Annotated in this window: 88 protein-coding genes and 3 pseudogenes; 32 read left to right on the forward strand and 59 right to left on the reverse strand. The window is 65.0% G+C overall.

Going from position 1 to position 104,986, the window contains the following annotated elements; translation table 11 throughout:
- Positions 1-166 precede the first annotated feature (166 nt).
- A complete protein-coding gene (locus AADX97_RS17660) occupies positions 167-850 on the forward strand; it encodes an ABC transporter permease (RefSeq protein ID WP_374234937.1) in 684 nt (227 codons plus the stop codon).
- Between the two features lie 86 nt (positions 851-936).
- Here the strand turns inward: AADX97_RS17660 and AADX97_RS17665 are convergent, their stop codons facing one another.
- Both AADX97_RS17665 and AADX97_RS17670 read right to left on the reverse strand, forming a co-directional pair.
- Positions 937-1,746, reverse strand: coding sequence for an N-formylglutamate amidohydrolase (locus tag AADX97_RS17665; RefSeq protein WP_374234936.1), 810 nt, complete (start codon positions 1,744-1,746; stop codon positions 937-939).
- Positions 1,743-2,546, reverse strand: a complete 804-nt coding sequence (locus AADX97_RS17670) for a transglutaminase family protein (protein ID WP_374234935.1) — start codon at positions 2,544-2,546, stop codon at positions 1,743-1,745. Before AADX97_RS17670 ends, AADX97_RS17665 begins: the two co-directional genes overlap by 4 nt.
- 289 nt (positions 2,547-2,835) lie before the next feature.
- Here AADX97_RS17670 and AADX97_RS17675 point away from each other — a divergent pair, with 289 nt between their 5' ends.
- The gene (locus AADX97_RS17675) at positions 2,836-3,348 is read left to right on the forward strand and encodes an ATP-binding protein (RefSeq protein ID WP_374234934.1); all 513 of its coding nucleotides are present in this window, start codon (positions 2,836-2,838) and stop codon (positions 3,346-3,348) included.
- Here AADX97_RS17675 and AADX97_RS17680 read toward each other — a convergent pair.
- From AADX97_RS17680 to AADX97_RS17760, 17 genes are all read right to left on the reverse strand, one after another.
- Positions 3,345-4,829 carry a sugar phosphate nucleotidyltransferase gene (locus tag AADX97_RS17680; protein WP_374234933.1) on the reverse strand — a complete coding sequence of 495 codons (1,485 nt, stop codon included), beginning with the start codon at positions 4,827-4,829 and terminating at the stop codon, positions 3,345-3,347. The genes AADX97_RS17675 and AADX97_RS17680 overlap by 4 nt on opposite strands.
- Positions 4,830-4,946: 117 nt before the next feature.
- Entirely contained in the window at positions 4,947-5,690 is a 744-nt protein-coding gene (locus AADX97_RS17685; RefSeq protein ID WP_374234932.1) for a sugar transferase, read from the reverse strand.
- The gene (locus AADX97_RS17690) at positions 5,687-7,015 is read right to left on the reverse strand and encodes a WecB/TagA/CpsF family glycosyltransferase (RefSeq protein WP_374234931.1); all 1,329 of its coding nucleotides are present in this window, start codon (positions 7,013-7,015) and stop codon (positions 5,687-5,689) included. The genes AADX97_RS17685 and AADX97_RS17690 overlap by 4 nt, the downstream gene beginning before the upstream one ends.
- Positions 7,012-7,596, reverse strand: a complete 585-nt coding sequence (locus AADX97_RS17695) for a serine O-acetyltransferase (protein WP_374234930.1) — start codon at positions 7,594-7,596, stop codon at positions 7,012-7,014. Before AADX97_RS17695 ends, AADX97_RS17690 begins: the two co-directional genes overlap by 4 nt.
- A gap of 22 nt (positions 7,597-7,618) precedes the next feature.
- Positions 7,619-8,617 (reverse strand): glycosyltransferase family 2 protein, encoded by a 999-nt coding sequence (locus AADX97_RS17700; RefSeq protein ID WP_374234929.1) that lies wholly within the window; start codon positions 8,615-8,617, stop codon positions 7,619-7,621.
- A 15-nt stretch (positions 8,618-8,632) separates the two neighbouring features.
- Positions 8,633-9,832, reverse strand: a complete 1,200-nt coding sequence (locus AADX97_RS17705; protein ID WP_374234928.1) for a glycosyltransferase family 2 protein — start codon at positions 9,830-9,832, stop codon at positions 8,633-8,635.
- Complete coding sequence (locus AADX97_RS17710) at positions 9,829-12,105, reverse strand: hypothetical protein (protein ID WP_374234927.1); 2,277 nt, start codon at positions 12,103-12,105, stop codon at positions 9,829-9,831. The genes AADX97_RS17705 and AADX97_RS17710 overlap by 4 nt, the downstream gene beginning before the upstream one ends.
- Positions 12,102-13,346 (reverse strand): glycosyltransferase family 4 protein, encoded by a 1,245-nt coding sequence (locus AADX97_RS17715; protein ID WP_374234926.1) that lies wholly within the window; start codon positions 13,344-13,346, stop codon positions 12,102-12,104. The genes AADX97_RS17710 and AADX97_RS17715 overlap by 4 nt, the downstream gene beginning before the upstream one ends.
- Before the next feature lie 45 nt (positions 13,347-13,391).
- Positions 13,392-14,714 carry a glycosyltransferase family 4 protein gene (locus tag AADX97_RS17720; protein ID WP_374234925.1) on the reverse strand — a complete coding sequence of 441 codons (1,323 nt, stop codon included), beginning with the start codon at positions 14,712-14,714 and terminating at the stop codon, positions 13,392-13,394.
- Positions 14,711-16,240 (reverse strand): hypothetical protein, encoded by a 1,530-nt coding sequence (locus AADX97_RS17725; protein WP_374234924.1) that lies wholly within the window; start codon positions 16,238-16,240, stop codon positions 14,711-14,713. Before AADX97_RS17725 ends, AADX97_RS17720 begins: the two co-directional genes overlap by 4 nt.
- Complete coding sequence (locus AADX97_RS17730; RefSeq protein WP_374234923.1) at positions 16,230-17,885, reverse strand: lipopolysaccharide biosynthesis protein; 1,656 nt, start codon at positions 17,883-17,885, stop codon at positions 16,230-16,232. The genes AADX97_RS17725 and AADX97_RS17730 overlap by 11 nt, the downstream gene beginning before the upstream one ends.
- A gap of 138 nt (positions 17,886-18,023) precedes the next feature.
- The gene (locus AADX97_RS17735; protein ID WP_374234922.1) at positions 18,024-19,400 is read right to left on the reverse strand and encodes an O-antigen ligase family protein; all 1,377 of its coding nucleotides are present in this window, start codon (positions 19,398-19,400) and stop codon (positions 18,024-18,026) included.
- A 30-nt stretch (positions 19,401-19,430) separates the two neighbouring features.
- Positions 19,431-20,045, reverse strand: coding sequence for an acyltransferase (locus AADX97_RS17740; protein WP_374234921.1), 615 nt, complete (start codon positions 20,043-20,045; stop codon positions 19,431-19,433).
- A gap of 40 nt (positions 20,046-20,085) precedes the next feature.
- Entirely contained in the window at positions 20,086-21,096 is a 1,011-nt protein-coding gene (locus AADX97_RS17745; protein ID WP_374234920.1) for a glycosyltransferase family 2 protein, read from the reverse strand.
- Positions 21,093-22,196, reverse strand: coding sequence for a glycosyltransferase family 4 protein (locus AADX97_RS17750; RefSeq protein ID WP_374234919.1), 1,104 nt, complete (start codon positions 22,194-22,196; stop codon positions 21,093-21,095). Before AADX97_RS17750 ends, AADX97_RS17745 begins: the two co-directional genes overlap by 4 nt.
- 339 nt (positions 22,197-22,535) lie before the next feature.
- Positions 22,536-22,988 (reverse strand): hypothetical protein, encoded by a 453-nt coding sequence (locus tag AADX97_RS17755; protein ID WP_374234918.1) that lies wholly within the window; start codon positions 22,986-22,988, stop codon positions 22,536-22,538.
- 33 nt (positions 22,989-23,021) lie between these two features.
- Positions 23,022-23,414: a hypothetical protein gene (locus AADX97_RS17760; RefSeq protein WP_374234917.1), complete on the reverse strand. Its 393-nt coding sequence runs from the start codon at positions 23,412-23,414 to the stop codon at positions 23,022-23,024.
- A 482-nt stretch (positions 23,415-23,896) separates the two neighbouring features.
- On the opposite strand from AADX97_RS17760, the gene AADX97_RS17765 reads away from it, so the two are divergent.
- The gene (locus AADX97_RS17765; protein WP_374234916.1) at positions 23,897-25,252 is read left to right on the forward strand and encodes a sigma-54-dependent transcriptional regulator; all 1,356 of its coding nucleotides are present in this window, start codon (positions 23,897-23,899) and stop codon (positions 25,250-25,252) included.
- 242 nt (positions 25,253-25,494) lie between these two features.
- On the opposite strand, the gene AADX97_RS17770 is transcribed toward AADX97_RS17765, so the two are convergent.
- From AADX97_RS17770 to AADX97_RS17795, 6 genes are all read right to left on the reverse strand, one after another.
- Complete coding sequence (locus tag AADX97_RS17770; RefSeq protein ID WP_374234915.1) at positions 25,495-26,643, reverse strand: tyrosine-type recombinase/integrase; 1,149 nt, start codon at positions 26,641-26,643, stop codon at positions 25,495-25,497.
- A gap of 303 nt (positions 26,644-26,946) precedes the next feature.
- On the reverse strand, positions 26,947-27,930 hold the full coding sequence (locus AADX97_RS17775) for an Rpn family recombination-promoting nuclease/putative transposase (protein WP_374234939.1): 984 nt from the start codon (positions 27,928-27,930) through the stop codon (positions 26,947-26,949).
- Between the two features lie 356 nt (positions 27,931-28,286).
- The gene (locus tag AADX97_RS17780; protein ID WP_374234914.1) at positions 28,287-30,407 is read right to left on the reverse strand and encodes a DEAD/DEAH box helicase family protein; all 2,121 of its coding nucleotides are present in this window, start codon (positions 30,405-30,407) and stop codon (positions 28,287-28,289) included.
- A 9-nt stretch (positions 30,408-30,416) separates the two neighbouring features.
- Positions 30,417-30,986, reverse strand: a complete 570-nt coding sequence (locus tag AADX97_RS17785; RefSeq protein ID WP_374234913.1) for a PIN domain-containing protein — start codon at positions 30,984-30,986, stop codon at positions 30,417-30,419.
- Positions 30,987-31,445 (reverse strand): helix-turn-helix domain-containing protein, encoded by a 459-nt coding sequence (locus AADX97_RS17790; protein ID WP_374234912.1) that lies wholly within the window; start codon positions 31,443-31,445, stop codon positions 30,987-30,989. It abuts the gene before it with no gap.
- A 308-nt stretch (positions 31,446-31,753) separates the two neighbouring features.
- Positions 31,754-31,939, reverse strand: a complete 186-nt coding sequence (locus AADX97_RS17795) for a hypothetical protein (RefSeq protein WP_374234911.1) — start codon at positions 31,937-31,939, stop codon at positions 31,754-31,756.
- A gap of 693 nt (positions 31,940-32,632) precedes the next feature.
- Between AADX97_RS17795 and AADX97_RS17800 the strand changes: the two genes are divergently transcribed.
- Positions 32,633-33,082 (forward strand): hypothetical protein, encoded by a 450-nt coding sequence (locus AADX97_RS17800; RefSeq protein ID WP_374234910.1) that lies wholly within the window; start codon positions 32,633-32,635, stop codon positions 33,080-33,082.
- A gap of 219 nt (positions 33,083-33,301) precedes the next feature.
- Here the strand turns inward: AADX97_RS17800 and AADX97_RS17805 are convergent, their stop codons facing one another.
- A complete protein-coding gene (locus AADX97_RS17805; RefSeq protein ID WP_374234909.1) occupies positions 33,302-33,694 on the reverse strand; it encodes an MAPEG family protein in 393 nt (130 codons plus the stop codon).
- 221 nt (positions 33,695-33,915) lie between these two features.
- Here AADX97_RS17805 and chrA point away from each other — a divergent pair, with 221 nt between their 5' ends.
- Positions 33,916-35,148, forward strand: a complete 1,233-nt coding sequence (gene chrA / locus AADX97_RS17810; RefSeq protein ID WP_374234908.1) for a chromate efflux transporter — start codon at positions 33,916-33,918, stop codon at positions 35,146-35,148.
- A 266-nt stretch (positions 35,149-35,414) separates the two neighbouring features.
- Here the strand turns inward: chrA and AADX97_RS17815 are convergent.
- Positions 35,415-35,804, reverse strand: a pseudogene (locus tag AADX97_RS17815) (IS256 family transposase); the annotation flags it as partial.
- A 291-nt stretch (positions 35,805-36,095) separates the two neighbouring features.
- Here AADX97_RS17815 and AADX97_RS17820 point away from each other — a divergent pair.
- The 3 genes from AADX97_RS17820 to AADX97_RS17830 all read left to right on the forward strand — a co-directional run bounded on the left by AADX97_RS17820 (position 36,096) and on the right by AADX97_RS17830 (position 40,891).
- On the forward strand, positions 36,096-37,142 hold the full coding sequence (locus tag AADX97_RS17820; RefSeq protein ID WP_374234907.1) for an amidohydrolase family protein: 1,047 nt from the start codon (positions 36,096-36,098) through the stop codon (positions 37,140-37,142).
- A 1,074-nt stretch (positions 37,143-38,216) separates the two neighbouring features.
- Complete coding sequence (locus AADX97_RS17825) at positions 38,217-39,353, forward strand: efflux RND transporter periplasmic adaptor subunit (protein ID WP_374234906.1); 1,137 nt, start codon at positions 38,217-38,219, stop codon at positions 39,351-39,353.
- Positions 39,350-40,891 (forward strand): DHA2 family efflux MFS transporter permease subunit, encoded by a 1,542-nt coding sequence (locus AADX97_RS17830; RefSeq protein WP_374234905.1) that lies wholly within the window; start codon positions 39,350-39,352, stop codon positions 40,889-40,891. The genes AADX97_RS17825 and AADX97_RS17830 overlap by 4 nt, the downstream gene beginning before the upstream one ends.
- A gap of 641 nt (positions 40,892-41,532) precedes the next feature.
- Here AADX97_RS17830 and AADX97_RS17835 read toward each other — a convergent pair.
- From AADX97_RS17835 to AADX97_RS17845, 3 genes are all read right to left on the reverse strand, one after another.
- Entirely contained in the window at positions 41,533-41,688 is a 156-nt protein-coding gene (locus AADX97_RS17835; RefSeq protein ID WP_374234940.1) for a hypothetical protein, read from the reverse strand.
- 39 nt (positions 41,689-41,727) lie between these two features.
- Positions 41,728-42,258 carry an ester cyclase gene (locus tag AADX97_RS17840; RefSeq protein WP_374238591.1) on the reverse strand — a complete coding sequence of 177 codons (531 nt, stop codon included), beginning with the start codon at positions 42,256-42,258 and terminating at the stop codon, positions 41,728-41,730.
- 118 nt (positions 42,259-42,376) lie between these two features.
- Positions 42,377-43,315, reverse strand: coding sequence for an alpha/beta fold hydrolase (locus tag AADX97_RS17845; protein ID WP_374234904.1), 939 nt, complete (start codon positions 43,313-43,315; stop codon positions 42,377-42,379).
- A gap of 280 nt (positions 43,316-43,595) precedes the next feature.
- Between AADX97_RS17845 and AADX97_RS17850 the strand changes: the two genes are divergently transcribed.
- Positions 43,596-43,838 carry a hypothetical protein gene (locus AADX97_RS17850; RefSeq protein WP_374234903.1) on the forward strand — a complete coding sequence of 81 codons (243 nt, stop codon included), beginning with the start codon at positions 43,596-43,598 and terminating at the stop codon, positions 43,836-43,838.
- Positions 43,839-43,937: 99 nt separating this feature from the next.
- Here the strand turns inward: AADX97_RS17850 and AADX97_RS17855 are convergent.
- The 13 genes and pseudogenes from AADX97_RS17855 to AADX97_RS17915 all read right to left on the reverse strand — a co-directional run.
- Positions 43,938-44,096: pseudogene (locus AADX97_RS17855) on the reverse strand (GNAT family N-acetyltransferase); the annotation flags it as partial.
- Between the two features lie 26 nt (positions 44,097-44,122).
- On the reverse strand, positions 44,123-45,316 hold the full coding sequence (locus AADX97_RS17860; RefSeq protein ID WP_374234902.1) for a serine hydrolase domain-containing protein: 1,194 nt from the start codon (positions 45,314-45,316) through the stop codon (positions 44,123-44,125).
- Between the two features lie 560 nt (positions 45,317-45,876).
- The gene (locus AADX97_RS17865; protein ID WP_374234901.1) at positions 45,877-46,092 is read right to left on the reverse strand and encodes a DNA-binding protein; all 216 of its coding nucleotides are present in this window, start codon (positions 46,090-46,092) and stop codon (positions 45,877-45,879) included.
- A gap of 385 nt (positions 46,093-46,477) precedes the next feature.
- Positions 46,478-48,106, reverse strand: coding sequence for an LruC domain-containing protein (locus AADX97_RS17870; protein WP_374234900.1), 1,629 nt, complete (start codon positions 48,104-48,106; stop codon positions 46,478-46,480).
- A gap of 427 nt (positions 48,107-48,533) precedes the next feature.
- Positions 48,534-50,654: a GumC family protein gene (locus AADX97_RS17875; protein WP_374234899.1), complete on the reverse strand. Its 2,121-nt coding sequence runs from the start codon at positions 50,652-50,654 to the stop codon at positions 48,534-48,536.
- Between the two features lie 61 nt (positions 50,655-50,715).
- The gene (locus AADX97_RS17880; protein ID WP_374234898.1) at positions 50,716-51,726 is read right to left on the reverse strand and encodes an SLBB domain-containing protein; all 1,011 of its coding nucleotides are present in this window, start codon (positions 51,724-51,726) and stop codon (positions 50,716-50,718) included.
- A gap of 84 nt (positions 51,727-51,810) precedes the next feature.
- Entirely contained in the window at positions 51,811-52,152 is a 342-nt protein-coding gene (locus tag AADX97_RS17885; RefSeq protein ID WP_374234897.1) for an STAS domain-containing protein, read from the reverse strand.
- Positions 52,153-52,273: 121 nt separating this feature from the next.
- Positions 52,274-52,633, reverse strand: coding sequence for an Hpt domain-containing protein (locus tag AADX97_RS17890; protein ID WP_374234896.1), 360 nt, complete (start codon positions 52,631-52,633; stop codon positions 52,274-52,276).
- 236 nt (positions 52,634-52,869) lie between these two features.
- Positions 52,870-54,066 (reverse strand): PP2C family protein-serine/threonine phosphatase, encoded by a 1,197-nt coding sequence (locus tag AADX97_RS17895; protein WP_374234895.1) that lies wholly within the window; start codon positions 54,064-54,066, stop codon positions 52,870-52,872.
- A gap of 145 nt (positions 54,067-54,211) precedes the next feature.
- Positions 54,212-56,725: a glycogen/starch/alpha-glucan phosphorylase gene (locus tag AADX97_RS17900; protein WP_374234894.1), complete on the reverse strand. Its 2,514-nt coding sequence runs from the start codon at positions 56,723-56,725 to the stop codon at positions 54,212-54,214.
- A gap of 149 nt (positions 56,726-56,874) precedes the next feature.
- Positions 56,875-58,782, reverse strand: coding sequence for an ATP-binding cassette domain-containing protein (locus AADX97_RS17905; RefSeq protein ID WP_374234893.1), 1,908 nt, complete (start codon positions 58,780-58,782; stop codon positions 56,875-56,877).
- Between the two features lie 201 nt (positions 58,783-58,983).
- Entirely contained in the window at positions 58,984-60,507 is a 1,524-nt protein-coding gene (locus tag AADX97_RS17910) for a YifB family Mg chelatase-like AAA ATPase (protein WP_374234892.1), read from the reverse strand.
- 22 nt (positions 60,508-60,529) lie between these two features.
- On the reverse strand, positions 60,530-60,796 hold the full coding sequence (locus AADX97_RS17915; protein ID WP_374234891.1) for an accessory factor UbiK family protein: 267 nt from the start codon (positions 60,794-60,796) through the stop codon (positions 60,530-60,532).
- Between the two features lie 410 nt (positions 60,797-61,206).
- Between AADX97_RS17915 and AADX97_RS17920 the strand changes: the two genes are divergently transcribed.
- The 4 genes from AADX97_RS17920 (at position 61,207) to AADX97_RS17935 (ending at position 65,093) form a co-directional block, all read left to right on the forward strand.
- Positions 61,207-61,989 carry a TorF family putative porin gene (locus tag AADX97_RS17920; RefSeq protein WP_374234890.1) on the forward strand — a complete coding sequence of 261 codons (783 nt, stop codon included), beginning with the start codon at positions 61,207-61,209 and terminating at the stop codon, positions 61,987-61,989.
- 77 nt (positions 61,990-62,066) lie between these two features.
- Complete coding sequence (locus AADX97_RS17925; RefSeq protein WP_374234889.1) at positions 62,067-62,405, forward strand: P-II family nitrogen regulator; 339 nt, start codon at positions 62,067-62,069, stop codon at positions 62,403-62,405.
- Positions 62,406-62,428: 23 nt separating this feature from the next.
- Positions 62,429-63,766, forward strand: coding sequence for an ammonium transporter (locus AADX97_RS17930; protein ID WP_374234888.1), 1,338 nt, complete (start codon positions 62,429-62,431; stop codon positions 63,764-63,766).
- 67 nt (positions 63,767-63,833) lie between these two features.
- Positions 63,834-65,093, forward strand: a complete 1,260-nt coding sequence (locus AADX97_RS17935; protein WP_374234887.1) for an ammonium transporter — start codon at positions 63,834-63,836, stop codon at positions 65,091-65,093.
- Between the two features lie 207 nt (positions 65,094-65,300).
- Here AADX97_RS17935 and speE read toward each other — a convergent pair whose 3' ends face one another.
- The 7 genes from speE to AADX97_RS17970 form a co-directional block, all read right to left on the reverse strand.
- Complete coding sequence (gene speE, locus AADX97_RS17940; protein WP_374234886.1) at positions 65,301-66,164, reverse strand: polyamine aminopropyltransferase; 864 nt, start codon at positions 66,162-66,164, stop codon at positions 65,301-65,303.
- 278 nt (positions 66,165-66,442) lie between these two features.
- Entirely contained in the window at positions 66,443-66,781 is a 339-nt protein-coding gene (locus tag AADX97_RS17945) for a metalloregulator ArsR/SmtB family transcription factor (protein WP_120796752.1), read from the reverse strand.
- 43 nt (positions 66,782-66,824) lie between these two features.
- Entirely contained in the window at positions 66,825-67,697 is an 873-nt protein-coding gene (locus AADX97_RS17950; RefSeq protein ID WP_374234885.1) for a response regulator, read from the reverse strand.
- 49 nt (positions 67,698-67,746) lie between these two features.
- Complete coding sequence (locus AADX97_RS17955) at positions 67,747-70,272, reverse strand: hybrid sensor histidine kinase/response regulator (RefSeq protein WP_374234884.1); 2,526 nt, start codon at positions 70,270-70,272, stop codon at positions 67,747-67,749.
- A gap of 25 nt (positions 70,273-70,297) precedes the next feature.
- Positions 70,298-70,762 carry a peroxiredoxin gene (locus AADX97_RS17960; protein WP_374234883.1) on the reverse strand — a complete coding sequence of 155 codons (465 nt, stop codon included), beginning with the start codon at positions 70,760-70,762 and terminating at the stop codon, positions 70,298-70,300.
- 50 nt (positions 70,763-70,812) lie between these two features.
- Positions 70,813-72,183: an ATP-binding protein gene (locus AADX97_RS17965; RefSeq protein WP_374234882.1), complete on the reverse strand. Its 1,371-nt coding sequence runs from the start codon at positions 72,181-72,183 to the stop codon at positions 70,813-70,815.
- Positions 72,180-72,896, reverse strand: coding sequence for a response regulator (locus tag AADX97_RS17970; RefSeq protein ID WP_374234881.1), 717 nt, complete (start codon positions 72,894-72,896; stop codon positions 72,180-72,182). Before AADX97_RS17970 ends, AADX97_RS17965 begins: the two co-directional genes overlap by 4 nt.
- A 181-nt stretch (positions 72,897-73,077) precedes the next feature.
- Here AADX97_RS17970 and AADX97_RS17975 point away from each other — a divergent pair, with 181 nt between their 5' ends.
- Positions 73,078-73,233, forward strand: a complete 156-nt coding sequence (locus tag AADX97_RS17975; protein ID WP_374234880.1) for a hypothetical protein — start codon at positions 73,078-73,080, stop codon at positions 73,231-73,233.
- A 133-nt stretch (positions 73,234-73,366) separates the two neighbouring features.
- On the forward strand, positions 73,367-73,936 hold the full coding sequence (locus AADX97_RS17980) for a tetratricopeptide repeat protein (RefSeq protein WP_374234879.1): 570 nt from the start codon (positions 73,367-73,369) through the stop codon (positions 73,934-73,936).
- A 286-nt stretch (positions 73,937-74,222) separates the two neighbouring features.
- Here the strand turns inward: AADX97_RS17980 and AADX97_RS17985 are convergent, their stop codons facing one another.
- Positions 74,223-74,822 (reverse strand): class I SAM-dependent methyltransferase, encoded by a 600-nt coding sequence (locus tag AADX97_RS17985; protein ID WP_374234878.1) that lies wholly within the window; start codon positions 74,820-74,822, stop codon positions 74,223-74,225.
- Between the two features lie 191 nt (positions 74,823-75,013).
- On the opposite strand from AADX97_RS17985, the gene AADX97_RS17990 reads away from it, so the two are divergent.
- The 5 genes from AADX97_RS17990 to AADX97_RS18010 all read left to right on the forward strand — a co-directional run bounded on the left by AADX97_RS17990 (position 75,014) and on the right by AADX97_RS18010 (position 79,823).
- Complete coding sequence (locus AADX97_RS17990; protein ID WP_374234877.1) at positions 75,014-76,171, forward strand: nickel-dependent hydrogenase large subunit; 1,158 nt, start codon at positions 75,014-75,016, stop codon at positions 76,169-76,171.
- A gap of 209 nt (positions 76,172-76,380) precedes the next feature.
- Positions 76,381-76,665: a HypC/HybG/HupF family hydrogenase formation chaperone gene (locus AADX97_RS17995; RefSeq protein WP_374234876.1), complete on the forward strand. Its 285-nt coding sequence runs from the start codon at positions 76,381-76,383 to the stop codon at positions 76,663-76,665.
- Positions 76,662-77,810 (forward strand): hydrogenase formation protein HypD, encoded by a 1,149-nt coding sequence (gene hypD / locus AADX97_RS18000; protein WP_374234875.1) that lies wholly within the window; start codon positions 76,662-76,664, stop codon positions 77,808-77,810. The genes AADX97_RS17995 and hypD overlap by 4 nt, the downstream gene beginning before the upstream one ends.
- 162 nt (positions 77,811-77,972) lie before the next feature.
- Positions 77,973-79,019 carry a hydrogenase expression/formation protein HypE gene (gene hypE / locus AADX97_RS18005; protein ID WP_374234874.1) on the forward strand — a complete coding sequence of 349 codons (1,047 nt, stop codon included), beginning with the start codon at positions 77,973-77,975 and terminating at the stop codon, positions 79,017-79,019.
- Positions 79,020-79,382: 363 nt separating this feature from the next.
- Complete coding sequence (locus AADX97_RS18010) at positions 79,383-79,823, forward strand: PGPGW domain-containing protein (RefSeq protein WP_374234873.1); 441 nt, start codon at positions 79,383-79,385, stop codon at positions 79,821-79,823.
- A 101-nt stretch (positions 79,824-79,924) separates the two neighbouring features.
- On the opposite strand, the pseudogene AADX97_RS18015 reads toward AADX97_RS18010, so the two are convergent.
- Both AADX97_RS18015 and AADX97_RS18020 read right to left on the reverse strand, forming a co-directional pair.
- A pseudogene (locus AADX97_RS18015) lies at positions 79,925-80,215 on the reverse strand (DUF6544 family protein).
- Complete coding sequence (locus AADX97_RS18020) at positions 80,170-80,469, reverse strand: hypothetical protein (RefSeq protein ID WP_374234872.1); 300 nt, start codon at positions 80,467-80,469, stop codon at positions 80,170-80,172. The pseudogene AADX97_RS18015 and the gene AADX97_RS18020 overlap by 46 nt, the downstream one beginning before the upstream one ends.
- A gap of 385 nt (positions 80,470-80,854) precedes the next feature.
- On the opposite strand from AADX97_RS18020, the gene AADX97_RS18025 reads away from it, so the two are divergent.
- From AADX97_RS18025 to mutM, 5 genes are read left to right on the forward strand one after another with little or no spacing between them, the layout of a single operon-like run.
- Complete coding sequence (locus AADX97_RS18025; protein WP_374234871.1) at positions 80,855-81,790, forward strand: ABC transporter ATP-binding protein; 936 nt, start codon at positions 80,855-80,857, stop codon at positions 81,788-81,790.
- Positions 81,787-82,524, forward strand: a complete 738-nt coding sequence (locus tag AADX97_RS18030) for an ABC transporter permease (protein ID WP_374234870.1) — start codon at positions 81,787-81,789, stop codon at positions 82,522-82,524. Before AADX97_RS18025 ends, AADX97_RS18030 begins: the two co-directional genes overlap by 4 nt.
- Positions 82,521-83,894 carry a GldG family protein gene (locus AADX97_RS18035; protein WP_374234869.1) on the forward strand — a complete coding sequence of 458 codons (1,374 nt, stop codon included), beginning with the start codon at positions 82,521-82,523 and terminating at the stop codon, positions 83,892-83,894. The genes AADX97_RS18030 and AADX97_RS18035 overlap by 4 nt, the downstream gene beginning before the upstream one ends.
- On the forward strand, positions 83,891-85,087 hold the full coding sequence (locus tag AADX97_RS18040) for a hypothetical protein (protein WP_374234868.1): 1,197 nt from the start codon (positions 83,891-83,893) through the stop codon (positions 85,085-85,087). The genes AADX97_RS18035 and AADX97_RS18040 overlap by 4 nt, the downstream gene beginning before the upstream one ends.
- Positions 85,087-85,914: a bifunctional DNA-formamidopyrimidine glycosylase/DNA-(apurinic or apyrimidinic site) lyase gene (mutM, locus tag AADX97_RS18045; RefSeq protein WP_374234867.1), complete on the forward strand. Its 828-nt coding sequence runs from the start codon at positions 85,087-85,089 to the stop codon at positions 85,912-85,914. Before AADX97_RS18040 ends, mutM begins: the two co-directional genes overlap by 1 nt.
- Positions 85,915-85,996: 82 nt before the next feature.
- Here mutM and AADX97_RS18050 read toward each other — a convergent pair whose 3' ends face one another.
- Together AADX97_RS18050 and AADX97_RS18055 are read right to left on the reverse strand one after the other, a co-directional pair.
- Positions 85,997-89,167, reverse strand: coding sequence for an EAL domain-containing protein (locus AADX97_RS18050; protein ID WP_374234866.1), 3,171 nt, complete (start codon positions 89,165-89,167; stop codon positions 85,997-85,999).
- Positions 89,164-90,015 (reverse strand): phosphate/phosphite/phosphonate ABC transporter substrate-binding protein, encoded by an 852-nt coding sequence (locus AADX97_RS18055; protein WP_374234865.1) that lies wholly within the window; start codon positions 90,013-90,015, stop codon positions 89,164-89,166. Before AADX97_RS18055 ends, AADX97_RS18050 begins: the two co-directional genes overlap by 4 nt.
- Before the next feature lie 421 nt (positions 90,016-90,436).
- On the opposite strand from AADX97_RS18055, the gene AADX97_RS18060 reads away from it, so the two are divergent.
- A complete protein-coding gene (locus AADX97_RS18060; RefSeq protein WP_374234864.1) occupies positions 90,437-95,059 on the forward strand; it encodes a DNA glycosylase AlkZ-like family protein in 4,623 nt (1,540 codons plus the stop codon).
- A 10-nt stretch (positions 95,060-95,069) separates the two neighbouring features.
- Here AADX97_RS18060 and AADX97_RS18065 read toward each other — a convergent pair whose 3' ends face one another.
- Positions 95,070-95,390, reverse strand: a complete 321-nt coding sequence (locus tag AADX97_RS18065) for a hypothetical protein (protein WP_374234863.1) — start codon at positions 95,388-95,390, stop codon at positions 95,070-95,072.
- Positions 95,383-95,796: a hypothetical protein gene (locus AADX97_RS18070; RefSeq protein WP_374234862.1), complete on the reverse strand. Its 414-nt coding sequence runs from the start codon at positions 95,794-95,796 to the stop codon at positions 95,383-95,385. The genes AADX97_RS18065 and AADX97_RS18070 overlap by 8 nt, the downstream gene beginning before the upstream one ends.
- A 507-nt stretch (positions 95,797-96,303) precedes the next feature.
- Here AADX97_RS18070 and AADX97_RS18075 point away from each other — a divergent pair.
- The 4 genes from AADX97_RS18075 to AADX97_RS18090 all read left to right on the forward strand — a co-directional run bounded on the left by AADX97_RS18075 (position 96,304) and on the right by AADX97_RS18090 (position 99,500).
- Entirely contained in the window at positions 96,304-96,645 is a 342-nt protein-coding gene (locus AADX97_RS18075) for a TIR domain-containing protein (protein ID WP_374234861.1), read from the forward strand.
- Positions 96,646-96,784: 139 nt separating this feature from the next.
- Entirely contained in the window at positions 96,785-97,231 is a 447-nt protein-coding gene (locus AADX97_RS18080) for an NACHT domain-containing NTPase (RefSeq protein ID WP_374234860.1), read from the forward strand.
- Between the two features lie 18 nt (positions 97,232-97,249).
- Positions 97,250-98,083, forward strand: coding sequence for a hypothetical protein (locus AADX97_RS18085; RefSeq protein WP_374234859.1), 834 nt, complete (start codon positions 97,250-97,252; stop codon positions 98,081-98,083).
- A 610-nt stretch (positions 98,084-98,693) separates the two neighbouring features.
- Positions 98,694-99,500 carry a Uma2 family endonuclease gene (locus AADX97_RS18090; protein WP_374234858.1) on the forward strand — a complete coding sequence of 269 codons (807 nt, stop codon included), beginning with the start codon at positions 98,694-98,696 and terminating at the stop codon, positions 99,498-99,500.
- 462 nt (positions 99,501-99,962) lie between these two features.
- On the opposite strand, the gene nifA is transcribed toward AADX97_RS18090, so the two are convergent.
- Positions 99,963-101,543: a nif-specific transcriptional activator NifA gene (gene nifA, locus AADX97_RS18095; protein ID WP_374234857.1), complete on the reverse strand. Its 1,581-nt coding sequence runs from the start codon at positions 101,541-101,543 to the stop codon at positions 99,963-99,965.
- Between the two features lie 16 nt (positions 101,544-101,559).
- The gene (gene nifL, locus AADX97_RS18100; RefSeq protein ID WP_374234856.1) at positions 101,560-103,197 is read right to left on the reverse strand and encodes a nitrogen fixation negative regulator NifL; all 1,638 of its coding nucleotides are present in this window, start codon (positions 103,195-103,197) and stop codon (positions 101,560-101,562) included.
- Positions 103,198-103,603: 406 nt separating this feature from the next.
- On the opposite strand from nifL, the gene rsxA reads away from it, so the two are divergent.
- A complete protein-coding gene (rsxA, locus tag AADX97_RS18105) occupies positions 103,604-104,179 on the forward strand; it encodes an electron transport complex subunit RsxA (RefSeq protein ID WP_374234855.1) in 576 nt (191 codons plus the stop codon).
- A 243-nt stretch (positions 104,180-104,422) separates the two neighbouring features.
- Positions 104,423-104,956 (forward strand): electron transport complex subunit RsxB, encoded by a 534-nt coding sequence (gene rsxB / locus AADX97_RS18110; RefSeq protein WP_374234854.1) that lies wholly within the window; start codon positions 104,423-104,425, stop codon positions 104,954-104,956.
- Positions 104,957-104,986: the final 30 nt, after the last annotated feature.

The raw sequence follows: 104,986 nt of genomic DNA on the forward strand, positions 1-104,986 counted from the left end.
TCGGTGGCCGCTTTGCGCCGGAATCGGTGGCCGCTTTGAACCGGAACGAGTGGCCGGTTTGAACCAGAATGGGTGGCCGCTTTAAATCAGATTGGGTGGCCGGATTGGGCCGGAATACGCACAGCCCGTCGCTCGACGACCTCTTCATGAAGTTTTCGGAGCAGGAATGAGCCGCCGTGCCCCCACCCTCTCCTGCTGTCTCGCCGTCTTTCAGTGGCAGAGCCGGGCGGTCTTGGGCCGGCATCTCAGCGTCTACTTGCGCAACTGGCACACCGCGGCGCTGCCGCCTTTGCTCGAGCCGATCATCCTGCTCCTGGCGTTCGGGTTCGGGCTGGGTGCCTTCATCCCCAATTTCGCCTGGCGTGAGCAGTCGATCACCTATCTCGCGTATCTTGCCCCTGGCATGCTCGCCTACACGGCCTTCATGACGGCCTTCTTCCAAGCGCTCTTTGCTGCCTACATCCGGATGCACTACCAGAAGACCTGGGAAGGCCAGTTGATCACCCAGATCCGGTTGGAGCATGTGGTTTGGGGCGAGCTCCTCTGGGCCGCGACCTTGGGGACCGCCTATGCCCTCATCGTCACGCTGGTGTTGGCGGGTTTCACCCTGGTCGGGTGGCTGGATCTCAATTGGACCGGCGCCTTGCTCGCCCTACCGTTGCTGTTTCTCGCCTCGCTGGCGTTCGCGACCCTGGGTCTGCTCTTCGCGGCGATCGTGCCCAGCATCGACCACATGAACATCCCCTTCTTCCTGGTGATCATGCGCATCCGGCGCCTATGTCAAGCGGATCTGGTGGAACAACAGGGAGCAAGAGATTCGCATCAGGTACGGCTTCGATCCCGTCGATGACAAGGTTCTCTACGTGCGTGCCGATTTCAGTCCGTCAGGTCAAGCGATCTGGACCTGCTCCGCGCCACGAAGGGACGGCGTACCCGTCAGATATCTGCCCTCGACCTGCCGAGGTTGACCGCCTCGGCCTCGATCTCGCGATAGGCCGCCGCTAGGTGCTCCGCCCAAGTGTCGATCTGCGCCGTCGTGCGAAGCCCGTCGTTGCGGATCTCGATCATGACGGCGTGCAGCCCGCGACCTTCGCCATGAACCGGAACCGTGTAATCGACGGCCTCCTCGATCGGGTAGGGCTTATTGTCTCCGACGATGCCATCTACGCGGAGGGCGAGCGCCTTCGACAGGAGTGCCGCGAAGCGGCGGTCGCGCCAGTGCGAGACCCCGACGGGCCAGGGTCGTTGTTCGCCGTTCAGGGCCGGTGTGAAACTGTGGATACTGAGCAAGAGGCTCGGGCGGCTCGAGCGGGCGTCGATTAGCCGATCGATGGCCTCGTGGTAAGGCCGGAAGAGGGTCTCGACCCGGAGCGCTCGCGCCTGCGTGGTGAGCTCGAGATTGCCCGGGATGGATATGCCGGCACTCTGCTCCGCAATCGATGCCGCGTTGGAGAGCGGCCGGTTGCAGTCGATCACCAGCCGCGAGTAGCCGCTCGACACCAAGGGTGCGTCGAGCTGTGCCGAGAGTCGCAGCGCCAATTCGGCCGCACCTGGATCCCAACCGATATGATCCGCCAACTGCTCGGGCGCCAGACCGAGTGTGCCCAGTCGACGTGGGACCCGGTTCGAGGCATGGTCGCAGACCAGGACGGCGCTGCCGGCGCCCTGCGCATTGACGATCTCGAAGGCCGGCGGCTCCTCAGGGTCCAACAACCCCGCCGGCCAGCCCCGAGGCGCTGCGCTCATACCTCGTCGGTCCAGACTTTGAAGCTCTTCAACACATTCGGCCCGAAGGCATTGCTGATGGCGACATCGGCCGCATCCCGGCCCTGCGCGATCAGGATTCGACCGATGCGCGGGATCTTGTTGCGAGGATCGAAGGTGTGCCAGCGCCCGCCGAGATAGACCTCCATCCAGGCCGAGAAGTCCATCGGGTCCGGCGAGGCGGGCACGCCGATGTCGCCGAGATAGCCAGTGCAGTAGCGCGCCGGGATGTTCATGCAGCGGCAGAAGGCGATCGCCAGATGGGTGTAGTCACGACACACACCCTTGCGCTCGTTGTAAGCCTCGAGCGCGGTCTTGGTCGCACGCGCATGCTGGTACCCGAACTCGATATGGCCATGGACGAAGTCGCAGATCGCCTGGACCCGCGCCCAGCCCGGGGGCGTCTGCGAGAAGCGCTTCCAGGCGATCTCGGAGAGCCGATCGGTTTCGCAATAGCGGCTTCCCAGTAGATAGACCAGGGTCTCCCCGGGCAGATCCTCGACCGCGTGCTGCATCGCCTCCGCGTGAATCGGGTCCGGAAGACCGTTGTCCATGACGAGCGCATCGGCGGAGATGCGGATCTCGCCCGCGGGTGCCACGATGCGGGTGCACCAGTTGCCGAAGCCGTCGCGGTAGGCGGTCATGGGCACCGACGGGCGGGTGACGATGGGGTCGGCCCGGACCATATCGGAGACCCTGCTGAAATGGACGTTCAGCGTCAGGATCATGGGTGTCGGCTGGGGACACTCGAAGACCATCTCGTATCCGATTCGGATCTGCATCCTGAACCTCCCGCCGGGGTAAGCCCCGGGATTGTCTGTGAGCGCGGACCTTCGGTCGGCGTATGTGATCGGTTAAGAGCGAGTCCAGCATAGCACCGAACAGGCGCGTTCATCGGCCATCCGGCAACGACTGCGCACGCGAGGACCGCAATACCGGTCGGCCCCTTCGGCATCCCGATAGATGACCGAGACGCGTCATACGGAAAGCCGCTACACTGGTCGTCAATGTGAGCTCCTTGAACAGGGCAATTCTATGAAGCGCAGGCATCGCGATGCGAAGGTTGATGAAGTGAGTGCGTCGACGGCTGCGGGCCTGTCCGAGCCGATCGATGCGCCGTTCGGTCAACGTGGGTCGAAGGATGCCGAGACCTGGCTCTTCGACAGCGATCTCGAAGCGGTTCATGAGGCGGCGACGCAGGTTCGGGAATTCTGCGCCGATTTGGGTTTCGGCGATGTCGAGATCGCGCGAATCGAGCTCTGCGTCTACGAGGCATTCGTCAATGCCGTCGAGCATGCCTACGGCAACCGACCCGGGCACGAGGTTCGCATCATGGTGGACGTGGATGCCGCACGCCTGCGTGTGCGGGTCTGTCAACGCGGCGTGCCGCTCGATGCCGGGTTGATCGCGCAGACCCCGACCGGGTTCGACGATCTGCCGAGCGGACTGGACGCACTCGATTGCGAGTCGCGCGGCCGCGGCATCCGGATCATCAAGGCCATCATGTCGAGCTGCAGGGTAGAGGCCGACGGCGACTACGCCTGTCTGTCCATGACCACACCGCGGCCCGAGACGCAGTCTTAGTCGAGAGGCGCGGTCCGCGACGCCGGCAGCCAGTTGCTCGGTCGCAGAATGGCGAGCAATCCTCTGAGCAGATAGACGACATCACGCCCGGCGCGTCTCTGACGGGCGTAGAAGACGTCGCTCATGAGTTTTTCCTCCAACGGGGCATCAGCCGGCACCTCGAGTTGGGTCGGGCCGATCAGCCCGGCCGGCGCTTGCTCCCGGGTTTGCTCCCAATCCTCCTGGAGTCCGTCCGACTCCTCGGGGGAGAGGGGCGTTACGCCGACGAGTCTGAGATCGCCCGAAACGACGGCGAGCAGCCGCGGGAGCCCGCGCAGAATCGGTACGCGCGTATTCCACTCCCGTGCGACGAAGTCGCGCCGCTTGATCTGACCCAGTGCATCGACCTCGCGTTTGTTGCCGCGCAGCAAGACCGGCTCGAGCCATCCGCGCTCCCGATTGGGTAGCGCGGCGAGCGCGGCGATCGGCCAGAGCGGAACCGACAGGATCAGGCCCAGAATTCCGAGCAGACGGTGGACGGGGTCGGCGATCCCGCCGCTCAGCGTCGCCTGCTCGAGATCGGCCAAGAGGCAGGCATCGGTCACCTGAAGGACGGCGCCCGAGTCCACTCGAATCATGGTGTTGGCACTGACGATCGCATTGGTGATCTCCACCAGCTCGCCGACATAGGTGTGCGGCAGGATCACGCTTGAGTTGATGGTCGCACGCCGATCGACGATCACGTCGTCGCTGATCACGACCTCGCCCGTCAGCTCGGCATCGGGTGCGATCCGACAGCGGGCTCCGACCAGGCAGACGCCCTGTTTCAGCGAGCGCGGCGAGACGCGCGATCCGCGCCCCAGGGTCAACCCCAAGGCGGCCTGTCGGCCGGGCAGGATGAGACCGGGCAGGTGTTTCGCAACCGCATCCAGGTTGACCCGGTGATACTCGGCGAGACTCTGCACGGTGCGAACCTGCTCGGCCGCGACGGGGATCCAGGCGGTTTGCGGAGCCGCCGCCCCTCGGCCGGTCGGCGGCCACGACAGCGGGGTCAGGTCGATCGCGCCCGCGCGATGGATCCCGCAGGCCGCGGATACGCCGTCGGCATCGGCCCAAACGGAATCGCCGGGGGTCTCCCGGGCTGCGGAGATCCAGGCGGCGATATCGAACCCATGGATCAGGTCGCCGCGCAGCGCGACGAGGGGTCCATCCAGACGCGTACCGAGTCGATCAACCACCGCGGTCGGATCCTCTTCGCCGCGGGTCAGGGTATAGGTCAGGCGTAGGCCCCAGCGTGTTCCGTCGCCGATCACCCGCTGGATCTCGTCGGCAAAGGGCGAGACCACGACCAGAATCCGTCGGATGCCGGCCTTGGCGAGCGACTCCAAGGCGTGCTCGATCATCGGTTTGCCGGCGACCGGCAAGAGCGCGACGCTGGTGCGCTCGGTCAGCGGTGTGAGCTCGGCGCCGAGACGGTCGGCAAAGAGGACGGCCTGGTCCATAACGATCACCCAAGAAAAAGGATTCGAGAAGGTCTGAAGGGCGTCGGCTGCGACGATCGTCGAGGTCTTCGAGGTCGTGCCGACGCGAGACGGGTACCTGTCATGTCCGGGACTGAATTAGTAGGCGCCCCGTCCGAACAACACGGCAGGCACCGTCTGCCAGAGGAGTTTGATGTCGGTCCACAGGGACTGTGATTCGATATAGCGAACATCCAGCTCGACTTGCTCGGGGAAGGGGATATCGGATCGCCCCGAGACCTGCCAAATACAGGTGATGCCGGGCGTGACCTCCAGGCGCCGCCGGTCGGAGAGCGAGTATTCGTCGACCTCCGCCGGGACCGGCGGGCGCGGGCCGACCAGCGACATATCGCCCTTGATCACGTTCCACAACTGCGGCAGCTCGTCGATCGATGCCTTGCGGATGAACCGGCCGATGCGGGTGATGCGCGGGTCGCGCTGCATCTTGAAGGTGACCCCGCCGGACATCTCGTTGTCCGCGAGCAGCTCGGCCTTGCGCGCCTCGGCATCCATGTACATGGAGCGGAACTTGTACATGGTGAAGATCTGACCCCAGCGCCCGACGCGTGTCTGCTTAAACAGCGCCGGTCCGGGTGATTCGAGCCGGATCGCCAGCACCAGCAGCCCGAAGATCGGCAACAGCAGGATGAACAAGGGGCCGGCCAGCAGGATATCCAGGGCGCGCTTGAGCAGATAGGCCGAGCGTACGACCGCCACCCAGGCGAGCCGCTTGGCGCCGATGCGCAATCGGATCACCCACGCGGGTTGACCGGCGCGGCTGTAGCGGCGCAGCAGCAGCTCTTCCATCGAGGTTTGGCTCGGTCGTTCGTCGCTGCTCGTCATGAGGTCTCCCCGCCGCGCGCCTGTCGCCAGACGCGGTAAAGGAATAAGGGGTTGCCGATCACATAGCGTCGCCACATTCGCCCGGGCTCCTGCATCAGCCGCCAGGTCCATTCGAGCCCGATCTCGCGCATCCACACCGGCGCCCGGGGGATGCGGCCCGAGTAGAAGTCGAACAGACCGCCGACCCCCATGCGCACCGGCAGCGTCAGGCGCTCCTGGTTGCGCGCGAGCCATTTCTCCTGACGGGGCACCCCGAAGGCAACCAACAGGATCGCGGCGCCCGAGGCGTTGATCCTGTCGATGACGGCGTCCTCGTCGGCCGGGTCGAAATAGCCGTCTTGAACCCCGTCGATGCGCAGACCCGGAAACTGCGCCTGCATGTTCGCCGCCACCGCATCGGCGATCCCCGGGCGCGCGCCGAGCAGGAACAGGCCGAGGCCCGTCTGCGCGGCCCGCTCGCACAGCTGCGGGAAGAGGTCGGTGCCGTTGACGTTGGCCTGCAGGGCGACCCCGAGCATCCGACAGCCGATGTGGATTCCGATCCCGTCGGGCAGGACGCGCGCGGCGTCGAGCAGGATCCGACGATACTCGGCATCGACATAGGCGATGTTGAGGCAATCCGGGTTGACGAAGGCCAGCAACGCGGGATCCCCGGCGCGGGCGCGCGCCGCGATCCAGTCCACCGCCTCGGGCATGGTGGTGTTGACGATCGGGACACCGAAGAACTCAAGCAGCGGAGGCGTGGGCGCCTCGCCTCCGCCGAGAACCTCCCCGATCAGGGAACGGACCACCAAGCCGGCGTCGCCCCGCGCGCTTTGCCCGTATGCGTAGTCCCTGTCGATCTGCGTCTCCGGTGCATAGGCAACACCGGTGCGGCTCTTGAGCCGATAGGGGGAAAAGTAACCGGGTCTGACCGTGAACCGCACGGCCGCCTCGACATCGACCTGCGCTGCCTCGCGTCCAGTCATGGGGCGTGGTCCGGCGACGGCCAAGTCCCCGCGCAGGATATTCAGCAGCACCGCAAGACCGCGCCCCGGCGTCGGCCCGGCGAAGTAAAGCCGCTCGAAGGGTGCGCGGAAACGCCCGACCAAAGGCTCGCGGTCGAAGATTCGACCCTCGCGCGCGTGCGCCACCGCGCCGCGCAGCAACAGCAGCGGAGCGAGTAGCACCAAGAGCAACAACGCGAGCGTCAGGTCGAGTGCCCGCGAGAGGACAACCCCGAGGACGTTGAGCGGCGGCAAGAGACTCCGCAGCCAGAGTGCGCGCCACGGCCGTTGACGGCGGCCGAGCGGACCCGGGATCTTCAAGTCGGATTTGCGCTTCACGATGTCGTCGCCCCGGCTTCGGAGCGGGAGTCCTTCCCGGACGAGATCTCTGCACCGACCGGGGCGCGGACCGATGTCGCATCGCTGCGGGCAATGATCCGGGCCGGGACCCCGACCGCAAGGCAGCCGTCGGGGACGTCCTGAATCACCACGGCATTGGCCCCGATCGCAACATCGTTGCCGATGCGGATCGGGCCGAGCACCTTGGCGCCGGCCCCGATGTCGACCCGGTCGCCGATCACGGGTGCTCCGCGAACCCCACGATGCCGAAGACCCACCGTCACCCCGTTGCGTACGACACAGTCGTCGCCGAAGACGGCGTCGCCGCTGATGATGATGCCGCCGAAATGCTCGATCAGGAAGCGCCGGCCGACCCGCACCTCGCAGGGCAGATCGATCCCGGTCATGATCTGGGAGAGCACCTTGAGGAGCTTGTAGAGGAACGAGAACGGCCAGCGCAAGACGCGGTTCTCGATCCGGTAGCGCCAGCGCCCGAAGCGATAGACGAGCATGACCCAGAACCCTTGGCGCGCCCAGTCGCGTTCGTAGGTCTGCCAGTCTTCACGGATGTTCTCGAACATGGATTTGATCCCGACTCGATGCTTACCAGGGTCTCGGCGGCGATCGACGTCCGCCGGCCGTCTCGCGCCAGGCCCGATCGAGCAGCGCGACGATCGCCGATGACTCGGCGCGCTTGGCGCTGCGCTGCGGGTCGCCGCCGCGGTTGCGCCAGGCGCGAATCCGATGCCAGCTCGCCTCCAGTTGACGCACCGCCCAAGCGCCGAGCCAGCCGTGGTGCTTGCGATAGTAGAGCAGACCGCTGCGCATCCGCCAGAGTGTGAGCTGTGCACCTTTGCCGGCGGCGCTCATGTCCAGGTCCCCATGGGTGCGCGAGGACTCGCCGCCGATATGGACCACCACCACATCCGGCCAATAACGGATCCGCAGGCCCGCTGCGCGGATCCGTCGGCACAGATCGACCTCTTCGTAATAGAGAAAGAACGACTCGTCGAAATCGCCGATGCGGGCCAGCAGGTCGCGGCGGACGATCGAGAAGGCGCCCGGAACCCAGTCGATGTCCGCGGGTTCCATCGGGTCCGCCCAGGTGCGGTCGAACCGACCGAAGAAGCGGCTGCGCGGGAAGCGTGCCGCCAGCCCGGAGAGCGTCAGGAGCTCGATGAGCAAGGACGGAAACATCCTGGCCGAGGGCTGCCATTCGCCGTCTCGCCCGATCAGCCGCGCCCCGCCCAGACCGATCCCCGGGTCTTCATCCATGTAGCGCACCGCACGCTCCAGCGCACCCGGTTCGAGGAAGGCATCGGAATTGAGCAGGACCAGATAGCGCCCGTGCGCCGACTTGAACCCCAGGTTGTTGGCCGCCGCGAAGCCGAGATTGGTCGCGCTGCGGATCAGGGTCGCCTGCGGGAAGCGCTCGGCGACCCGGTCCGCCGAGCCGTCGCGCGAGGCGTTGTCGACCACGATGATCTCGTAGCTGACCGTGCCGGCCTCGGCGATCAGTGTCTCGATACAGTCCACGAGCAGGTCGCGGGTGTTGAAGGAGACGATGACGACCGAGACGTCGGGTGTGGTTGAATCGGACATCGGCATGGCTCCCCCTTAATCCTTCTGCTCGGTGTCGTTGCGCTCGGTGCGCACCCAGGCGGCATCGGTTCGGGAGGCCCGTCCGATGGCGCGCAGGATGGTGAGCTTCCAGAGGATGTAAAAGGGTGCCGTCGCCAGGGCAAGCAGATCGCGCCAACCGCCGCCCCCGATACGAATCGCCGCAACCACATGCACCCCGACCAGCATCAGGCCGAGCAGGGCGTAGGCACGCGTCGGTCCGAACGGAGGAAGCAGGGCCGGGAGCAGCAGCAGAACATGGAAGGCCAGCGGCAGCAGCAGGAGCTCGAGCAGCGGCTCGGTCAGGCGCCGCTCGCCCGCAAGAATGCGTCCGAGCAGCCGAGGCGACCAGTCGATGATCATCCGGAAGCGTCCGCCTTCCCAGCGTGCGCGCTGGCTGGCCCCGCCGCCCCGGGTCATGGGCGCGTCGGTCCGAACGTCGGTCGCCGCGGCGTAGACCACCCGCCGACCGCTGGCGACCAGGCGCAGGTGATATTCCAGGTCCTCCACGACGCTGGTCGCCTCGTAGGGTACGGCCGCGAGGGTCTCGCGGGTCAGCCCGAATCCGTTGCCGAGGATGCCGACCGAGAGCGCCCAGCGCTCGCGCCCGCGCAGCCGCAGCACGTTGAAGGCCATCCAAGCGATACCCATCAGGCGCGCTCGCAGGCTGGCCTCCGGGTTGTTGATCCGATAGCCGCACTGGACTGCCGCGGCGCCGCGGCGCATCAGTCGCCGCTGCTCGGTCACCAGATTCGGCGCGACCCAGGTGTCGGCATCGACGACGATGAATGCATCGAAGGGCTCGGCCAGCAGGATGGCGAAGGCGAAGTCGAGCGCATAGCCCTTGCCGCGACGCTGCGGGTCGCGACGCTCCAGGACGCGCGCCCCGGCGGAGCGCGCCAGCGCGGCGGTGTCGTCGCTGCAGTTGTCGGCGATGACCACGACCTCGAAACCCGCATCGCCCGGGTCGCAGGCGCGCAGCGATGCGACGGTGTGCGCAATGCCCTCGGCTTCGTCATGGGCCGGGACCAGGATGGCGATGCGTCCGATGGGCGTCGTCGACTTCGGATCCGTTTCGCGCCGCGGCGGGAGGATTCCGCCGAGCGTCAGGAGCAGCAGCTCGATCGTGCCTGGCAGGCTCGGCAGGGCGAGCAGGATGCCGAGCAGCATCCATGGCCAGAGGGCCTCGTTGATCACGGCAGCACCTCCGCCGGGCCCAGGACGACCAGGCTGTAAGCCGGAACCGTGACCCGGATCCGGTCCTTACCGATCGGCCGCACGGCAAGGGGTTGCGGTCGGACCTCGTCGGCGGTCTCGTTGCCCTTGAAGGGCTCGGAGGCATCCAGGACGTGCCCGCGGGTCGGTCTCGGGAACTGCGTATCGGGAAAGCGCAGCGTCAGGCGTCGGGGCTCGGGGGCGTCGGAGACGATCGCGACAGACCAGCCATGCGGGCCTCGGAAGGGTGCGACGAGCAATCCGCCGTCCTCGTCGGTCATGGATGCCCGGTGGAGCTCTCCTCCGATGACCTGATTGAGCAAGGCGACCGCCCATCCGGTCGGGCGCAGTCGATCGCCGCGGGTCAGGTCGCGCGTGACGCCGAACAGCGGGACCAGACTTGAGGTATCTTCGACGCGGGTGTCGAAGCCAGCGAGGGTATAGACGCACTGGCGCCGCGCGCCCGATGCCATGGCTTCGAGCAACCGTTTGGCCAGGGCAGGACCGGAGGCTGCGCCCGTGACGATCGCCGCGCGATCGTCGTCGGCGGCGTCCCCGCGTGTCGTGTGCAGGTTGACCTCGTAGACGGCCAGTTCCTGCTCGGCGGGTTGTCCGGCGACGATCTCCCTCAGACGTCCGCCGTCATCCGCGAACAACAGCTCAAGCGCCCGATCCAGATCGGCCGCATCCAAGCGCGACAGCATGTAGGGAGCGACGGCGAGGATGTCGGCCTTTGTGCTGGCCGCGGCGACCTTGATCGCCGCGTAGGGGTTGGCGTGTTGGGCGTTGACGACGTGGCGCAGTGCCGGGTGGTTGCCCGCACCCTCTTCGAGCGCCTTGAAGAGTCGGTCGGCGGCGGCGCCGTGGTGGTCTGCATCCTGGATCCCGGCCGGGCGGAAGATGGCGTTCCAGTTTTCGTTGCCGAATTCGACCAGAACCTCCGCGAGCCCGTTGGCTTCGATGCGCTCGGCGAGCCAGGCACCGAGACGCCGCGCCTCGTCGGTCGTGAAGGTCGTGGGCATGACCAGCCAGGGGTTAGCCCCGACTGCACGACTGAGGTCGAGAAACTCGGGTAGGCCGTAGCCGTACTCGGCACTGTTGCCCGGACGATACCGGCTCGCGCGCCGAGCATGCGGCTCGGCTAGGCGGTTGTCGAGCGTGTCGCCGAGCTGGCCCTGCCAGTCACGCAGATAGCCGGGGCGAAGATGCATCAGGGCAGCGATGACTTCGGGGCGGAAGGCACTCGTGGCCGGGGCTGCGGGGCCGCCGGCTTCCGTAGCCATATCGTTCTCCGCCGCGATCGGGCCGAGCCAGGCGTCGTCGAGATGGATCTGTCCCGGACCACCGACCTCGATGGCGAGTTCCAATGCACCGATCGGTCCCGTGTCCGCGGCTTCGAATCTTTGCTCGATGCGCTGCCAGCCCGGCTCCGGGCGCAGTGTCAGGTCGAGAAAGGGCGCCGAGCCGTGACGCCGAAAGAGGATGCGCACCTGCGGCGGATCGCCGGTCTCGGCGTGGATCCAGAGCGAGAACAGCCAGAGACCCTCGACCGGGAGGAGCTTTCCGGCACGCGTCCCGATGGTGTCGAGATGGCTGCTTAGGCGCAAGGTCGCTCCGGACAGGGGTGTGAGGGCCAGCGAGCGCCGGCCGGGACTCGTCGGGGCGGTCAGTGTGGCGTCGACCTGAACGCGCCCCTTGGTGGTGTCGGGCAGCCACCAGTGTGTCGGCGGAAGATCGTCGCGAATGCGTGTCAAAGCGACGATATCTCCGGGGGCGAGTCGATCGTCGAGCCCGTCGGTGATCAGCTCCGGAAGACCGTGGCGGCCCACGCCGCGTGAGTCGAAGAGTGTTCCCTGTACACCGGCCGCGGCACCGGTCAGGATCTCGTAAGTGGCGCCGGACCAGAAACCGTCCTCGCGGGCGAGCCAGGTCTGATCGTCGCTGAAGCGGTCGTGATCGGCGTAGGCAACCCGCACCAATGCGCGATCGATGATGCCCTCGAAGCCCGGATTACCAAGCACATTGCGCCGGAGCTGCTCCGCGCCCCAGTAGGTTGAATGACCGAGATTCATCCCGATGCGCTCGACGTCCCCAACCAGGGGTGTGGCCTCGACATGGGCCTCGACCGAGACGGGGGCAGCGCGCGGGATCCGCAGATCGGTCGGTGTCTCGGGCAGGGGATCGCTCCGGGCCACGCCGGTCCCGGCGATCAGGGCGGCCAGTGCGACCGCGATCAGCGATCGGAGATGCGTCATGGCGTCTCTCCCAGGCGGCGTTGCAGGATGTCCGCCAGGCGTCGTGTGTTGCTCTCGAGGTCGTACTTCTCGATGACCCGTCGGCGTCCGGCCTCGCCGAGTCGGCGGCGACGCTCGGGATCCGCGATCAGACCCGCGATCGCCTCGGCCAGTGCGGTCTCGTCCGAGGGTGCGACCAGAACGCCGTCGACCCCGTCGCGGATCAGCTCGGGATGCCCGGTGATGAAGGTGGTCACGCAGGGGATCTCCATCGCCATCGCCTCCATCAGGACGACCGGGATGCCTTCTGCGAAGCTTGCCAGCGCGAAACAGTCGGCCTCGGCATAGACGGCACGGATGCGATCCTGGTTGACGACCCCCTCGAAGAGTACGCGATCCTCCAGCCCGAGCCGGCGCACCTGCGCCTCGAGCGACTCACGGTCGGGACCTCCGCCGACCAGGCGTAGGCGCACATCATGACCCGCGTCTACCAAGGCCGCGACCGTATCGACGAGGATGTGCTGCCCTTTGGCCGGGACCAGGCGCCCGACGCACAGGATCTGGAAGGGCGCCGGATGCTCGCGAAAAGGCCGCGGGCTGAAGGCGTTCGGGTCGACCCCGAGCGGAGCGATCTCGAGCTTGGACCAGTGCGCGGGTGGGGAGAGCTTCATGAGCTGACTGCGACAGTAATAACCGATGCAGCAGATGAAGGCGGCACCCTCGACCTTTTCGGCCAAGCGGTAGCCGGGGGCGTCGTAGAACTCGTCCGGACCATGGACCGACATCGAGAATCCGATCGGGAAGATCCGTCCGGCGATCAGCCCCACGGTCGCGGCCGGGGTCGCAAAATGGACATGCAGATGACCGAGCCCCCGTCCGGTCAGCCAATGCCCGATCATGACGGCCTCGACGAAATAGAAGAGGCTGTAGATGAGCTTCCGGATATCGGTGCCGCCGAGTCTCAGGGCAAAGAGCAGGCCCTTGGCATAGGCTGCGGGGCGCGCGCGCAGGGTCGCCCAATGCGCACGCAGCGCCCCGCGCACGCCGTCCGCCTTGACGTAATAGGTCGTCGCCGCCTCTTCGCGCTCCTCCTCGGCCAGGGACTCGGCAGGGCGATCCGGGCTATTGATCGAGGCGACGTCGATACGGATGCCGAGCTCGCGCAGACGGCGAACCTCGCGCAGGATAAAGGTGTGCGAGGCCGCCGGGTATTGACTGACCAGGTAGGCGAGCGCGAGAGGCGTGCGTGCGTTGTCGTTCATGTGTTGCGTCCTTGGCGATTCGAGAGTGCTAAGGTCTGCCGTGGCTCATGAGCCGGCGCTGGTCCGGCGCCGGTTGCGGGCCGCGACCGGGTCCGCGAGCAGATCCCGATACAGCTCGATGGTCGAGTCCACCTTCGCGTCCCAGGCATAACGTTCTTCGGACCGGCGGCGTCCGGCTTCCCCGCGCTGTCGCCAGACATCGGGGTTGCGGACCAGGTCGCGCAGCGCGGCCACGAACCCCTCGACGACCGCATCGGGTCCGCTCGGCGGCAGGGCCAGACCGACCTCCGGGTCGATGATCTCCGCCGGCCCGCCGAAGTCCACGGCGATCACCGGACGGGCGCAGGCCATGGCCTCCAGGAGCACCGCACCGCCGGACTCGCGCACCGAGGGTAAACAGAAGACATGTGCCGCGCGGATCTCTGCCGCCACCTCGGGAGGCGGGAGGTTGCCGGTGAAACGCACTTGCTCGCCGAGCCCGAGGCGCGTGGCCTGCTCGCGCCACTCGCCCGACAAGGGACCCTCCCCGACGATGCAGAGCCGGATCGGCATTTCGGGGGCAAGTCGCGCCACCGCGTCGAGCAACATGCCAACCCCTTTGAAGGGCACCAAACGTCCGACGAAGACCAGCCGCAACGGCTCGCCCGCCACGCCCGGCGCGGTCGGCCAGGGCGCGGCCGGGAAGGTCTCGAGCTCCACCCCGTTCTCCAGCACGGGCAGACAGAGGCGATGATAGCGGCGCGGGATGCCGGCGACTGTGGAGCGCGTCGCAGTCAGGATGGCCGCCGCATGACGGGTCCCGCCGGCCAGTGCATCGACGACCCGCCCGAGATGGCGCACCGGGTAGAGCCAGGCCGAGTCCGCGCGGAGGATGTCGCGGAAACCGGGCGGCAGACCCAGGTTGCCGTTCCAGGGTCCAAGCACGACCGGCAGGCCCAGGCGGTGGAGGCGCGTGGCCGCGAGCGGGGAGACCGGGGTCGGGGCATGCACGATGTCCCAGGGCATGCCGTCCCGTGACTCGGCCCGGGCAATGCGCAGCGCCTCGCGGTCGTAGACATAGAAATCCAGCGAGGAGACCAGGAAGACGGCATGCTCGCTCTTGGGGAAAATCCGCGAGGCGACCCGATAGAGCGGGCCGGCAAACCACTCGGTGTCGACATAGAGGATGCGGCCCTCGCCCACCGGCCCACCGGCTGCCTCGATGGCGGGACGGTTGCGGACATGGGTGAGCAAGGTGGTCGGCAGCCTCCGGGCGAGCCGGCTGTACCAGTGCCAGCCGATCTGGGAGACCGAGCCCATGCCGGGGCCGCATTGGTAGGCGGACAGGAGTAAACGCGGTCCTTGTACCGCACGCGGAAGCGTCTTCATGTCAAGCCACTGAGGTAAGATGCGACACGACCTTCAATCGGCAGCAGGAGCCCGCCGCCGGAGGTCGGGTCGCCGGGGACCGGCGGTCGGATGCCGTCGAGCTCTTCCCAGCGTCGAGCGAGATAGCTGAACCACAACGCCGGGGCCTCGCCGGTGGGAATTCGCATGCGCACGAGATAGTCGCCCAGACAGCGGCGTGCCAGCGCCTTCGGGGCGCGAGCGGAGCAGAGCAGGTAGGCGAGGTCGCCGAGCGGGATGCCTTCGAAGGTCGAGGAGCCCCAGTCGAGCACACGAAAATCCGAGCCGTCGGCGCGCGTCAGACGGATGTTGTAGATGCCGAGATCACCGTGCTCGAGGACCATCGGAAGAGACGACGCGAGCCGCTGCAGGTCATCGAGTGCGGCCTCGGCCCTGTGCTGGACGCTGCGGGGCAAGATGCGCCGTGCAATCAAGCGTTGCAGGGGTGCGACGTGACGGGCCTCGATGCTCGCCCGCTCGGGCTGTTGTCGGGTTGTGAGTCCGATCGCCGCCAACCAGTCGGCCATGGCACGACACAATCGCGCGCGGCCCCGCAGACGCCAGCGGATCCCGAAAAAGGGGTGAGTGGGCTCGTAGGTGTAGGCGAGTGCCCAGCGCCCGGCCACCACGGCGGAGTCGGTCGGGCGGATGACGCGGGCGGCTTCGGTCGGCCCCAGTGCCTGCTCGATACGATCGAGCTGCTCGGCCTCGGCATGCAGGTGCTGGCCGCCCGCAAAGCGTGCGGCCTTGATCAGGCGTTGAGGACGTCCGTCCTCGTCCAGGCCGAAGGCCAGGATCGGGTTGCCCGGCCCGAGGCGACCCGAGGCCAACAACCAGCGCTCAGGGGGCGTCGAGCGGATAGCGTCGTCTCCGATGGATGCCAGTGTCCCGCGCAGGGCGGCGAGCAGTGTTCGGTTCGGCTCGCCTCCGTCGCGACAGTAGAGCGCAATCCCTTGCTCGGGCAGAAGCCGCGCCGCCGCGCCTGGGGACAGCCGAGCGCGCAGGCCTGTCGCGGAGCGCGACGGGAAGAGCCGAAGGTCGCGCGCGGCGGCCCGCCAGCCGGCGGGATTGTCCGGGATCAGCACCCGGAAGGCGGGCCAGTCCGGATAGGCTCGCCAGCGGCCGACGGGTGTCAGTCCAGCAGGTATCGCGCCGGCCTTCATGCCAAGGAATCGGCACAGGACACCACCCGGGCGCAGGTGACGTCCTGCCGCGATGTCGTCGGAGAAGACAAGGTCATAGGTGCCTTCGGGTGCCTCGATTCGGCGTACGCGCTCGGGTGCTGCGAGGGCGGCCATCGCCGCGAGCGTTGTCTCCTGCAATCTGTCGTGCGGGGGCTCCACGACCAGGTCGATCATGCCGAGCTCCCCGGCGAGGTGGGGGAGAAAAGCCGGCTCTCGCGCGCCGAGAACCAGGGTGCGGATCTCCGGCCCGAGCGGAAGCAGCAGCTTGAAGTCCGCGAGCCGATAGTCTTCGACGCGCGCCGAGGCCCGCAGATCAGTGCTCATTCGGATGCCCTCTGTTGCGTTGACGACGAGCACCGCCCAAGCGTCCGACCAAACCCCTGACCTTCCCGGCGACGAAGTCCTTTTCGCCCGTATCGAGTTGAACGAGCCACAGGAAGGCCGCCTGGAGTGCGCAGTAGGCGATGCCGGCGACCAAAACCAGCAGGACGCTGCCCCAACGATCGTCGCTGACCGACTCGACCCAGGGCCGAGCCAGCAGATAGAGGGCAAATCCGGTCAGATAGGGCCAGAGACCGGGCAGGAGGGCGTCGCGCATGAAACGGTACTGGCCCAGCGCCAGGAACCGGTTGGTATAGGCCATGTAGATCAACGCACTCAGGATCATGGCTATTGCCACGGCCAGGGTGATCACCACCACATCGATCCCGAAGATCAGAAAGCCGGTGCCGACCAGGATGATCACCAGCGCAAGCTGCGACAGCGGGTAGATCAGCTCGCGTGCCGGGATGCCCATGCCGCGGTAGATGTTCGAGGCCGGACCGGTCAGGACGTTGAGCTGGAAGGGCAGCGTGAAGCAGGCCAGGATCAGCGGCGCCAGGGCAAATTCCGGATTCGGCCCGAGCCAAGCGACCATCAATGGCGCGGCGAAAGCAGCCATGAAGCCCATCATAAAGCCGGTCACCAGATTGATGTAACGCGCGCCCTTCAGATAGAGCCCGAGCAGCTCGCCGCGGCGCTCCTGCGTGTGCATGTAGGAGGTCGCCGGCAGGAAGACGGCGTTCATGGACGACGGGATCGAGGTCGCCATCACCGGGAATTTCTGGGCGACGTCGAACAGTCCGGTCGCCTGCACATTGATGAAGAGCCCCGCGATCAGCTTTTCGATCGAACGTAGGAACATGCCGAGAAAACCGGAGAGCTGCACGATCCCGCCGTAGCGGTAAAAGAGCGCGAGATCGGCCCGGTTGAAGCGCCGCAGCGAGAGCCTCAAGCCCGGGAGGTTGCGGAAGCAGAGCAGGACATTGACGCTGATCGACACCAGATACCGGATCGCGAAGGCATACAGCAGGCCATAGACGCCGAATCCGGCGACCAAGAAGACCACGACCAGCAGGGTCTCGAGCAGAAAGGTTCCGACCCAGACCTGGTTCTGCTGCACGATACGTTGCAGGCCGGTGAGAACATAGGCAAAGGCGCCCCAGCTCAGCTCGAGCACGAAGATGGCCGCGCTGCCGAAGATGAGCACGAACGCGGTGGTCTGCAGCTCGGGCGAAACCGAGAGGGCCTCGATCAGGGTCGGCAGTCCGACCCAGAGTAGCCCGAGCGCGACGACACCGATGAGGCTGACCAACGTCACCCCGGTCGACAGGAGGTCGCCGATCCGGTGCTCCTCGCCTTGGGCATGATACTGGGCGACATAGCGGATGTAGACGTTGGAGACCCCGAAGGCGCTCATCCCCAAATAGCCGATGAGGATGAAGCACACCGCCCAGATGCCGTACTCCTCGAGGCTGATATAGGCCAGGATGATCGGCGGGAGAAAGAAGCGCGTGACGAGATAGAGGAGTTTGGCGCCGACCGAGCTGAAGATGTTGCGGCTCACCAGACGGTTCATACCGCCCGCGTCGAGCGGCTCGCTGCGGGCTGCCGCGGAGGTGCTGTCCTTGGATGCAACGCTGTCCGTCATGGTTGTCCGCTCGCTGTGCTACGGCATCGGTGGTCTGGATCGGTCGCCCGAGATCCGGCCTGCGCCAGAGTCGACGCCCGGACGCGATCCTGGCTGCGGACCTAAGAATACATGATGCAGACGGCATCGAGAGGTGACTCATGTCATGACTCGGCGGAACCGATGGGCCGGTATCGGCTCGGGCGGTGCGGCTGTGTCGGTGCCGATGCCTTCCACGCCGGAGTCCATATAGGCGATGCCCCAGCCGGTGATCAGGAAGAGGAGCGGGACGGTCTGCAGTCCGAGGTAGACGGTGGCGATCGAGAATCCGATCGCCAGGTAGAGGCTCGCCAGGGTGAAGGCCAGCGAGCTCCCGCGAGGCTCGGCGAGCGGTTGGCGCATCCCGTGCGCGGTCAGGCGCACCAGCATGATCAGGATGATCGCGAGCAGGCAGGCCAGCGCGATCAGCCCGTGCATCAAGAGCAGCAGCAAGTAGTAGTTGTCGATCGAGGGCATGCCCGGCACCTTCGGCCAAGCGGTCAGCCCCCATCCGAACCAGAGCTGCTCGGCGGCTATCTCGGAGTACTCGGTCAAGAGCTCCCAGCGGTAGGCAGCCGATTCCTGCGCGACTGTTTCCGCGCCCTCGCGCCCGACCGAGACATAGTCGAGGAACCAAATCACACCGGGTATGCCGACGAAGACGAGGAACGCAATGACGGCACCGATTGCCGCGACCCGTTGGCGCGAGCGCCCGATCATCACCAGCATCGCTGCCAGGATGGCCCCCATCCAGGGCCCGCGCACCATGGTCATGATGACCCCGGCGAGCATTCCGAGCGTGATGAGTCGGCCCTGACTGATCGGCAGCCAGGGGGCGAAGCGGGGTTTCGGGTCCCAGGCGCCGCTCCATTCCAGCCAGCGTTGGATCCGGTAGCCGATCACCATCACGATCCCGGCCAGGATGGCGTGACCGTAGGGGCCGGCGACCCGTGCGAAACCCCAACGAAAGGTCGTGACCCAGCGCGCCTGACCGGGAAAAAAGGGATCCAGGATCATCCGCCAAGGCGTAGTGCCGAAGCGAAACTCGTAGACCGAGACCGCCGAGATGATGAAGAGACAGACCACCAGGGTCTTGGCGAACTGGACCCGATGCCCGGCGGGCTCGATTAGGCTCTTTGCGAAGATGTAGGGCAGTACCACCCAGGTCAGCATGTTGAACATCAGGTTCTGGGCGTCGCTGTAGCCCGATGCCCGGAATTCCGAGATGCTCGCGGCGAGCGCGAAGCCGTAGACCAGGAGGTCCATTGCGTGAAAGCGGAAACCCGGCATTCCGCGCGCGAAGAAGGCGACGGCCGTGCCGACGGCAGCGGCTTGACCGAAGGTCGGGTCCGGCAGCCCGGGCGCGTTCCACCGATAGTATTCCGGCAGCAGGAGCATGGTCGGGAGATAGACCGTCAGGAACGCCGCGTGGGGTCCGCGGGTCAGTCCGATCCAGGCTGCCAGAAGGCCCGGAATCAGCGCGATGATGGCAAGCACGGGTTCGGCTCGCTCGGGCGAGGAGGGGTGTTACCTCGACGGCTCGACCGGTCGATCGGTCGAGGCCGGTTTCACGACGCGCGCCGGGATCCCGACCGCGACCACGCCGGCCGGGATATCCCGGGTGACGACGGCGTTGGCGCCGATCACGGCACCGTCGCCGATCGACACCCCGGGGAGCACCGTGACCCCTCGCCCGATCCAGACCTGGCGCCCGATCTCGATCGGACGGCTCTCATGTCCGGACCAACGCAGCGCACCATCCGTTCCGGTACGATGGTTGGCGTCCCGGATGCTGCTGTATTCGCCGATCATGCTGCCCTCGCCGATGTGGATCCGACCGAAGGCGACGAGATGAACCCCGCGCGAGATCACCACCTCGTCGCCGATCCGGATCTCGCCCGCGCCTTGGGTCTCGAGGTAGATGCCGGGGTAGAGATAGAGCTGGCGACCCAAGCGGATGTTGCCGGTGCCGTGGATTTCAGGGACGCCGAGCACCACCACCGATGTATCCAGCGGGGACGTGATTCGCTCGCGCAGACGTGCATGGCTCCAAAGGCGCCCGAGGGGCTCCAGAGCCCGACGTCGCAATCGGGCGACGGGAGTCAGCAGGGCAACCGCGAGACCTTTGATGCCTTTGCTCATGACGCGTCCTCCAATGCCTCGTACGCGACCGACATTCGGGCTACTTATACTCGATCAGGCGTCTTCGGCGTCCGGCGCGACGATCGCGGTAGTAGCTCAACTGGCCGATCAAAATCGGGATTTGCTGCAGGTGCGAGTGCACCCCGTAGAGCAGCCGGGTGACCAGGCTCGGATCCTTCCACTCCACCCGACGCGCGGTGCGTACGATCAGGCCCAGGTAGAAGGCAACCGGCAGCAGCAGCGGCCAGAGGCTCACCTGGACGACGGCGAGAACGATCCCGCCCAGCGCCGCAAGGATCAGGATGGCCGCGTGGATTCGATTGCGACGGACCTCCGCCGACCAGAGTGGGTGGTCGCTGTCGCGGAAGCGAGACGCGACCTCCGCATAGGCATGGCCGGCTCGTTCGGCGCGACGCCAATACTGTTCCCAACGGGTCATCGCCAGGTCGTGCAGGGTCATCGGCTGGTCGATATGCTCGATGCGGTAGCTTAGCGTGCGCAGCCGCTGACAGAGCTCGGGCTCCTCGCCGGCGATCAGGCGCTCGTCGAACCCGTTCACGCGATCCAAGGCGGCACGACGCATGAGCGCATCGCCGCCGCAGAACTCGCTTGGTCCCGGCGGATAGACCCAATCCAGATCCAGCACTCGGTTGTAGATCGACGCCTCCGGGTGCAGCTCGCGTCGATGTCCCCAGACGACGGCGACGTTCGGATCCTTCAGCAGCGGCAGGGCGCTCGCGACGAAATCCGGATCCAGGATGGTGTCGCCGTCGAGAAACAGGACGACGGGCGCCTGGGCGGCACGCCACCCGGCATTGCGCCCGAGCGCCGCGGATGGACGCTCCGGATGCACGACGATGACCTGGGCGCCGAGTGCGCTTGCTCGCTCGGCGCTCCCGTCTTTGGAGGCCGAGTCGACATAGATGATCTCGATCGGGCCGCGGATATCGCGCATGGCCTGAGCCGAACGGATACAGCGTACGAGACGCGACCCCTCGTTGCGGCCGATGATCACGACCGATAGCGCGTAGCCAGATCCATTCGGGTTCATGACGCGACTCCTTTGAAAAGACGCCGATAATCGGCGATGCGTGCTGCCGCGGAGAAACGGGTCGCCAGTTGCAGGTCGCCGCCGGCGACCAGTCGGTTCAGTGTCTGCTCGTCCGCCGTCTGAAAGGTCGCGAGGCGGCGAGCCAGGTCATCGGCGTCGTCGGAGCGAAAGCGCAGGCCGCTGATCCCGTCCTCGACCAAGGATCCGGCACCGCCGCTGTCCGGGACCAGCACAGGGATCCCCGCGGCCATCGCTTCCAGGATCGCAAGCCCGAAGGGCTCGACCGGACAGAGGTGCAGCAGGAGATCGCTCCGGGCCAGCTCTCCGGGCACGTCGTCGGAGAAACCGGCGAAGGTGACGTTCGAATGGGTCGCGCGGGCCCGCTCGCGCAAGGCATCCAGATCCCAGCCCGTTCCGAGAATTCGAAACTCGAGTGATCTCGGCCCCGCATGGCGGTCGAGCGCCTCCAGCAAGAGATCGACCCGTTTGATCGGATCGACGCGGGAGACGACCAGAACACGCCGAACACCGGGGATCGCGAACGACGGGCGGCGCGGGCGCGCGGCGACGTCCTCCGAGCCGAGAAAATTCTCGATGACGATGATCCGGTCGGCGCGCACGCCGTTGGCGACAAGTCGCTCGCGCACATACTCGGAGACCGCGACGAAGCGGACCCCGGTCGGGTTGAGCACCTTCTTTCGCCCGTAACTGTCGCGCTCGTCGGTGCCGCCGTGCACCATGTGGATGTGCATGCCGTGACGCCGATACAGGGCGTTCAGGGCGACAAAGAGGAGCGAGTGGGTGACCGCCGTCGCCGCAAAGGAGATCGCGCGGTGAGCGGAGAGCTCGCGGCGCAGCACGCGGGCGAGATCCCACGGGCTCGTGAAGGCGATGCTCGGCACGCCGCGTCGCTGCGACTCCGCGAGGACCGGACCCGGCGGCGCGCAGAGCAGCGGATCGACATCCGCCCCGAGACCCTCCAAGGTCGCGAGTGCCATGCGCTCCGTGCCGTAGAGGTTGCCACTGTGCAGAACGTACAAGAGCCGCGGCGTCATCGCGTTCCCCTTGGTCGGGATGTCGGTTGGGGTTGTCTGCGGCATTGCGATCGATTCGAGCCCCGCCGTGCACGGGCTGGGCGGCCGGCATCGCTCGTACCCCGGTCATGCGCGACCGAGACCATCTCGCGGGTCCGGTTGATTCTGACTCGATGAGTACGGCCGATCGGCGGCGCCATTGGAGGCGCCGGGAATCCGCACCCGGAATAGTAACAGAACGCGCAGCGCGCGCCTTTCTGGGCTGAGGCCTGCCCGACGGCGGGTCGCTTGGCGGGGATGGGTTCTCGGGGGGAGTCGTCTACCGAGACGCCGGCTGTCTGTTCCGGCGTGCGGCGGGTTGCCGACCCGGACATCCGGGTCGACTCGGCCGGACGGAGGTGCGTCCTATTGCCCCCATCCGAACAGCAGCCGCACCTCTTCGCCGCCCGGTGCGATGCCGACGTCCTGGTTGTCCGTACGTAGGCGAATCCGCACGCCGCGAACGCTCTGGAGCAAAAGATCGTCGGTGCTGACATCCGTTTCCGAGGGGTCGGCCAGCGCCGTGACATAGACGTCTTCGAGATCCATGAGGTCGGTCAGTCCTTGCACGTCTCCGGTCACGGTCACCGTCACACCGGCCGCTCCGCCGATGCCCAAGCCGTTCACTCTGACCTCGTAGGCATCGTCCCCGTAGGTGAGAATGCCCCGTTCCAGCTTTGCGCCGGCCGCCTCATTTAGATGGACGGGCTCAAACGCGAGCCGGCCGACGGTGTTCGGCGACGCGCCAGAGGCGCCCGTGGCGATCAGCAGGGCGAGTGCCGCCCCGGTCCAGTGCGTGATCGATTTCAAGGTTGTCATGGGGTTGAATCTCCCGAGTATCCGTAATTAGGGTTATTCGGCGTAGGCGATTAAATTCTCGCCGACGATGAGGTCAAGGGTGTCCTGCCGATCGCCCGTCCGCACCACGACGACGACTTCGTCAAGGTGGGCCGGCAGCTGCAGCTCGCCGACGAATCGGCCGTGCGCGTCGGTGAATGCATTCTGCAGCAGCCGCAGGCCGTTTGCTCCCTTGCTGTAGATACTGAGCAGCGCCGGGTTACCATCGTTCAACGCCAGGGCGATGTCCACCTCGGTCCAGCGGCCGGTCTCGTAACGGAATCCGGGATCGGGCTGAAGCGCGTCGATGTCCGCGCGGACCTCGGCGCTGTTGAGGGCTCCGGCCAAGACGAGGAGCGTCAGGCCAACGTTCACCAGCGAGATCGAAAGGGGGCGGCTGAGGGTCATGGTTGCAGTCCTATGGGCAAGTTGAGAAGTCGATAGGACATATACAGATTCCGTGCCATGCACAGTAAATTAAATAAGTATCTGTTTTAGAAAGCGAGATTCTGATCTCGCTGCATCCATTTGCCGGGTGTGGGGTGGCGCGGCTGCCAGATTTGCAGCGCGTTCGAGGTTGACCCTGCCGGTATGGCAGTCGCTTGCGGTCCGGTTCCCCAAGATCGGTCGTGAGGCCATCACCGGCTCGATGTGCGAAGGGCTGCCATGCCAATCCGGCAGAGATCTCGGGACATCCGCTGATCGCCGGCTCCTATGCATCGACCGGGGAAGCCGTATGATGTTCTCGCTCGATACGGCTCGGTCATCGGGAGAAGGAGACCCCGTGAGAACCATGGTTCGAGCCTTCGCGTACCCGAGTCGATCGCTCATGACTCTCATCGGGTTTAGAAACCCTGCCCCTTGTTTCGATTCGGACGAAAGGATCAGTCATGACCGACCACATCCTGCTGGTGAGTACGGACAAACAGGCCCGCCTCGACATGCCGGAGGTCCTACGTCGCTTCGGTTTTCAGGTCTCGGCCGTTGCGGACGGAAGCGACGCTCGGCGCCTCTTGTCCTGCGATGTGCCGGACTTGATCCTGTTGGACGATCCTTGGCCTAAAGACGTGGGCACCGACACGATGGAAGCCTGGGCCCAGGATCTCCCGATCCTCGTCCTCTGTGGCGGGGACCGCATGGAGGCTGCACTGCAGGCTTTGCGTCTCGGGGCGACCGAGTTTCTAGCCAAACCGGTGGACTCGGAAGAGCTGGCCGGCGCGGCGCGACGGATCATCGACAACGTCATCCTCTACCGGCGCGGCGAGTTCTACACCAGCGTTCTGCGGCACGAAGCCCCCAGCCTCTTGGTGGGCGAGAGTGCGCCGCTGCGGCGGCTGCTGGCCGACCTCAAGGCCGTGGCGGCGACGGAGGCGACGGTCCTGATCCTCGGCGAAAGCGGTGTCGGCAAGGAGAAGGTCGCCCAGGAAATCCATCGTCTGAGCCCGCGGGTCGAGGGTCCTCTGGTGGCGGTGGACTGCTGCTCGCTGCCCGAGACGCTGTTCGAGTCGGAGCTGTTCGGGCACGAGCGCGGGGCCTTTACGGGTGCGGCCCAGCGCAAGCCCGGGCTAATCGAGCAGGCGAAGGGCGGAACCCTGTTTCTGGACGAGATCGGCGAGATTCCGGCAACGATCCAGGCCAAGCTGTTGCGCGTCCTCGAGACCAAGCGGTTCCGTCGCCTCGGTGCCGCCACCGACATCCAGGCCGAGGTACGGATCGTGGCCGCCACCAATCGCGATCTCGACGGGATGGCCCAACGCGGCGAGTTCCGCCAGGATCTCTTATACCGACTCAATACCTTCGTGGTCTCGGTGCCGCCGTTGCGCGAACGTCGCGCGGACATTCCACCCCTCGTGCGGCACTTTCTCGCCCACCCGGGGCTTTCCAGGCGCGTTGTCAAGCGGGCGAGCGAGTCGGCCATGCGGCAGCTAACCGAGTACGACTGGCCTGGGAATGTCCGGGAGCTGCGTAATATCGTCGAGCGGGCGATTATCCTGTCGGGCAACAAGCTGAAGATCGATCCGGAACATCTCACCCTCGGTCGCACACCTGCGAGCGCGCCGAGCGGGGGCGTGACGCTGACGTTCGATGACGAGCCCACTCTCGCCGAGATCGAGCGGTGCTATCTGCAACTGCTGCTGGAGCGCCACGAAGGGCGCCGCTCGACGGTCGCGCGGGTATTGGGGATCGGCGAGCGTACGCTCTATCGGCTGCTGGCCGATTTGAAGGGGTCTTCGGAGCAGGGGTGAGGGGTGAGGGGTAAGTAAGCTGACGGCTGAAAGCTGATGGCTTGTTGTCGCTCATTTTGTTCCAAATGAATTTCTCAGAATGATCGCGCTGACCTTGCCTGAATTGTCCACCGCTGTGCAGGTCCCTGCCGACCAAACGGTCTTGGCTCGGTTCAGGCGACCCTAACGGCAGCAACCGGCCGTTTACGGATACTGATGCCTCGCCGGCCAGGGTCCGTAGTTCAGCGGATGGCGGAAGCTCCTCAGCTCCACGAGTCACATATACTGTCCCCGGAATCCGCAAGCATGCGAACCGCCAACGCATGGCGAAATTGGTGAGAACCGCTGTGCGGTGCGTCGACCTTGGCTCGCCGAAGCGGGTAACGCACGATTGAGCCGATAGCGTCCGAGCCGGGCTTAAAACCGCGGATCGGTGCCAGGGAACGCAGGAACAGATGCCGATCCTCGCTGCCGGGCCGCCCACGGCTCAAATACGCCGTGATGGCTTCACCCACGTCGGCGGGCATCGGCAACAGGCGTTCGTGTCTACCCTTGCCGTGCACGTGCAGGCAACCGGAATCCCAGTCGCAGTCGTCGAGCGTGAACGCAATGATTTCGTGAGCGCGAAGCCCCAGACGCGCCAACAGCAACAACACGGCGCGATCGCGCAGACCGAGCGACGTTCGCCGATCACAGCTGTCGATCGCGAGCTGCGCGTGCTCGGGTGATATCGCTCTTGGCAATGGCGGTGTCGTCGCCCACGTGGCTACTGAAGGCGCTGCGGCAACGAGGTTGGGCGCACTCTCACCGCGGTACTGCAAATAGCGAAGAAATGAGCGCAACGCGTTCACGACGCATTTCAGCGCCGGTGGTCTCATGCGCTTGGCCTGGCGTTGTATGAAGTCGATCGCGTCGACAGCGCACAGCGTGCGCAGATCGACCTCGCCGCCGCCGAAGCGCCCATCAAGGAACTGCCATGCGACCGCTCTGTAGCGTTCGATCGTCGCCGCCGCCAGTCCTTGCTGATCCTGCAGGTACTGGCCAAACGCGGCCGCAAGATTGTCGGCCGGTGTGAAATCGACGCGGGCGGCTTTGCACACACCCTGACCACGCAAGAATCGCAGCAGTTGAGTCACCTCGCACAGTTCACGGCGCCGGGTCTCGGCACGGACGGATCGATGTCGACGGCGACGCTGATACTGCTCGATGTGAATTTCGCTGAGATCAGCCAACGCCATGCGGCGTTTCTCCAACCAACGGTCGAACGCCAGTGCGTGCCTTGCCTTGATGTAGATGACGTTTGCCGCGAACCCCTGCTCGATCAACGAGGCGACAAACGGACCGAGATCGTCTGCCAGCGGACCGGCGGCGCGACCGACGAGTGCCGTGGCACTTTCATACGATGATTCCATGATGTTCTCCTTGCGGGCGGAATTGCCCTGCAAGAAGGATGGCTATGTCCCGCTTGAATCACACCCGGGCACGCCAGCCCAGCCGCTTTGACGACAACGGGATATAGTCAGTTGCGGGACATAGTCGATCCTATTGCCAGCTGGCAATAGGATCGACAGCACCGTGCGCTACTTGGGAGTGGAGGTTGACGACGCTCTCGACATCGCCGAGCACATCGAGTGCTGAGGGAGAGGCGGGTGCTCAGCCATTGACTGGGCGCCACTTGGGGGCTCTGCTCATGGGTCCCGGCGCGGAACCCATTCTCAGCCCGGATCCTTGAGCACGTCTTCCAGCGTCCCGCACTCCAGGACGCGATCGGCCCAAACCTCGAGTTCCGCCTCGCCCGCCTGCTCGAGGCGCGCCTCGGCCCAGGTCGGCAGTGCTCCGAAGCGCCGGATCAACAACCGGCGCAGCAGCCTTGCCTCTCCCCGGGACAATCCTTCCTTGATGCCTTGCTGAATCCCTTGCTCCAGTCCCTGTTGTTTCCACTCCTCGGTCCAGGTCTTCACCCGTTCGGCCAACATGGCGCGCATCTCCTGAAGATTGTTGACGTTCGGTAGCTTGGCGCCGGGAACTCGCGCCGGCAGCAGCACGCGTTTGAGCCAGACGACGAAGGCACGGCGCAGACTGTCCTGCTCGGGTGCGGCGAGCCAATCAATCAGACTCGCCAGGACCCTGTCGATATCCTTGGGCCGGCGACTGTTCTCGAGCCGGAACAAGGCGGCGGCGACATTGCGCTGTCCCGCCAGCTCGGTCTCCGCAAGCCGCTGCTCGTCGAGCAGCAGATAGCGGATCTGCGGCTGCCATCGGCGCAGCTGCTCGGGTAGGTCCGGCTCGATCAGCGCGTCGAGACTGGTCTTGGCCCACCAGGATTTCTCGCCATTGTAGAGGACGATCGGCAACACCGGAGGCAGCGGGCTTCCCGAGGGGATCTCGCCGGCGGCGGCCAGGTCCTGATAGAGCAGTCCGACATCGATCAACAGCCGCACCGCCATGAGGCGATCGACGCTCGACTGAAACTCCAGCAGCAAATAAATGTAGACCCAGCGCTCGCCCCAGCGCAGCCGCCAGATCATGTCGTCCTCGCGCTCGCGAAGGTCGTGGCTGACGCCGATCTCGCAGACGCGCTGCAGAGTCGTGAAGTCCAATTGCTCGACCCAATCCTCGTGCACGAAGCCTCGGATCAAGTCCGCAACCAGATCGCGATGCGAGAACAGGAGCTTGTAGGAAGGATCGTGTTCGGCTATCCGGGAGAGCGGGATATTTCCGTCGTTTCAGAACAATACCCCAAACCGACCCGCATGATAGCGAACGCGCGCGGGAGATGCCTCAAGAGCGTCGGCAAGCTGCCGCTCAGGACAGACCGCTGCCTGACAGGTAGATCCTGGTTGCGGACAGCCTGACCTGGTATCGGGGTGACCGGATCCCATCCCAGAGCCGCCGCGTCGACGTCCGTAATTTGGAGCAACCTCAAGAGAGCGGATGCTGCTCTCGTCTTACAAGGGCACGATCGCGCACACACGGCGACCTCTGTTGACTGCGTCAGCGGCGAGAAATGCCCCGCTTCAAAGACTCACTCGACGGCGGCGACCGGCGAGAACGATCACCAGCCAGCGAACTCAGATTGCATCGCGATGCGATAGCCGATCGCCCGATAGCCCTGTTGCCGTCGAGCCCACATTCGCAGCAATGTTGGATGGCCGGTGTCGACGAAGTCGATGATGCGGATGTCGGTCTTCGATGCGTGCCCCCGATGCAGTCGGCCGGCGTATTGCTGCAAGCTTCCCTTCCAGGAGATCGGCATTGCCAAGACCAAGGTGTCGAGCGGTGGGTGGTCGAACCCCTCTCCGACAAGTTTTCCGATGGCCAGCACCACCCTTGGCGCCTCTGGCGGGAGTGCATTGAGCTGCGCAATCGTCTCGGATCGATGCCGACGCGGCATTCGGCCATGCAGGACAAAAGGCGCTGGTGCAATGCCGTCCAAAGCCTTGCGCAGGGACGACAAATGGTCGGCTCGCTCGGTCAGCACCAGGATCTTACGTCCCTGTTGAAAGCGTTCGAGAACGGTGGCTGCGATGGCCCGGGTGCGCGTCCCGTCCATCGCCAGGTGGCGGAAGATTCCGTGAATGGCGGCATCCGCCGGCAGCTCGATCGGTGTCTGCAGCTCGTGGGGGATGACCGCGAGGTCGTGTGGAGCATCGGGCGGCGTGGCGGCCGTGTGCCGCAGCGGTCCACACTGCATGAAGATGATGGGATCCTGCCCGTCGCGGCGTGTCGGTGTTGCGCTCAGTCCCAGGACATATCGGGCTCTGACGCGCTTCAGGATCGCCTCGAAGGATCGTGCGCTGATGTGGTGGCACTCATCGACGATCACCTGGCCGTAATCCTCGACGAGCGACTTGACCTCGCCCTTGTGCGAAAGGGATTGCATCACCGCAATGTCGATCTGACCGCTGGGCTTGGTCTTGCCGCCACCGATGATGCCAACCCGATCGCGTCCGACGTCCAGGAACGCCAGCAGACGCTCATGCCATTGCTCGAGCAGGTCCGTGCGGTTCACCAGAATCAGCGAATTGACTCTCCGCCGGGCGATGAGCGCCGCGGCCACGACGGTTTTACCGAAGGCGGTCGGGGCGCTGAGCACACCCGTCTCATGCTTCAACATGGCCGTGACGGCGGCTTCCTGATCGGGGCGCAGCTCGCCCTGGAAGTGCAATGCGATTGCGTGTCCAGCAAACCGCTCGTCATGCAGGTCCGCCTGGATCCCGTTGTCACTCAGAAGCTCCAGCGCGGCATCCAGGCAGCCGCGCGGCAGCGCCAGATGCTGCGGGTAGCTCTCGGCGCAGCCGATCACCCGAGGTTTGCCCCAAACCGACAGGCGCATCGCCTGCGACCGATAGAAATCCGGATTCTGGAAGGCGGCAAGCCGGATCAGGCGGTTCGCGAGCGGCTGTGGGAGCTGTGCTCTTTCGAGGTAGACGCCGTTGGCCAGCGTGATCCCAATCCGCTTGGGCAAAGGACCAGGGAGCCTCTTGCTCGGCGGCTTTGGAGGCTTCCATGGCCGCGCCAGATCCTCCTCGTCGATGAAGCTCACATCCAGTGGCTGAGCACCGCCGACCGCCTTCAGGATCGTCGGCTCGATGGCCCGCGGATCCATATGCCGCACGGAGGCGAGGAAGGTCCACTGGTCTGCATAGGTGCACCAGTCGCGGTCGACGAAGAGACTGTGCTGTTGCGCGCGCGGCGCCTTCTGCAAGGGCAAAGCGATCAGGTTGCCGAAGCCACCCTTGGGCAGCCGGTCCTGATTGGGAAAGAGCCGGTCGTAGGAGCTCAGCCTGAGCTGTCGGGTCCTCGCGCACGTGTGGCTGATGAGGGCGGCGCCGAGCCGTCGGACATCGCTCGCCAGAACGCCATCGGCGAAGAAGATCCAGGCGTGTGCGCCTTCACCCGAGCGGGAAATCTCAAGCGCGACCGGGACGCCAAGCTCATCGCATGACTGCGCAAAGGCTAGGGCGTCCTGTCGCCATTCCGCCTCGTCGAAATCGACCGCGAGGAAATGGCAGCGATCATCCTCGAGCAGGGGATAGACGCCGATCGTGTGCTTGCCCGTCAGATGGCCGTAGATGACGGTATCGGTCAGTGGGAGGAGTATGAGAACAGGTGCCGTAGACGTGAGCCATGACTGGATCGACAGGCTTCGATTGGACTTCAATCGGATGGACAAAGCAGACCCTCAGATCAGGGCGATCTGGCTCTGCAGGAACCCGGCGACGCCGGGTAGCCCCTGGCGTCGCATCGTGTCGATGAAGGTCTCCGCCGTGAGCGGTGGATTCTTGAGTGCCGCACGCTGGAGCTTCGCCGCCGTCGTCACAACCGCCGGATCGAGATCGACCAAATCGAGGATGAAGTCGTCGGGATGACGCACATCGATGTCAAAGTCGGCGAGCGCCTCCTGTGGAAAATCTCGGAGATTCATCGTGACGATGACCTGGGCACCGGACCGGATGGCGGCCGCCAGCACATGTCGGTCGTTCGGATCGGGAAGGAAAAGCTGGTCGATCAAGTCCCCGTAGCCCGTGACCAGACAATCCGGAACGGCCTGGTTGATGAGCGTCATCGTCCGTTGCAGATTGGCCTCATCGAGCTCGGGCCGGTGTCGCAGCAGGGCCGTCAACCATTCGTGCTGGATCTCCTCCGTCCAGCGGGCGTGAAAACGCCGCGTCTGAGCCAGCCGGATCATCAAATCCCGCAGCGGCGCCGGATAAAACAGGCACGCATCGTAGATGACCGTGAAGCTCGCCACCTAATACCCCAGACCCAATTCCTGAGCCTGGGCCGCAAGCTCATCTGCGGCATCGGCAGTCTGTTGATCGAGCCCTTCGCGATAGGCCATCAGATCGGAAAAACGGACACGACGATGCCGACCGACCTTGTAGAAGGGAATGGCGCCGCCCTCCAGTTGTTTGACCAGGAATGGGCGGGAGACATTGAGCAGATCGGCAGCCTGCTGGGTCGTCAGCTCCGCGTGAATCGGAACCAGTGACACCGCGTTCCCCTGCGCCATCTGATTCAGGATGTCGACCAGCATGTGAATCGCCGAGACGGGCACTGTCACATCGGTCTCGCCATCGATCAGCCGCAGCCGAGCCGACTCGCCTCGCCCAATGCAGGCGGCCAGCAAACGGCTACTCTCCAGCGCCAACGACACCTCGGCCTCCGTTGGCATCCGCACCCCGGGGTAGACCGGTGCAGCATGACTCATCGCTCGGTTCCTCTGTTCGATCACTTGAGGCAAAGTATAGTGCAATCTCGCCCGCAATCGAAACATTCGAAACACTGCGATCCACCCAGCTGCGCGTGGCCCGGGTTTCCCGACCTCGCGCCTGCAGCCCGCGAGCTCTCAGGCGCTTCAGAGACTGCAATATGACGTCAAGCGAACGCAGACCTGGACTCACTGACCGACCGCTCCTGGGGCCGTGCTGCCCATGAGCAGTCAAAAGGCGGTGCCTGCTTTGAGGCCGAACCGGACATCCAAGCGCGGGTCCCGCACCGGGCAACGAAGCAGATGCGTCAGGGTGCGTCTTGGTAATCTACCCCGAAATCCTGCAGCCAGGTTCGGAAACGCTGCACTTTCGTCTCCAGTGAACATGTCGGCGGGAGCGTGTCCAGATAGTGGCCGAAGGCGACACGGAGGTCGGTTTGCTCCTCCTCGTCGAGACTGTCCCAAGGGCGTAGCTCCCTTTCCGTTTTGTTCAAAGCGTCTCTCCTCTGTCGAAAGGACTGCGATCGATTGATTCGTCCCGAGAAACTCGTCGAAATGCATGTCATGAGACCCGCCACAGGAGAAGGTGAGCCAGATCATGCCGTTGAAAGTGTTGAGCGACGTGGAGCGAAGATAAAGCGTCGATTGCATTCATCATAACTCCTTCATCGCGTTTAGCAGAGGGCCGATAGGCTCCTCGGGGATGACCGTGCGGTCGGTAGCCCAGCCGTCATGTGCGTGCAGTGCGCTTCGACTGCGCGGACGCCCACCATTCGGGTGCTGCGAGGGAAGAGACCCGCGTCGAGAGCCGGAACAAACTCCAGGGGGCGTTGGTCGCCGAGGCATGGATCCCGAGAACTCGGACGCTGCCGCTTCCGGTTTGCCTTCCGCGGGATGTCCGACGACCGCTCTCGGCTCGAGACCAGGCTGTGCCGGCCGGGCGGCGAACTGCGGGCCTGGAGCGCTGTCTGCTGCGCAGTTCTCATAAGTATGCCCATCGCCGCGTCGTGGAGCGTGACTCGTTCGGGCACTCGCTGGCTGTGGCGCAGCACGACGGCCTCCCGACACGGCTCATGGATTGAACCTACTCGTCCTTCGGCGCACTGCACTTCGCCACCGCCGACATTGAGCAATTTAACCGCGACGGCGCAATCCGAGGCGCCAACGATCTGCACACCCACGAGTTGGTGCCGGAGCGGCCGGCGGAGCGGCTGGCGCGTGCGGGTGCCAACGTCTTCTCCGTAGAGATGCTGTCGGAGACAGTCACGTCCGAGCAGGAACTGGACGCGCTCTGCCCGCGACCCTGCGCGCTGTTCGTCGAGCCGCCCTCCATCAACGATGGCATCGTCAATCAGTTCGCCTTCCTCTCGGTGACGTTGGCCCCCAAGGGCACCATGGAGCACTGGCTCGCCGAGCATCCGGGCCTCGCACGCAAGATCGTCATCCCCGCCGGCCTCGAGTGGGAGATCCGCGACAAGCTGGATCAGTACAACGTCACCGAGCGGGTGCTGTTCCCGGGGTTGGAGGGGCTGACAGCGTGGCTCAAGCGCCATTACAGTCCAAAGGAAGCGGATCGAGCGCCAAAGAGGGGTTCACGAAGAAGCGGAATAGATGTCTCTAGGGGCCTGTCCGACTGACGCTCTGGACTCGACCCTGGCGGCCGCGTTTGGCAGAAGGGATACCGCGTGGACAAGAATGCACGCGCAGGTCCGCTTTCGGCACGAGCCAAGGGTCGGGGCTGCATTGGCTACGGTCCGCTTGCGACCCCCCGTAGCTGACGTCAGCCATCTAGGCAGCGCAAGGCTCAGCCGGGCCGGCGGAGCGTTAGCGGAGATTGCGTCTGGGGGGATAATTCATCACACCGGCACGAGCTTCCCATAAGGAATAAAGATGAGGTTTGCAAGCGCGAGCCCGATGAGCACCCAAATCGTTATTTGCATGCCCAACACCCTGCGTTTCAAATGACTCGTCAACATAGCCCTAGCATGTATCACCCTTCCAACCAAGAGCAGAACCCCCAGAGAATGAACCAGAACCAAGAAGGCTCCATTATATTCGAGCGCAAACAACAGCAGTAAAGAGATCGGTAGATATTCCAGCGCATTCGACTGCGCTGCCATCGCAGTCTTCAATTCCGCATCGCCGCCATCACCTACGCTTACTTGCTTTGTCCGCCTCACCTTGATCACATTTAGAGATAGCCAGACGATCAGGAATGCCGAAAGCGACGCGTATATTGCTGATGTCACGTTGGAGTCCTCACGTTCATTGTCTACCGGTTATTGGACGACGGGAGAGCCGGTCCGGTTGCCCGTATTGGAGATACTTGCGCTGAACGGCATGTTTGCTACGAGCCGGATCCTCCAGCGGAGGTGGCAGGACGAAGCACCATCACCATTGACCACGGCGCTGCGACCATGTGCTAGCGTGGCCGCCCACCATCAAACCCTACCGGATCGGGGCTCAGCCCATGGTCGCAGACAAGATCGATCAGCAACAAGAACAAGGGACCGGTGACCCGGGCGAGGTCTTCCGCGCCTTTCTCAAGCTCGGGCTGACTTCCTTCGGCGGCCCCATCGCCCACCTCGGCTACTTTCGCCACGAGCTGGTGCTGCGCCGGCGCTGGCTGAGCGAGGCGGCCTATGCCGACCTGGTCGCCCTATGCCAGTTCCTGCCGGGACCGGCGAGCAGCCAGGTGGGGTTCGCGCTCGGGTACTTGCGCGGCGGCTTGGCGGGTGCACTGCTGGCGTGGGCAGCGTTCACGCTGCCGTCGGCCGCGCTGCTGCTGGCGTTCGCGTTCGGTGCCGATGCCTTTGCCGGCCCGATTGGGCAGGACGTGATCCATGGTCTCAAGCTGGTGGCGGTGGCGGTCGTCGCCCAGGCGGTCTGGGGGATGGCGCGCACGCTCGCGCCCGACCGGGAACGGGCGACGATCGCGCTCGCCGCCGTGCTGATCGTCGTCTTCGTTCCGACCGCGTTCGGACAGATCGCCGCAATCGCCGCAGGGGCTGTTGCCGGGATTCTCCGGTGTCGTCGGGTCGATCGGAATGCCGCCGGGCACCTGCCCGTTTCGATCTCCCGGCGCGCCGGGATGCTGCTCCTCGCGTTGTTCGTCCTGTTGTTGCTCGGACTGCCCGCGATCGCCGCCTTGTGGTCCCTGCCGGGGCTCGCTCTGTTCGAGGCCTTCTACCGGGCCGGCGCCCTGGTCTTCGGCGGCGGGCACGTGGTGCTGCCGCTTCTCGAGACGCGGTTGGTCGAGTCCGGCTGGGTGAGCGGCGACGCCTTCCTCGCCGGCTATGGTGCGGCGCAGGCGGTGCCCGGTCCGCTGTTTACGTTTGCGGCCTACCTCGGTGCAGTCATGGAGCCGGGACCGAACGGGATTCTCGGCGCGAGCATCGCACTGCTCGGCATTTTTCTGCCGGGTATGCTGGTGTTGATGGGTGTGCTGCCGTTCTGGGACGGGCTGCGCCAGGATCGCAGTGCCCGCGCCGCCATGGCCGGCACCAACGCCGCGGTGGTCGGCATCCTGGGTGGAGCGCTCTACCATCCGGTATGGACCAGCGCAGTGGCGTCGCCATCGGATTTCGCCGTCGCGTTGACCGCCTTCATCCTGCTCACGGCCTGGCAAGCGCCTCCCTGGCTGGTGGTCATGGTCACGGTGCTCGCTGCGGCGGCGCTTGGCCTCGTCTCGCAACCCGTCTGAACATTCCCGGCGGTCATGGGTTCCCGTTCTGCGGTCGCCTACTCGAACGCCGCCGCTTCCCGCTCACGGTAGGTCTGGTGGGCGTTGCGCCTCGACATGCCGGCCGTCTATGGCATCTTGGAACCCTATGTCTTCCTTCGCCGCCGCGTGCCAGCTGGTAGGTTTCGTGCCGGGTGCTTGGCCGGCTTTTTCGTCCGGTCTTGCCGCAGTCGCCGCTTGTTGGCCGAGTCTCTCCCCCCAAGCCTCGCGGATCCAGTGACCGGTTCGCGCAGCGTGGTGTGGATCCCGTCGACCCACCGGTCGGCGTATCGGCTGTCCTCCGGCGAACGGCTTGCTCAGTCCCGGTTCGCCTCGCTCCACTGCGCCTTCAGCCGACTCAAGGCGCTGGGGGACAGCCCCTTGGCCGCGTGCCCGACCAGCACATCCAGCGCCTCCATTGCCTCTGCAAGATCCCCGCTGGACATCCCCTTCGGAGACAGCCGGGGCAGCGCGGCGGCCACCCGCGCACGACGCCTTACATCCGGCGGCGCCGGTTGCGAGTTGAGCTTCACCCCGCTCCCGGAGCGGTCCCGCACCATCGGCACCTGCACCTGGCTCGGACCGACCGCGGTGAGGATCTCGCGTGCCGGCAGGCCACCGTTGCGCACCACCGCGCGCCCCGGCGCATCAGCTCCTCCAGGGCAGTCCCACCTCGGCGAGGGCCGGCTCCTCGACCCGACTTGCACGGCCCGCACGCTTGCTCGTATCGTTACCCACGGCGCACCTCTTCGTTGCTGTTGTGTGTCTGAACAACCACGTTGTCGACAACGGTGCGCCGCCTTCCAAGCCTCTCGGTGCCTCGGGGTCATCCACCGGATTCGATCATTGCTCCGGTCGAACCGGTCTTACCCGCCGCCGTTCGGATTCGGCACCGCTTCCCTCGCGATCGGATCACAAAGGGCATCTCCATGCGACTCATTGCCATCGAAGAACATACGGTGCATCCCGGGGTCGCCGCGGCGAGCGCGGCGCGCTCGGAAACGATGCTTCCCCACTTTGCTCAGGCGTTTGCGCCGGACGATGGATCGCCGCCGAGTGCCATCGCCGACAAACTGATGGACCTCGACGAAGGCCGTCTCGCGGACATGGACGCCGAGGGTATCGACATGCAGGTCCTGTCGAATCTCTCCACCCAGCTCCTGCCCGCGGCGATCGCACCCGAGCTTGTTCGCGACGTGAATGATCGGTTGGCGGCGGCCTGTCGACGTCATCCCGACCGCTTCGCCGCATTCGCCTCGCTGCCGACCTCGGCCCCCGCGGCGGCAGGGGACGAACTGCGACGCGCCGTTCAGGAACTGGGACTCCGGGGTGCCATGATCCACGGCCGCACCAACGACGCGTTCCTGTCGGCCGAGCCCTTCGACGTCCTCCTCAAGGCGGCGGCCGATCTCCGGGTGCCGATTTACCTCCACCCCGGACTGCCGACCCAAGCGACCAGTGCCGACAACTACGAGCAGGGACTGAAGCCGATCGTGGCCGCGCGATTCGCCACGGGCGCTTGGGGCTGGCACAGCGAAACCGGCGTCCATTTCCTGAATATCGTCCTCGGCGGCGTGCTCGACCGCTACCCCACGCTGCAATTCATCCTCGGCCACTGGGGCGAGATGGTGCCCTGGTTCCTGTATCGGCTCGACGAGGCGCTGCCCCGCCGGGTCACCGGGCTCGACCGCACCATCGTCGAGTATGTGAGACAGAACGTCTATTACACCCCGAGCGGGATGTTCACCATCGAGCACCTGCGCTTTTGTGCGGACGTTTTGGGGACCGACCGCTGCATCTTCTCGGTGGACTACCCCTTCGTGAGCGGCGACAGGGCGCGATCGTTTCTCGGCACCTGCGGTCTCCCGGACGACGCCGTCCAGGCCATCGCGCATGCGAACGCGGAACGGTTGCTGGGCCTAGCGCGGGAATCGCCGGCATCGAGCGACGGGAGCGACGGGGCGCTGGGGCATTGATGGCCTAAATACCGGGGCGGACACGGCGGAAGGAGCCCGGCAAAGCGGGAAAGGCACGCACCGCCGTGCCGAGCGTCGCGTGCGGGGCGCGTTGACGCCGCTTTACGCGAGTCTTCGGACAAGGCGGGGCGCCGAACCCTGCTTAGGATCTTCCCGTCGCGGTTCTCTTCCGCCAACAGGCGGGGTATTTCCGCGGGTCCGCCGGCGGTCTGGACGGTCGCGGATCCGGGTCGTGTGCGATCGCAACTCGGTCTCGCGCCGTACCCAGCGAGCCTTGCTGCCCGCGGGCCAGGCAGCTTTGCCGTTGTTGGCGATGGCCGAGGTACTACCCCGGGGTCGCGTAGATGTCCTGCAGCCAGGTCGGGTACGCATCGCGTACCTTTTCCGTGGTGACCTGACGGGTTACCAATGGGGTTGTCCCGACGCCTCTCCCCATCGGGATGGCGACGGTGGTGGACTGGCTGGGTAACGGTGCGATTTGGAGGGAACGCGATGCGAAACCCTACGGGTCTGAATATGTCACGCGTTGGTAGGCCGAGCGTCGGCCGTCCGCGCGACTGCGGACTCCGGCCGGCGAAACTCCAGCGTCTGGAACTGGCCGACAACGACCTTTCGGGGCCGCAAGACTGAACGGCCGCGACTGACCGCTGATGGGGCACAGCGATCGGTCGGCTGGCTCGACTCGGTGTCCGGTCCGGGTCGTGCCCTGTCTCTCCGAAGCGCGGCCACCAGGTTCTGCATACCGCGTCTGCCGGCTGCGGGAGCGACTCGGCTCGGCCTCGGGTTTTGGCCGGTTGCTACCGTTAGGGTCGCCTGAACCGACTCAAGGCCAGCTGGACTGCATGCAGCCGCAGAAGCGGTGGACGAATCCGGTAGCGACAGCGCGGATGATTCCGAGGAATTCTTGTGGAATAAGGTGACCGACAACACCGATGGTCCCGCCGTCGGATCGCGCGGCCTTGCACTCAAGGGCCGGGGACGGTTTGCAGGCCATCGTGCCGCGCATTCACGTCCGCCTGTCGGACGTGCTAGCCTACCGGATATCCACGTGCTTATGCCGCAACGCCGATCACCATGAGCAACGAGACATCGGAAGCGCCGACCGGTGCGCGGGCGAAAAGCAGCGCTGTTCGACAGACGCTGGCCGTCGTGCTGGCCTTGGCAATCGGCGGCATGCTTGGCTACGGGGCGTTTCTCTATTGGGAGTACGAGAGCACGCACCCGAGCGCGGAAGACGCCTATCTGATGGCGAACGCCTTCTGGATCTCGCCCCGCGTGCATGGACAGGTGACCGAAGTCTTGGTCGAGGACAACCAGAGGGTCGAAGCCGGAGCCGAGCTGTTCCGGCTCGATCAGCGTCCCTTCGCTGCGGCGCTCGAGAAGGCGACCAGCGCCGAGGCTCTGGTCAAACAAGGCATCGAGATCCAGAAGTCCGCGGTGGAGTCGGCCGAAGCCAAGGTGCGAGAGCAGCTGGCCAATCTCGACGAAGCCAAGGCGGAGCGCGATCGGGTCTCGACCCTGGTCAAACGCGGCGACATGCCGAAGCTACGGGGCATCGAGGTCGAGGACGTCTTCAAGGCCGCCCGGGCAAAGCTGGAAGATCTGCAGGCCGAGCTGGATCTGGCCCGCAAGACCCTGGGTCCGCCGCAGATTCAACAGGCACGAATCGACGAGGCCGCAGCCGATGTGGCACTCGCGCGCCTCGACCTGGACTGGACGCGGGTCAGTGCCCCGTCCGCCGGCTGGGCGACACGGGTCGCACTGCGTGCCGGGGATGTGGTGCAGCCCGGCAACAAGCTCTTCGTTCTGGTCGAAGACGGCGACTGGTGGGTCCAAGCCAACTATAAAGAGACCAAGCTCGCGGCCATCGCGCCCGGGATGCCGGCCGAGGTGAGCATCGATCTCTATGACGGTCGTCGATTCGAGGGACGCGTCGAGAGCATCGGCTATGCGAGCGCGGCCTCCTTCGCCCTGCTGCCGGCCCAAAACACCACAGGAAACTGGGTCAAGGTCACCCAGCGCATCCCGGTGCGGATCGGTTTGGATCCCATGGATCCGATGATGCCGTATCGCCTCGGCGCCAGTGCCTCGGTGACCGTCATCACGACGGCAGCGACCGGGGACACAGGCTCGGCCGACCCCGAAGGACGCGCAGGGGACGCGGCACCGGCACCGTCCGCGGTCTCGGCGGCGCCGACCGGCGGGCAATGACGACATCCAGCCCCGCCCCGACGCCGCTGCCGCCCGGCCCGCAACGAACCATGTTGCTGGTCACGGCCCTCACCGTCTCGGTGATGGCCTCGGTCGACATGACGATCGTCTCGGTCGCCCTTCCCTACATGGCCGGAAACCTGGGAGCCGGCCCCGACGAAATCACCTGGGTCCTGACCATGTTCACCTGTGGACAGGCGCTGGTGATCGGCGTCACCGGACACCTGTCGCGCTTGCTCGGGCGCCGCCGGCTGGCGATCATCGTCGTGGTCGGCTTTGTGGTCTCGTCGATGGCCTGCGGCATGGCGCAGACCTTGACGCAGATCGTGATCTTTCGCTTTGTTCAGGGCGTCTTCAGCGGGCCCCTGATTCCGCTCTCGCAGTCCATCCTCGTGGACGCCTATCCCGAGGAGGAGCGCAGCAAGGCGCTCTCGATCTGGGCGATGGGTGTCCTCGGCGGCCCGGCTCTTGGCCCGATCGTGGGCGGCTTTCTGGCTCAAGACTTGGACTGGCGCTGGAATTTCTGGGTCAATCTTCCCGTCGGCGCCGTTGCCATCGGGCTGATTCTCACCTTCGTCCGACCGGTGGCTGCGCAGCGCGTGCGCACGGACTTGGTCGGCTTGGTCATCCTCGCCGTCTGGGTCATCAGTCTTCAGGTCATGCTCGACCAAGGCGACACGCTGGACTGGTTCGGCTCGGTCGAGACTTGGTTCCTGACACTGCTTGCCATCACCTTCGCTCTCGCCTTCGTGCTGCGCGCACGCGTCGTCGGCGACGACAACATCATGCGCCTGCGGCTCTTCAAGGACCGCAACTTTCTCGTTTGCTCGGTCCTGGTGGCCATCCTCGGCAGCATCTTTCTCGGCAGCCTGATCGTCACGCCCCGACTCCTCATCGACACGCTGCGATGGGAGGTCGATACGGCCGGTCTAGTCATGGGATTCAGCGGACTGTTCGGCATCATGGGGAGTCTCGTCGGGGGACGACTCGTCGGGCTGCTGGGCATCCGGATCATGCTGCTCCTGGGATCCGGCTCCATGGCAGTCGGCTGGCTGCGCTACAGTGCGCTCAACCTGGACGCCGGTCCGGTGGATATCTTCATACCCGGCGCCTTGATCATGTTCGGCCTCATGCTCGCCTTCCCGCTGCTCGCCGCGCAGGCGTTCCAGAACCTGCGACCCGACGAGCGCGACGAGGGGGCGGGACTGTTCAACTTCGTCAAGACGCTCGGGTTCTCGTTCGGTGTGACCTTCGTCAGCGTCATGATCTACCGCGGGACCCAGGCCAACTGGGCGCAGTATGTCGGCGAGATCGCATGGAGCAACACCGGCTTCGTCCAAGCCGCCAATACTGCGCCTCTGTCCGGTGATCTTGCCCTGGCAAGCGCGGTCGTGGCCGACGAGCTCGCCCGCCAGTCGGGCATCCTCGCCATTACCCAGCTCGCCGAGACGCTCGCGGTCCTGGCCTTGGCGGTCATGCCGCTCGCCCTGCTGCTGAGGTCACGAAGAAGCGTGAGCAGGGTAGAGGTTTCGGAATGAAGCCATGGGGACCGACTCATGCTGCTCCCCGAACCCCGACGATCTTGGCCCCGGTATCGTCGAGTCGGGAAAATGCCGGGCCTGCGGCGCAAACGCCATCGTCCGCGAGGCGCCGATCCGCTCATCGTGGCCGCCGGCCTACTGTGACTTGGTCGAGGCGCCGGGAACCGCAAGACCGGTCGGTCGTTGCGCGCCGGCGCGCCCGTCGACACACGGGATCGATGAACAGGCCGGCTCCAACTCCCGGCGACCACCCCGAATCCACAGTCCCCGCATTGAAATGACCCCGGAGCTTCCGGCGTATCCTCGACTTGGGCGAGGGGATCCACCGACCGGCCGCGATGGATGCCTACGTGACGGATCAGCACCCGCCCGCGCGAGGCTGGCCGAACCGACCGAACAAGAACCAAAGCACAACCCACCATCGGAGCCCGGAAGAAAATGAAATGCCTGATCCTGACCTCGGCACGTTTGTAATTATGGAGACAGTATACGTAACTTCCTGACCGGCCGAGTGTCGGCTGTCCGCGCGACTGCGGACTCCGACCGGCGAAACGCCAGCGTAAGGAACTAGTCGATTCCGCGCCGTCGCCTCCCGCGATGTCGGTGACCGCTGATGGGGCAATGCGATCTCAGAGCAGTCAACCTTCCCGAGGGGATCTCGCCGGCGCCGCCAGGTCCTGATTCAGCAGTCCGACATCGGTCAACAGCCGCACCGCCATGAGGCGATCGACGCTCGACTGAAACTCCAGCAGCGAATCGACGCAGACCGAGCGCTGGATCTCAAGACCCCGCATTTAGACTTGATCCGCGCTGCCATCGCCGAAGTCCCGGCGTCAGCCCTCATTGAAAAAAGGATCCGGCAACGCGGGATTTCGCAGCTTCGCCGCCGCCCCGGCGCCGACCACCGGCAGGTTCGCCGAGTCGAGCAGGCCGATCTGTACCAGCACACTCGCCTGATCCCAGTGGATGTGCTCGTACGACACCTTGCCATCCTCGATTCCGACGATCACGACGAATACCGCCTCGACCCGCTTGCACGTCGGCTCCACGCCCGGAAGCATCCAGTCGATCTTCTGCGTGTGCGTGAAGGAGATGATCAGCTCATCGACCAGCCGCTCTTCGCTGCAGGTGCGGGAGACCGTCTCGAAGGACACGTCCGGCGGGAAGAACTGCCCGACGAGCCGCTTGTCGTAGAAGGTCCGGACACCTTCCGGCCCCTGCCCGCCAACCATGGTCGGCACGTTCACCAGATGCGGGTTCGGCGCCATCGTCGCCAGCGTCCGGTCGAGATCTCCCGCCAATTCTGCGTTCATGTGCGCCGCGAAGATCGCATCGAGCTTTGCCGGCAGGTCTGGGTTTGACATTGGGTTTGTGCTCGCAATAGGGAATTGGGGCTCGCGCCATGACGCTACGACGCAAGGAGTCAATTGGACCAAGTCTCGCCCGAGGACGTCGGCCCGGTCTAGTTCGGCCCGAACAAGATCAGGGCACGACGCGCGCGGCCGCGTGAGCCCCGAAAAACTCGACCAACAGGCGCTGCGTCTCGGCGGTGCGCTCGACCATCGGCAGGTGGCCGCTCCCGGGCAGGACGACAAGCTGGCTTCCGGGTAGGCGCTTTCGGAGCGTTGGTGCAGCCGATACCGGATAGATTGAATCCCCCTCGCCCCAGACGATGAGCGCGGGGATGTCGATGTCCAGTGACTCATCGGCATCGCCGGCCAAGACGTCGTCGAAGAGATTCACGATGTCCCAGACCTGCCGATAGTGCAGATTGCGCGCGACATAATCGCGAATCAGCTGTTCGCGCACCTCATCCGGAACCTCCGGCGGTTGTACAAACAGCAAGCCCATCTCCAGCTCGAACTGCGCCGGGTCCGTGGGTATGAACGGATTGATACCTCGCAGGATTGCCGCGCGGACCCCCGGACCCCAAGGCTCGACTCCCAATGGCGGCCCAATGAAAGCTAACCTGCGCACCCGCGCTGGATCGCGCTGTGTGTACAAGGCCGCGATGGCGCCGCCCAGGGAGTTGGCGGCCAGGCCGAAGGGACCGAGCCCGAGCGCGTCGGCGAACTCACCAAGCAGCTGCACCTGACGTCGCAGGTCGTAAACGCTCACCGGGTAGTCGGTGCTTTGGCCGAACCCCGGCAGATCGGGGGCGATCGCATCGAAGCCGGCCGACGCAAGACCGCACAGCACCCCGTGCCACTGCTCCTTTTGCGCGAACAGTCCATGCAGCAGGATAACCGGCTGTCCGTGCCCGGCACGATCGTAGTGGACCTGTCCGCCGTCGACCTCGATCGACGCGGAGTGCAACACGCAGCTGTCCTCGACGTCCTTGGCCTGGACGCCGGTGACAACCAGCAGTCCAAGGATAAGCCATGCCGGAAAGATCGCTCGCAAGATCAGGGATTTACCCACGCTATAGGCCTCGCCGTGGATCGATCGGTTAGCGGCTCGTCGGGCGAACAGGTCATGGCACCAACGCAGATGCCCTGTCGACGACGCCGTCTGCATTCAAGCGCGAAGGGGACCCGGCCGACGGCATCGCGGCGCGTCACTGGCTGACGCCCTTGCATCAGGTCTTGCCGGCGAACGGCACATGTGCGGAGCATGCCCGGTGACAATGAACAAGGTCAAGATATCGGGGTCTCGCAACTGCTGAGGGACATCAAGCGGCACGGCCGCAACCCCGGCAACATTGGCGAACCCCCCTTTCTCCGAGTTCAGCCTGCTGGTCAGCGATCTGCTGGATCTCAATGGCGTTGCCTTCACTGAAGAATGCGTCGGCTCGGGCGACGCCGTGCCGCATGATCTGCACGACCGCTTTCAGGCGTTGTTCGGCTTCGAGCTGCCGGAAGGCTGCGGCCTGACGGAGGCGGGCACGGACGACGCCGTCAATCCGATCCACGGCCGACGTCGGTTGCTGAATGCTGAAGCGTGAATCTTGTGTGGGGGAGTTGCACGGCCATTTGATCATGCACTTCCGGCGGATTGCGGTGTTGCTTCGTTCGCCCTCAAGTTCATGTACCGAGAGGCGCATGGGTACGAGCGAGATGCCATGCACGGAAACGACCTCGCCCGAGTCATCGAAACCGAAGGCACGATAGGTTGCGATAGCCAAGATGCTTGAGTTCACCGTGAACTGCGTGGGCCCGGCGGCCTTGAGCGCTTGGGTCTTGGCATCTCGCCAACGCGTGATGGCGACCCCGCCTGGGGATCTCGGGGTTACTGCCGCTGTGCCGCATCGATGAGCGCCAGCGCCACCTTGCCTGCATGGTCGGCCTCGCCCTCGGCGCCGCTGTTCAGCGCGAGGGTGACGACGAGGTCCTTCTCGGGCAGGTAGATGTAGAGGGTGCGGAAGCCCATCGATTCGCCTTCGTACTGCCAGCCGGAGCCGATCGCGGGCGAGGCGAAGCCCGAGATGCCAAGGCCGAAGCCGTGGGGGTCGTCGGCGGTCAGCCGGGCGAGCGTCTCGCCTGTCCGCATCGACACGATCCGGGTGAGCTCGGCGCGGGCGTCGGCATCGAGGAGATCCTCCGACGTGAAGAGCGCCCGCACCCAGTTGTTGACCTCCTCGGGGCGTGAGACGCCGGCCCCTGCAGCCCCGCCCCAGGACATGTCCTCGGCCTTCACGTCGGCCCCGTCCAGAGCCTTCATCGCGTCATAGCCTTCCGCGACGAAATAGCCCGACGCCATGCGCTCGGTGATCTCGGGCGGATAGATCCCGGCCCGGTAGTAGGTGTTCATCAGGCCGTAGCGCGGGCCGAACAGCCGCTCCTCGAAGTGTTCCTGCACCCTGCGTCCGGTGGCCTTCTCGATCACCATCCCGGCAAGGATGTAGTTGGTGTTCGAGTAGGAGTAGCCCGTCGTCGGGTCCGGGGCGTCGGGATAGGCGGGGTCGGCGAAGCCGACAAGGATCGCGGGCGAGAAGTGGCGCGACAGCCCGTTCCGACCGAGATCGGCGATCATCGCATCGACGTTGTCGTAGCTCGGGATGCCGCTTGTCATGTTCAGAAGCCGGCGCAGCGTGACGTCCTTCCACGCCGGATACTCGGGCAGCCACTCACCCAGCGTGTCGTCGAGGTCGAGCACCCCTTCGGACTGGAGTTGCAGCAGCGTGACCGCGGTGAAGGACTTGGTGATGCTGCCGATCTGGAACAGCGTATCGGGCGTCACGTCGGCGGCACCGGCCTCGTTCGAGACCTTGCCGGCGGTCACGTTCACCGTGCCGCCGCCCTCGGGCAGGCTGACGCTGATCGAGATCGCGGTGGCCTTTTCGCCCGCGGCAGTCTCGGCGATGTAGGTGTCGGCGATGGTCCGGAGCTTCGCGGCAAGCGCGTCTTCGGACTGCGCAGGCGCCGGCCCGCTCAGTGCGGCGGCAAGGGCGAAAACGGCCGGCCCGGCGATCCTGTTGGTCATGGAATCCATCTTGAAATCCGCTTGGGCAAATCCGGCTTACCTGATGGCCACATCAAATCTGCCGGGGGAGCGCACGTATTGGCGGCTGCACTCCCGCCCGCGGCAGACGCCGGCGACCAGGCAATGCGCTGGTCAAACTCGAAGTATGGCTCGGGCTGGCCGAAGAGGTCCCGGTCCGCCGTCGGCTCGGGCGCATCGTCCCGGGCGGGAAGTCCGCGGGCGGGGTGATCGGCGGTGGGCGGGGCGGCTCGCCGATGTGGTTGAGAATCGGCCATGATGGCGTGGATAGCTGTTTTTTGTGTACAGCAGGCAGGGTGATCCTGGAGGCTCGCGGCGAACGTCCGAAGACGGCTGTCCGTTGGACTGCTGTGGTTGAGACTAGGGGAACGGATGTCGGCTCATCGCCGGTTCCACCCCTCGGATCTCCCGGATTCAGTGGCTGATAATGGGGCCGAACCGTCGCCGATCCCGGGGACGCGACAGACAGTAAGACGCGCATTGCGGACGCCGGCGCACATGCTCCGGATAAGCCGGTTACGATCCGAACCGGACAGCTGCGCTCACCCCGCGAGCGACCGCCGCATGCCCATTGTTTTCAGCACGGCAAGCAACGTTTTCAGTGTCGGGTTGCCCTTGGGTGACAGTGAGCGGTACAACGACTCCCGGCTGATGCCGGCCTCGGCCGCCACCGCCCCCAAGCCGCCATGGGCTTCGGCCACGGTGCGGAGCGCCAAGAGACCGGCGGCTCGCTCGTCGGGATCGTCGAGTGACTCCATCGCTGTGCAGTCGCCGAGACTCCGCGGCCGACAGGCCGCTCATGGCCGACAGCGAACTTTTGGGGCCGCAAGACTGAGCGGCCACGCCTGACCGCTGATGGGGCGGATGAGACACTGGGCTCGCTCGGCTCATTGGCCGGAGTGGGTCGGTTTCAGCCCTTGCTAACACCCCCTTGGGCGGTGTCGCAATATGGGATTGCTGGCCGGTGGCGAGGTGGGCGAATTCTAGAAGCTCGTGACGAAATACTTTTGGAAACAACACGGCTGACGGCTAGGTGCAGGTGGCTGCCGGCTGGGAGTGAGCGGCAGGCTGCGGGCCTTCGGCGAATGGGCATCCGCGAAACCGGGAGGCCCACCCGCCGACACCGTCGATCAATCGCTGGCCTTACGGCTGAAACAGCAGTCCGTCGTTGGCGTTGCCGATATACCAGTTCTCCGTCGCCCTTCCACCGCTTTCAGCCCAGGTGGCGAAGTCCGGGTAGGCGTCCGCAATGTCGTTCCATTCCGCCGGATACTTCCAGTTCTCGGGGACGTCCAGTGCCCACGGGAGGTTGTCGGCGGTGCGGTAGAAGCGGCCTTCGGCCGGGTTCGATGCGTCATCGCCCGTGCCGAAGAACTTCGGGTCGGCCTTGTCGGTCGGCGGGTGATCGACCAGGTGGATCTCGCGACCCCGCTGACTCCTGTAGATGAAGGGGTTGTAAGGAGCGGCGCCGAGGCGAGAGGTGCTGACGGGTGTGCTGAAGTGGATCTCCGCTGTCAGCTGCACCGGTGGACGCCGCGTGCAGTTGCCGATCGTGTTGAAGAAGCTGCACGGCCAGCGTTCACCCGTTTTGGCCAAGTCCGGCAGTTTCGGCGCGAGGATGAAGACCGCCTCGCGCTGGCCGGACTCGGCCGGCAGGGCAACGGGCGCCCGATCGCCGATCGCGAGTGTGGTCGCTGCAGTGTCGATCAGGCTGCGCTCGATCCCGGGCAGATGGATGCCGAACCCGGTCTGCGCCGTGCCGCCGCGTGCGGTGATCTCGTAGGTCAGTTTCAGATCGGTCACCTCGTTTTGGGCGTTCAGGGTTTCGATGATTCGATAGGCCATCACGACGTCGTTCATGTCGAAGTCGCCCTTGCTCGGCCAGTTGTCTTCGAAGGCCAGATAGCCAAAGCCGGTGGCGCTGGGATAGAAGCGTCGTGCGGCCCGCTTCGGGTCCAGCGGAAAGGCGTCCAGATCGTCGCTGATGCCGTCCCCGTCCGTGTCTTTCACCTCTTTTGTCAGGGATTGCACCTGGCTGCGATCCACCGCGGAGAAGGGCGTGACCTTGATCGCGATCAGGGCGTCGTTGAAGTCATGGTCGCTGTTTGACCAGGTCCGATTCATGTCCTCGAATCCCAACACGAGGAGCTCATCCTCCGGTTTCGACAGCAGGACAGTGTGCGCGTTGAGGTTGTTGGCGCCGGCCGGTTCCGGATTCAGCGCCTTGATGGTGTGAAAGATCATGCTGGCAGGCTGATTCGGATTGACTCCGCTGCCTTTCCATCCGTCGGCGACCACGGTGAAGCCGACGGCCGTGCCGGCCTTGAATTTTCCAAGCTCCACGGCATCCCCGAACTTCAGCAGCGGCAGCGAAAAATTCGGGAACATGATCTTCGGTTGAAGCGCGCTCGCCGATGTCGGCGTGTTGGCGGGATCGAAGGTAAAATATCCGAGCGAATTGCGATAGCCCGCTCCTTCATAGACGAAGGCGACCGTGATCTCTGCGTCTTCGAGCAAGGTGATATTGGCCCCGAGATCATCGGTGATGAGCTTGGGATCGTTCTTGCGGATATCCCGGCTTTCCGGCAACCGTGTGTGGATCTCGTTCAACAGGTCGGGCGGTATCCTTTTGCTGAAGTCGACCAGCGTCTTGGGCACCCCGTTGGCATCGTAGCTACCGACATAGGACCAAGTCACCGCGAGGCCGGGTTGAGCCGCAGCGCCGAGGGCAATGGCGGCCAGTGAGGTCAAGAGAGAATGGCGAACGGACATCGATGGACTCCTGAAGTCGGGACGTTGAAAATCTCGATGAGGCATTACATAACTCGTGCCATCGGAGCATGCAGGTCGTGGATTTCGCTGGGGCGGCGTGAAAAAATACGATAAATCATGACGTTGGTTTTTCCAGAGCGATGGCTGCCGGGCGGGCGAGCGAAGTCCCGGTCCACGCGTGGGTCTTCCGTTTTCACTCAGCGCCGGTCGCGTCGATCCCGTCCAAAAGGGAAAACAACGCATTGATTTTAATAAGGATGGTTGTTTTTCACGCCGTTGCAGGACCCATGAGGCGGCTTCGGCCGATCCGGAAACCTCTGCCGTTTCGGCAGATTTCGATCTGAAGTGTGTGCCGTAACGGCAGGCGGCATGCTCGGCGATTCGGTCGGCGGCGCCGAGGTCGAGTGCGATCGGGAGCGAGATCCTCTCAGCGGGGTTTGTCTCTTTCGGCGCCTGGTTGGCCTTTTGCGACGATGGCCTTTCGGTATTCCTTCAGGATCTGGCCATAGTAGCCGCCACCCATAAAGACGGTCAGGCCGGTTATGATCAGGCCGACCGCCGGCGGCGCGGCCTTCTCCATGCGCGCGGCGGAACCCTTGACCTCGCCGATCTGCGCAAGTCGTGCTCGCACCACCAGCCAGGTCGCGTCGCAGATTCCGGCCAGATACTCGGTATCTGCGGAGAGACGAATCGGCGCGGCGTCGATGAGCACCATGTCGTAGTCTGTACTCAGCCGATCGAGCACACCGGGGAGATGGCTGCAGTCGCTCAGGTGCCCGTTGCCCGAATCCCCGGTGCGGATCCGGTCGGGCAGATGCTCGTCGCTCGGCACGACGGCGAGGGTCGGATCCAGATCGTCCGACAGGATGTCGAGCAGGCCGGGGCGAGCCGGGGTCGTTCGGTAGCGGGCGTCTGCCACGAAGAGGTTCGCTTCGACCACGACGACCCGCAGACCTTGGCGGTCGAGCTCCCGTGCCAGATCGAGCACGATGGTCGTTGCACCGCAGCCATGGCGAGCCGCTGTCACGAGGAGTCGACGTACGCCGTTCGCGCCGTGCTCGCGTCTCAGCGCCAGGGCGAGCCGTCGCATCTGATCGGCCAGCAGGGCCCGATACGCGGGATCCTGCGAGGGCTCCAGGAAGGCGGCCAAGGGTGGAAAGCCCACGAGCGACTGCACCTGCCGACTCGTCTGTACACGCCGGTCGAGCAGATCGACCGCGATCGCCGCCACCAGCCCCAAGATGCCGCCGAGAGCCGCGAAGATCACCGCGAGCTTGGTGCGCCCGCCGCTCACCGGCAGGATCGGCGGCATGGCCCAGGTCGAGACGCGGAGGTAGCCGGGTGCGCTGGCCTCGATCTCCAGGAACTCGACGCGATCGTCGATCGCGTCCAATGCCTTGCGCTCGCGTGCGATCTCGTTGCTGACGTCCAGCGCATCGTTGTAATGGGTTGCGAACCAGGCGGCCTGGTCCTGTTGCTCGCGAAGCTGCGCGCGCAACACCTCCTCTACCGCGGCACGTTCGCGCACGCGCGCCCTGCGCTCCTCGAGAAGCATCGCGGATTTCTCGGCGATCAGCTGTGCCGAGGCGCTCTTGACCTCGTTCTCCAGATCATCGAGCTCGCGCTGCGCGATGCGTCTGACCGGGTGGTTCTCGGTGAGTCCGGTGGTCTGCTCGAGGACCTCGCTGCGCCGCTTGTAGAGATTGGCCTTGAGACTATTGAGTCCCGGATCTTTCGATGCCAGCTCGCTCGCCGCCGCGCTCAATGCCAGCTGGGCTGACTCGCCGCCCGTCGCGGCGTCGTAGGTCGCCAGCTCGGCATCCGCAGAGATACGCGCGCGCTCGGCTTGCAGCAGGGCGCTCGTGCTCTCGATCAAGAGGGTATCGTAGGGGTTGAGCGCGCCCTCTACGAAGGTGGTGACACCGAGCGTCTGTGCCAGCTCGCCGCGTCGCTCCGTGAGCGCCTGAATCCGCAGCACATGCGCCTCGCGTCGCGCAGAGAGGATCTCGATGCGATCCTCGCCGGCATAGATCTCCTCCCTTTTCGCCTTCTCCAAATAGACCTTCACGACGCTGTTGACGATCTCGTCGAGCCCGTTCGGATTCTCAGACTCGAGGCTGACGGTAATCAGATAGGTATCGCGGACGTCACGCACCTGAAGCTGTTGCTGAAGCCGCTCGGCCGCCTCGCGATCGGTTTCGTCGGGCTTTTGCCAGAGGTCGGAACGGCGATCGCCGAGCCGCGCGAGTGCCTCGAGCACGATGTCGTACCGATTAATGGTACGCGCCTGCTGCTTCATGAACTGCTGAAACTGGGTGAAGGATTGGAACTCGAGCTCCTTGGAGTCCTCCAGGATATTGGCGAACCGAGGCGCGACATAGATGACCGCCGTCACTCGATAGACCGCGGTGCCCTTGATGTAGGCGACATAGGTCCCGCCGATTGCGACGATAAAGGCAACCAGGACGACTAGGAGCTTGTGATTCCAGATGCTGTTGAGCGGCTGGAAGGCACCGGAGGAGACCGGCGGTGCGGGCGGTGCGCTCACGGAGGAGCCTCCGCGTCGTCGCACGCCCGATGCGTCGTGGGGCAGTAGACAAGGCGCCTCGTCATTCGCTGCTCATCAGCTGATTGATCATCAAGATCGAGCTGAACGGATTGAAGTTTTCCAGGATATAGCCGATCTGCGAGATACCGCTGCGCGGGACATAGACGATGTCGCCCTCCTTCATGGCGACGTTCAGCCCCGGATCCGGTTTCAGGATCTCCATGAAGGAGAAACTGAAATTGACCCGATCGGCCGGACGGATGACATGAATCCGATTGAGATTCGCATCCCGGGTCGGGCCGCCGGCCTGGCTCAGGGCATCCAGGAACGACATCTGCGGCGTCAGGCGATAGACGCCGGGGGTCTCTACCTCCCCGAGGACATAGACCGGAGTGTCGGTGGAGTCCGGGATGTAGACGATGTCGTTGCGCTGCAAGCGGATGTTCAGCGATAGGTCGCCGGTCAGCAACCGGGCGATATCGACCCAGAGGATACTGTCTCCGCGAATGATGGCGCAGCGCGTCAGAAGCTGCTCGGGACGCAGGAGCGGGAGGCCGCCGGCTTGGGCGAGCGTTTCGAGCAGATTCGGCGGGGTGTCGAACTGAAGGACGCCCGGATTTTCGACACGCCCGAGGACCACGATTCGATTCGAGCCGTAGCGTGTCACGCCGACCGTTACCGACAGATCGAGATAATAGGGCGCGAGCGCCTCGACGACCCGCGAGGCGGCCTCGTCACGTGTCGAACCGCCGATGAGGACGGGGCCGGCAAAGGGTATCGTGATAATGCCGTCCGGACCCACTAGATGCGGCCCGGAGATTTCGGGGCGCGCCGCGACCGAGACGACGAGCTCGTCGCCGGGACCAAACCGATACACCGGCTCGCCGGCTTGCTCGAATCGCTTGAGGAGATCGAAGCTCGATGCCTCGATCCGCCGTTCAGGCACTTCGAAATCGGATGCCGCCGAGGGGGTGGAGCCGGGGACGATCTCCCAAGCGCCGCATCCGCTCAGGATGGACGCCCACAAGAGGACGAGCCCGATTCGGCTCACGCGCTGCGAAAGGGGCCCCATGTGCCGGAATCGGCTCGATCGCACAATCTCGCTCGCGTGCTTGATCCCGTTCATCCGGACGGGTGTTTACCCGGCACTCTCGATCTAGCCCATTCGCGCGGCGGCGACCTCGGCGTCGTCGAAGATCTCGAAAACCTGCTGGAGGCGGGTCAGCTCGATGAGCGCGCGAACCGAGGGTGTGAGTCCGGCCAAGGAGACATTGCCGCCACTGGCGCGCGCCGCCTTCAGTGCGGAGATCAGCACCGAGAGGCCGCTCGAATCGCAGAAGGCCATCTCCGACAGGTCAAGGACGAGGCGCGCGTCACCCCGGTCCAGGACATCGAGGATCTCTTGTCGAACGGTCGGCGCCTCGGCGGCGGTTAAGCGTCCGGCGATGGCGACGCTGTCGATATCGCCGATCTTCCGATGGGTAACGGTTGCCTTCATCCTCATGTGCTCCAGCGGTGGGCGGTTGTGTTCGCCTCGGGATCCGAGCGTTTGCAGGACACCTGCCGAGCAGGTCGTCGTGCGCCCGAATCAGGTCGGCATCCATGGTGAGGATCCATCCTCAGATTTGCTTCTCCAGGGTCTCCTTAACGCGCGCGAATTGGACGCGGGTTGCGGTCGCTTCTGCCGCTGCGCCGGCGAGGCCCCCCGATCGACCGAGGGCCTCCAGATGCTTGGCGCGGTCGGAGAGGGCCAGCGCACCGAGGGCCGCGGCGCTCGACTTGAGAGTATGGGCCGCGCGGTGGACCGAATCGGTATCGCCGCTGGCAATGCCTTGATCCAACTGATCGAGCAGGTCGGCTGAATCCACGAGAAAACGCCGCACCAAGTCGGGAAAATCGTCCTCCATCAGATCACGGATGTCTTCGAGGACGTTTGTGTCGATCACCGTATCGATCCGATCTTCTCCTGAACCTGACATGCTGTCTATCCGATAACTGTAGTGGGCGTGGCGCGAGATACCTAAGGGGCGATCCGAGGCCCTGCGGTGATCCGATCCACTCGACCGCTCGCGGACCCGAGCCGTCTCGATGTCGGTGGTGCTCGGTCGCGGGGCGATGGCGCTTGCTTAAGAATAGCGCTCCGCGCCGACGTTGGGCAGTGTCCTTGTTCACTCTCCGGGGCCGCGGAGCCGAGTCCGAGCCAGGGTCCGATCGCTCATCGACGCTGGAGCACCAACAGCGAGATGTCGTCCTCGATCTCGCCTGCTCCGCGCCAGGCCCTTAGAGCCATGTCCAGGCGGGTCGCCAAGGTTTCCGGGGGCGCTCCTCGACAGTCTTCGGCCAAGCCGATGAGACGCTCGATCTCGAAGCTCTCGCCCTCGGCGTTGCGACAATCCGTGATGCCGTCGGAGTAGAGGATCAGTCGGTCGCCGGACTCCAGCGTGAAGCCGACCGAGTCGTAGGAGACGCCTTCGAGCATCCCGACGGCAAAGCCGCCGTGTCCGACCAGCTCGACACGTCCATCGCGCCGGGCCAGCAGCGGGTGGGGGTGACCCGCCTGACAAAGCTCGCCGCGCCCCGAATGGGTGTCGATGTAGCCGTACACCATGGTGAAGTAGGGTGCGTTGTCGCCGGATTGGAAACGCCGGTTGAGGTCGGCGACGACGGCATCCGGGGCCCTGGCGCGATTCTCGCCTTCGGGCTGCGCGATCAGATGACCTTCGCCGAGCTCCGCGGACAGGGTTCGACTCAGGGTGACGGACATCATCGCCGAGGGCACGCCATGCCCCGCGACATCGAGGTGATAAAACCCGAGGACGCGATCGTTCAAACGGAAAAAATCGAAGATGTCCCCGCCGATCTCGGTCGCGGGCAGGAACAACCAAGCCAAGGCCACGGCGGGCGAGACTTTCGGATCCTTCGGCAGGAGGCTGGCCTGAAGGGCCGCTGCGGCACGGAGGTCCTGCTGGATCCGGTCGAGTGCGGCGTGGAGCTTGCCGTTGGTCTCTTCGAGCTTGCTGTTGCGCGAGGCGAGTTGGCTTTCGAGGCTCAGGATGCGCTCGGCGGCACGCAGTCGGACGCGCAGTTCCTCGAAATTGAATGACTTGGTCAGAAAATCATCGGCACCTGCGGTCATGCCCTCGATCAGGTCTTCTTTGTCGTCGCGGGCGGTTAAGAGGATGAAGTAGACGTAATGGTCCCACTGCACGGCCCGGATCCGTCTGCAGAGCTCCAGTCCGTCGATCTCCGGCATCATCCAGTCGCTGATGATCAGACGGATCGTCTCGCGATCGAGGATCTCCCACGCCTCGCGGCCGTTGCTGGCCGTCACGACCTCATGCCCCCAACGCTTGAGCAGTCGCCCGAGGATCTCCCTCGCGTCGCTTGCATCGTCGGCAATCAGGATACGCATGGACGCTGGTCGGTCTCGCCGTGGATTGGGTGAAAGCGCCTTATACCATAGACGCGGAGCTCATGATTGCGGGCGGATTGCCGCGGATGGGATGTGCGGGTGCGACCTCGGGCGTGCTCGTCGAGCACGTCCGAGGCCGGTGCGATCAGGCGCCCAAGGACTCGGGCGTGACCGACGTCAGCTTCCAGATGTCGCGGTTGTACTCCGCAATGGTGCGGTCGGAGGAGAAGTGGCCGCTGTGGGCGGTGTTGAGGATGCTCATGCGCAGCCAACGCTCGAAGTCGCGGTAGGCTGCCGAGACCTGTTCCTGGGCGTCGATATAGCTGCGGAAGTCCGCCGCAGTCATCCAGGGGTCATGGGCGTTGCGGATCGAGAAGATGATCTGATCGAAGATGCCCGGCTCGAATTGGTTGAAGTGTCCGGACTCCAGCAGACTCATGACCTCGAGAAGTGCGGCGTCGCCGGCGATGATCCCGTTGGGGTCGTAGTGAGAGCGACGTGCCTCGACCCCGGCGGCGGTTAGACCAAAGAGGAAGAAGTGCTCGTCCCCGACCTGCTCGCGGATCTCGATGTTGGCCCCGTCGAGTGTGCCGATGGTGATGGCGCCGTTCATCATGAACTTCATGTTTCCCGTGCCGGAGGCCTCCTTGCCGGCGGTCGAGATCTGTTCGGAAAGATCCGTGCCGGGTGCGATGACTTCCATCAGCGAGACGCAGTAGTCCGGGATGAAGGCGACCCGCAGCAGGCCTTCGGTTTCCGGATCGCCGTTGATCACGCGGGCGACGTTGTTGACCAGCTTGATGATCTGCTTGGCCATCTGATAGCCGGGCGCCGCCTTGCCGCCGATCAAAACACAGCGCGGGGTCCAGTCCCGCGTGTCGCCGCGCTTGATGCGGTTGTAAAGATGGATCACGTGCAGGACGTTGAGCAGCTGACGCTTGTACTCGTGGATACGTTTGACCTGTACATCGAAGAGCCCATCGACGGGGAAGGAGACCCGGCAGAGCTGCTCGACCGTGGCGGCGAGACAGCGCTTGTTGTCCTGCTTGATCCGATGCCAGCGCGCGCGGAAGTCGGCGTTTTCGGCGTAAGGCACAAGGCGTTCGAGCTGGCCTAGATCACGCATCCATTCGGTGCCGATCGTCTCGTTGAGGAGCTCGCGCAGCCCGGGATTGCACATCGCAAGCCAGCGGCGAGGGGTCACGCCGTTGGTCTTGTTGTTGAATTTATCGGGCCAGAGCTCGTAGAAGTCGCGGAACAGACCCTCGACGAGCAGCTGGGAGTGCAGACCGGCGACCCCGTTGACCGAGAAGCTCCCGACGATCGCCAGGTAGGCCATCCGGACCTGTGACTCGTAACCTTCTTCGATCAGCGACATGCGTCTTTGGCGGTCGTTGTCGCCCGGCCAGCGGGTTGCCACTTCGGCGAGAAAACGGGCATTGATCTCGTAGATGATCTGCAGAATGCGCGGGAGCAGCCGCTCGAACAGCCGCACGGGCCAGCGTTCGAGCGCCTCGGGCAGCAAGGTGTGGTTGGTGTAGGCCATGGTTTTGCGGGTGATGGCCCAAGCCTGCGTCCATTCGAGCCCATGATCGTCCATGAGCTGACGCATCAGCTCGGCAACCGAAACGGCCGGGTGCGTGTCGTTGAGCTGGAAGCAGTTCTTCTCGGCGAAGCTGCTGAAATCCTCTCCGTGCAGACGGATCCAGTCGCGCAGCACGTCCTTGATACTGGCGCTGGCGAGGAAGAACTGCTGACGCAGGCGTAGCTCCTTGCCGTTTTCGCTGGCATCGTTGGGGTAGAGCACCATGGTGATGTGCTCGGCGGCGTTCTTCTGCGCGACCGATTCGGGATAACTGCCCGAGTTGAACTCGCCGAGATTGAACTCGTCGGTCGCAGCGGCCTTCCACATCCGCAGGGTGTTGATGGTGCCGTTGCGATAACCGGGGATCGGGATATCGTAGGGGACGGCGAGTACGTCGTTGGTACTGACCCAGCGCACGACGGCGCGACCGTCGTTGCCCTTGTGGGTCTCGGTGTGGCCGCCGAACTGGATGCGTTGGGTGAACTCGGGGCGCTCCAACTCCCATGGGTTGCCGTCGCGTACCCAGTGATCGGGCTCCTCGATCTGGTTGCCGTTCTCGATCAGTTGCCGAAACATCCCGTACTCGTAGTGCAGTCCGTAGCCCCTGACGGGAAGCTGCAGTGTGGCGCAGGAATCGAGAAAGCAGGCCGCGAGCCGGCCGAGGCCGCCGTTGCCCAATCCGGCGTCGGGCTCGTTGCCGGCGATCTCTTCCAGTGCGACACCCAGGTCGTAGAGCCCCTTCGAGGCCGCGTCGCTGATCCCGAGATTGAGCATCGCGTTGGAGAGGGTGCGCCCCATCAGGAACTCGAGCGACACATAATAGGTGCGTTTGCAATCGGCCTCTTCATAGGCGTGTCGGGTGCTTTTCCATCGCTCCATGAGGCGGTCGCGCAAGGCGATCGCGAGCGCCTTGTAGGGATAGTAGGCGGACTGGCAGTCGCGATCCCGCCCGAAGGTGTAGGCGTAGTAGTGCTGAAAATCGCGTGCGATACCCTCCGGTGTCATCGGCAGAGGGGGGAGGTCGAAGAATTGCTCGTTCGGTCGGGCACTGATGATGTTTTTGAACGGTGACATGGTGCCGCTGGATCCTTGATCGGTTGGGGTTGAGCTTGAGCCGAGGTGTCGAATCGCGTCGGGCGCGAGAGGCATGAACAGCTCGGTCGAGCGGGATCGGTCGCTGAGTGTAAGGTCTCCTTGACGGTCTCGTCGGGTCAATCATGCAACTATCGAGCCTGGTCTATCGCCTCGTTGACCTCAAGCCAGGCCTCCTCCGTGGCTTCCAGGTCGGCGCAGACCCGCCGTTGCTCTTCGAGCAGCGCGAGCAATCCCACCTTGGCCTCCGGGGCGTACAGGTCCGGATCGGCGAGTGCCTGCTCGAGTACTGCGCGGCGGGCCGTCAGTGTTTCCATGCGTTTCTCCAGCGTTCTCTCCTGCTGTCGCAACGGCTGGAGTGTCTGACGCGATTGCGCCGCCTGACGACGCTGCTGCTTGCGGTCGCCGCCGTCGGTTGCGGCGACCGACGGCGCCCCGGTCGGGCGCGTCGCCGCGGAGCCGCGATTCGGGTCGTTGTTGGCCAGCCAGGCGGGGTAATCGTCCAGATCTCCGTCGAACGCTCGCACCGCACCGGCGTCGACCAGGAGCAGCGTGTCGGCGGTGACCCGCAGCAGGTGACGGTCATGGGAGACCAGCACCAAGGCGCCGTCGAAGTCTTGGAGCGCCTCGGTCAAGGCATGCCGCATCTCGAGGTCCAGATGGTTCGTCGGCTCGTCGAGCAGCAGCAGATTGGGCCGCTGGCGGATGAGCAGTGCAAGCACCAGCCGCGCCTTCTCGCCGCCCGAGAGCGGGCCGACCGGACCGAGTGCGCGATCGCCTTCGAAGCCGAATCCGCCCAGATAGCTGCGCAGGGTCTGCTCGGTCGCGCCAGGATCCTGGCGACGAAGATGGCCGAGCGGGCTGTCGTCCAGACGCAACTGGTGGACCTGGTGTTGGGCGAAATAGCCGATCTTCAGGGCTTGAGCGCGTTCCAGACGCCCGTTCGAGGGGGTCAGCTCGCCGGCCAGGACCTTGATGAAGGTGGATTTACCGGCCCCGTTGCGCCCGAGCAGTCCGATGCGATCCCCGGGGTTGAGGCTGAGTCCAACCCCCTCGATGATGGGCCTTGCGCCGTAGCCGGCCGCGATCTCGTCCAGGCGCAAGAGCGGGCGCGGCAGGTTTTCGGCCGGCGCGAACGCGAAGCGAAAGGGCGAGTCCACGTGGGCCGGCGCGATCAGCTCCATGCGCTCGAGCGCCTTCAGGCGGCTTTGCGCTTGACGCGCCTTCGTCGCCTTGGCCCGGAAGCGCTCGACGAAGCTGCGCATGTGCGCGATCTCGCGCTGTTGGCGCTCGCTCGCGGCCTGTTGCTGGGCGAGCCGCTCGGCGCGCTGGCGCTCGAAGGCGGAGTAGTTTCCCGCGTAGAGGGTCAGGTGTTGATGGTCGAGGTGCAGGATATGCCCGGTCACGGCGTCGAGGAAGTCGCGGTCGTGCGAGATCAGCAGGAGCGTTCCCGGATACGCCTTCAACCAGCCTTCCAGCCAGATCACGGCGTCGAGGTCAAGGTGGTTGGTCGGCTCGTCGAGCAGCAGGAGGTCCGAGCGGCACATCAAGGTGCGCGCCAAGGCGAGACGCATCCGCCAACCGCCCGAATAACTATTGACCGAGCGGTGCTCGTCGCCGGGTGCGAAGCCGAGCCCATGCAGAAGTCGCGCCGCACGGCTTTCCGCCCCGTAGGCGTCGATCGCCTCCAGCCGCCCCAGCAGCTCGCCCTGCTGCAGTCCGTCGCCGGCCGCCTCGGCCCTTGCCAGCTCGGCCTGGATGCGGCGCATCTCGGCGTCGCCGTCGAGCACGAAGTCGATCGCCGCGCCCTCGCTGTCCGGGGTGTGCTGGGCGACATGGGCGACCTCCCAGCCGGCCGGGATCGTCGCTTGACCGGCGTCGGCGTGGAGATGCCCGAGCAGCAGCGCGAAGAGGCTCGACTTGCCGCAGCCGTTGTAGCCGACCAACCCGACCTTTTGACCCGGATAGACGGTGACGTCGCCGCCCTCGATCAAGAGGTGCGGGCCGCGGCGCAGGCTGAGTGATTGGAGCTGGAGCATGGTGTCGAGTCTAAACCGCGCCCAGCGCGGTATCTGATGTTCTTGGATGCGACCGGCCCCGGCAGACTTGAGGATTGTTGGAGCTGGCGCGGTTTAAAATTTTGAAAAAATAGGAATATTAAATCGCGTCTCCACCAAGGGTGGTGAAGTCCCCAAGACTGAATACATCACGAAAATGACGCATGGCGCTCTGGACGCGGTTTAGGTGGGTGACGGATTGCCGCGGTCGAGCCGACGGTAACCGATTGCCTCGCCGAGATGTCGCTGCTCGATCAGCGCGAGACCGTCGAGATCCGCAATCGTTCGGGCCACCTTCAGGATGCGGTGGTAGGCCCGCGCCGATAGGGCCAGACGGGTGATCGCTTGCTGGATCATGCGTTGCCCGTCGGGCTCCAGGGCGCAGTCGCGCTCGATCTCGGCAGGTCCGAGGACATGATTGGCCTTACCCGCCCGCGCGATTTGGCGGGCGCGCGCGGCGCCAACTCGCTGTCGCACAAGCGCTGTCGTCTCCCGCTTCTCCGACGCGGATTCGCCGAGCCGAGAGAGGTCCAGCCGAGGAACCTCGACGTGCATGTCGATGCGGTCCAGCAGCGGTCCCGAGATCCGTCCGCGATAGCGTCCCACCTGGTCAAGGGTACACCGACAGCGCCCGCTGTTGTCACCGAGATAGCCGCAGGGACAGGGATTCATCGCGGCGACCAACTGGAATCGGGCCGGGAAACGTGCCTGTCGCGCAGCCCGCGAGATGTCGATATGACCGGACTCCAAGGGCTCGCGCAAGACCTCCAGTACCTTGCGGTCGAACTCGGGCAGCTCGTCGAGAAACAAGACCCCTTGGTGCGCCAGCGAGATCTCGCCGGGGCGCGGGTTGCTGCCCCCGCCCACCAACGCGACGCCGGATGCCGTGTGGTGCGGCGAGCGAAACGGACGCTCGCGCCAGCGCGCCGGGTCGAACAGGTCGCGATCGCTCACCGAGCGGATCGCCGCCGCCTCCAGCGCCTCGTACTCGCTCAACGGCGGTAAGAGTCCGGGGAGCCGGTTCGCCAACATCGACTTTCCGGTGCCGGGCGGGCCGATCAAGAGCAGGCTGTGGCCACCCGCGGCAGCGATCTCCAGGGCCCGCTTCGCATGCTCCTGACCCCTGACCTCCGCGAGATCGGGATAGACGGGCTCGACGAAAACGCGCTCGCCCGCAACGAATGTCGGCAGCACGCGCGTCCCGTTCAGATGCTCGCATACCTCCATCAGGTGCCGCGCCGGTCGGATCTCGAGTCCGGAGACCAGCGACGCCTCGGCGGCATTCTCGGCCGGCAGGATCAGCTCCCGACCCGCCTCGCGTGCCGCCACCGCGACGGGCAGGACGCCGTTGACCGGGCGTAACCCGCCCGAGAGCGCCAGCTCGCCGATCCATTCGTAGCGATCCAGCCGCTCGGTGACGATCTGGCCGGACGCGCCGAGGATGCCGAGCGCGATCGGCAGATCGAAGCGTCCGCCCTCCTTGGGAAGGTCGGCCGGTGCAAGATTGATGGTGACCCGGCCGATCGGAAACTGGAACCGGCCGTTCAACAAGGCGCCGCGCACGCGGTCCTTGCTCTCTTTGACCGCCATCTCGGGCAGTCCGACCATCGATAGATAGGGCAGACCTCCGGATAGATGGACCTCGACCGTAACGGCGGGGGCATGAATGCCGACCCGCGCACGACTGTGCAGGATACAGAGGGCCATGCCCCTGCTCGGTATCGGGACCTCAATCCGCCCCTGTTTGCCCGGGTGCCGGCGCACGCTCCAGCTCGGCGATGCGCGCCTCGAGCACCGCCAGTTTCTCGCGGCTGCGCGCCAGGACCGCGGATTGGACGTCGAACTCCTCGCGGGTGACCAGGTCGAGCTTCTCCAGGCCGGATTCGAGCGAGGCTCGGAGATTGCGGCCGATGTCTTCCTGCAACATCTGGATACCCTTCGGCATCGCCGATGCGAGGCGCTGGGCGAGATCGTCGAGCTGTTTTGGTTCCAACATGGGGTGTCCTCTGTGCTGCGGTCTGTGCTTGACCCGTAGGTCCAACGTGGATGCGAGTGCCGATCCCGCGGCGAATCCATTGTCGCGAGAGCCATTGTTAGCCGACTCAGCCGCCATTATAGGACGGCTAGGCGGGCAAGTGGGCCGGCATTCAATCGAAGGCCGCAGCGTTGCATCTTTATGGTGCGGCCGTTCTTCCCGGTGCCCGCCTATGCGTCGCCTTGGTGCGGTGTGCTGTTGTGTCTTTGTCACATGATGCCGAAATACCTCTTTCCAGTGGGGCGCCAAGATGTGGCGCGCTTTATGCCTTATCGACATCACAACGTCACAACCGGCGAGGTCACTCGGGCACCGGCCGGTCTTCTTCCAACCTCGACAAGCAAGCCCGCATCATCGAGAGGCATACAGCAATGACAATAGGACGCATCGGAACCGTTTTCGCGCTTGGGGCGCTCGCCATGAGCGCCGGTACCTTCCAGATCGCCGCGGCCGACGAGACGCATAACTTCAGCGCCAATATCGGCGTGGTCAGCAATTACATTTTCCGCGGCGTGACGCAGACGGACGACAGCCCGGCCGTTCAAGGCGGGGTCGACTACGAGCACAGCAGTGGTTTCTATGCAGGCGCTTGGATCTCCAACGTCGATTTCGGCGACGGTGTCGAGTACGAGGTCGACTTCGATGAGAAGACGTTCGATGTCGTGGAAACCTCCAGCTCGCCCGGCTATGAGCTCGACGGTTATTTGGGCTTCAGCAAGGCCATCAACGACGATCTCAGCTTCGACGTCAACGCCATCTACTACGCATATCCCGATGGCAAGGACCTCGACTTCGCCGAACTCGGCGGCAGCGCGACCTGGAAGTGGCTCACGCTCGGATTGGCCTACACGGTTTGGGGTCAGGCCGACGATGCGCCCGGCGTTCCTTCCGGCGAAGCGCTCTTTGTCGAAGGTGACTGGTACTACTACGCCGGCCTCGAGTTTGCGCTGCCCTACGATTTCGGGCTCGGTGTTCGCGGCGGCTACTATGATTTCGATTACAACGACGGCGGCAACGACTATGGTCATTGGGGCCTGACGGTCAGCCGCGAGGCCGGTGATTTCGGCACCTTCAGCTTGAATTACGATCAAGTCGGACGCGATACCTACGACGACGACCCGCAGTTCTGGGTCGGCTGGTTGAAGGAATTCTAAATCATCCCGCTTCGTACTCGCCATTCCAATCCCTCGGCCAAGGCTCAAGCCTTGGCCTCTACAGGAGCTTCATTGCAATGAAACTGGTTGCAGCCATCATCAAGCCGTTCAAGCTGGACGACGTCCGCGAGGCACTCGGGGACATCGGCGTATCCGGTATAACGGTCATCGAGGTCAAGGGCTTCGGTCGCCAGAAAGGACACACGGAGCTCTACCGCGGCGCCGAGTATGTCGTGGATTTTCTCCCCAAGATCAAGGTGGAGATCGCCGTGGACGACGCGATGGTCGAGAAGGTCATCGAGGCCATCAGCAGCGCGGCGCGGACCGGCAAGATCGGCGACGGGAAGATCTTCGTCTTCGATCTCCTACAAGTCATCCGCATTCGCACCGGCGAGACCGGATCGGACGCACTCTAGTGGTCGTCGAGAGGATCGCAACGATGCACATTTTGGAACCGCGACAACTGGCCTTTCCGGCCCTGACGGCTCTGTTGCTGTTGACGCCTGCACTGGCGTTTGCCGAGGAGGTCCCTGTTCTGAACAGCGGCGACACAGCCTGGATACTGACCGCGACTGCACTTGTTCTATTCATGACGATCCCGGGTTTGGCGCTCTTCTACGGCGGCATGGTTCGAGCGAAGAACGTGCTATCGATTTTGATGCAATGTTTTGCCATAGCCGCTCTCATGACAATTCTCTGGGTCCTCTATGGCTACAGTCTGGCGTTTTCGACGCAGGGCATGGAGCAGGGTGCCATCAATATCAATACCTTCATCGGTGGGCTGGACAAGGTTCTGCTCGGTGGGGTGACACGCGAGAGTCTGACGGCCGCGATACCCGAGACTGTTTTCGCCACCTTTCAGATGACCTTCGCCATCATTACCCCGGCTCTGATCGTCGGTGCCTTCGCCGAACGTATGAAGTTCTCTGCGTTGCTCTGGTTTATGGCGATCTGGTTCACCATCGTCTATCTGCCGATTGCCCATATGGTTTGGGGCGGTGACGGGGCGCTGATGTGGGACTGGGGCGTTCTGGATTTCGCCGGCGGTACGGTGGTGCATATCAATGCCGGCATCGCGGGTCTCGTGACCGCCTTGGTCTTGGGCAAGCGTCGGGGCTATCCGCACACGGCCATGCCTCCGCACAACCTGGGCTACACCCTGCTGGGTGCCTCGATGCTTTGGGTGGGCTGGTTCGGCTTTAATGCCGGCAGCGCGCTCGCGGCAAACGAGAGTGCCGGAATGGCGATGCTGGTGACTCAGGTCGCCACGGCGGCCGCGGCACTCGCCTGGATGTTTTCCGAGTGGGTGACGCACGGCAAGCCGAGCGTACTGGGAATCGCGACCGGCGCCGTCGCCGGACTCGTCGCAATCACGCCTGCTGCCGGAACGGCCGGTCCGCTCGGTGCTCTCGCCATCGGTGCCGCCTCGGGCATGATCTGTTTCTTTGCTTCGACCAAGCTTAAACGGGTCTTGGGCTACGACGACTCGCTTGATGTCTTCGGTGTCCATGCGGTTGGGGGGATCGTCGGCGCCATCCTGACCGGCGTCTTCGTCTCGGCCGCACTCGGCGGGGCCGGCCTAGTCGAGGGGATGACGATGCTCGGGCAGGTGTGGATCCAGATCAAGGGAGTTCTCTTCACCTTGGTCTACACCGTCATCCTGACTTACCTCATCCTCAAGCTGGTCGATCTGGTCATCGGTCTGCGTGTCAGCGAGGAGCAGGAAACCGAAGGCCTCGATCTTTCCCAGCACGGCGAGCGCGGTTACATCCTGTAAGCCGCCAGCCGAGGCGGATCCGTCCGCCTCGGCCCTGCCTCGCCTCGAACCTCTTGGAGATCCTCTCGTGGAAGCAATTACCGAGTTGAGCTACGCGCTCGATACCTTCTATTTTCTCATCTCCGGCGCACTGGTCATGTGGATGGCCGCCGGCTTCGCAATGCTCGAGGCCGGGATGGTCCGCGCCAAGAACACCGCCGAAATCCTGACCAAGAACATCGCACTCTTCGCGGTCGCCTCGATCATGTACATGCTGGTGGGCTACGGAATCATGTATCCGGCCGACGGAAACGGCTTTATCCCCGTTATCGATTGGGGCTTCATGTTCGGCGGCGACAACAGCGTCGAAGATGTCCTGGGCAGCGACGGTGAAACTTACTACTCCTCGATGGCCGACTTCTTCTTCCAGGTTGTCTTCGTGGCCACCGCCATGTCGATTGTTTCCGGTGCCGTGGCCGAGCGGATGAAGCTCTGGGCCTTCCTGCTCTTTGCGGTGGTGATGACCGGATTCATCTACCCGATGCAGGGTTATTGGAAATGGGGCGGCGGTTTCCTCGACGAGCTCGGATTTCTCGACTTCGCAGGCTCCGGACTCGTTCATTTGGCAGGCGCCTCGGCCGCGCTTGCAGGTGTTCTTCTGCTGGGTGCGCGTAAGGGCAAATACGGGAAAGACGGATCCATCAACGCCATCCCTGGAGCGAATATGCCGATCGCCACGCTCGGTACCTTCATCCTCTGGCTTGGGTGGTTTGGCTTCAACGGCGGGTCGCAGCTGGTCATCTCCAACATCGAGGATGCCAATGCGGTGGCGGCGGTCTTCGTCAACACCAACATGTCAGCGGCCGGCGGAACCATCTTCGGTCTGATCACGGCACGGCTGCTGTTCGGCAAAGCCGATCTTACGATGGCCTTGAACGGTGCCCTTGCCGGGCTGGTCGCCATCACGGCCGAGCCGCTGACGCCTTCGCCCTTGCTCGCGACCATGATCGGGGCCATCGGCGGCGTGATCGTCGTCTTCGCGATCGTCACGATGGACAAGCTGCGGGTCGATGATCCGGTCGGTGCCATCTCCGTGCACGGCGTGGTCGGAATGTGGGGTCTGATGGCGGTGCCCATCACCAATAGCGACGCTAGCTTCGCTGCTCAGGCGATCGGTCTCGGGACCATCCTGGGTTGGGTCTTTGTGACCTCCTTCATCGTCTGGCTGATCCTCAAGCTCATCATGGGTATCCGAGTCAGCGAGGAAGAGGAGTACGAGGGTGTCGACATCGGGGAGTGCGGCCTCGAGGCCTACCCCGAGTTTGTCGGGGCTCGCGGCGGCGTCTGATGTTCCGCTTTGCACTGTTGTGAATTCTTGGGGGCCCTTCGGGCCCCATTTTTTTGCCCCCGAAATTTACACCGCGTCCAGCGAAATCCATCAAGGTCGGCTGAAACGCCGTGCAACAAACATTCGATGTTCGGCGCCCCCGGAGCGCCGGACCTTGCTCGACCTCGGCCCGCCATACGATGCGTCGGAAGCCCCGAGCAACCGGGCTCAGTCGGCGATCTCGGCGAGCGCGCGCCGGAAGAATTCGGGTTGAGCCAGGGCGGCGCGATGGATTTCGGCGTTGTAGTAGAGGGTGTCGAAGGCTTTGCGAGCCGCGTCATCGACACGAAAATCCCCGACCGACAGGTCGGTGCCTGCCATCGTCGCGCTCCACCAGCCGGAGGGATAGATGGGTAGGGGGAAAAAGAGGGAGCCGGTGTTGCGGAAGCCGGCGCTGCGCATCGCGGTGTGCATCTCGGTCAGGATGCACATGTGATACAGGGGGGATTCGCTCTGTTGAACCAGAATGCCGCCCGTGCCCAAGGCGCGTCGGCAGTGGGCGTAGAATTCGCTGGTGAAGAGACCGACCGCGGGCCCGACGGGGTCGGTACTGTCGACGATGATGATGTCCAGACTGCCGGCATCCGCCTCCTGGATCCAGCGCACCCCGTCCTCGAACAAGAGGTGCGCGCGCGCATCGCCGTTGGAGGCGGTGAGCTCCGGAAAAAACATCTCGGAGAGACGCGTCACCCGCTCGTCGATGTCGATCTGAACCGCCTGCTCGACACCGGGGTGCTTCAACACCTCGCGCAAGGTCCCGCAGTCGCCGCCCCCGATAATGCAGACCCGCTTGGGATCCGGATGGGTAAAGAGTGCCGGGTGCGACATCATCTCGTGATAGAGGAAGTTGTCGCGGCTCGAGAGCATGGTGCAGCCGTCGATCACCATGAGATTGCCGAAACCCTCGGTCTCGTAAATCTCGATGTGCTGATAGGGGCTCTGCTCCTCGTGGAGTTTCGAGGAGATCCGCAGCGAGAAGGCGGCGCCGTCTGCAGCTGCGACCTCGGAGAACCAGGTGTTGGGATCGAGCATGGGGGGAGTGTCCTGAGTGGGGTGTGCGGGCATTATCTTTAGGAACGGTTCCAAAACAAGAAAAACAACTCGACGAGAGAACCCATCTGCCACGGCTCTCGGTGTCGTTGTCGTTGTCGTAATCGACAACGACAACGACAACGATTGGATTCGGTGCCCAACGTTTTTCTGACACGTTAACTAGAACACGGCCGAGGGCATGAGTCCCGATTCGGCGAGCATCCGCGCAGACCTGACGACCCCCGGGGCCGACGCCGGTGGGCATTCAAGAGGCCGGCCTATTTGGGGAATCGGTCGTCCAGGTTTGCGGGGCACAGGACGTCGCGCATGATGCCGATGAGGTCGAGCAGCTGATCGTTGCGGATCCGATAATAAATCCGGTTCGCCTCTTTGCGGGCGACGACGATATTCTTGTTGCGCAGCTGCTCTAAGTGCTGGGAGATATTGCTCTGCGAGGTCCCGGTGCGGTCGACGATCTCGCCGACCGAAAGCTCCTTGTCGCCGAGCGAGCAAAGGATCTTCCAGCGCAGCGGGTGGGCCATCGCCTTCAGTGCGTTGGCGGTCAGGGTGGTGTTTTCATCGTCTTCGGGGGTTTCGGGGACCATCGGCTCACTCATGCTTGCTCCTCCCTCGGGGCGTCGATCTTATTCGTGTCGATGCTTATCCCCCTGTCGGCAGGGATCTCGCGTTCCCGTTCTCCCCGACCCGAACGTAGCCGGTCATATCCTTGGCGATACAGATGATATCGCTGATCCGCCCTTCGGTATCTTTTACCGCGGTGCGCGAGAAGAGGATCGGGACGCGCCGTCCGTCGCGAGCGATGAAGCGGGCCTCGATCCGGCTCAGGGCCCCGGTGCGGATCAGTGCTTCCAGCCAGGTTCCCATGAAGGCGCCTGCTTCGGCGTCGCCTTCCTCTTCGAATACATCGCCGATGGACATACCGCGCAGGTCGTCGCCGCGGTAGCCGAGCATCTTCCACGCGGCAGGGTTGGTGTGCTTGATGGTGCCGCTTGGATCCAAGACCAAGAGCGCTTCGCCCATATGCGTGATGATGTTCTCCAGGTATTGCCGTGCTTCGGCGAGCTCCTTCGTCCGTTCCGCGACCGTCTGCTCCAGGGTTCGGTTGAGCTCGCGCTCTTTCTCGATCAGCCGGAAGTAGGTGCTGATCTTATTAATCAGAAGGTTGTCGTCGATCGGTTTGAGCAGATAGTCGACGGCACCAACGGCGAACCCGCGCTGCTGAAACTCTTCCGATTTGAAGGCAGCGGTCAGGAAGATAATCGGGATATCGCGCGTGCGCTTGCGCAATTTGAGCATGGAAGCGGTCTCGAAGCCGTCCATCTCGGGCATCTGCACATCGAGGATGATGAGGTCGATGTCCGGATACCGGTGGGTCAGGTCGATGGCGTCCTGACCCGAGGTGGCCTCGAGAACCTCGACATCCATCTCGCTCTCGATCAGGGTTCGGAGCGTGAAGAGATTGTGAGCGTGGTCGTCGACGATCAGCAGCTTGAAGCCGGCGTAACGGGTCATGTCGTCTGCCCTTGTGCGCCCGGGACCGTCGCGAGCTGGCCTCGGCGGCTCAAACGATCGGTTCGCGGATCGCTGCGGATGCCTCCGGGGCGCGTCTGTCCGGTAGCACCTCGGCAAGCAGCGCCGTGAGTTGATCGGAATCGATGGGTTTAGATATAAATTCAACGGCACCCGCACCCAAGCAATCGGCAACCCGGGTCTTGGCCGAGCGATCGCCGAGCACGGCTACGGCCGGGTGAGGCCCCGTACTGCGGCTCAAGAGTGTCCGAATCGTAGCACAGGTCATTTCGTCGGACACCCCGGCGGCCAGCAGCACTAGCTCGCAGCCTTCACCCTCTTCCTGAAGGGTCTCGAGTGCCTCGTCGATGTCGGCCGCGGTTTGTACGCGCAGGTCGTGCCGCGACAGCTCCGAGGCGAGCTGCACGAGGGTCTTGACGTCGCGCTCGACGATCAGGACCCAGCCGCTGCTCGCGCCGTCGCCGGAACCCCTCACCGAGGTTGGACGCAGCGCGCCGGGCGAGTCCGCGGGCGGTAGCGGTGTGACATGCGCGCTCGCGGCTGCGGCCGGGGAGACGACCCCTTCCGGCTCGACGGCAACGGCTGCGACGGGCATGACGAGGGTGAAGCAGGCCCCGGCCCCGGGCGAGCTTTCGACCTGGATCCGTCCACCGAGCAAAAGCGCGAGCTCGCGGCTGATGGAAAGTCCCAAACCGGTGCCGCCGTAGCGGCGGCGCGTCGACCCGTCGGCCTGCTGGAAGGCATCGAAGATGATCTCCTGCTTGTCCTGCGGGATCCCGATTCCAGTGTCGGCGACACCGAGCGCGATCTCTTTTCGGGAATCCTCCCCCGCTTCGACCGCTAGGGTAATGCGACCCTGCTCGGTGAACTTCACGGCATTCGAGAGAAAATTCTTGAGGATCTGTCGTAGCTTGTCGCGATCCGTGTAGACCCGCGTCGCGGCGCGCGGGTCGACCGCGAGATCGAGCACGACTGGTTTCTCCGCCACCATCGGTTCAACCAGCTCGATCAGCTCCTCGAGCATCGGACGCAGCTCGACCCAGTCGGAGGTCACGGCAACATGCCCGGCCTCGATCCGCGAGATGTCCAGGATGTTGTCGATCATGGTCCGCAGATCGCGCCCGGCCTCGTGGATCACCTGCGCTTGGCGTCTCTGCCCCGGATTGAGTCCGCTGGTCTCGGCGGCCAACATCTTGGAGAGCAGTAGGATCGAGTTCAGCGGCGTGCGCAGCTCGTGGCTGACGTTGGCCAGGAACTCGGACTTGTACCGGTTGGATCGCTCCAGCTCGCGGGTATGGGCTTGCGCTGCCTGTAGGTGCTCCGCGTGGGTCTGCGCCAGCGCGGTGAGCTGCTCGCCGAGCTCGCGGATCTCGCGAGGACCACGCCAACTGAAGCGCAGCGGTCGACCGTCGCGCAGCACCTGTCCGATTCCGCCCCGGAGCTCCTCGCCAAAATGCTCGGCACGTGCCGCGATCCATCGCGCCAGCACCATCACCACCAAGACCAGAAGGAAGATGATCGAGAGGACGCGCACGATCAGGGCGTCGCGAAACTCCTCGATCGGCGAGGGGTCCACGGCACGGCCCACCCAGAGCGGGACACCGTCATCGGTCAGGAACATGGGCACCCAGAGCAGCTGGCGGCCTTGTCGGCCCTTCCAGACGGCGAGTGTGCCGCCGGCAAAGATCTCGGCCAAGCCGGGGAAGGCGTCGAATGCCTCGGGTTGGCCGCTCGCCGGCTGACCGGGTCGCAGATAGCTGCCGTCGTGATTCACCCAAAGCGTGTCCCGATAGAATTGGGCCAGTCCGCCGACATCGATGGTCATCACGACCACCCCTCGAGGGTCCCCCGGCTTCTCTCCGCCGATCCGGCTGACCAGGCTCAGGGTCATGAGCTGGCGCGGGTCTTCAACACCCGCCGAAGGGTCGATGCGGATTCGGCTCACCATCACGGCGCCGGATTGCAGATCGAGCCCCGCGGTCAGGAATTCTCGATTCGGGACCTGCGGGGGCGAGGCAGTCGGTCGCCATTCCTGCGTGCGGGCATCGCGAGCCAACCAGAAACGCTCCTGAGCGTCGTCGCCGACGAAGAGGATCTGCATGATGTCGCGTTGATCGGCGATGATTTGATTGATCCAGGCGGTGTAGCGAGCGCGTGCGACATCGATCTGATCCGCATCGCCTTGCTCGCCCAGGATCAGGCCGGGCTCGGGCAGCTTCGAGAGCAGCCGGATCATCTCGTGACGACTGGCCAGATGTTGGTCGAGATCGCGAAAGTCGGCGCGCAGGTTCTGTAAATAGGCCCGCTGGTAGAACATCGCGGTGCGATCCAGCACCAGAGGGAGGTTGATCAGCACCGCCAACACCAGCGGGGTCAGGCCGAAGATCAAGAGGAAGATCAAGATGTAGGCGCGCAGCTTCACGCTTCGCGAGGTCTCCGAGCGCGGCGCGGTGTCGAGCGCCGCCGAGGGCGAGCCCAAGCCCGATCCGGCCCCGGACCCTGATCCCGGCTCGACCGAGGAGATCGGGGCTCTCTCCTCGGCCGGCGGCGCGAGCATCTCGACTGCCGCTCCCGTTTGCGTATCAGAGCGCCTGGACCAGTTCGAGGATCTGGGCGGCATGCCCCTTGGGTTTGACGTCGTAGAGCGCGTGTCGGATCAGGCCGCCCTTGTCGACGATGAAGGTCGAGCGAACGATCCCCATGCGCTTCTCGCCATGAGCCTCTTTTTCGCGCCACACGCCGTAGGCCTCGCACGCCTCGCCCTCGGTATCTGCGAGCAGTTGGACGGTCAAGCCGTATTTATCGCGAAAGGCGCCATGACTGATACAGGTGTCGCGGCTGATGCCCACGACGTCGGTCTCGGCGTTGTCGAAGTCGGCTTGCAGATCGGTGAAGTCGAGCGCCTCCATCGTGCAGCCCGGTGTGTCGTCCTTCGGGTAGAAGTAGATCACCAGATTGCGTTGCCCGAGGAGCCGATCGAGGCTCACCCGTCCCATATCCGCGTTGGGGAGTGTGAAGACAGGCGCGTGATCGCCAGGTTGCAGCATCGCGAGGGGCTCCGGGTGGTCGTGCGGATTGATGAATGTCAGGGCGGAATTTAGGCACCCTCGGACGACACGTCAACCGCCTTGCCGTTGCGCTGCGTAAGAGAAGGCCCGACCTCAAGCGGCGGCAAGCGAACGCTCGCGACCGTGCCGCCGCCGCGACGTGCGCCTAGATGCAGCTCCATCTGGTTCGACAAGGCGAGCTGGTAAGCCACTGCAAGACCCAAGCCCGTGCCGCCGGTCATACGGCTGCGCGAGGTTTCGAGACGGTAGTAGGGACGAAAGACGGCCTCGCGCTCCGCTTCCGGGATCCCCGGCCCGCGATCGAGCACGAAGATCACGGGTGTCGCTGTCTTGCAGTCGAGATGGATCTCGACCAGATCTTGGCTGTAACGCAGTGCGTTCTCGAGCAGATTGCTTAGGATCCGGCGTAACGCCAAGACGTCGACCCGATAGCGGCACGATCGACCGCGTTGCCAGATCACCCGCGGTCGACCGGCGACCAGGTCGCCGACCAACGCAGCGAGATCGACCTCCTCGCGATGGCCTGTTTCGAGGCTTTTCCCGAAATCGATCGCCTGGGTGATGAGCGCGTTCATCTCCTCGATGTCGCGCTCCATCCGGGCGACCAGTGTCGGCGCGGTGCCGCGCGGCAGCATCTCCACGGCGAGCCGCAGGCGCGTCAGGGGTGTGCGCAGATCGTGCGAGATTCCGGCCAGCAGCAGGGTGCGATTGGCGATCAGCTCGCGGATGCGTCGACTGGTGGCATTGAACTGACGCGCGAGGTTCGCGAGCTCTTTCGGGCCACTTTCGGACAAGACGGCGGGCGAGTAGCCGAGCGCGACCTGCTCGGCGGCCTTGGAGAGGCGGTTCAGGGGCTCAGTGACGCGCCTCGCCAGGATCAGCGCGCTGCCGACGATCAAGAGCACCGCAACGCCGATGATAACGGACAGGCCCTCGATCGGGCGGCTCTCGACCCGGCTGCGAGGGAACCCGGCCCAGACCGTTTCCCCGCTCGCATCGAGGGCGACCCAGAACCACCGCTCGCTGTTGGCGACGCTCGTGACGATCTCCACTTCGCCGCCGAGTCGCTCGTCCAAGGCACGTTTGAGCTGGCCGAGATACGGGAAGAAGAAATGGTTCATGTCCGTGAGCGGACGCTCCTCGGCGAGTCGGATCTGATACTCCCGCGCCAGCCGGGAGCGATAGTCGTCACGCATTTCCGCCGGGAGCTGACGCAGGGTCCGAGCCGCGAGCACCATGATGCTCGCCAGATCCGAGGCGGAGCGCTGCGCGACCGGTGTCAACGCATAGGAGACGATGACCCAGAAGGTGACGAGGCCGAACAGGCCGAAGGTGAAGACCAAGGTGAGCAGTGCGCGCCCGAACAGGCTTGCCGGGACCAGCTTGGCAATGAGCTTCATGTGTCGCCGGCCGGCGTGAACATGTAACCCTTGCCCCAGATGGTGCGGATGTAGCGCGGGCGTTTCGTATCCGGCTCGATTTTGGCGCGCAGGCGCGCGATCTGCACGTCGATGCTGCGATCGAAGGGTGAGCGCTCGTAACCCTTGAGCAGGTCGAGGAGCAGATCGCGATCCAGAACGCGGTCCGGATGCTCGGCAAGGATACGCAGCAGCGCGAGCTCACCCGAGGTGAGCTCGACCGGCTCATCGCCGCGTCGCAGCTCGCGATGGCCGAGGTCGAGCCGATAGGCTCCGAAGCGGAAGATCCCATCGACCTCGCGGGTCTCGGCCGGCGCGCTCGGGGCTCGTCGGCGCAACACCGCACGGATTCGCGCCAGAAGCTCCCGCGGATTGAAGGGTTTGGGCATGTAGTCGTCGGCGCCGACCTCCAGGCCGACGATCCGATCGATGTCGCCGCCGCGGGCCGACAGCATGATGATCGGGGTATCCGCACGGGCGCGCAGTCGGCGCGCCAGGGTCAGGCCGTCCTCGCCCGGGAGCATCAGGTCGAGGATGACCAGGTCCGCCTTGTGCTCCGCCAGCCAGGCATCCATCGCCGTGCCGTCCTCGGCTCCGGCCACGCTGAAGCCCTCCCCGGCGAGATAGTCGCCGAGCAGGGCGCGCAAGGCCGAATCGTCATCGACAACCAGGATTTGGATCGGTGTATCGGGCATCTCGACAAGGTCTCGTTCAGCCGGGGTCAACGGACCGTAACAACTTGTAACAACATTAGACCTGACTGAAATACTCTATTGATGCCTTGCGCGCAAGATAGCTCCGTACGCGCAGGCCCGAGGTCGCTCTCGGCCCTGCGGATTCCTGGAGCAGTCTTCCGACGGATAGAGGGGAGCACGCATGAGCTTTGATGCACTGACAATCACGGGTCTGATCGCGGCGGCACTCTGCGCCGGCTTTCTGATCGCGCTCATCAACCGCGACGATGCCGCTGCAGCTCGTCCTTCACGCATACGCGGTGCCGACAAGGCCGAAGGGTCCGACTGCCGTTCCTGAGTCGGCGCCGCACACGGGCAGCAAGCCAGTTCGGTCGCCACGGCAGCTACACACCCTGTCGTCGCGACCTTTTTTTGTCTGCGATTCCGTCATAGGATCGCCCGACCTCTCCTCCGACAACCTTCCCGACACCATGCCCAGACTCTCCCCGCTGCAGTGGCTGCTCTTCGCCGTGTTTTTGTTCTTCTACGGTTTCACGGTCTTTGCGGTCACGCGAGATTACTACATCCGCCACGCCGCGCGCCCCGCTATCGCCGCAGCGCCGGCCGCTCCACACGGAATGGCGCCTCGGACTGCTCCGCGTCCGGCGCCGACCGCGATCCCGCAGACCATCACCGAGACCAACCCCGATCTCTTGGCGCAACAAGCCGACGCGCTCTTCGTGGAGCGCCGCTACGCCGAGGCCGTACCCGTCTATCGTCGTCTCCTCGAGCTTAGGCCGGATGATGTCGAGGCTCACAACGATCTCGGATTGGCGCTGCACTACACGGGCGACACCAACGGCGCACGCACCCAACTGCGTGCCGGGGCCGCCAAAGACGCAACCCACCAGCGGATCTGGCTGACCCTCGGCTTCGTGAGCCTGCAGGCCGGCGATGCGGCCGAGGCGCGCACGGCGCTGGAGCGCGCCCGCGATCTCGGTGCCGACACGGGTGTCGGTCAGGAGGCGACCCGGTTGCTGGGTCTGATCGAGGAGCCGTAATCCGGATTGATGGTCGTCGTCGCTGCGGACATCCTCAAACGTCGGACCCGGCCCCGCCGCGCGATGTATACCCAATACGCGCCAGTTTTCGGCTTTCCGGTCGCTCAGTCATTGTTCACGAGCTCGTTGCTAACCACTAAGGCGATTTCCGGAAACCTTCATGCCAAGGGCGTAGGTTGTGCCGAGCCGTGCGAGGCACAACCAACCGTCGGCGCAAGTTGTGCTTCCTATCGTCAGCACAACCTACGGGTATGGAAGTTTGCGGAAATCGCCTAACCACTAACCACTAAACTAATGTAGCCCGCTCGGCGAGCGCCACCGTGTAATGCGCCCCCTGTTTGAGCTTGTCGTAATTGCCGAAGACCTCGGTCAGGTTGCGTTTCATGTACTGGCGCAGCCCGTTGATGGTCACCAAATAGAGACGACCGCCCGGGCGCAGGCGGGCGTACGCGTCATGCAGCAAGAGCGCGAGCAGCTCCTTGCCCACCTTCGCCGGGATATTGCTCGCGATCAGATCGAACCGCAGCCCGGGGTCGACCTGATCGAACCCGTTGCTGAGCTGCGCGCGCGCGTTCTCCAGCCGGTTGAGCGTGATGTTGCGCGCGGCGTAATCCACCGCCACGAAATCCTTGTCGACCATCAGGGTTTGGCCCTGCGGGGCAAGCGTCGCCATCGCCAAGCCGATCGCACCATATCCGCAGCCGAGATCGAAGCAGTCATCGGCAGGTCGGACCTGCAGATGAGCCAGCAGCAGACGGGTGCCCTCATCGATCTCGCGCGGCGAGAAGAGACCCCAGGTGCTGTGGAGCGTCAGGTCGCGTTCGCCGATTACGGCATTGAAGACGATGTCTCGGCGAAGCGCAGCAAGTTGGTCGGGCGTCAGCACGTGGGGTTGTCCTGCCGGGCGGTGATGTGGTTGGGCGATCGGCGATACTGCGCCGGGGACGACATGGGCTGGACGTGGCAGAGAGAGCGGCTTTCAATGCATCCGGACCTCGGTCGCGGTTTAAGCTATCCTGCAGTCCGATCGGCTACACTGCAAGCATTGCATCGCCAATCCGGAGGTTCGCGAGCCGCATGTCCGATCCGGGTGGAAGTCTCGACATCCAATTGACGCCATCCTCGGGTGGTCTCCTCTGCACGATCGGCTCGACACGCCCGGTCACTGCCGCGTCGGCCTTCGTCGGGCGCTCGCCCGAGGAGACGACGGCCCGCCTGCCGCTGCTCTTCTCGATCTGCGCACGCGCTCAAGCCGGCGCTTGTGCGGCGGCATTCGAGCAGGCCTCCGGATACGTTGCGAGCCCGATCACCCGCGGACGGCGCGAGGCGGCGATCGCCGCGGAGACGATCCGCGAGCACCTGTGGCGGATCCTTCTGGACTGGCCCGCGATCTTGGGCGAGCCACCGAGGCGTGAGGACATGGCGGCGGTCCTTGCCCTGTCGAATCGCATCCTGGCGCGGATCGACCCCGCCGGTGATCTGTTCGGCGTCGGCGCGCGAGCGGCGGCGAGTCAAGCCCCCGGTCTCGATGTCCTGCTCGCCGATCTGACCGATCTGTTGACGCACAAGGTGCTCGGGGTCTCACCCGAGTATTGGTTGAGCCTGATCGGCGACCCGTCGGGCTTCGCGCGCTGGTGTCGCGCGACGGAGACGGTGGCGGCTCGCCTGTTGCGCTCCCTGCTGGAATCGGGAGAGGCATCGCTCGGGCAGACCCCGATCACTGCACTGCCGAAACTCTCCGACGAGGCCCTGATCGTGCGAATGAGCGCGCCGGATTGGGCCGAGTTCGTCACCCGTCCGACCTGGCAGGGCCAGCCCCGCGAGACCAGTCCCTTCACGCGTGTGAATCCGCTGCCGCTGGTCGAGGTCTATGGGGCGGGCCTCTTGGTCCGCCTTTCGGCTCAACTCACGGAGGTCGCAATCGGCTTGCGGCTATTGAGCCGCAGTTCCGCGGGGAGCGCCTCCGCGCAGCCGACGCTTGCGAGCGGCAACGGAGTTGGACTCGGGCGAGTCTTCGCGGCACGCGGCCTGCTGGCCCATCTCGTCCAAGTCGAGGACGGCCGCGTCCGCGAGTATCGAATCCTTGCGCCGACCGAGTGGAACTTTCACCCGCGCGGCGTCGTTGCCCGAGCGTTGGAGAGTCTGCCGCCCGGCCCCGAGGAGCAGTTGCGTCGACAGGCCGAGCTCTTGATCACGGCGATCGATCCCTGCGTGGCCTTCAAGCTCACCTGTTAAAACGCGCCCCCGAGCGCTATGCGAGGTCGTCACTCGGGCGCAGGGTGGGAGCGAGTCTGATGCCCTCGTAGATGGCGCGTTTTAAGATTTTTAATTTCTTGATATAAAACGCGTCTCGCCAAGGTTCCGGTTGGCGACGCGGTTTGCCGCGATCGACCCGCCTGATTGATTGCCCCCGGACGCGTTTTATCCTGCGAGGTCTTTTGTCCATGTGTCTTGCCATTCCCGCACGCATCACCTCCATCGATGTCTCCGCTGATACTGCGAAGGTTGCGCTCGGGCCCGTCTGCAAGGAGATCTCGTTGGCCCTCATCGAGGACGCGGTCGTCGGCGATTATGTCCTGGTGCATGTGGGCTACGCCTTGAACAAGATCAGCGAAGAGGAGGCGCAGCGAACGCTTGAGATCATTGCCGAGATGGGGTTGCTCGAGGATGAGCTGGGGTTCGAGCCCGAGCCGACATCGATCGTCGCGGGGGCAGGGGGCCAACGGTGAAATACATCGATGAGTTCCGCGACAAGGGGCTCGCCCGTCGGCTCGCCGAGACGATCGCCGCCGAGGCGCATTCCGGGCGCGACTATCGCTTGATGGAGTTCTGCGGCGGACATACACACGCCATCTTCCGCTACGGCGTGCAGCATCTGATGCCGCCGAACCTGCGTTTCATCCACGGCCCGGGCTGTCCTGTCTGTGTGCTGCCGATGGCGCGGATCGACCATGCGATCGCGCTCGCCACGCAGCACGCTGTCACGCTCTGCACCTACGGCGACCTGATGCGCGTGCCGGCGAGCGAGCGCAAGAGTCTGCTGAAGGCCAAGGCCGAAGGCGCGGATATCCGCATGATCTATTCCACCCAAGATGTGCTGCGGATCGCGCGCGAGAACCCCGATCGGCAGGTCGTCTTCTTCGCGATCGGCTTCGAGACGACGACACCGCCGACCGCCGTCGCCGTGAAGACGGCGCGCGCCGAGGGGCTGACCAACTTCTCGGTCTTCTGCAACCACGTGTTGACCCCTTCGGCGCTGCACACGATCCTGAGCACCGCCGGACCCGACGGGGTGCAGCTCGACGGCATCCTCGGCCCCTCCCACGTGAGCACGCTCATCGGCAGCCGGCCCTATCGCTTCGTGGCCGAGCAGTTCGGCGTGCCCGTTGTGATCGCCGGTTTCGAGCCCCTCGATGTGATGCAGTCCGCCTTAATGCTCGTCAGGCAGCTCAACGAGGGGCGTTGCGAGGTCGAGAACCAGTACACCCGTGCGGTGAGCGAGGAAGGCAACCGCAAGGCACAGGCCCTGATCGAGGAGGTCTTTCGGATCCGACCCGAGTTCGAATGGCGCGGTCTCGGCTTCCTGCCGAACAGCGCCTTGGCGCTGGCCGACGCCTACGCGGACTTGGATGCCGAGCAGCGCTTTCCGGTCGAGATCGCCCCGGCCAACGAGATAAAAGGCTGCGAGTGCCCGGCCATCCTGCGCGGCGTGAAGACGCCGACCGAGTGCAAGCTCTTCGGCAACCCCTGCACCCCCGACAACCCCATGGGCTCCTGCATGGTGTCCTCCGAGGGCGCTTGTGCGGCCTATTGGAGCTACGGGCGCTTCAGGGAGCCGGTACCGAGCTCCCGGATTCCAGCGGTTAGCACGTAGGTTGTGCTGACGATAGGACGCACAACATCCGCTGCGGTTTGTTGTGCCTCGCTCGGCTCGGCACAACCTACGGCCCCTGACAGCTGATGGCTAATAGCTGACGGCCGGAGGCAGGAGGCCGTCCATCGCCGACCCAGAGTCGTCTCACAACGAGGTCTCAGCATGACATCCGATCGGCGCTTTCCCGTGCGACTCGATCTCAAGAAAGGCGCCGTGGACATGAGTCACGGCTCCGGCGGGCGCGCGATGGCGCAGCTCATCGGCGAGCTGTTTCAGCGGTACCTCGACCATGAGCTCTTGACGCTCGGCAACGACCAGGCGCTCTTCACGCCGCCCCCCGGTCGTCTGGTGATGAGCACCGACGGTCATGTGATCTCGCCGCTCTTCTTCCCGGGCGGCGACATCGGCTCGCTCGCAGTGCACGGCACTATCAACGATGTCGCCATGTCCGGTGCTCGACCGCTCTACCTGGCTGCCGGTTTCATCCTGGAGGAAGGCTTTCCGCTCGTCGATCTGGCCCGCATCGTCGAGAGCATGGCGCAAGCCGCCAATGCCGCGGGCGTTCCGGTGGTGACGGGCGATACCAAGGTGGTGGAGCGCGGCAAGGGCGACGGGGTCTTCATCACCACCACCGGGATCGGCGTGGTGCCGGAGGGTATCCTGATCTCGGGCGATCGCGCCGAGCCGGGCGATGTGATCCTGGTCAGCGGGAGCATGGGCGACCACGGCGTGGCTATTCTCTCAAAGCGCGAGAACCTCGGCTTCGAGACCGAGATCCGCTCCGACAGCGCCGCGCTGCACGAGCTGGTCGCCGCGATGGTCGCCGCCGTCCCGGACATCCACTGTCTGCGTGACCCGACCCGCGGCGGCCTGGCGACGACGCTCAACGAGCTGGCCCATCAATCCTGCGTCGGTATGCAGATCCGCGAGGACGCCATCCCGGTTCGCCCCGAGGTGGCCGCCGCCTGCGAGTTGCTCGGGCTCGACCCGCTCTATGTCGCCAACGAGGGCAAGCTGATCGCCATCTGCCCGCCCGATCAGGCCGAGCGGCTGCTCGGGGCCATGCGTGGTCATGCACTCGGGACGGAATCGGCCATCATCGGCGAGGTCGTCGAGGACCCGCATCGCTTCGTGCAGATGGAGACCGGCTTCGGCGGAAGCCGGATCGTCGACTGGATTGCGGGGGAGCAGTTGCCTCGGATCTGTTGATCCGCGGTCTGCCCATGTGAGATTCCCGATTTCAAGCCTGCCACCGATCCGGCGCTGTCCCGGATCGTCCGGCCGAATCATGGCGAATTTGTGGAGATGTTCGAGCACCGGGCCTTTCCAGCCGGGGCGATCCTCGCCGATTTGATTTTTCCTCATTGATGTGGTGTCTTCGCAACGAGGCTCGAGCCTGGTCCCCGACCGTCCAAGTGTCCCCGCGTCGCTTTTCAAGCATCGACGGCGCCGAGCGGCCCGATTGGACGGTGCGGTTTGTGACACAGTTCTCGTTTTGCCTTCCGAGCGCCGCAGATCGGCGCAGGGGTGCTGCACGCGAATAAGAGCCCGCCGAGGGCCCGGGAGGCGAGGATGATGATCGACATGAGTTGGGTCGAGGCCCATCAGGGCCTGCTTCTGTTCTTGACAGGACTTTCGGTCCTGATGTTCGTGGGATCCCTGATCGCCTTGCCGTTTCTCCTGGCGCGGATCCCGGAAGATTATTTCGTAGACCCGCACCGGCACTCTGCGCGGCTGAAGAGCCTCCATCCGGTCGCCTATTTGAGCCTGCGGTTGCTCAAGAACCTGGTCGGCTGGATCTTAATTCTGGCGGGCATCCTGATGCTGGTGCTCCCGGGTCAGGGGATCCTCACCATCATCGCGGGGTTGGTCCTGAGTGACTTTCCCGGGAAGTACGCGCTTGAGCGCCGACTCGCAAGCAACCGGCGCATCCTATGTGGAATCAATTGGATTCGCCGACGCAGCGGTCATGCCCCACTGCTGTCGCCGCGAATGCCAAACCCATCGAATTGATTCGATGCGTTAATTTTCTAAATTGCGTCAATGCAAAGGGTCATTGTCGCGGGAACGACGTTTCTCCCACAGGGGCGAGCCTGTTGCGCAAGTGACGCGATTTAGGCGGAGAATTTGTACATCACGTCGGTCACCCGACCGCGCCAATAGGGCGTGCGCCCTTCCGGCAGGATCCAGGCGACCTCGGCCCGCACCGGGATCCGCATCTCGCAGCGATCCTCGTAATCCAAGAAGCTGGCCTCCCAGGGCGTTTAGACCATCTTCCCGTCCAGCGCACGGTAACGCCTGCTCGCATGCACGCCGCCGATTAAGCCAGCCTCGTCGAAGTCGAAGACGAGCGACACGCTCAGATCGCCGTCGGTGAGCGTGGCGCGGGCGGAGCGATCGTCGATCGGCTCCCAAACGACCCCTTGGCGATGGGTTGGCCGTCCTTCAAGCTCGCAAGGAAGTAGCGCTGTACGGGCGCGGGCAGCCCGTCCAGCTCGTTCGAGTCATAGGTGTTGGGGATAATCCTGCCGCGCCCGGCCTCGAGGCGCGCTTGCAGTCGAGTCGTGCCGGTCTGCCACCGAGAGATCCCGAGGAGCAGAACGGCCGTAGGCATGATGACCAGGGCGAGCAACAGCAGGAAAACCAGGTTCAGCCACATGTTCGATTCTCTGTTCCGGGAGTCTGCTAAACCGCGCCCAACGCGGCATGCGATGTTTTTTGGATGGGATCGGCCCCGGCAGACTGGACGACCGCTGGAGCCGGCCCAATTTAAGGCGCGACCCGCTCGGGTCGGGAACAGGGCGATTCCCAGACATTATTCAAGGCGATCGTCGATCCGTCCATCTTCACGATAGCTTGCCGCCGATCAGTTGACGCCGGCACCCTGGTTCCAGCGCGCGATGCCTCTCACGGAGAGTACGGAGAATTCAATCTTTCCTTCGTGCCCTCCGTGTCTCCGTGAGAGATCTTAAAAGCCGATCGGTACGACGGTGCGATAGGAGCGGTTTGGCAATGAAGCACGCACAGGGTATCGTTCCGTCGTCATGGACACACTCGCCCGCGTCACCGATCTCAGCCGCCGCTTCGGAGCCCGTCGGGCCTTGTGCGGTCTCGATCTCGAGCTGCGTCAGGGCGAGGTTTTGGGCCTGCTCGGACCGAACGGGGCCGGCAAGACGACCTGTCTGCGCCTGCTGAGTGGGACACTTGCGCCGAGCGGGGGCCGGGTCGAGATCCTGGACATCGATCTTGCGCGGTACCCGGTCGCGGCCAAGCGGCATCTGGGTTATCTGCCCGAGCGCCCGCCGCTCTATCCCGAGCTGCGCGTCGACGAGTATCTGCGCCACTGCGCCCGGTTGCATCGCATCCCGCGCGCCGATGTGGTCGATGCGGTGGATCGGGCGAAGCAGCGCTGCGGGCTCGACGCGGTCGGTCGCACACTCATCGCCAAACTCTCCAAAGGGTTTCGCCAGCGTCTCGGGATCGCCCAAGCGATCCTGCATCGCCCGAAGCTCCTGATCCTCGATGAGCCGTCCGAGGGACTCGATCCGGTGCAGATCCGCCAAGTCCGCGGCCTGATCCGTGAGTTGTCGCGCGACTGCGGGATCATCCTCTCGAGCCACATCCTGTCGGAGGTCCAGGCGGTCTGCGATCGTGTCCTGGTGCTCCATCAGGGCCGGATGCTGCGCAGCGACCACTTCGGCCCGCTCGGTCCGACCGCGCTCTGGCGGGTGCGTCTGCGCAGGAAGGGCGATTCCGGTGTCGGTTCCGGGGTCGAGCGACTTGAGCGCCTCGCCTGTGTCGAGGCCGCGGTTGCCCTGGACGAGGACCGCTTTCGGGTGATCCTGACCGAGAGAGCCGAGTCTGCCGATCTGGCCCGCCAGATCCTGACCGCGGGGTTGGATCTCTGCGAGCTGGGTCCGGAGCGCCCGGATTTGGAACGCGTTTTCTTCGATCTGATCGGCGCGGGAGGGACGGCATGATCGGCGTGATCGCGGGTCGCGAGCTGCGCAGTGCGCTGGTGTCGCCCTTGCCCTGGATTCTGCTCGGCGGCGGTCAGGTGGTGCTCGCCTGGATCTTTCTGAAGGTGGTCGACGACTTCACGGGTCTGGGGGCCGACGAGCGGGTCGCGAGTCTGACGCTGGAGCTGGCCCTGAACCTGTTCGGATTTGCTGCGGTGATCCTCATGCTCGCGGTGCCCCTGATGGCCATGCGGATGCTCAGCGGGGAGTTTCGCGACGGCAGCTTCGAGCTGGTGGCCGCCGCGCCGGTGCGCATCGGCGAGCTGGTGGCGGGGAAGTTTCTCGCATTGGCGATCCTGATGACGCCGCTGTGTCTGCTGCCGGTCATCAACATCGCGCTGCTCGCCGGCATCGCCGAGCTGGATCCGGGTCAGATCGCCGCCGCCACGCTCGGGCTCTGGCTGGTCGGGGTGATGTTCTGCGCCGTGGGGCTCTATGCCTCGAGCCTGAGCGCTCAAACGGGTGCGGCCGTAATTGCGGCCTTCGCGATCCTGCTGGTCCTGTCCGTCATCGGTCGGGTCGAGACGCTGGGTGCTCATGATCTCTCGCTCTTCGGCTGGCTCTCTTGGAACGAGCATCTCTTCTGGTTTCTGCTGGGTGCTGTGCGTTTGAGTGATCTGGCCTATTTGCTCGGGTTTACGGGTCTCTTTCTGGCACTGACCCACCGCCGACTCGCGAACCGGGTCTTGCGGTGAAAGGCATCCTGGCCCTCGCGACGGCGCAGCTCCGCCGGCTCAACCGCCCGCTCGCGGATGCGCTGTTTCTCGTCCTTCTGCTGGCTGTCCTGATCGCGGGCGGCTGGTTGGTTGCCCGCCATGACCGCTATTGGGATTGGACCGCCGTCGGCAGCAACAGCCTGACGCCCGAGAGTCTGGCCATCCTTGCTCGACTCGACGGCCCGCTGCGCGCGACCGTCTTTGCCGACCCGGCGAGTCCGCTCGGCAAGGGGATCGAGCGGCTGCTCGCGCGCTATCAACAGGCGCAGCCCGGCATGCTGATCGAGATCCTGGACCCGCAGCTCTTCCCGGAGCGCACGCGCGATGCGGAGGTGACGCTGATCGGCCAGATCCTGCTCGACCATCGCGGGCGACGCGAGACCCTCGCGGAGGTCAGCGAGCGTGCGATCAGTGCCGCCATCGCCCGGCTCGGCGCGAGCCGCGTCCCCTGGGTTGCCGTGGTCGAGGGTCACGGCGAGCGCGCCATCCATGGCGAGGCGGGTGCGGACCTGGGGCGCCTGGGTCGCGAGCTGTCCGACCGCGGATTTCTCGCTCGCCCGCTCGATCTCGGCCGGGTCGAGGAGGTGCCGATCAACACCCGGATCCTGGTCCTCTCCACGCCGCGCATCCCGCTCTTTCCGGGCGTGGTCGAGCGCCTGATCCAGTACCTGGATCGGGGCGGCAATCTGCTCTGGCTACTGGATCCCGGACCGCTCAACGGGCTTGAGCCCTTGGTCGACTCTCTGGGTCTGACGATACTGCCCGGCACGGTCGTCGATGCGGACGCCGCCGCCTTGGGTGTCGCGACCCCGGCCGTCGCGGTCATTGCCGAGTATCCGGACCACCCCTTCTCGGCAGCTCTAGATGTCCCGGCCCTGTTGCCAGGCAGCCTCGCCTTCGGGACCGAGCTCGCACCCGGATGGCTTCTGGATACCTATCTGGCGACCGGCGAGCGGAGCTGGAACGAGATCGGTCGGCTCGACGGCCTGATCGACCGCGACGAGGTCATCGGCGAGCAGCCCGGTCCGCTCCCCGTCGTCTTGGCCTTGAATCGCCCGATGCAGGAGGACGGTCGCGAGCAGCGCGTCCTAGTGGTCGGCGACGGTGATTTCGCGAGCAACGCCCAGATCGGCGCCTACGGGAATCGGGCGCTCGCGCTTGCCCTGCTGGCCTGGCTGAGTGACCCGGGCGACCTCACGGTGCTCCCGCCCGACCCGCGTGAGCCCGCTACGCTCGTTCTCGACGAGCAGCAACGGCTGCGTATCGGGCTGGGATCACTGGTCATCCTGCCCGGGCTCTTCCTCGTGATCGGGCTCGGCATCCGCTGGCTGCGCTGGAGGGGGACATGAGGTCGCGCTGGATCCTGAATCTGGTCCTGATCCTCGTCCTCTCGGCACTCGGCTGGGCGATCCGTCACGAGCTTGCCGTCACGCGCACGCCTCCGATATTGGCCGGCTCGGGCACACCCGAGCCACACCTGATCGAGATCGCCCGCGAGGGCGAGCCGACCATTGCGCTCGAGCGCCTCGTTTCCGGGTGGCGGATGCGCTCTCCCTGGGACGTCGACGCGGACCCGGACCGCGTCGCTGCCTTGTTGGCAATCCGCGATGCGCCGCTCCTGCGCAGCGTACCGGCGCAGGCCGTTGCACTCGATGCGCTGGGTCTGGACCCGGTCAAGCTGCGTCTGCGCCTGGACACGACCGACATCGCCATCGGCGGGCTGGACCCGATCGAGCAATGGCGCTATGTCGCGAGTGACCACCTGGTCCACCTCATCCCGGACCGCTTCCAGCATCTGCTGATCGCGCCGCCGATCGACTATGTGGCGCGCAGGCCGCTCCCGCGCGATCCCGCGCCGGTCTTCGCCACGCGCGATACCGTCCCGCTGAGCGGCGAAACCTTGGCCCGGCTCGGGGACCTGGTCGCGGAGAGGATCGAGCCCTTGATCGGCGAGCCGACCGGCGATTTGCTCGAGCTGAGTGCATCGGACGGGACGCGGGTGCGCTATCGGGTATCGGAGGACGGTCGACGTTTGACACGACCGGATCTGAGGCTCACCTACGTGCTCGGCGAGGCGCCCGAGCTGATCGAGGATCCGAGCGCGATCGACCCGACGCCGCCGGTCTCGCTTGCGGTGCCCTTTGCCGATCCGGATGCCGACCCGGACGCCGCGCCGATCGACGCCGTTTGGCCGGAGTCCCCCTTGAGTCCGGGGTCGGATGTCTTTGCCCCGGATCCAGCGACGCTCACCTACGGGGACCCCGAGTGGCGCGAATCGCCGGGCACCTTGGATTCGCTGATGGACCCGGACGCCCCGCTCTCCGGCGAGCTCCCGCTCGGCTCGCCACCCGAGGTTCGGCTGCGTCCGCATGATGTGATTCGCGAGGAGGTGCTGACTCGGGACGATGTCGAGCAGGAGGGTTTCGGGGTCGAGGAGGGCCGAGACCTCCCCGAAGGCTTCGGTCTGGATCCCTTCGCCCCGGATCCTGTCGATGCCGATCCCGGAGCGCCGGATCCCGATCCGCCGATTGGGCAACCCTGATGCCCGAGCTTCCGGAGGTCGAGACCACGCTCCGCGGCATCCGCCCATGCCTGGAGGGCGCTCGCATCGAGCGTCTGATCGTGCGCGAACCGAGGCTGCGCCGGCCGATCCCGCCCGAGACCGCCGAGCGCGTGGCCGGTCAGGCCGTGCGGTCCTTGTCGAGACGCAGCAAATATCTCTTGATCGGATTGGATCAGGGCAGTTTGCTCATCCATCTGGGGATGTCCGGCAGCCTGCGGGTCGTCCCTGCGGACAGCCCGCCGAAGAAGCACGACCACCTCGACCTAGTGCTGGCGGATCGGCGTTGTCTTCGGTTTCACGACCCGCGCCGTTTCGGTCTTTTTCTGTGGCTCCCGGAGACGCCCGAGCTTGCCGAGAGCCGTCATCCGTTGCTGCGCGACCTGGGCCCCGAGCCGCTGGGGACGGCGTTCGACGGCGACCACCTCCATCGTCTGAGCCGAGAACGGCGGGTCGCCGTGAAGATCTTCCTGATGGACGCCTCGGTGGTGGTTGGGGTCGGGAACATCTATGCGAACGAGTCGCTCTTTCTGGCCGGCATCTATCCCGCTCGCGCCTGCCATCGCATCGGCCTGGAGCGCTACCGTCGTCTCGCCGAGGTCATCCGCGGCGTGCTCGAAGACTCCATCACACAGGGTGGCACCACCCTGCGCGACTTCGTCCAGGAGAACGGCAACCCCGGCTATTTCGCCCAATCGCTGCGGGTCTACGGCCGCACCGGCGAGCCCTGCGTCGTCTGCGGTGCGCCCATTCGCCAGCGGCGCATCGGACAACGCTCGAGCTTTTATTGCGTGCATTGCCAACACTGATTCGATCGCGGTGATGCTTCTGTGATAGGCCGACGATGCCCAATCGATCTTGGATCCGGTCGATATCGCTCGGCGCAGCGGATCAGGACGCGGCTTTAAGCGTGTCAAGCGACAACCGCTCCAACGGCTCGGGCCGCCCGAAGAAATAGCCCTGATACGCATGGCAGCCTTGAATGGCAAGCCAGTCGCGCTGCTCGGCGGTCTCCACGCCCTCGGCGATCACCGACAGCTCCAGCGTCCTGCCGAGGGCGATGATGGTTCGGGCGATCGCCGCCGCGTTCGTGTCCGTCAGGACGTCCAGGACAAAGGTGCGGTCGATCTTGAGCTGGTCGAAGGGGAGACGTTTCAGGTACGACAGGGACGAGTAGCCGGTGCCGAAGTCGTCGAGCGCGAATCCGACGCCGCGGGTCTTCAGGGCGATCATCTTGTCGACGGTGTCCTCGACGTCTTCGAGCAAGAGGCTCTCGGTGATCTCGAGCTTGAGTCGGCAAGGATCGGCGCCAGTGAGTTGGAGACAGGCCAAGACCTGGTCGACGAAGTCGGCCTGGCGAAACTGACGTGCACTGATGTTCACGGCCAGGGTGAGCCGGGCGGTTTCGGTCCGAGCGGACCAGACCGCCAACTGCATGCAAGCGGTCTGAAGAACCCAGTGTCCGATGGGAAGAATCAGTCCGCTTTGCTCCGCGAGCGGGATGAAGGCTGCCGGTGGAATCAAACAACCCTGCTGGTCCTGCCAGCGCAGCAGACATTCTGCGCCGATGACTGCGCCGTCGCGATCGACCTGGATCTGGTAGTAGAGCAGGAACTGCTCGTCGCGCAAGCCGCGACGCAGTTGCGCCTCGAGGGTCGCGCGGGCGCTGACCTCCGACTGCATGCTTGGGTCGAAGAAACGCATGGTGTTGCGTCCGGCGCCCTTGGCCCGGTACATCGCCATGTCGCTTTGCTTCATCAACTCTTCGACACGCATCGGCTGCTGATCGAAGAGGGTGATCCCGATGCTGGCCGCGCTGTAGTGGGTCTGCCCCTCCAGGTCGTACGGCTGGCGAAGCGCGCCGAGAAGCCCATTGCCGAGCGTTTCGGCTTGCTGCGCCGCCTCCAGCGGGTTTGGGCTCAGATGCTCGATCATCACCACGAACTCGTCGCCGCCGAGCCGGGCGAGCGTGTCGGACTCGCGAATTCGCTCCGTCAGACGCAGCGCCACCTGCTGCAGCAGCCGATCGCCTTGGTCGTGACCCAGGGTGTCGTTGAGTGTCTTGAAGTCGTCCAGATCGATGTAGAAGAGCGCCCCGCAGTCGCCGTGGCGGCGACTGCTCGCGAGGGCCAGATTCAGTCGGTCGAGCAGGAGACGGCGGTTGGGCAGACGTGTGAGGGGGTCGAAGAAGGCCAGCTCGCGGATCTCCTCCTCGGCGGCCTTGCGTTGAGTGATGTCCGACAGGGTCCCGACATAGTGTGTGATCCTGCCGTCGGGGCCGGGAACGGCCGTGACCGTGAGCCATTCGGGATAGATCTCGCCGCCTTTACGACGGTTCCAGACCTCGCCTTGCCAGGAGCCGGTCTCCAGGATGCTTGTCCACATCGCCCTGTAGAACTCGGCGTCTTGGCGTCCGGACTTGAGCAGGCGGGGGGTCTGACCGACCGCCTCCTCGGCGCTGTAGCCGGTGATCTGCGTGAAGGCGCCGTTGACCCGCAGGATGACCCCTGCGGCGTCGGCGACGACCATGCCCTCTTGGGCCTCGAAGGCGATCGCGGCAACGCGCAGCTGCTCGCGAGTTTCCTTCTGCTCGGTGACGTCGCGTGCGATCCCCTGGAAGCCGACGATCACCCCATTCTCGTCGCGAAACGGCATGGCGCTGGAGGCGTGCCAACGCCAGGTGCCGTCCGCGTGACGGACGCGGTACTCGATGTCCCGACGCATTTCTCCCATGTCGACGACACTGCGGAAGGAATCCTCGCAGATGTGCAGGTCGTCGGGATGGACGTAGGTCGAGAAGTGCGTCGCCAGGGTCTCGTCGACTGAAAACCCCATCAGTCGCGACCAGCTCGGCGAGACGAAGATGAAGCTGCCGTCGGTCGAGAAGAGATAGATGATGTCGTAGCTGTGGTCGAGTAGGAACCGGTACTTTTCCTCGGAGCGCTTGATCGCCGCCTCGGCCCCTTTGCGTGCGCCGATATCGCGCGCCACCATCTGCAGGAGCGTCGAGCCCTCGATCTGCACCGAGGTGAGCAGCACCTCGACCTCGACCGGATCGCCGGTATCTCGGCGGCGCAAACACCACTCGAAGCCGCTGTTCTCACCCGAATGCCCCGTCGGCGGAGCGGGCGCGAGGACATCGGTACCGGGTGGCAATGGAGTCGTCGACAGGTCGCTCGGCTGTTTACCGAACAGCGCTTCGCGATTGCAGCCGAGCAGGCGCAGCGCGGCGGGATTACAGTCGAACAGACCACGGTCATCATCGAACAGCATCACCGCATCCGTGGTCGCCTCGAACAGGGTCCGGTACTTCGAGGTTGCGATGCGCTCCAAGTCGGCCTTCGCATCACGCAAGGCGGACTCGCGGTGCCCGAGCGCGTCCGCCATGCGGTTGAAGGAGACGGCCAGGCGGCCGATCTCGTCGTCGCCGGTGTCGTCGAGACGTCGACCGAGATCCCCGGCGGCGATCGCCCGCGCGGCGGCATCCAGTTGCCCGAGTCGACGGCTGGCCCAGACGGCGAGCGGGATGATGATGAGCAAGAGCACACCCAGCCCGATCATGCCGCTTTGCAGGCTCTGCTGGATCAGAGCCTGCCGCGTTTCGGCGAAGATGTCGGTTGAGATACCGACATGGAGGGTGCCGTAGGTTTGGCCGACGAGCTGCAGCGGGATGGCCCTCTCCCACAGGGCCACGTCATCCGACACCGGATGATGGTCTTGATCTCCGCCGGCGGGAGACGGCGATGCGTGTGGATGGGTGTGCTCGGCGAGTCGGTGTCCCCGCGCGTCGTCGACCTTGAGATAACGCACCTCCGGCAGATGGCCGAACCGGTCGAGCGATTCCTGCAGGGCGGCGATGTCGCGCTGCACGAGCAACGGGGTCAAGGACTCGCTCAGGAGTGCGGTCAGGACGGTCAGTCGCGTCTCGTGCAGCTGGGTCAGGGCGGCGTTGCTCAGACGCTGGTTGTCGTGGACGACCCAGGCGATCAGAGCGGCCTGGGTCAGCAGGATCACCAAGCCGAATCGCAAGCCGATCGGGACGCGCGCGAGAAGACTCCTCATGGCGCAGCCAAGACCTTTCGCGTCGCGGGTACGAAGGGGTCGATCGCCGCTCGGTCCGCCTCGGTGACCTCGCGCAACCCGCCGTGTCCCAGGGTCTGCATCATGGCGCGACCTGCCGGGGTGTCATTGGCGAAGTGAAGGATCTCGCGTGTGAGAAAGGCGCGGCTCGCGCCACCGCTACCGGGTCCGGTCTGGTAGACGATCGAGGGAATCCCGCCGAGATTCGCGCCGTCGGCGAGGATTCGCAGACGTGCGCGCACGTCCTCGTCGAGGGTCGTAAAGGCCCGGTTGGAGACGATGGCCGCCCGGATCGACTCGTCGCCGAGCAACCGTTTCAAGGCGTTGTTGTGGGTGTCGGCCGTCGGCATCTCGACCTCCGTCGACGGCGTCAGGCCCGCATCCCTGAGCATCCGATGGCCCATCAGGGTGATAAGCGCCAGAGGATCCGGGGTCACGACCCTGGTGCCCCGCAGATCCGCAACCTCGGCGACGGGATCCTCGGCCCGGACAATCAACAGTGCGTAGAGAGGATTGGTGGTCTGCAGGATCGACCCGTAACCGGAATCCACCTCAGCGAGCCGTGCCATATGGGCGGCATTGAGGACGAGCAGATCGTTGCCTTGCGCCACTGCAGCGATAAAGCTCCGATAATCGGGGGACGTGACGATCCGGACAGGCCGATCCAGGCTCTCTTGGAGATGCCGGCGTAGGGGCTCGTAGAGGGTCAGGAGGCGCTCGGTACTGAGGTAGGGGAGCACCGGGATCTCGATATCCGGACCCGGAGCGGCCACGACCGCTGCCGCACAGGCGACGATCAACCAGCCGATACCTTGAATCAATGTCCTCATCGGTTTCTTTCTTGCCATGCTCGTCGACCTAAACCGCGTCCAGAGCGAGATGCTCATTTTCGAGTGAGCACGACGTTTAGTGCATCCACAGCCCTTAGCGGGGACGCGGTTTAAAATTTTATAGTTTTTAACATTTTAAACCGCGCCGACTCCAGCGGTCGTCAAGTCTGCCGGAGCCGATCCCATCCAAAAACATCGCATACCGCGCTAGGCGCGGTTTAAATCCGAATCTCACCACCTGCGCCTTGTCCCTGGCGTCATCCGCAGTGCTTTGAGGGGTCGCCGGCTGGGTTCAATCGGCGTGCCGCACGCTGCGTGGCTATTCTAGTCCGACTCCGCACCAATCGGGCATTGCCTATAATCTCGGCCCGACCATGGTCGGCGGCTCGAAGACAGGGCCCATCTCCCCCATCTGCCTCCCATGGATGCCTTCAGCCCCGCTACCCGCCGCTGGTTCGCGCAGAACTTCGACGCACCGACCGAGGTCCAGGTCCGCGGCTGGGCCGTCATCGCGTCGGGCCGGCACGCCCTGATCACGGCACCGACCGGCAGCGGCAAGACGCTTGCGGCCTTCCTCTGGGCGATCGATCGGCTGATGCAGGGCGTGCCGATCGCCGACACCGAGGCCGCTCCCGCCGGCATCCAGGTGCTTTACGTCTCGCCGCTCAAGGCACTGGTCTACGACATCGAGCGCAACCTGCGTGCCCCGCTCGCGGGGATCGCCCGCGCCGCGGAGGCGATGGGCGCGCCGGTGCGCCTTCCGCGGGTCGGCATTCGCACCGGCGATACCCCGGCGAAGGAGCGGCAGCAGCAGCTTAAAGAGCCGCCCGAGATCCTGGTAACCACGCCCGAATCACTGTACCTGCTGCTCGGCTCCAAGGCGGCGGCTAACCTGGCCGGTGTCCACACACTCATCATCGACGAGGTGCACGCACTCGCGCCGACCAAGCGGGGCGCCCATCTGGCGCTGTCGCTGGAGCGCCTGGCCGAGCGCTGCGCGGGTGATCCGCAACGGCTCGGGCTCTCGGCGACAGTCCGCCCGCTGGCCGAGGCCGCGCTCTATCTCGGCGGCGATCGACCGGTCGAGATCGTCGATGCCGCCGCCCCGCCGAAGCTGGACCTGCGCGTTCAGATCCCGGTGCCCGACATGGAGCGCCCGCCCGAGGCCGTCGCGCCTGAGCTCGAAGGCGGCTCCATCCTCGGCGAGCTTTATCGCCAAGCAAGGCCCCAAGCCCCCGCCGAGAAGGGCCTGTGGTCGGCCATCCATCCGGCCATCCTCGCCGAGATCCGCGCACATCGCTCGACCATCGTCTTCGTCAACAGCCGTGGCCTCTGCGAGCGACTCTGCCAGCGGCTGAACGCGCTGGCCGGGGCGGACCCCGACTCGGACCCCGAATCGGACTCAGCCCCGGACGTCCTAGCCAATGAGAACCGGCCCGAGCTGGTCCGCGCCCACCACGGCAGTGTCAGTCTCGAGCAGCGCACCCAAATCGAAGAGGGGCTCAAACGCGGCGACCTCAAGGCCATCGTCGCCACCAGCTCGCTGGAGATGGGCATCGACATGGGCGGCGTCGATCAGGTGCTGCTGGTCGAGTCGCCCGGCTCGGTGGCGCGCGGACTGCAGCGGGTCGGGCGTGCCGGGCACGGGGTCGGGCAGGTCAGCACCGGGCGCATTTTTCCGAAGTTCCGCGGCGATCTGCTGGAGTGTGCCGTCATCGGTGCACGCATGCTCACCGGCGAGCTGGAGCCCTTCCGGATGCCGCGCAACGCACTCGATGTGCTGGCCCAGCAGATCGCGGCGCACTGTGTCGAGACCGAGCGGTCGGTAGCGGATCTCCATCGTCTGGTAGCACGCGCCGGCCCCTATCGCGAGCTGTCTCGCTCGGCGTTGGAGGCGGTGCTGGATATGCTCTCGGGCCGCTATCCGTCGAGCGACTTCGCCGACCTCAAGCCCCTCCTGGTGTGGGATCGTACCGCGGATACGCTCGGCGTGCGCAAGGGCACTGCTATGATCACCCGCCTGAACGCCGGCACCATCCCGGATCGCGGCAACTTTGCGGTGCATCTCGGCGAGGAGGGGCCGCGGATCGGCGAGCTGGATGAGGAGATGGTCTTCGAGACCAAGGCGGGCGACTGCGTCCTGCTCGGCGCCTCGACCTGGCGGGTCGATGCCATCACGCGCGACCGGGTGCTGGTCTCGCCGGCACCCGGCGAGCCCGGCAAGCTGCCCTTCTGGCGCGGCGACGGTCCGGGACGACCGGTCGAGCTGGGTCGGGCGGTCGGCGCCTTCACGCGCGCGGTCGCGGCCATCCCGGCGGAGCGTGCCGCCGCTTGGATTCGTGAGCAGACCCCGCTGGACGCGCTCGCGGCGTCGAACCTGGCCGCCTACATCCAGGATCAGCGCACCGCGACCGGCCAGGTCCCGAGCGACCGCACCATCCTCATCGAGCGCTTTCGCGACGAGCTGGGCGACTGGCGCATCTGCATCCTCACCCCGTTCGGCGCCCGCATCCATGCCCCCTGGGCCATGGCCCTGCAATGGCATCTGGGACGCCGCGAAGGCTTCGAGATCCAGGTCATGTATACCGACGACGGCATCGTGCTGCGCTTCGCGGACGGCGAGGCGCTGCCGGAGCTAACCGACCTGCTGCCCGAACCCGATGAGCTGGACGAGCGTGTCACCGAGCAGCTTGCCGACACCGCGCTCTTCGCGTCGCTCTTTCGCGAGAACGCTGCCCGCGCGCTGCTCCTGCCGCGTCGCTCGGCGAAAGGCCGACAGCCGCTTTGGGCGCAGCGGCTCAAGGCGCAGAATCTGCTCGCGGTGGTCCGTCGCTATCCGGCCTTTCCGATCGTACTCGAGACCTATCGACAGGCTCTCGGCGATGTCTTCGATCTCGCCGGTCTCAAAGACGTCTTGACCGGCATCCGCAACCGCTCGATCCGCGTCCACGAGGTCGAGACCCGCAGTGCCTCGCCCTTCGCGCGCTCGCTGGTCTTCGCCTATGTGGCCGCCTACATCTACGAGCAGGACGCCCCGCTGGCCGAGCGCCGCGCCCAGGCGCTCACGCTGGATCGCGGTCTCCTCGCCGAGCTGCTGGGACAGGCGGAGCTGCGCGAGCTGATCGATCCGGCCGTGCTCGATGACCTGGAGCACGAGCTTCAACACACCGCCGATGGGCGCAAGGCGCGCGATGCCGACGAGCTGCATGACCTGCTGCGACGGCTCGGCGATCTTTCCTCCTCGGAGCTGGACGAGCGTTCCGAGGGGGATCCCGCGCCCTGGCTCGCCACCTTGACCGAGCAGCGCCGGGCGGTTGCGCTGCGGTTCATGGACGGACCGCGCTGGATCGCGGCCGAGGATGCCGGTCTCTATCGCGACGCCTTGGGTCTGGTCCCGCCGCCCGGCTTGCCCGACGCCTTTCTGGTGTCCGCGGATGCGCCGCTGGAGCATCTGCTGCACCGCTATGCCCGCACGCACGGCCCATTCCCGACACGCGACCCAGCCGCACGCTACGGTCTGAGGGCGACCCAGCTCGAACCCGTCCTGGGTCTCTTGGAAACTCGCGACGAGCTGATCCGCGGCGAGATCCGACCGCTCGGCAGCGAGCCCGAATGGTGCGATCCCGAGGTCCTGCGCCGCCTGCGCCGCCGCACCCTGGCCAAGGCGCGCGATGCGGTCGCCCCGGTCGATGCGGCGACCCTGGGTCGGTTCCTGCCCGCCTGGCACGGCATCGGCGAGGAGATCAAGGGGCCTGATCGCCTGATGGATGCCCTGCTCCAGCTCGAAGGCCTGACGGTGACCTGGTCCCAGCTCGATCGCGTGCTCCTGCCGGTCCGGGTGCCGGGCTACCGCTCGGAGGATCTGGACATGCTTGCGGCGACCGGGCAGATCGTCTGGGTCGGACGCGGTGCGGCAGGGCCTAAGGACGGGCGGATCGCGGTTTATCGGCGGGGGAGTCCCGAGCTGGGTGTCTCCGACGAGGAGCCGAGTCGGTCGGATCAGTCAAGCGCACCCACCGACGCATCCTCGGCGCCGGTCGTGGATGCGGCAACGCGCGACACCGCGGCAGATGTTTCCGCCGTCCGCCGGATCCTGCTCGATCACCTGCGCACCCGCGGGGCCTCCTTCTTGATGGAGCTGATGCAGGCCCTCGAACGCGCCGGCCTGAAGCTCGGCAAGGACGCCTTCGAGTCCGCGCTCTGGGATCTGGTCTGGGCAGGCGAGATCACCAACGACACCTTCGCGCCCCTGCGGGCGCTCGGCGGCACGCGTGCACCCAAGCGCGGTCGCGGAACCGTCTTGGCCGGCGGACGCTGGTCGCGCGTGGCCGATCTGCGCATCGAGGCGAGCGACACCGAGCGCCTGCTCGCCCGCGCCCGCATCCTGCTCGAACGCTACGGGGTCGTCAGCCGCGAGGCGGTACAGGCCGAGGGCATCCCGGGAGGCTTCGGTCCGCTCTATCGGCTCTTCAAACAGATGGAAGAGGGCGGTCAGGTCCGCCGAGGGTATTTCGTCGAGGGGCTCTCCGGCGCCCAGTTCGCCCTGAACGGCGCGATCGATCGGCTGCGCAGCGCCCGGATCGAGGAGACCCCGATCGAGGGTTTCGGCGCGGACGCGGTCCGGATCCTCGCCGCAATCGACCCGGCCAATCCCTACGGCGCGCTGCTGCCCTGGCCGGACCTCGGCGGCGGTTCGCCACCCAAACGCATCAACGGCGCCTATGTGATCCTGGTCGCCGGCAAGCCGGTGCTCTATCTCGGCTCGGCCGGGCGCCAATTGACGCGGTTTCCCAGCTCGATCAGCGAAGAGGGCGGGGAGTTGGCGCTTGCGCTCGCCGCCCTGCATCGCGTCCCGCAGCGCGGCCGCAAGCGGCTTGTCATTCAACAGATCGACGGCCTCCCGGCACTCGAATCGCCGCTGCGCGAGGGCCTGCTTCATGCAGGCTTTGAATCTGACTACGACACGCTCGTCCCGGCGCGTGGTTACGCGACCGGCATCGGTCGAGACCCCAACGCCGTCGCCTGTGCGGGACCTCGCCACTGACGCACCGACGTCATTTCTTCCCGTACGTCCGGTCGTGGTCCGGTGCAATCGTCAACAGACGGATGAACTCGCCATCCCGGTAGGCCGTGGCTCGACGCGACCGAGTCACCCTGAGCGAATAGATGGCAGGCACGCCGGATGGTGGACGAACGCTGACGATTTTTTCCCACTTTAAGCCGGCGTCTCGGTACACCTGTTCCCAGGTCAGCTTGCGTATCTTGTCCAGGGTATCGAGCACCGCCAACCGATCGGGCTTTTGCAAGCTCAACAGGTTGTCGAGGAAAACGGGGTTATTGAGGTCAAGCCGAACATTGGCCTCGCGCTCAGCCATCCTTCCTGATCTCGCTCAACACTGCATCTAAGTGGGTGTCGTCGGGTGCATTGGCCTCTGCCCATGCCAGCGCGCTTTCGATGTCGGCAGAGGCCCGCGGTCGGTGTGCCCAGCGTTCGTTGTCGGGGATCACCGTGACGGTTCGTACCAGCCAAACGCCGGGTTCTTGTTCTTCTACGAGGACTTGTCTCCCAGCAAACTGCTTGCCGAGAGAGATCTGCCCATTTGCGCCGATGAGCTTGAGGCTCGTTTGGGTTCTCGATGTCCGCATGGTGAATTCCTCACGCACGAATGCACGATTGCACTCTAGCACGAAAACAAGTCTGCTCAGTGCTGGGCCCGCCGGAATCGCCCGCATCTCCGACGCATACTGATCGGCGCTCAGCCGGATGGGCAGGTGCAGCATGCCTCCCCCCGATCGGCATGACGCCCTGGACGCTGGCCGCGTCGAGCTTTGCAGTGTCCGATCCATGATCTCGGCGACCCGGAACTTGCCTGGGGTTCGGCTTTGGACGTCGAGACAGACAAAATGCTCGGGCGCCGCAGCATGCTCGCTATATGTCCGCTTAGGCGATTTCCGCAAACTTCCATACCCGTAGGTTGTGCTGACGATAGGAAGCACAACTTGCGCCGACGGTTGGTTGTGCCTCGCACGGCTCGGCACAACCTACGCCCTTGGCATGAAGGTTTCCGGAAATCGCCTTAGGTCCCACCGTGGCTCGCGTCGTGTCCGGCGCCACCCCCCATTTTGTGCACACGCGCCCCGGCGATACACTGGCCGCGATTCCGACAACCGGGGCCAAGGACCGGACATGGATACAGCACCGCGAAGTCCGCCCAGAGATCCCCCTGGCTCGGGATCAAGCTCGCCAAGGGCATCCTGGTCGTCGACGCCACCAGCGCCGAGCCTGGCTTGCCCAGTGAGGTGGCCGTCCCGCTCGACGAAGACCACATCTCCATCTGCAAGCCCGCCTCCTGCGACGCCCAGCTCTACTCCGTCGTCGCCGAGATCGACAAGGGCCTGTCCGGTACGCAGTACCTCGTCCTCTGCTATTCGTCCGCCGGGCCATCGGACTGGACTGACCGCGAGTGGCATTCGACCCTGCACCGTCAGCTGAGCGGGCACCCCGTAAAGATCCTACCTGCGCGCTTAAGCGGCGGAGGTCCCCCGGCCATCCTCGCCGACATCAAGTATGCCGACTTGGTGGCGCATTGGGACCAAGGGGTCAAGGACCTGCTCAGGGCCATCCGATGACGACCAGGGTACTGATCGCACACGCTACTGGCGAGGCCGAACAGGCGGAGCGGCTCTCCGGACCCGTTTGCGACGCGGGCTACGAGGTCGCTCATGAGGGTACCCTGTTGGTCGGCGTCACGATGGAGACAAGAACCGCGTGTCCGTCGGCGAGCGCCTCGGGGCGGTGCGCCGACTGGTTCTGCTTGGGGACCCAGGAGCGGGCAAGAGCACCCTGCTGCGCTGGCTCGCGACCGCCTACCTGCTGCGGCTGCAACAGGCGCCGGACTGGGCGGACCTGCCGGACGTGGCGAGCCTGCCCGACGCGGACTGGCTGCCGATCCTGATCCGTTGCCGTGACCTGCCGCCCGAGGCCGACACCCTGGACGACATGCTCCAGCACAGCCTGCGCCGCAGCGAAGTACCCGGGGAGCAGTGCGAGCCGTTGCGCCGGCTGCTGCGCGACAAGCTTGAGCGCGGCGACGCCCTGCTGCTCATCGACGGACTTGACGAGATCACGGAGCCCGGTGCTCGGGTGCGCTTCGCCAGTCACCTGGAGACCATCCACCGCGCATTCGACGGCGCGCCGATGGTCGTCACATCGTGAATCGTTGGCTATCGCGAGATGGGCTACCGCATCCGCGGTGGATTCGAGCACCTGACCGTCGCCGACCTGTCCCGCGAGGACAAGGACGCATTCGCCCGCCGCTGGTGCGCCCTGACCGAGCGCCCCGACCGCCGCGAGGCCGCGGCAAGCGAGCTGATCCGCGAAATCCACTCCAGCGACCGCATCGAGCGCCTGACCGGCAACCCCATGCTCCTGACGAACATGGCCCTGATCAAACGCAAGATCGGGCGCCTGCCCCAGCGCCGGGTGGACCTCTACGAGAAGGCCGTCGAGGTGCTGCTGAACTGGCGAAGCCAGGTGGACGCCGCTCTGGACCCGCGAGATGCCCTGCCGCAGCTCGAGTACCTGGCCGGCATCGCGCTGGTGCAGGGCCACTACCGGGACCGATCAAAGGGTCTGGCCGAGGCGATTGCGCCACTCGCCGGGCAGGTGGGGCACAGTAATTTTCCGAGGTGGGATACAGGTGATTTCGCTGTCGCGGAGAACTGGCGTGAGGCCCTGCGCCTTTGCCTCGCCGCCTGCGGCGACGACATGGTGGAGGCCGCGTTGCTCGCGATCCTGCACCCATTGCCATGCGAGGTCGGAACCGCCCGTCCCCGGGCTGTCATGGCCGGACTCTGCCTCGCCGATGAGCCGAATGTCGGCGAGGCGGCGGCAGAGGAGGTTCTGGGGGTGTTGGTTGCGGTGGTCGGCGAAACGGACGGCGGTGAGCCTGTGGGCTCAAGCCTGGACGCTGCCGTGATGGAGCTGGCCCGATCGCGCTGGTCGGCACCGCTCGGCAACCGTCTACTCGAGCCTGGATCAGCGCGTGATGGATCGGCCGGGCGGTAGGATAGCTGACCCTGAGCTCGCGCTTCAGCGCCGGGGCCGAGAGCACGGTCTTGGCTTTGCCGATGAGCTGCCGCGCAGCACGCTGCAGGCAGTGCTCAGGTCTGCCGCAGCTCGGGCAGCGAAATCCTTTAGGCCAGCGCGTGCGCTCCGGCGCCGCCGCTCATTGTGCCTCGGTGCCGAGCTGTTGGACGTGTTGGAGCAACGACATCCTTGCTGGAACTGGTCCGATTCATGGCCATGGCTGGCTCCGTCGGGTGGTGGACCTTCGAGCAGTCTGCGCGGCCGGTGGCTTATCTCCGTGAGCCTGGCGGAAGGAGACATCTAATCGGGTAGGCCCTGGCGGCTTCGGGTTCGATCAACATCACGTTCGGCATCACGCAGCACCCGCTCGATGTCTCGCTCATTAAACGGGCCACCCAAAACCCAAAGAGCTCGTGACATCCGCTCCGCGGTGTCACGCATGTCCCTGGCGCTCTGCGCCACGTGCCACGATGGACGGAGTTGCGAGCAAGGCCCGCCCGCATCTCCGACCCGAGCAACACCCGGCCATAGCGTCCGCCGTCGCCTTAGCCGTATGATTCAAACGTATTCCCGTGCCTGGAGACCCGCAATGGCTATTGCACACCCGATCGAGGGGACCGCGTTTCGGATGGACGGGCTGCCGCCGAAGGAGCAATTGCCCACGCAATTCGATTTGCCGAGCGAAGACCCGGAGGAGCCCGGTTTGCCGGACGAATTTCACGTCTACCAACCTCAACTGCTGCGCGAGACCTTCCGGCCGGCCGCCTGCGACTCGGATCAGGTCTTCATCGGCGCGGACATCAACCTCTACTACGACCCGCGCAATCCGCTGTGGCACACGCGTCCGGACTGGTTCGCCGTGCTCGGAAGCGCGCGGGCGCTTCGCGTACAGGATCTGCGCTTCAGCTATGTGGTCTGGCAGGAGGAGATTGCGCCCTATTTGGTCGTGGAGCTGCTGTCGCCGGGGACCGAGGACGAGGATCTCGGCCGTCGCCTCTGGGATCTGGACAAGACCCCCGGCAAGTGGGTGGTCTACGAGCGTATCCTCAAGATCCCCTACTATGTGGTCTACAGTCGGCACACGGGCGAGCTTCAAGCCTTTGGGCGGGTGTCCTCGCGATATCGACCGATCGTCCTGCAGGAGGATCGGCTGTGGTTGCCCGAGGCCGGCATCGGTCTCGGGCTGTGGGAAGGGCGTTTTGCCGGTTGCGAGGGACGCTGGCTACGCTGTTTCGACGCCGAGGGGAGCTGGCTCCCGACGGTGGCCGAACAGCGTGATCGGGAGCACGAGCGCGCGGAACAGGATGGCCAACGGGCCGAGCAGGAACGCCGGCGTGCCGAGCGACTCGCGGAGCGCCTCCGGGCCATGGGCGTCGATCCCGAGGTGGAAGATTGACGCCGTCCCTCCGGCGCTTAGGCCGCCGGAGCCGCCTGCATCTTCGACGCATACTGATCGGCGTTCAGCCCGGGCAGCAGGTGCATCTGGATCAGCTGGCCGACAAGCTGCGCGAGCCGCGTGTGCGCCGGGTTATCGAGCCGATGTTAGCCGGCACCGCCTTGAGCGGGGTGCCCGAGGACGTTGTTTTTGGATGGGATCGGCCCCGGCAGACTTGATGGTCGCTGCAGTCGGCGCGGTTTAAGATATTGAAAAATATATTATTAAAACGCGTCCCCGCTAAGGGCTGTGGATGCACCAAACGTCGAGCTCACTCGAAAATGACGCATGTCGCTCTGGACTCGATTTAATCGTTGTCGTTGTCGTTGTCGTTGTCGTTGTCGTTGTCGGAATCGTAATCGACAACGACAACGACAACTGTGGCAAAGGTATTCTCCCGTCGGCCGATTCTCATGCCGGGGTCTAAAACTGCCGCATCTTGATGTTGAGTGTCTGAATCCGGTAGGCGATCTGGCGCGGTGTCATGTTGAGCAGTCGGGCGGCCTTGGCTTGGACCCAGCCGGCCTCTTCCAACGCCGCGATAACACGCTCGCGCTCGTCGAGGTCGGGGTCGTTGAAGTCGATCGTGGAGGTCTTTGCGGGCGTGCTTGGAAGTGGCTCGCTCGCGAGTGCGGCCACGTTCAGGCCGGTCAGCTCGATCACGTCGCGATCGATGGTCCCCTGCGCGCTCATGACCGCAGCGCGCTCCATGCAGTTTTCGAGCTCGCGAACATTGCCGGGCCAGTCGTGCCGCATCAGGATCCGCAGGGCGCTGTCGGTGATCGAGAGCTCGCGTGCCTGCATGCGCGAGACCTTGTCCACGAGAAAGCGGGCGAGGTCGGGGATGTCTTCGATGCGCTCGCGCAGGGCCGGCATTCGGATGGGCATGACATTCAAGCGATAGTAGAGATCCTCGCGGAATTCGCCGGCGCGCACCTCGGCCTCGAGGTCGCGGTTGGTCGCTGCGATCACCCGCACATCGACCTTGAGCGTGCGACCGCCACCGACCCGCTCGAACTCGCCCTCCTGCAACACACGTAACAGCTTGGCCTGGAAGGCGGGCGTGATCTCGCCGATCTCGTCGAGAAAGAGGGTGCCGCCGTCGGCCTGCTCGAAACGGCCCTTGCGCTGGCTGATGGCGCCGGTGAAGGCGCCCTTTTCATGGCCGAAGAGCTCGGATTCCAGCAGATTGTCGGGCAGGGCCGCGCAGTTGAGCTTGATGAAGGCGGCGCGTGCGCGCGGCGAATTGTAATGGATGGCGTTGGCGATCAACTCCTTGCCGGTGCCTGATTCGCCCCGAATCAGGACCGTCGTGTTCCATTTCGCGACCTGGCGCACCTGATCGAAGACCAGTCGCATGGCGTCCGTGCGCCCGATGATGCTGTCGAAGCCGTGGGTGCCTTTGACCTCGCGGCGAAGCTTGTCGCGCTCCTCGCGTAAGGCTTGCTGCTCGGCCTCGACGGTCCGGGCGAGACGGACCGCCTGACCGATCAGGTTGGCGACCATCTCCAGGAAGCGCGCACGTTCCTCGAGCAGTCCGTCGGCCACGGGCGGCTGGGCCGCGAAGACGCCGATCGCACCCCCTTCTCCGAGTCGGATCGGCACACCGATGAAGGGCAGGTCCGGATCGTAGAGCCCGAGTCGATCGAGGAAGCGCGGCTCGTCGCCGATGCGCGGCAGGATCCACGGCCGATTGCGGGAGAGGATGCTGCCGATCACGCCCTCGCCGGGCTGATAAGCGATCCGGTCGGCGGCCTGCTGGTCGTCGGTATGGAGCGCGCTGATCAGCAGCTCGCCGCGATCCTCGCTCAGGAGACTGACCATTCCGTGTCGAAGGCGTCCGCGCTCGTGCAGGACGCCGAGCACCGCGCGCAGGGTCTGGCGCAGATCGAGCGAACGGCTGAGCACCGAGCTCACCTCGAAGAGGGCGCCCAGTTGGGATTCGAGCAGATCCAACCGGCAGGCCTGCTCGGCGCTGCCGGGGACGGGATGGTCGGCATTCATGAGGGTTCGTGCAAGCTCAGTCGTCGGCGGAGACGGCCGTCAGTGACAAGCGAATTCGGCAGCCATCGGTCATCATCGGGTCGACCTCGATACTGCCTCCGTGGGCGTTGACGATCTCTTGACTGAGGGCGAGACCCATACCGGCCCTGCCGCGACGGTTGCGCCAACCGATGTAGAAGGGCTCGAACACGCGATAGCGGTCCGCGGACGGGATTCCCGGACCCTTGTCTTCGATCTCGACCTCGACGGCCTCGTCGACCCGGCGGGTGGTCAGGCGCAGCTCGCGGTGCGCGCGGCTGGATTCGCAAAGTGCCTGAATGGCATTGTCGATCAGGTGCTTGAACAAGGCGCGCAGTTGGTTCTTGTGGCCCGGCAGCTCGGGAAGGACATGCGCCGGGCGCCAATCGACCACGATCCCCGTGGCCAAGAGGCGGTCGGTCTCCAACTCCAGAACCTGGCGCAGGAGCTCGTTGACGTTGACCATGACCCCGGCCTCGCGTGGCTCCTCGGGCAGCGCCGAGGTCAGGGTCGCGAGCGCCTTGGCCCCCGAGACGCTGATCTGGTCGAGCATCCCGGCGAGCGTGTCGACGTTGCCGGCGCCGCCGCGCACCATGGCTGCGGCGGCATTGATGACATTGAGCGGGACCTGAATCTGATAGATGGCCGCGGCGAGCGCCTCGCGCATCCCGTGCATCAGCTGTTGCTCGGCAAGCCTGGCGCGCAGGTTTTCCAGATGGGCGCGCTCGATCTCGCGCCGCCGTGCGGTGACCTCGCTGGCCAGGAGCAGAAGGCGCCGGTCACCCGGGGCCTGACGACCGAAATAGGTCCGAGCACTGGCGTCGGTCTCTTCGACCGGTGTCCCGGAGCAGGCGAACCAGCGTGGCCCCATCGAGCCCGGAATCTCGATGCCGATCTCGACATCCTTGAAACCGCGCCCCTCCAAACAGGCCGCGAAGGCATCCACGCCGAGCTGATCGCTGACCGCCGCGCGCAGGACATCGGCCGGCTCCTTGCCGCGCAGGTCGCCGAGCAGCTTCTTGTACTCTTGATTGTCCAGGATGATCCGGCCCTTGCTGTCGAGCAGGACGACGATCACTGGGGCCGCATCCAGAACGGTCTCGATACGGGCCTTCTGTTGACGCAACGCCCCCTCGAGCTCGTGGACCTTGGTCGCGTCGCGATGCATCCCGAGGAAGTACTGCAGATCCCCGTCGCGATCCAGAACCGGTGAAATGATTAGCTCGGCCAGATAGTCGCGCCCTGACTTCGTGCGGTTGACCAGAGTGCCGGTCCAGGTCTCCTTGCGCTGGATGGTCCGCCACATCTGCTGGTAGACGGTTTGAGGCGTCGCATTGCTCGAGAGGATCGACTCGTTCATGCCCAGAACCTCCTTGCGGCTGTATCCGGTCAAGGTTTCGAAGGCACGATTCGCATAGAGGATCGCCGCTTTGTTGTCCGTAATGGAGATGGCCACGGGCGACTGCTCGACCGCCTCGAAGAAGAGGCGAGGGGGCAGCGGATCCAACGCATTGCCGCCCATCAGTGTCAGTGCCTCCACGACCTCGATCGGGGTTCCGTCGGGCGGCGAGGCCAGAAACTCGCCGAGTGCGTTGATGACCTGCTGGACGGTGTCCGGGGCTTCTCGGACCGGCACGGCGCTCTCCTGAATTCGGACTCGGATTGGGTCAGCTGAAAAAGCAATGTTGATGCCGTCGGGCATCAAGTGGCTCAGGCGGTTTAGGCTGGACCGCCGATCGATCCCGGTCGGCCGCTCCACCTCGATACCCTTGTGAGTTTTACGACATTTGCCTCGCAGTGCAACATGGATTTCTGTTGCCACCGCGACAGCGCTGATTTCTGCAATCGTCCGGCGGGCATGCCGGCGACCGGGTCGACGCAGTCTCAAGTCGCTGAGCGCTCCCCGATAGCGGCCCGGTGATGGCGCCTCCGCGGCGCCTGCGGCTATCCGCAGCGAGCTCCCTGCGTCGCAGGCCCCGACACATGGCACTGCATTTGCTGCAGGCCATACATCAAGGTCGCGATCCAAGGGCGTTCTCTCGATGGGCGAGTATGTCATGTTGATTCTCGGCACGGCGTTGGTCAACAACGTGGTGCTGGTCAAGTTCCTCGGACTCTGTCCCTTTATGGGGGTGTCGAACAAGCTCGATTCGGCCCTGGGTATGGGCTTGGCCACGACTTTTGTTCTAACCCTGGCCGCGGTCGCGAGCTGGCTGCTTGAGTTCTTTGTCCTCCAGCCACTGGATATCGGTTTCCTGCGGATTCTGACCTTTATCCTGGTCATCGCTGCGGTTGTGCAGTTTACCGAAATGGCGGTGCGTAAGCTCTCGCCGGCACTGTATCAGGTGTTGGGGATCTTTCTCCCGCTCATCACGACAAATTGCGCCGTGCTCGGCGTGGCCCTGTTGAACGTCCAAGAGGAGAACGGTTTCCTCGAAAGCGTCCTCTACGGTTTTGGCTCCGCGCTCGGCTTCACGCTGGTCATGTTGCTGTTCGCCGGGATGCGTGAACGCCTGGCGCTTGCACAGGTGCCGGCGGCCTTTGCAGGCGTGCCGATTGCCTTTATCGCGGCCGGGCTGCTCTCGCTGGCGTTTATGGGCTTCGCGGGGCTTGCATGAAACTCCGGAGCGCGACCGGTGCGACAGGCATGGATGGAGGACGCGCTCGATCTTTTGATCGGTCAATGGCCGTCGCAGGGCGCGTTCCGGAGGATGAAGAATCGATGGATGAGGCTCGCTGCTCGGGCGCGACGCTTTTCGAGACGGATGCCGACGGGTTCGGGCCGGGTTTCGGAAGGCATCGGGTCGGCAGTTCCCCGGCCGCCATCGGCATGACGAATTCTTAATCGAGATCACAATACGATGATTGCCGCGATCTTCAGCCTTACGACTCTCGGTTTGATCTTAGGCTGGCTCCTGGGTCTTGCCTCGCGTTACTTGAAGGTCGAGGGCAACCCGCTCGCCGAGCGGGTTGTCGAGCTGCTGCCCGGTTCCCAGTGCGGTCAGTGCGGTTATCCCGGATGTACACCGGCGGCCGAGGCGATCGCTTCGGGCGCGGCATCGGTGACCATCTGTCCGCCGGGCGGTCGCGCCCTGGCTGAGGAGCTTGCGGGTGTGCTCGGCGTCAGCGTCGACCTGTCCGGTGTCGCCGACAAGGCGCCGGCGATTGCGCATATCCACGAGAACCTCTGCATCGGCTGCTGCAAATGCTTCAAGCGCTGTCCGACCGACGCGATCATGGGGGCCAACAACATGATCCATAGCGTCTTCGCCGACGCCTGTACCGGCTGCGAGCTCTGCTTCGACGTCTGCCCGACCGAGTGCATCGAGATGCGTCCGGTCACGCCGACCCTGCAGACCTGGTACTGGTCGAAGCCGAGCGCCCTGGCGGCCTGAAGCGGGGCGGGGAGCCGTCGGGGTTCGGGG

The organism is Thiocapsa sp. C2-2m (assembly GCF_041903745.1).
Taxonomy (GTDB): Bacteria; Pseudomonadota; Gammaproteobacteria; order Chromatiales; family Chromatiaceae; genus Thiocapsa; species Thiocapsa roseilacustris.

Excerpts from the sequence above, each read along its gene's own strand:
- AADX97_RS17660 (WP_374234937.1), top strand. The coding sequence starts at position 167 with ATGAGCCGCCGTGCCCCCACCCTCTCCTGCTGTCTCGCCGTCTTTCAG.
- AADX97_RS17665 (WP_374234936.1), bottom strand. The coding sequence starts at position 1,746 with ATGAGCGCAGCGCCTCGGGGCTGGCCGGCGGGGTTGTTGGACCCTGAG.
- AADX97_RS17670 (WP_374234935.1), bottom strand. The coding sequence starts at position 2,546 with ATGCAGATCCGAATCGGATACGAGATGGTCTTCGAGTGTCCCCAGCCG.
- AADX97_RS17680 (WP_374234933.1), bottom strand. The coding sequence starts at position 4,829 with ATGGACCAGGCCGTCCTCTTTGCCGACCGTCTCGGCGCCGAGCTCACA.
- AADX97_RS17685 (WP_374234932.1), bottom strand. The coding sequence starts at position 5,690 with ATGACGAGCAGCGACGAACGACCGAGCCAAACCTCGATGGAAGAGCTG.
- AADX97_RS17695 (WP_374234930.1), bottom strand. The coding sequence starts at position 7,596 with ATGTTCGAGAACATCCGTGAAGACTGGCAGACCTACGAACGCGACTGG.
- AADX97_RS17700 (WP_374234929.1), bottom strand. The coding sequence starts at position 8,617 with ATGTCCGATTCAACCACACCCGACGTCTCGGTCGTCATCGTCTCCTTC.
- AADX97_RS17710 (WP_374234927.1), bottom strand. The coding sequence starts at position 12,105 with ATGACGCATCTCCGATCGCTGATCGCGGTCGCACTGGCCGCCCTGATC.
- AADX97_RS17715 (WP_374234926.1), bottom strand. The coding sequence starts at position 13,346 with ATGAACGACAACGCACGCACGCCTCTCGCGCTCGCCTACCTGGTCAGT.
- AADX97_RS17720 (WP_374234925.1), bottom strand. The coding sequence starts at position 14,714 with ATGAAGACGCTTCCGCGTGCGGTACAAGGACCGCGTTTACTCCTGTCC.
- AADX97_RS17725 (WP_374234924.1), bottom strand. The coding sequence starts at position 16,240 with ATGAGCACTGATCTGCGGGCCTCGGCGCGCGTCGAAGACTATCGGCTC.
- AADX97_RS17730 (WP_374234923.1), bottom strand. The coding sequence starts at position 17,885 with ATGACGGACAGCGTTGCATCCAAGGACAGCACCTCCGCGGCAGCCCGC.
- AADX97_RS17740 (WP_374234921.1), bottom strand. The coding sequence starts at position 20,045 with ATGAGCAAAGGCATCAAAGGTCTCGCGGTTGCCCTGCTGACTCCCGTC.
- AADX97_RS17745 (WP_374234920.1), bottom strand. The coding sequence starts at position 21,096 with ATGAACCCGAATGGATCTGGCTACGCGCTATCGGTCGTGATCATCGGC.
- AADX97_RS17750 (WP_374234919.1), bottom strand. The coding sequence starts at position 22,196 with ATGCCGCAGACAACCCCAACCGACATCCCGACCAAGGGGAACGCGATG.
- AADX97_RS17755 (WP_374234918.1), bottom strand. The coding sequence starts at position 22,988 with ATGACAACCTTGAAATCGATCACGCACTGGACCGGGGCGGCACTCGCC.
- AADX97_RS17760 (WP_374234917.1), bottom strand. The coding sequence starts at position 23,414 with ATGACCCTCAGCCGCCCCCTTTCGATCTCGCTGGTGAACGTTGGCCTG.
- AADX97_RS17765 (WP_374234916.1), top strand. The coding sequence starts at position 23,897 with ATGACCGACCACATCCTGCTGGTGAGTACGGACAAACAGGCCCGCCTC.
- AADX97_RS17770 (WP_374234915.1), bottom strand. The coding sequence starts at position 26,643 with ATGGAATCATCGTATGAAAGTGCCACGGCACTCGTCGGTCGCGCCGCC.
- AADX97_RS17790 (WP_374234912.1), bottom strand. The coding sequence starts at position 31,445 with ATGAGTCATGCTGCACCGGTCTACCCCGGGGTGCGGATGCCAACGGAG.
- chrA (WP_374234908.1), top strand. The coding sequence starts at position 33,916 with ATGGTCGCAGACAAGATCGATCAGCAACAAGAACAAGGGACCGGTGAC.
- AADX97_RS17820 (WP_374234907.1), top strand. The coding sequence starts at position 36,096 with ATGCGACTCATTGCCATCGAAGAACATACGGTGCATCCCGGGGTCGCC.
- AADX97_RS17825 (WP_374234906.1), top strand. The coding sequence starts at position 38,217 with ATGAGCAACGAGACATCGGAAGCGCCGACCGGTGCGCGGGCGAAAAGC.
- AADX97_RS17830 (WP_374234905.1), top strand. The coding sequence starts at position 39,350 with ATGACGACATCCAGCCCCGCCCCGACGCCGCTGCCGCCCGGCCCGCAA.
- AADX97_RS17835 (WP_374234940.1), bottom strand. The coding sequence starts at position 41,688 with ATGCGGGGTCTTGAGATCCAGCGCTCGGTCTGCGTCGATTCGCTGCTG.
- AADX97_RS17840 (WP_374238591.1), bottom strand. The coding sequence starts at position 42,258 with ATGTCAAACCCAGACCTGCCGGCAAAGCTCGATGCGATCTTCGCGGCG.
- AADX97_RS17860 (WP_374234902.1), bottom strand. The coding sequence starts at position 45,316 with ATGACCAACAGGATCGCCGGGCCGGCCGTTTTCGCCCTTGCCGCCGCA.
- AADX97_RS17865 (WP_374234901.1), bottom strand. The coding sequence starts at position 46,092 with ATGGAGTCACTCGACGATCCCGACGAGCGAGCCGCCGGTCTCTTGGCG.
- AADX97_RS17870 (WP_374234900.1), bottom strand. The coding sequence starts at position 48,106 with ATGTCCGTTCGCCATTCTCTCTTGACCTCACTGGCCGCCATTGCCCTC.
- AADX97_RS17880 (WP_374234898.1), bottom strand. The coding sequence starts at position 51,726 with ATGGGGCCCCTTTCGCAGCGCGTGAGCCGAATCGGGCTCGTCCTCTTG.
- AADX97_RS17885 (WP_374234897.1), bottom strand. The coding sequence starts at position 52,152 with ATGAAGGCAACCGTTACCCATCGGAAGATCGGCGATATCGACAGCGTC.
- AADX97_RS17890 (WP_374234896.1), bottom strand. The coding sequence starts at position 52,633 with ATGTCAGGTTCAGGAGAAGATCGGATCGATACGGTGATCGACACAAAC.
- AADX97_RS17895 (WP_374234895.1), bottom strand. The coding sequence starts at position 54,066 with ATGCGTATCCTGATTGCCGACGATGCAAGCGACGCGAGGGAGATCCTC.
- AADX97_RS17900 (WP_374234894.1), bottom strand. The coding sequence starts at position 56,725 with ATGTCACCGTTCAAAAACATCATCAGTGCCCGACCGAACGAGCAATTC.
- AADX97_RS17905 (WP_374234893.1), bottom strand. The coding sequence starts at position 58,782 with ATGCTCCAGCTCCAATCACTCAGCCTGCGCCGCGGCCCGCACCTCTTG.
- AADX97_RS17910 (WP_374234892.1), bottom strand. The coding sequence starts at position 60,507 with ATGGCCCTCTGTATCCTGCACAGTCGTGCGCGGGTCGGCATTCATGCC.
- AADX97_RS17915 (WP_374234891.1), bottom strand. The coding sequence starts at position 60,796 with ATGTTGGAACCAAAACAGCTCGACGATCTCGCCCAGCGCCTCGCATCG.
- AADX97_RS17920 (WP_374234890.1), top strand. The coding sequence starts at position 61,207 with ATGACAATAGGACGCATCGGAACCGTTTTCGCGCTTGGGGCGCTCGCC.
- AADX97_RS17925 (WP_374234889.1), top strand. The coding sequence starts at position 62,067 with ATGAAACTGGTTGCAGCCATCATCAAGCCGTTCAAGCTGGACGACGTC.
- AADX97_RS17930 (WP_374234888.1), top strand. The coding sequence starts at position 62,429 with ATGCACATTTTGGAACCGCGACAACTGGCCTTTCCGGCCCTGACGGCT.
- speE (WP_374234886.1), bottom strand. The coding sequence starts at position 66,164 with ATGCTCGATCCCAACACCTGGTTCTCCGAGGTCGCAGCTGCAGACGGC.
- AADX97_RS17945 (WP_120796752.1), bottom strand. The coding sequence starts at position 66,781 with ATGAGTGAGCCGATGGTCCCCGAAACCCCCGAAGACGATGAAAACACC.
- AADX97_RS17950 (WP_374234885.1), bottom strand. The coding sequence starts at position 67,697 with ATGACCCGTTACGCCGGCTTCAAGCTGCTGATCGTCGACGACCACGCT.
- AADX97_RS17955 (WP_374234884.1), bottom strand. The coding sequence starts at position 70,272 with ATGCTCGCGCCGCCGGCCGAGGAGAGAGCCCCGATCTCCTCGGTCGAG.
- AADX97_RS17960 (WP_374234883.1), bottom strand. The coding sequence starts at position 70,762 with ATGCTGCAACCTGGCGATCACGCGCCTGTCTTCACACTCCCCAACGCG.
- AADX97_RS17965 (WP_374234882.1), bottom strand. The coding sequence starts at position 72,183 with ATGAAGCTCATTGCCAAGCTGGTCCCGGCAAGCCTGTTCGGGCGCGCA.
- AADX97_RS17970 (WP_374234881.1), bottom strand. The coding sequence starts at position 72,896 with ATGCCCGATACACCGATCCAAATCCTGGTTGTCGATGACGATTCGGCC.
- AADX97_RS17975 (WP_374234880.1), top strand. The coding sequence starts at position 73,078 with ATGAGCTTTGATGCACTGACAATCACGGGTCTGATCGCGGCGGCACTC.
- AADX97_RS17980 (WP_374234879.1), top strand. The coding sequence starts at position 73,367 with ATGCCCAGACTCTCCCCGCTGCAGTGGCTGCTCTTCGCCGTGTTTTTG.
- AADX97_RS17990 (WP_374234877.1), top strand. The coding sequence starts at position 75,014 with ATGTCCGATCCGGGTGGAAGTCTCGACATCCAATTGACGCCATCCTCG.
- AADX97_RS17995 (WP_374234876.1), top strand. The coding sequence starts at position 76,381 with ATGTGTCTTGCCATTCCCGCACGCATCACCTCCATCGATGTCTCCGCT.
- hypE (WP_374234874.1), top strand. The coding sequence starts at position 77,973 with ATGACATCCGATCGGCGCTTTCCCGTGCGACTCGATCTCAAGAAAGGC.
- AADX97_RS18010 (WP_374234873.1), top strand. The coding sequence starts at position 79,383 with ATGATGATCGACATGAGTTGGGTCGAGGCCCATCAGGGCCTGCTTCTG.
- AADX97_RS18020 (WP_374234872.1), bottom strand. The coding sequence starts at position 80,469 with ATGTGGCTGAACCTGGTTTTCCTGCTGTTGCTCGCCCTGGTCATCATG.
- AADX97_RS18025 (WP_374234871.1), top strand. The coding sequence starts at position 80,855 with ATGGACACACTCGCCCGCGTCACCGATCTCAGCCGCCGCTTCGGAGCC.
- AADX97_RS18030 (WP_374234870.1), top strand. The coding sequence starts at position 81,787 with ATGATCGGCGTGATCGCGGGTCGCGAGCTGCGCAGTGCGCTGGTGTCG.
- AADX97_RS18040 (WP_374234868.1), top strand. The coding sequence starts at position 83,891 with ATGAGGTCGCGCTGGATCCTGAATCTGGTCCTGATCCTCGTCCTCTCG.
- mutM (WP_374234867.1), top strand. The coding sequence starts at position 85,087 with ATGCCCGAGCTTCCGGAGGTCGAGACCACGCTCCGCGGCATCCGCCCA.
- AADX97_RS18050 (WP_374234866.1), bottom strand. The coding sequence starts at position 89,167 with ATGAGGAGTCTTCTCGCGCGCGTCCCGATCGGCTTGCGATTCGGCTTG.
- AADX97_RS18055 (WP_374234865.1), bottom strand. The coding sequence starts at position 90,015 with ATGAGGACATTGATTCAAGGTATCGGCTGGTTGATCGTCGCCTGTGCG.
- AADX97_RS18060 (WP_374234864.1), top strand. The coding sequence starts at position 90,437 with ATGGATGCCTTCAGCCCCGCTACCCGCCGCTGGTTCGCGCAGAACTTC.
- AADX97_RS18065 (WP_374234863.1), bottom strand. The coding sequence starts at position 95,390 with ATGGCTGAGCGCGAGGCCAATGTTCGGCTTGACCTCAATAACCCCGTT.
- AADX97_RS18070 (WP_374234862.1), bottom strand. The coding sequence starts at position 95,796 with ATGCTGCACCTGCCCATCCGGCTGAGCGCCGATCAGTATGCGTCGGAG.
- AADX97_RS18085 (WP_374234859.1), top strand. The coding sequence starts at position 97,250 with ATGGGCTACCGCATCCGCGGTGGATTCGAGCACCTGACCGTCGCCGAC.
- AADX97_RS18090 (WP_374234858.1), top strand. The coding sequence starts at position 98,694 with ATGGCTATTGCACACCCGATCGAGGGGACCGCGTTTCGGATGGACGGG.
- nifA (WP_374234857.1), bottom strand. The coding sequence starts at position 101,543 with ATGAATGCCGACCATCCCGTCCCCGGCAGCGCCGAGCAGGCCTGCCGG.
- rsxA (WP_374234855.1), top strand. The coding sequence starts at position 103,604 with ATGGGCGAGTATGTCATGTTGATTCTCGGCACGGCGTTGGTCAACAAC.
- rsxB (WP_374234854.1), top strand. The coding sequence starts at position 104,423 with ATGATTGCCGCGATCTTCAGCCTTACGACTCTCGGTTTGATCTTAGGC.